The organism is Kitasatospora sp. NPDC093102 (genome assembly GCF_040683915.1).
Classification (GTDB): domain Bacteria; phylum Actinomycetota; class Actinomycetes; order Streptomycetales; family Streptomycetaceae; genus Kitasatospora.
The window spans coordinates 56,666-171,767 of sequence record NZ_JBFBFA010000013.1; the positions used below are offsets into that span (position 1 = coordinate 56,666).

Genomic DNA, 115,102 nt, shown 5'->3' on the forward strand with positions numbered 1-115,102 from the left:
CAGGCCTGGCCGTTGGTGGTCTGCCGCAGGCCGAAGCGGACGGCCAGCTCGGCGCGCTCGGAGCGCGGGCTGCCGAAGATCCGGACGAAGGTCGGCCAGAGCCGGTCCAGGGCCTGCTGGAGCTGCTCGCGGCCGTCCTCGGTGGCGGCGAGGTTGCGGCACACCCGGGCGCCGTGGGCGATGTGCACCTTCTCGTCGAGGATGATCGTGCGCACGGCGTCCGCCCAGGGCCGGTAGCTGCTCTGCGCGAACTCGGAGATCATCACCATCGCGGTCTCCTCCCCGATGTAGGAGAAGATCCCGCGCTCGGCCCAGGTGGTGCAGTTGTGGAACTCCTGGGCGCGGAAGAGGTTCCGCTCGGCCAGGGTCTGCGACTCCATGTAGGTGGTGTCCACACCGATCTCCGCGAGGACCCGCTTGCCGATCTTGTAGTGGTCGTACTCCTCGGCGGCGCGCTCGGCGCAGACCTGCCGCTCCTCGGCGTCGGGGGCCAGCGGCAGGAAGACCTGCACGTAGTCGTCGCCGCCGGAGAGCTCCCCTTCGGTGTTGACCACCATGCCGCGGATCGCGATCTCCCGGTACTCCTCCGGCATCGCCAGGAACTCGTCGGGAGTGCGGACCACCACCGCCTCGTCGTCCGGAATGGAAATCCCCATGGCACAACACCCCGTTCTGAAGGAGTCTGAAGCCGGACATGGCCGGGTGTGAGCGGCCGGGGGCCCGCTTCCACCGAGGCCCTCGATGACGACCACCAGGAAAAGACGCCGCCCCCCAGCGGCCGGCGGAGCTCCGCACCGGCTCCGCTGAACTTCCTCGGAGCGTAGGTCCTGCATTTTGGGCCGAACAAGGTCCCTTACGAATCGTGCCGGGCAGATTCGGCCACCCGGCACCGCCGGAGCGACCGGTTCCGGCCATGCCGACACCGGCACGACATGCGCAATTCCCTTTCCCGTCAAGGATCTTGATGGATGACCACGGCAGACGAAGCTGGCCGGAAGCAGGCCTGGACCACTCCGGGCGTACCACCGGGCCGACGGTTACGCTGAGCCCCATGACCACCGACTCGAACACGGCGGTCGCCACCGTCGACGTCCTCCTGGGCCCCGATCAGCTCGATGACCTGATCGCCGCCCAGTTCCCCGACTACGCCGCCTGCCGGGTGACCGAGGTGGACGGCCGCACCCTGACCATGGCGGTGGACGGCGACCGGCTGCGCACCCGCCCGGGCGGCACCGTCTCGGGGCCGGAGCAGGCCGGCCTGTGCGACCTGGCCGCGTTCCTCCTGATCAACGCCCGGCTCGGGCCCACCCTGATGGCACTGACCAGCTCGTTGCAGATCAGCTTCCTCAACCGGCCCCGACCCGGGGCGCTGCGCGTGCACGCCCGGACGGCCAAGTTCGGGCGTCGGCTGTGCGTGGTGCTGGCCGAGCTGCTGGACGCCGACGACGTCCTGGTCGCCAGCGCCACGCTGACCTACGCGATCCCGCCGGCCCGACCCGAGACGGCCTGACGGCCCCTCCCCGCCGGACTCGCCCCATCGGGCCCACCCCGGGAACTCGCCCTGCCGCCGCTCCGACCCCGGCGGCCGGACGAATCCGACATTACGAATACGGGGTGGGGTATATTGGCGGGACGGCCCCGCGCCTGGGGGCCCGGAGAACGGAGAACGACATGTGCCGACGAGTCGCCTGCCGCACCTGCGGGAAGCCGACCTTCGCCGGGTGCGGGATGCACGTGGAACAGGTCCTGGCCGGGGTGCCGAAGTCCGCCCGGTGCGACTGCGCCGCGCAGGGCCGCACGGGCAAGGGCTGGTTCGGCAGGCTGTTCGGTCGCGGCTGACCCGCCCCCACTCCCGTCCGTACGCCAACAACCGGCCAGGGTGGCGCGAAAGATGACAGTAAGTCGGCCGACCTCACGATCTTTTGGACATGGAATGATCTAAGTATTGATCCAGAGCCCGTTCCCCTCTAAGTTGCGGTGCAATATCACACTGAACGGCCATGTGGCGCGCCCTGGGGGGATACGGTGCCGGACACCGCACTCAAAGCACCGCACCAGTCCGCGAACAAGCTGCCCCGGGTCTTCTACCGGCTGGCCGCGGGCGATGCCCTGAACATGTACGGGAGCCAGCTCGACCTGGTCGCCCTGAGCCTGTTCGCCTACGAGGCGGCCGGCAACGCCCTCGGCACGGCCGGGTACCTGGTCCTGCGGCTCGGCGGCGGCATCGCCGGCGGGCTGGTCGCCGGGCGGCTGGTGGCCCGGCTGGAACGGCGGCGGCTGATGGCGGGCTGCGCCGTGGCCCAGGCGCTCGCGCTGGTCGTCGTCGCCCTCGTCCCGGCCTCGATGCGCATCCCCGTCCTCTACCCGCTCGCCGTGGTCCTCGGCGGAGCCGCCGCGGTGGCCGCCGTCGCCCTGCGGACCAGCATCCCCGAGATGGTCGGTCCCGAGCGCCGGGCCCGGGCCAACAGCCTGATGGCGAGCTGCCGTTCCACCGAGATGGTGCTCGGCTTCGCCTCCGCGGGCGTGGTGGTGGCCTGGGCGGGATTCCGGGCCGCCCTGCTCATCGACGCGGCCAGCTTCGTCCTGTTCGGGGCGCTGGTGATCCGGCTGCCCCTGCCCACCCGCGCCGCACAGCCCGACGAGCCCTCGGCCGAAGCGGACGCGGCCGCACCCGACGCGGCCACCGCGGAGTCCAAGCGGCGCGGCCCCCGGTGGCGGGCACTGATCGTCCTGCGGGCCGCCCCGGTGGTGGGCGCCATGGCGGGCATCCGGCTGCTGGACGCCTTCGGCTCAGCCGCCCACAACATCAGCCTGCCGGTCTTCGCCAACCAGTCCTCCCCCGACAACCCGGCCGCACTGCTCGGCACCTTCTGGGCCACCTGGGCGATCGGCAACCTCGGCGCCCAGCAGCTGGTCTCGCGGTTCATGCTGCGGCGCGGCATCGAACCCGGCGAGCGCGGCTTCGCCCTGGGCACCTGCCTGATGTCCGTCTGCTTCATCCTGGTCTTCACCGACCTCCCGACCCCGCTCTTCCTGCTGGTCGCGATCGGCGCCGGCCTCGGCGACGGCTTCACCGAGATCTCCTACACCACCCGGATCCAGGCCCTCGCCGACGAGCGGCGCGGCGAGGCCTTCGGCATCCTCGCCTCCGCCGAGAACGTCGGCATGGGCACCGGGATGCTGCTGAGCGGCTCCCTGCTGGCGCTGCTCAGCCCGCTGACCGTGGTCGGCGTCTCCCACTCCGTCCCGATCGTGCTGGCGCTCGGCTTCCTGGTGATGGTCGCCCGCACCCGCCGCCGCTGACCCGAACGCACCCCCGCGCCCGCGCACCCCCGCGTCTCCACGCCTCCGTACGTCCGAGCCTCCGTACCTCCGCACCGTTCCGACTCCGCACCCCCGCACGTCCGCACTCCGGCGCCCCCGCGCCGTACGCGACACCCTCTCCGCTCCCCCCTCCCTGCCCCGGGGCGGCCCACACCCGCGCCCCGGCACCGATCCGAAAGGTGCCGAACGTCATGAGTCCCACCGGTCCCGACCACGGCCGGCTGCGCACCCTGGAAGCCCGGCTGCTGCTGCGCCCCGAGATCGCCGACTGCGCGCTGCTGCCCGTCGAGCACGAGAACGGCCGCCCCGGTCTGCTCGCCTACCTGGTGCCCGCCGTCGACGACGACCCCGAGGCCCTGCGCCGCCGGGCCGCCGCAGCGCTGCTGGACGCCGACCCGAGCGCCGAAGTGCACCTCCTGGACGGCATCGTCCGCACCCCCGAGGGCGAGCCCGACGCCGCCGCCCTGGCCGCGGCGCTCACCCGGCCACCCGCCGGGCCCGGCCCCGCTCTGCGCCACCTGCGCGAACTCACCGACCGCTGGCGGCCGTTCGGCGAGGCCTCGGCGACGGCCGGCACCGCCACGGCGGAGCCGACGGCCGCACCCGAGGAACCCGGGACGGAGGCCGTCGGCGCTCCGCTGCCCGATGCCGCGCCGGACGCGCCCCGGACGCTGCCCGAGGCGCTGCTGCGCGCCGCCGAACTGCACCCCGACCGCGGACTGCACCTGGTCCGGGCCGGCGGCGAGACGACCAGGATGACGTACCGTCAACTTCTCACCAGGTCCCGCGAGATCCTTGCCACGCTGGCCTCCGCCGGGCTGCGGGCCGGGGACCGGGTGATCCTCCAGGTCCCGGACCCGGAGCTCTACTTCCCGACCCTGTGGGCCTGCCTGCTGGGCGGGATGCAGCCGGTGACGGTCGCCCGCCCGCCGGACTACCACGAGCGCAACCCCGTCCTGGAGAAGCTCTGGCACGCCTGGCAGACCCTGGAGGAGCCGCCGGTGCTCGCCTGCGGGCCGGCCGTGGCGGGCCTGGAGCGGCTCGGCGAGCTGTACCCGGCGCCGGACCTGCGGGTGATCGCCGTCGACCGGCCCGCCGGGGGCGACCGGCCCGCCGCCCCCGCGCACGCCCCCGCCCCGGGCGACATCGCGATGCTCCAGCTGTCCTCCGGCAGCACCGGGCGGTCCAAGGCGGTGCAGATCACCCACCGCGGCATCCTGGAGTACGTGGCGGGCGCCGTCTCCCACGGCTGCGACCCGGCCGACACCACGGTCAACTGGCTGCCCCTGGACCACGTCGCCGGACTGCTGATGTTCCACCTGCGCGACGTGGTGCTGGCCGCCGACCAGGTGCAGGTGCCCACCGAACTCGTGCTCGCCGACCCGCTGGTCTGGCTGGACGCACTGGAGCGCTACCGGGCGGCGCACTCCTGGTCGCCCAACTTCGGCTTCCGGCTGGTCGCCGAGGCCGTCCGGGCGGCAGGCCCCGGCCGCCACTGGGACCTGTCCACGGTCAAGTCGCTGATCAACGCCGGAGAGCAGTGCACCGAGGCGGTGATGGACGAGTTCCTGGCCGCCACCGCCCCGTTCGGCGTCCGGCCCGAGCACCTGCTGCTGGGCTGGGGCATGGCCGAGACCTGCACGGCGATCACCTACAAGCGCTACCACGAGGACGGCGCCCGCCGGCTGGTGCGCACCGACTCGCTGTCCGGCCGGCTGGAGCCCGTCGACCCGGCCTCCGCGGAGCGCGGCACCGGCTTCCTCAGCATGGGACGGCCCGCGCCCGGCACCCGGATACGGGTGACCGGCGACGACGGGCGGGTGCTGCCCGAGCACTGGGTCGGCCGGCTCCAGGTCCACTCCGGCCGGGTGACGCCCGGGTACCTGAACAACCCGCCGGCCAACCAGGAGGCCTTCGTCGGCGACGGCTGGTTCGACACCGGGGACCTGGCCTTCCTGGCCGACGGCGAGGTGGTGCTCACCGGCCGCCGCAAGGAGATCATCATCGTCAACGGCGTGCACTACTTCTGCCACGAGCTGGAGGACGTGGTGGCCTCCGTGGCGGGGGTGCGCTCCGGGCACGTCGCGGCCTTCGGGGTGCCGGACGAACGCACCGGCACCGAGCAGCTGGTGATCGCCTACGTCCCGAACGACCCGGACGCCCCCGCGTCGCCCGTCGCCGCGGAGGTGCGGCAGCTGCTGGCGGCCCGCCGGCAGCCGGCCCCCGTCCTGGTGCTGCCGGTACCGGCAGCCGAGTTCCCGCGCACCACCAGCGGCAAGATCCAGCGCACCGCGCTGCGCCACCGTCTGCTGGACGGCGAACTCGACGACCACATCGTGGCGTTGGACCTGGCCGAGGCCAACTCCCGGACGCTGCCGGACTGCGTGCGGCAGCTCGGCTGGGAGCCCCGCCCGGTTCCGGGGGTCCCGGCGGCCCCATCGGATGACGAAACGATCCTGCTGCTCGGCCCGTCCGGCCCCGGAACCCTGACCGAAGCACTGGCATCCGCCCTGCCGAACACCCTGGTGGTGGACCGGCCGCCGACCACCGACCCCGAGGACTGGCTGCGGGCCCTCGGGGACCAGGCCGCCGACCGGCTGGTCTACCTGTGGAGTGCGACGGCCGACGAAACGGCGCAGCCGCCGGACGAGGCGCTGCTCGCCCTGCTGCGGGCGCTCCCGGCGCGGACGCCGGTCCGCGAACTGGTCTCGGTCAGCGCCGGGCTGCACGCCGTACTCCCCGGTGAACTCCCCCGGCCGCGGGCCGCGTTGACCGCGGCGCTGACCGCCGGGGCGCGGGCCGAGCAGCTGGTTCCGGCCGCCCGGCACCTCGACCTGCCGGGCGACGCACCAGTCGCGGAACAGGCGGCCGCGCTGCTCGCCCTGCTGGCCGATCCCCGGCCGGAGCCCGAATCCGCCTGGCGCGCCGGCCACTCCTGGGTCCCCCGGCTGGGACCGGCGGAGACCGCATCCGGTCCGGCCGCGGCGGGCTGCTCGCTGCTCACCCCCGGCGCCCGCTACCTGGTCACCGGTGGCCTCGGCGGGATCGCCGCCGAGCTGCTGCCCGGGCTGCTGCGCGAGTACGGCTCCCGGCTGCTGATCGTCGGCCGGAGCGACCTGGACGCCCCGACCGCCGAGGCGGCCGAGCGCCGCTCCGCGCTGCGCCGACTGGCCACCCAGGGCGGTCAGGTCACCTACCGTCAAGCTGACGTGACGAACCGTCGGCAACTCGCGAAGGTGCTCGCCGAGGCCGAGCGGGAGTGGCAGGCACCGCTGGACGGCGTGCTCCACCTGGCCGGCGGCTACCGGCTCGCGCTGCTGTCCGACACCGGCACCGAGGGCTGGCGCGAGGCCGTCCGGACCAAGACCGAGGGCACCGACCACCTCATCGAGCTGGTCCGGCAGCGGCCCGGCGCGCAGTTCGTCGCCTTCTCCTCGATGATCGGCCTCCAGGAGGCCGTCGGCTCCACCGGGTACGCCGCCGCCAACCGCTACCTGGAGAGCACCGTCGAACGGCTGCGCCGGGAGGCCGGCACCCCGGCCTGGACGATCTCCTGGGGCCTGTGGAGCGGTATCGGCATGAACCGCGACACCGAGAACGAGCAGGCCGCCGCCGGCCGGGGCATCGCCGTGCTGAGCGCCGCACACGGCCGCCGGCTGGCCTCCCTGCTGCTGGCCGGCGCCCCGGGCCACCGGTACGCCGGTCCGGACCCGAGCTCCCCCGCCGCCCGGCGCCGTCTGCTCGCCACCGCGCCCCGCCCGGTGGCCGCCGCCGCGCCGGCGCCGCCCACCGTGGCACCCGGAACCCGGCCCGCCGACCGGTCCGCCCCCGTCCCCGTCCCCGAGCGCACCGCACCGTCCGGCCTGCGCCGGCTGGTCCTGGACGCCTTCGAGTCGGTCCTCGACACCCCGCTGGACCCGGGCCGTCCACTGGCCGAACTCGGCATCGGATCCCTCCAGTTGATGCGGGTGCACGGCGCGCTCAGCACCGCGCTGCCCACGCCCCCGGCGCCCACCGAGCTGTTCCGCCACCCCACCGTGGACGCCCTGATCGCGCACCTGGCCACCGAGCCGGCCACGGGCCCGCTCGCGCCCACCACCGCCACCACCGCCTCGACGACCGGGCCCGGCGACGACCGCCGGGTGGCGATCGTCGGCCTGGCGCTGCGTCTCCCGGGCGCCGACACCCCCGAGCAGTACTGGCGGAACATCGTCGAGGGCGTCCGCAGCACCACCCGGTTCACCGAGGAGGAACTGGCGGCGGCCGGGCTGCGCCCGGAGGAGTACCGCCACCCCGACTTCGTCCCGGTCACCGGCGCGCTCACCGACATCGACCACTTCGACGCCGAGGCCTTCGGCATCAGCGGCGCCGAGGCCGCCCTGATGGACCCGCAGCAGCGCCTGCTGCTGGAGATCTGCCGCCAGGCCCTGGAGGACGGCGGCTACGACGCGCCGGACCCGGAGCGCCGGGTCGGGGTCTTCGCCGGCACCGGGATGACCCTCTACGCGCTGCGCACCTACTACCAGCACACCCTCGCCACCACCGCCGACCCGGCCGAGCCGGTGGCCGCCCTGCAGACCGCGATCGGCAACCAGGCGGACTTCGCCGCCACCCGGGTCGCCTACCGGCTGGGCCTCACCGGCCCGGCGATCGGCGTGCAGACGGCCTGCTCCACCTCGCTGGTCGCGGTGCACCTCGCGGTGCAGTCGCTGCTGGCGGGCGACTGCGAGCTGGCCCTGGCCGGGGCCGCCGCCCTGCACATCCCGCAGGCCGCCGGCTACCGCTACGAGGAGGGGTCGATCCTCTCCCCCGACGGCGCCTGCCGGGCCTTCGACGCCGAGGCGGGCGGCACCGTCGGCGGCAACGGCGTCGCCGCCGTCCTGCTCAAGCGCCTCGACCGGGCCCTCGCCGACGGCGACACCATCCACGGGGTGATCCTCGGCTCGGCCGTCAACAACGACGGCGGCCGCAAGGTCGGCTACACCGCGCCCAGCGTGGACGGGCAGGCGGCCGTGATCGGCCGGGCCCTGGACCTGGCGGGCGTGCCGGCCGAGAGCATCGGCTACATCGAGGCCCACGGCACCGGCACCCCGCTCGGCGACCCGATCGAGTTCCGGGCGCTGGACCAGGCGTTCCGGGCCCGGACCGGGGCCGCCGAGTTCTGCTCGCTCGGCTCGGTGAAGCCCAACATCGGCCACCTGGACACCTGCGCGGGCCTGGCGGGCCTGATCAAGGCCCTCCTGGTGCTGCGGCACGGCACCATCCCGCCGCTGGTGAACTTCACCAGCCCCAACCCCGCGCTGGAGCTGGCCGGCAGCCCGTTCCGGCTGGCCGCCGGGCGCCGGGAGTGGCCGGAGGGCCCCACCCCGCGCCGGGCCGGGGTCAGCGCGCTGGGCGTCGGCGGCACCAACGCCCACCTGGTGCTGGAGCAGGCCCCGGAGACCGCGGCGGTGCCCGCGCCCAGGCCGGCCCCGACCGTACTGCCGCTGTCGGCCCGCACCGCCCAGGGCCTGACCGAGCTGGCCGGCCTGCTCCGCGACCGGCTGGACGCCGAACCCGCCCTCGCGCCCGGCGACCTCCCGCTCACCCTCGGCGCCGGCCGGCGCGCCCTGCGCCACCGGCTGGCCGTCACCGGCCCCGATCCGGCCGCCCTGCGCAAGGGCCTGGACGCCTTCCTGGCGGGCCGGGCCACCGCCGGGGCCGTCCACCGGGAGACCGGGCGCGGCGCGGCGGCGCCGGTGCTGCTCTTCACCGGCCAGGGCGCCCAGTACCGGGGCATGGCCGCCGAGCTGTACCGGGCCTTCCCGGCCTTCCGCGCCGTCCTGGACGAGTGCGACCGGCTGCACCGCGAGAACTGGGACGAGCCGCTGCTGCCGCTGCTGCTCGACCCCGCCCCGCAGGGCACCGAGGACACCTGGAGAACCGAGGCGGCCCAGCCCGCTCTGTTCGCCCTCCAGGCGGCCTACCTGCGGCTCTGGCAGGAGCTCGGGGTCCGTCCCACGGCCGTCGCCGGGCACAGCGCCGGGGAGTACGCGGCCTTCCACGCGGCCGGCGCACTCGACCTGGCCGACGGGATGTTCCTGACCGCGCTGCGCGGCCGACTGATGCACCGGCTGACCGAACCGGGCGCCATGACGGTCGTCTCGGCCGGCCCGGACCGGCTCGCCGGGCTCGACGACTGGCTGCCCGGCGTGGAGCTGGCCGTGGTCAACGGCAAGGGCCAGTGCGTGCTGGCCGGTCCGCCGCGCGAGATCGCCGCCGCCGAGGCCGTCCTGGCCGCCGACGGGGTGAGCACCGAACGGCTGGCCACCGACCGGGCGTTCCACTCCCGCCTGCTCGACCCGATGCTCGACCCCTTCCGCGACCAGCTGGCCCGGCTGCGCCTGCAGCCGCTGACGGTCCCACTGGTCAGCAACCTCGGCGGCGAGGTGCTGGCGGCCGGAACCGTCCCGACACCCGAGTACTTCCTCCGGCAGACCCGGCACACCGTCCGGTTCGACCAGGTCCTCGCCGCCCTCGACGAGCAGGGCCACGAGCTCTTCCTGGAGCTCGGCCCGCACCCGACACTGACCGGCATGGGCCGCCGGGAGCTGCCGCAGCGCCACTTCGTCGCCGGCGGCCGGCGCGGCGCCTCGCCGGAGCAGCAGTTCGACGCCGCCGCGGCCGCGCTGTGGTCGCACGGCGTCCCGCTCGACTGGGCCCGTTTCGCCGCCGCCCGGGACTGGCCGGACGGACCGGCCCGCCGCGTCCCGCTGCCCACCACCGTCTTCCAACGCCGCCGCCACTGGTTCACCGCCCCTGCCCGGCCCACCACCGAGGACCCCGCCATGCGCCAGGACCCACCCCAGCAGGCCGCGCCGGCCGCCGTGCCGGAAGCCGCACCGACGCCGAGCCCCGAGGAGCTCGCCGAGCAGGCCGTCCTGCGGCAGGTCGTCGAGCGGACGGCCCGCCAGCTCGGCTACGACGAGGCCTCGGTCGGCGTCGACGAGCCCTTCTTCGACCTGGGAGCCGACTCGCTCTCGATGATCAACATGATCCGGGACCTGGAGCGCGCGTTCCGGGTGCGGGTGTCGATGCGCGAGCTGTTCGAGGCGGCGGACACCCCGGCCCGGCTGGCCGGGCTGATCGCCTCCCGGCTGGAGCCGGCGGTGCTGGCCACGCTGCTGCCGGCCGCCGAGCCGGAGCCGGTGGCGGTACCGGAGCCCGTCGCGGTGGAGGCTCCGGCTCCCGTGCCGACCGCACCTGTTGTCCAGGCCCCGGCGCCCCAGGCCGTACCCGCCGTACCCGCCGTACCCGCCGTACCGACCGCGCCCACCGCTCCGCAGGCCCCCGCCGCGCTCGCCCCGGTGAGCGACGGCACCGGCCTGATCGAGCGCCAGCTCGCGCTGCTCGGCCAGTTCTCCGACCTGATGCGCGACCAGCTCGGCCTGCTGGCCGGCGGCGCGCCCGCGCCCGCTCTCCCCGCGGCGCCCACCCCCGCGGCCCTGCCCCCGGCCGCCGCACAGCCCGCCGCCGCGCCCGCCGCCGAGACCCCCGCCGCTGCGCAGGCCCCGGCCGCCCCCCAGGTGCACGGCCCCCGGGTGACGGTCTCCCGCGAGTCCGGCATGGCCTCCGGCGGCCTGACCGAGCAGCAGCGCGCCCACGTGGACGAGCTGGTCGCCCGCTTCACCGCCCGCACCACCGCGTCCAAAGCGATCACCCGCCGCCACCGCCGCACCCTCGCGGACAGCCGCGCGGTGGTCGGCTTCCGCTCCGGCACCAAGGAGATGCTCTACCCCCTCGCCGCCCGCCGGGCCCGGGGGTCCCGGCTGGAGGACGTCGACGGCAACCCGTACGTCGACATCACCATGGGCTTCGGCGTCCTGCTCTTCGGCCACGACCCGGAGTTCGTCTCCGAGGCCGTCCGCGAGCACCTGTCCTCGGGGCTGCGGCTGGGCCCGCGTGGTCCGGAGACCGGTGAGGCCGCCGAGCTGCTGGCCGAGCTGACCGGCACCGAGCGGGTCGCCTTCGCCAACTCCGGTACCGAGGCGAACGCCGGGGCGATCCGGCTGGCCCGCGCGTACACCGGCCGGGACAAGATCGTCATGTTCGAGGGTTCGTACCACGGCCACTTCGACCACACCCTGGGCCGGACGCTGGGCCACGGCGCCGGCCGGGAGACCGTCCCGGTGTCCATCGGCATCCCGGGCAGCGCGGTCGCGGACCTGCTGGTGCTGCGCTACGGCGACCCGGAGAGCCTCAAGGTCATCGAGGAGCACGGCGACCGGATCGCCGCCGTCCTGGTCGAGCCGGTGCAGAGCCGCCACCCGGGCCGCCAGCCCGTCGACTTCGTCCGCTCGCTGCGCGAACTGACCGCCCGGCTCGGCATCGTGCTGGTCTTCGACCAGATGCTCACCGGCTTCCGGCCCCACCTGCGCGGCGCCGAGGGCTTCTGGGGCGTCACCCCGGACGTGTCCACCTACGGCAAGGTGCTGGGCGGCGGCTACCCGATCGGCGCGATCGCCGGGCGGGCGGACATCCTGGACGGCATCGACGGCGGGCACTGGGACTACGGGGACGACAGCTACCCGCCCAAGGACACCACCTTCTTCGGCGGCACCTACATCCAGCACCCGCTGGCGATGACCGCCGCGGGCGCGGTGCTGCGCCACCTGAAGGCGGCCGGCCCCGGCCTCCAGGAGCGGCTGAACGCGCGCACCGACGAGCTGGCCGCGACCCTGAACGGCTTCTTCGAGGAGGAGGAGTTCCCGCTGCGCCTGGCCCACTTCGGCTCGCTCTTCCGGTTCGAGCCGCGGGCCGACATGGAGCTGCTCTTCCCGCACCTGCTGACCCGCGGGGTCTACGTGTGGGAGTGGCGCAACTTCTTCCTCTCCACCGCCCACACCGACGGCGACCTGGAGTTCGTGATCGACGCGGTCCGCGAGTCGCTGCGCGACCTGCGGCGCGGCGGCTTCTTCCCGGCCTCGCCCGGCGTCCGGCTGCCCGCCCCGCGGTCGGCCGCCGAACTCCCGGTGCCCGCCGAGACCGTGGGCGGCGCGTCCGCCCAGGCCGTCGCGTACCAGCCGGTCAGCGACCCGCAGCGGCCGGTGGACTTCAGCCTCTACTTCTTCGGCGACTACCCGCTGGACTCCCCGGAGGACGAGAAGTACCGCATCGTCCTGGAGAGCGCCCGCTTCGCCGACCGGCACGACTTCCACTCCGTCTGGCTGCCGGAGCGCCACTTCCACTCCTTCGGCGGCATCTTCCCCAACCCCTCGGTGCTGGCCGCCGCCCTGGCCCGGGAGACCACCCGGATCCGGCTGAACGCGGGCTGCGCCGTCCTGCCGCTGCACCACCCGGTGCGGGTCGCCGAGGAGTGGTCGGTGGTCGACAACCTCTCCGGCGGCCGGGTCGGCCTGGGCTGCGCCAGCGGCTGGCACCCCAACGACTTCCTGTTCTTCCCCGAGCGCTACGGCAGCCACAAGGAGCTGATGCACCGGCAGATCGACACCGTCCGGGCGCTGTGGCGCGGCGAGCCGTACCAGGGCCGCAACGGCAACGGTGAGCCGATCGAGGTGACCCTGCACCCGCGCCCCCTGCAGGACCTGCCGCCCATGTTCACCGCGATCGTCGGCAACCCGGACAGCTTCCGCGAGGCGGCCCGGCACGACCTCGGCGTCATCACCAACCTGATGACCCAGGACGTCGCGCAGCTGGCCGAGAACATCGCGGTCTACCGGCGCACCCGGGCCGAGCACGGGCTCGACCCGGAGGCCGGCCGGGTGGTCGTGCTGGTCCACACCTACCTGGGCACCGACCTGGCCACCGCGCGCGAGCAGGCCTACCGGCCGTTCTGCCACTACCTGCGGTCCTCGCTCTCGCTGTTCGGGCAGATGGCCAACAGCCTGGGTCTGACCCTGGACTACGAGAACGCCCGCGAGGAGGACCTGGAGTACGTGCTGGAGCGCGCGTACGAGCGGTACTGCGCCTCCCGCGCGCTGATCGGCACACCGGAGAGCGTCCAGGGGGTGCTGTCCGAGCTGCGGGCGGCCGGCGCGGACGAGATCGCCGCCTTCGTCGACTTCGGGCTCTCCCCCGACCTGGTCGCGGCCGGCCTGCCGCAGCTCGACGCCCTGCGCCGGGACACCCTGCGCGGCGCCCCGCTGTCGTACGCCCAGCAGCGGATGTGGTTCCTGCACCGGATGCTGCCCGACGGCGGGCAGTACAACGAGGTCAAGGCGATCGCCCTGGACGGCCCGCTCGACCCGCAGGCGCTGGACACCGCGCTGCGCCTGCTGGTCGAACGCCACGTCGCGCTGCGCTCCGTCTTCCGGGAGCAGGACGGCGAACCGTTCCAGCAGGTGCTGGCACCGCCCGCCGGGCCGGTGCTGGAGCGGGTGGCGTCCGACGGGACCGGGCAGGACGAGGTGGCCCGGCTGGTCGCCGCCGAGGGTGCGCACCGCTTCGACCTGGCCGAGGGCCCGCTGTTCCGTGCCCTGCTGCTGGAGCAGGCGGCCGACCGGCACGTCCTGGTCCTGTCGATGCACCACATCGTGATCGACACCCTGTCGACCGTGGTGATCACCCGGGAGCTGGGCGAACTGTACCTGGCCGCACAGGAGGACCGCGCCGCCCGGCTGCCGGTGCTCACCACCGGCCCGGCCGCCGAGGCCGCCCGGGAGCGGGCCCGGGTGGCCGCCGGCGAGTACGACGAGAGCCTCGCCCACTGGCGCAAGGTGTTCGGCGGCGGCGACCTGCCGGTGCTGGCCCTGCCCACCGACCGGCCGCGCCCGGCCGTACCGGACGGCCGCGGCCGCTCCTTCGTCCACCACCTTCCCGCCGAACTCTCCGACAACCTACGGGAGTTGGCCAGGTCTCGGCGCTCGACCCTGTTCATGGTGCTGCTGACCGGCTTCGCCGGCGTCCTGCAGCGGTACGCCGGCCAGGACGAGATCGTGCTGGGCACCCCGGTGGCCAACCGGGCCGAGGGCACCGAGGACCTGATCGGGTTCTTCGTCAACACCCTGGCGCTGCGCCTGGACCTCTCCGGCGAGCCGGCCTTCGCCGAGGCGCTGGGCCGGGTCCGCTCCACCGCGCTGGACGCCTACGAGCACCAGCAACTGCCCTTCGAGGTGCTGGTGCAGGAGCTGAACCCGCAGCGCGACACCAGCCGCAACCCGCTGTTCCAGGTCATGGTCGAGTTCGAGAACCACATGGTCTTCGAACTGGACCTGCCCGGCGTGACGGCCCGTCCGCTGGACCACGTGGCGGACCGCTCCGCCTTCGACCTCACCCTCTTCCTGACCAGCCTGCCCGACGGCATCCGCTGCCACGTGGAGTACGCCGAGACCCTGTTCGACCGCGCCACCATCGACCGGCTGCTCGGCGCCTTCGAGCGGCTGCTCGCTGCCGCGGTCGCCGACCCGGAGCGCCCGCTCGCCGAGCTCACCGCCGTACCCGCCGCCGAGGCCGACGCGGCCCTGGAGTGCGGCCCCGCGGCCGCCCAGGACCCCGAGCACCCGCTGGCCACCATCGCCGCCACCGCGGCCGAGCGGGCCGGGCAGACCGCGGTCGTCGCCTCCGACGGCACCGAGACGGACTACCGGACGCTCATGGCCCGAGCGGAGGACCTCGCCGGCCGGCTGCTGGCGGCCGGCGTCCGCGAGGGCAGCCGGGTGGGCGTGCTGCTGCCCCGCTCGGTGGACCTGGTGGCCGCGCTGCTGGCCATCCTGCGCCTCGGCGCCGTCCACGTGCCGGTCGACGTGCTGCAGGGCCCCGAGCGCTGCCGGCTGATCGTCGAGGACAGCGCGCCGGCCGTCCTGCTCACCACCACGGACGACGCCCCGGCGCAGCTCGGCCTGAACGTGCCGACGGTGCTCACCGGCACCGCCCCGGCCGACACCGTCCCCGCCGAACTGCCCCCGCTGCCCGCCCCCTCGCCGCAGGCACCCGCCTACCTGCTGTACACCTCCGGGTCCACCGGCCGCCCCAAGGGCGTGCTGATGCACTCCCTGGCCCTGGCCCACTTCGTGGCCTGGAACGTCGCCGACCACCCCGCGGCCCGCACACTCCAGTACGCCTCCTGCGGGTTCGACGTCAGCGTCCAGGAGATCCTGACCACGCTGGCCGGCGGCGGCACCCTGCTGCTGATCGAGGAGGAGACCCGCTACGACGTGACGGCGCTGGCCGCCGTGGTCCGGGCCACCCGGGCCGAGCGGGTCCACCTGCCGTACACCCCGCTGGCGGCCCTGACCGACGCGCTCGGCGAGGAGCCGGTGCCGCACCTGCGGGAGCTGATCTCGGGCGGCGAGCAGGTGCTGCTCACCCCCACGCTGCGGGCCTTCCTGCGCCGCAACCCCGGCTGCCGGCTGATCAACCACTACGGCCCGACCGAGACCCACGGCATGACGGCCTGCGTGATCGACCCGGACGGTCCGGAGCACGCCCCGATCGGCCGTCCGACCCCGGGCAGCCGGGTCGTGCTGCTGGACGCCTCCGGACGCCGGGTGCCGCCCGGTGCGGTCGGCGAGATCCACGCCCTCGGCGTCCAGGTCGGCATCGGCTACATCGGCCTTGAGCAGGAGACCGCCGCCCGCTTCACCGACACCCCCGACGGCCGCAGCTACCGTACCGGCGACCTCGGCCGGTGGCGGCCGGACGGCCTGCTGGAGTACCTCGGCCGGGCCGACCGCCAGGTCAAGGTGCGCGGCTACCGGGTCGAGCCGGGCGAGATCGAGACCGTGCTGCGGGGCGTGCCCGGCGTGCACTCCGCCGCCGTGACGGCGCGTCGCACCGCGGCGGGCACCGTACTCGCCGGGTACGTCGGGTGCGCGGCCGCCGAGCTGCCCCGGGTCGCCGACCGGCTGGCCGACCTGCTGCCCGACTACATGGTGCCCGGGCTCTGGGCCATCGTCGACGCCCTGCCGTTCACCGCGCACGGCAAGCTGGACACCGCCGCGCTGCCGGAGCCGCGCCCGCTCGGCGCGGACGAGCCCCAGGCCGCACCGGCCACCGAGCTGGAGCGGACCGTGCAACGCCTCTGGGAGGAGGAACTCGGCCGCCCCGCCGGGGTGGAGACCTCCTTCTTCGACCTGGGCGGACACTCGCTGGCCGCCACCCGGCTGCTGAACCGGGTCCGCGAGGCGGCCGGCCTGCGGATCGGCGTGCTGGACTTCTTCCGCCGCCCGACCATCCGCGCGATGGCCGCCCACCGGCCGGCCGTCGAGCAGGCCCCGGCCCCGACCTACGAGGAGGGCACCCTGTGAGCACGGCAGAGGACGACTGGGCACGGCTGCTGCGCCTGCTCGACGAACGCGAGATCGTGCTGCGCACCACCGGCGAGCGGCTCGGGTACCTGGCCCCCGCGGGGGCGATGGACGAGGAGCTCACCGGCCTGGTCCGGGCCCACCGCGACCGGCTGCTGGCCACCCTGACCGGCTCCGGGGCCGCCCTGGCCGCCGCACCCGCCGGGGTGGCGCAGCGGCGGCTGCACAAGGTCCACGGCATGTCGGCGGATCCGGCGGTGTGGAACATCACCCAGCGGATCACCCTGCGCGGGCCGCTGGTGCCCGAGCGGCTGGCCGCCGCGCTGACGGCGGTGACCGAGCGGCACGAGAGCCTGCGGACCCGGTTCCTGGACACCGAGCTCGGGGTGCTCCAGCAGGTACTGCCGCACACCCCGCTGGACGTCCCGGTGGAGGACCTGCGCGGGCTCGCGCCCGCCGAACGGGACGCGGCCCTCGCCGAGGCCCTGGACGCCGAGGTCGGCCGCCCGTTCGACCTGGCCGCACCCCCGCTGCTGCGCGCCCGGCTGCTGCGCCCGGCGGCGGAGGAGTGGGTGCTGCTGCTGACCATCCACCACATCGCGGTCGACGGCTGGTCGCTGGCCACCGTCCTGGCCGACCTGGGCGCGCTCTACCGTACGGGCGGGCCGCTGCCGGAGGAGCCCGGCCGGATGACCGACCACGCCTGCTGGGAGCGGACGGTGGTCACCCGGGCCTCCATCGCGGCGGCCGTCGACCACTGGGCCGAGGCCCTCGGCGGCGCCTCGCTCTCGGTGGACGTGCCCACCGACCGGCCGCGTCCCGAGCAGCGCTCCGGGCGCGGCGAGACGGCAGGGTTCCGGATTCCGGCGGCCGTGGCCGAGGCGGTCGGGCGCTTCGCCGCCGCGCACTCCACCACCGCCTCGGCCGTCCTGGTGGCCGCGTTGGCCCGGCTGCTCGGCTCGCTCAGCGGCGCGTCGGAGGTGCTGATCCTGCTCTCCAACGCCAACCGCACGCGTCCGGCCGACGAGAACGTGGTCGGTCTGCTCACCGGCAGCATGCCGGTCCTGGTGCCCACCCGGGGCGACAGCGGGTTCGGGGAGCTGGTGGACCACGCCGCCGAGGCGATCGCCTCCGCCCTCGACCACTCCGTGATGGCCTTCGGCCTGCTGGTCGAACCGCTGCGGGAGCGCGGTGTCCCCATGCCCGCCGGGTACCCGCAGATCGTGCTCGCCGTCCAGAGCACCCCGGCCATCGCCCTCGATCTGCCCGGCCTGACCGTCGAGATCGAGGACATCCCCGGCCACTCCGCCCGCGCGGACTGCGCGTTCTCCCTCGCTCCGGACGGCGAAGGCTACGCGGGGCAGGTCGAGTACGACGCCGACCTGTTCGACCCGGGCACGATCCGGGGCTGGCTGGACGCCCTGGTGGCGGACCTGGAGCGGCAGTTGGCGGTGCCGCTCGTGTGACACCGGGTGGGTCCCCGGTGGGCGGCACGCCGCCCACCGGGGACCGTTGCCCGGCGCCGCGGCCCCGGAAAACCCGTTGGTCACAGCAGCCCGGCCAGTGGTAAACATGTGACATGTTACAAGGCACTCACATCACCCTCCGGGCCCGCCACGACGCCGACCTCCCGGTGCTCCTGGCCGAGCTGTACGACGACGTGGCGACCCGCTCGCGGGCCGACTCCCGCCCCTGGCGGCCCATCCCGCCGGGCTCGGCGCACTCCCCGTACGTGGTCTCCGGGCCGTCCGACGAGGCCGCGTGCTTCTCCGTGGTCGAGACGGCCACCGGGGAGCTGGCCGGCGAGGCGCTGCTGTGGGGCATCGACGCCCACAACCGCAGCGCCCACGTGGGCCTCGCCCTGCTGCCGGGCCACCGGGGGCGCGGCCTCGCACCGGACGTCCTGCGGGCGCTCTGCCACTACGCCTTCCCGGTGCTCGGCCTGCGCCGGCTGCAACTGGAGACGCTCGCGGACAACGCCCCGATGCTCCGGGCCGCCACCGGTGTCGGCTTCACCGTCGAGGGGCGGCTGCGCCAAGCCGCCTGGGCGTACGGGGAGTTCGTGGACCAGGTCGTGCTCGGGCTGCTGGCCGAGGAGTGGCAGGGATAGGCGACGGCCGGCGCGACCCGGACGGGCCGGGTTGCGGCAGTGGCAGGAGCGCGGGCGGCTGACGGCGGGCCGGCCGGAGCGCTCGGGCCCGCTCTCCTGACCCCGAATGAGCCGGCCCCCGGGCGGGCGGTCTCCCGACGGCCCCGGAGCGGGGCGACGCCTCCGGGCGTGCGTGCCAAGGGTCATGACGATCTGTGGACGGATCTGGCGCCCGCCTTCACCGTTCCGATACGGTCTGGACCGATCAGCGGCCGATCTTCGTCCGGCATCGGTCCGCCGCGCTCCGAAAGCCTCCCGGGAGTCGTCATCAGCGCCCAGCCCGTCTCCGTTCCGCTCACGCTTCCGGCGCTCCTGGACCACCGGGCCGCGCTCCATCCCGAACGCACCGCGCTGCTGGTGCCCGGCGGTGGGAGCCTCACCTACGGCCGGTGGCGCGAGCGGGCGGTGCGGGCCGCGCACGGGCTGGCCCGGGCGGGTGTGCGACCCGGGGACACGGTGGCGCTGCTGTTCACCAACCGGGAGTGGGACGAGTACGCCGTGGCGTTCCTGGCCGCCCACTACGCGGGCGCGGCCGGACTGGTGATCCGCGAGGACCTGGCCCCGGCCGACGTGGAGCAGCTGGTGGAGGCCGCCGGGGCACGCTGGGCGGTCGCCGGGAACGGCCCGCGCACCATGCTGCCCACCTTCGGGCTCGACGGTCTCGACGCTCCGGACGGGAACGACCCCCCGCACCGGGTCGGCCCCGGGGACCTGGCCCAGATCATCGGGACCTCCGGCACCACCGGCACGCCGAAGGGCGTCCGGGCCGCGCACGCGAGCCTGACCGCCGGCCTGGTCCTCAACCCCCGGCCCCGCCCGTACGCGCACTCGCGGCACGCGGTGCACGCCTTCCCGATCGGCACCAACGCCGCCCAGGCGGTGCTGGTGAACGCGCTGACCGCGCAGCCCACGACGATCTGTCTGCCGCGCTTCGACGCGGAGGAATTCGGGCGGGTGGTCGAGGAGTTCGGCGCGGGCACGGTCTTCCTGGTGCCGTCGATGGCGGTGGAACTGCTGAACTCCGGGACAGCCGACCGCCGGGACCTCGGCAGCGTCCTGCTGGTCGGTTCCACCGCCGCCGCGCTCCCGCCGGCCGTCGCCGCCGGGCTGAGCGCCGCGCTGCCGAAGGCGATGGTCGTCAACACCTACACCTCGGCCGAGGCCTCGCCCGCCCAGATCTCGGCGATCGTGGACCCCGGCCGCCCGGGCTCGCTGGGCCGCCCGACCGACCCCGCCGACCTGCGGATCCTGGACGAGGACGGGGAACCGGTACCGCCCGGCGGGACCGGCGAGATCTGGCTGCGCCAGCCCGGCCCGCCGCGCGGATACGCCGGGGCGGACTCCGACACCGTCTTCCGCGACGGCTGGGTGCGCATGGGCGACCTCGGCAGGCTGGACGAGGACGGCTTCCTCCACCTGGTCGACCGGGAGAGCGACATCGTCAAGTCCGGTGCGCTGAAGGTCTCGACGCTGCGGATCGAGGCCGTGCTGCACGAGCACCCGCAGGTCGCCGACGCCGCCGCGCTCGGCCTGCCGCATCCGGTGATGGGCCAGGTGCCGGTCGCCGCGGTGGTCCCGATGCCGGGCGGAATCGACCCCGACGGGCTGCGGCTCTTCCTGAGCGAGCGCCTCGCCAGGCCCGAACTGCCCGTGCGCATCCTGGTGTTGGACTCCCTGCCGCGCAACCCGAGCGGCAAGGTGGTCAAGCACGAACTGCGGACCGCGTTCGAGGAACCCGCCCCGGTGACCGGAAGGGCCCCCGAGACGGAGCGGGAACTCGCCCTGGCGGGCCTGTGGCGGACGGTGCTGGGGCGGCCGGTCCGGGCGGTGGAGGACGAGTTCTTCGCCCTCGGCGGGGACTCGTTCCGTGCCGTCCAGCTGGCCGCCGCGATCTCCGCCGAGTTCGGCGTGGCGGCGCGCACGGCACTCGTCTTCGAGCGCCCCTCGCTCCGCGCCCAGGCGGCCTGGCTGGAGCGGGCCGAAGCCTCTCCGGCCGGCACGGTGGAGCGGCCCGGGGCCGAGGTGTCCGACTTCCTCCGCTCGCTGCGCGCGCAGCCGCACGACCTGCCGCTCACTTCCCAGCAGGAGAACTTCCTGCGCTGGATGGCCGAGGCCCCGGGCCGCAACGTCGGCTCGGTGGCGGTGATGTTCCGGGTGACGGAGGGCCTGCGGACGGACGTCCTGGCAGAGGCCCTGCACGAGACGATCCGCCGCCACCCCGCGCTGCGGACCAGGTTCGTCCCGGTGCCCGGTGCCGAACCGGGGGTGCTGCGGGCCGTCCTGGACAACGAACCGCACGCGGACGTGGTGCTGGTGGAGGCGCCCGGCGCGGGCGACGACGAGGTGTCGGCGCGGCTGGTCGCCGTGCGCGACCGGCTGACGGACGTCGCGTCGGGGCCGATGACCAGGCTGGCCGTGGTGAGCCGCGGACCGGAGGACCACGTTGTCCTGCTGGCCGTCCACCACCTCGTCAGCGATGGCTGGTCGCTGGGCCTGCTCCTGCGCGACCTGGGAGTCGCCTACTCGGCGCTGAGCCACGGCCGCCGGCCGCCGGCGGCCCGCCCCGGCCCGGAGTACCGCGAGCTGGTGGAGTGGTCGAACGCCCACTGGCCGGCGTCCCGCACGCACTTCGCGGCGGCCCTCGCGGACGCGCCCGCCGCGGTCGACCCCTTCCCGGGGCGCCGGCACACCGAGGTGGTGCTGAGCGCCGCCCACGCGTTCACGGTGCCCCCGGAGACGGCGGACGCGCTGCGGGCCAGGGCGGCGGAGCTGGGGGCCACGCCGTTCCTCGCGGTGGCGGCAGTCTGGAGCGGCCTGCTGGCCGCCCGCAGCGGACGGCCGGACCTCGTCCTCATGACGCCGGTGCCCGGCCGGACCCGGCCGGAGGCGGAGCGGGCATTCGGCTGCTTCGTGCAGTCGCTGCTGGTGCGGGTGGACGTGTCGGGCACGCCGGGGTTCGCCGAACTGCTCGACCGGGTCCGCTCCGCCGCCACCGCCGCGCTCGACCACCAGCTGTACCCGTTCGCGGAGTTCAGCCCGCTGGTGCCGTTCGCGGCCTGGCTGAGGTACGAGAGCTGGAGCGCGCCGGCCCAGCTGCCGGGGGTGGCCTGCGCCGCGTGGGAGCTGCCCCGCAACGCCACCGTGCCGTACCCGCTGCCGGGCGGCGACCGGCACGTCCCGGAGCTCGCGGTCACCGAGCAGCCGGACGGCGCGCTGCGGTGCTGGCTGCGGTACAACGAGCACGCCTTCGAGGCGGGGACGGTGACCGCGCTGGCCGGCGACCTCGCCGCCGCGCTGACCGGGGCGGCCGGGCTCTGACGCGCAGACGGCGGGGGTGCGGACCGTCGCCGGCCGCACCCCCGGATCGCGTCCTGCCCGGCCCACCCGCTCGACCGAACCGACCAACCGAGCCGATCGGCCCACCCGCCGGCACGCCCTCGGGGCCCGGCTCCGCCGCACACGGCGGAGCCGGGCCCCGACCGCTCAGCCGGAGAGGCGCCCGGCCGCCTCCTCCTCGGTGAGCGCGTCGATCTCGGCGATCAGCAGCGCCTCGATCCGGGCCGCGAGGGCGGCCGGTGTGCTGCTCTCGAACACGTCGCGGATGGGGATGTCGAGCCCGAGGCCGGACCGGATCCGCGCGGCGACCCGGGTGACCAGGAGGGAGTCCCCGCCGAGCGCGAGGAAGTCGTCGAACACCCCGACCCGGGGCACTCCGAGGACCTCCTGCCACAGCTCGGTGACCAGCTGCTCGGCGTCGGTGCGCGGCGCGACGTAGCCCGCCCCGTCGGCCGGCCCGGGGTCGGGCAGGGCCGCGAGGTCGGGTTTGCCGTTCGGGGTCAGCGGCAGCCGGGCCAGCGTGAGCACGGTGTCCGGGACCATGTAGGCGGGCAGTCGCAGGGCGAGGTGCTCGCGCAGCTCGGCCGGTCCGGGCTCGCTGCCCGGGCTCGGGACGGCGTACGCCAGCAGCCTCCGGCCGTCCCGGACCAGCACGGCGGCCTGCGCGACGGCCGGGTGCGAGGTCAGCGCGGACTCGATCTCCGCGGGCTCGATCCGGTAGCCGCGCAGCTTCAGCTGCGCGTCGCCGCGCCCCAGGAACTCCAGCCGGCCGTCCGCCCGCCACCGGGCACGGTCCCCGGTGCGGTACATCACGCCGCCGAGGAACGGATCGGGCAGGAAGGCGGCCGCGGTCAGATCCGGCCGGCCCAGGTAGCCCCGGGCCAGGCCGCTGCCGCCGATGTACAGCTCGCCCTCGGCGCCCCGGGGCAGCAGCCCGCCGCGCTCGTCCAGCACGTGGACCCCGACCCCGGGCAGCGGACGGCCCAGCGAGGGCCGGCGCTCGGTGTCGGCGGCCGTCAGCTCGGCCGCGGTGACGATCACGGTGGCCTCGGTGGGGCCGTAGGTGTTGACCAGCCGGACCGCGTCCCCGTGCCGCCGACGCCACCGGGCGACCGTGTCGGCGCGCGCCTCGGAGCCGCCGATGACCACCAGGCGCAGCGCCTCCGGCCAGCGGGTCTGCTCGCCGAGGCCGACGAGCTCCTCCCAGTAGGCGGTCGGCAGGTCGAGCACGGTGACGGACCGGCCGTACGGGCCGTCCAGCAGGTCGGGCAGGGTCCGGCCGCCGCCGGGCAGCAGCACGACGCACGCCCCGGCCGCCAGTGCCGGCCAGAGCTCCTCCACGTGGGTGTCGAAGCCGAGGGAGGCGAACTGGACGATCCGGTCGGCCGGGCCCAGCGCGTAGCCGTCCGGGCCCGCCATCCAGTCGACCCGGGCGGCCACCGCCGCGTGGTCGACCGCGACGGCCTTCGGCGTGCCCGTGGACCCGGAGGTGTAGAGGACGTAGGCCAGGCCCTGCGGGTCGGGCGGGGCGAGGTCGGTGGTCCCGGCGCCCGGCAGGTCGGCGCCGGTGAGGGTGAGGACGGCGTCGGCCTGGCGGACCATCAGCGCGCGGCGGTCCTCGGGGTGGGCCGGGTCGAGCGGGAGGTAGGCGGCGCCGGCCTTCCAGATCGCCGTCAGGGCGACGACCAGGTCGAAGGAGGGCGCCATCGACACCGCGACCACCCGGCCGGCCACCGGGCCGAGCCGGCGCGCCAGTTCGGTGGACCGCCGGTCGAGTTCGGCGTAGGACAGCGTCCGGCCGTCGCAGTCCAGGGCGGGCGCGTCCGGTCGCGCGGCGGCCTGGTCGGCGAACCGCTCCAGCACCGTCCGCACGGTGGCGGGGGCCGCCGGCCCCGCCCCCAGGGCGAGCAGCGCCGTCCGCTCCCGCGCTCCGACGAACCAGTCGCCGTGCAGGGGGAGTTCCGGGTCCTCGACGATCCGCGCGTACAGCTCCCGGCACCGGTCGCCGAGCGCCTCGACCGTCTCCCGGTCGAAGAGTTCCCGGTCGTAGCAGAAGGAGAGCGTGATGCCGCCGTCGGCGGTGCGCCAGCTGTCGAGCAGCAGGTCGGTCTTGGCCTGCTCGAAGCCGGAGTCCATGCTCGTGGTGCGGACGCCTGCGGGGAGCGTGGGCCCGCCGGAGCCGACCGCGAGCTCGTTCTGGCTCTGGTGGACGAAGACGGCCTGGTAGAGCGGTCCGGCTCCGGTGTCCGCGGGCAGGCCCAGGTGGGCGGCGAGCCGCTCCGCCGGGGCGTCGGGGCGGCTCAGGGCGGCGAGCGCGGCGGACCTGGTCCGCTTCAGCACGCTACGGAAGTCGGGATCCCCCGTCAGGTCCGACCTGATCACCGCGGTGCGGTTGAAGTAGCCGAGCAGCGCCTCGTGCGCCGCCTCGGTGCGGCCCGCCAGCGGGGTGCCGACCACGAAGTCCCGGCAGCCGGTCCAGCGCGCGAGCACGCACTGGTAGCCGGTCAGCAGCACCATGAACGGGGTGCACCGCTCCTGCCGGGCCAGCCGGTCGAGGGCGGCGGTCGGTTCGGGGCCGAGGTCGACGGTGACGAAGCCGGCGGGTCTGGTGGGCTCCGTCGGTCTCGGCCGGTCGAACGGGAGGCGCAGCGCTCCGGTGCCGGCGAGCCGGTCCGCCCAGAACCGGAACGCCTCCTCGCCCGCCTCCCCGCCGGTCCTGGCCTGTTCGGCGCGGGCGAAGTCGCCGTACTGCAGGGCGAGTTCCGGCAGGTCGGCGGGTGTCTCGCCGATCGCCTCGCGGTAGAGGGCCAGCAGTTCGCGCCACATCGTGCGGAAGGACCAGCCGTCGGCGACGATGTGGTGGACCACGACGCTGACGGCGTGTTCCCGCTCCCCCGCACTGATCAGGGTAGCGCGCAGGGGCGGCGCGGCGGCGAGGTCGAACGGCGCGTTGACGTACGGGCGGCAGGCGTCGGTGAAGTCCGCCTCGGTGGCGCCCTCGGGCAGGCTCAGGGTGACCAGGTCGATCCCGGCGGGGGGCTGGACCAGTTGGACGGGCTCCGCGGCCCCGGGGCCGTCGTACACGAAGCGGGTGCGCAGGATCTCGTGCCGTTCGGCCAGCCGGCCGAGGGCGGTGCGCAGGGCCTGCGGGTCCATCGGGCCGGTCCAGCGCCGGTTGAGGTACATGTTGAAACCGGCGTCGTCCGGGTGGAGCTGCTGGAGGAACCAGAGCCGGCGCTGTTCGGCGGTCAGTGGATGGGTGGTGCTGGTCACCGGACGGTCACCTCGGTCTCGGAGCGGTGGGGGAGGGTGGGTGCGGCGGCGCCGGCGGCCCGGTCCTGGATGGTCTTCAGGCCGACCAGGTCGTCGGGGTCTGCGTCGGGGACGTCCCGGTCGAAGTGGCGCAGCACCGGGACGGCCAGGCAGACCAGCGCGAGGGCGGCCATGGCGAGGCCGAACAGCAGGTAGAGCAGTCCGATGCCGCGGCCGTCACCGGTGCCGATGAGCCGGCCGACGGTGGAGGCGAGGGCGCCGCCGCGGTCCATCAGCGGCTGGAGGAGTCCGGGCCCGAAGGGGGCGACCACCGCGAACCCGACCGGCAGGGTCGACCAGGCGACCATGGTGTTGACCGCGATCACCCGGCCGTGGAAGCGCAGCGGCACCTTGGTCTGCACGATGGTCGCGTAGGCGCCGTTGAGCAGGGCGAGCGCGAAGGTCATGCCGAACGCACCGAGGGCGACCGTCCAGATCGACGGGCGCAGCCCGGTGAGCAGACAGGCCCCGGCGACCGCCAGGGTGGCGAGCAGCACTCCGCGCAGCTTCTGCCGGCGCGGTCCGCCCCAGGCGACCAGGGTGATCCCGCCGAGCACGGCGCCGAGGCCGGCCGCCGTGGACACCCAGCCGGCGGCCGAGAGCGGGGCGAAGGAGAGCACGAGCGGGGTGGTGAGCAGGAACAGCGGGGAGAGGAAGACGTTCAGGACCGCGAAGTACAGCAGCATCGCGCGGAAGTGGCTGCTGCCGAGGGCCCGTCGGAAGCCTTCGCGGATCTCGGCGGGAATGCTCTCCCGCCGGATGGAGCCCATCACGTCCGGGAACCGCACGGCCAGGGTGACGGCGATGGCGACCCCGTAACCGGCCACGTCGAGGGCGAGGATGCCGCCGAGCCCGATCGCGGCGAGCAGGCCCACGGCGAACAGCGGGACGAGGAACTGGGCGAGGCCGAAGGCCATCTGGACCACGCCGTTGGCGCGGCCGAGGTAGCGCTTGGGGACGAGCTGCGGCACGGCCGCGTTCCAGGCGAGTCGTTGGAAGGAGAGGGCGGCGGACAGCACGGCGACGAGCGCGTAGGCGTGCCAGACCTCCAGGCCGCCGGTGGCGTAGAGCAGGAGCAGGACGGCCTGGGTGAGGCCGGCCGCGAGGTCGCCGAGGAGCATGGTCCGGCGCCGGTCGCCCCGGTCGACGATCGCGCCGGCGAGCGGGGCGGCGAGGATGCCGGGCACCAGGCCGCAGGCGGCCAGCAGCCCGAACTGGGCGAGGGAGCCGGTGCGCAGGTAGATCCAGACCGGGAGGGCGAACTCGGTGAGCGCCGATCCGATCATCGACACCTGCTGCCCGGAGGCGACGGTGAGGAAGCGGCGCATGGTCGGGCGGACGGGCGCCTGCGCGTCGTCCGTGACCGGCCGTTCGGCGTCCCGGGAGAGCCCGGCCAGCCACCAGGTGGCGCCGTCCGTCCGGCGGTGGCGGTCCTCCTCCCCCGCGGCGATCGACCGGTGGACGCCGGTGACGATGGCCGCGAGTTCGGCGGCCCGGTACTTGAGGTAGAAGTGGCCGGCCTCGTCGAGGACCACCACGGCGGTGGTGTCGGCGATCCGGTGCCACTCGCGGAAGCGCTCCTGGTAGAACTCGGTGGCCGGGTCGCGGTCGCCGCAGACCGCGATCACGGGGGCGTTGATCCGTCCGCCCTCGGTCCCGAACATCCGGGTGAAGTAGCGTTCGACGTCCTTGGTGCCGGTGCGGCGGTTGCGGACGATCAGCCGCAGCTGCTCCGGGTCCAGGTCGTCGGTGTCCATCCCGGCGGCGGCCAGGCCGTTGATCATGTCCTGGTCGCTGCGCATCCGGTCGAGGAGTTCGGCCCAGCGTTCCCCGACCGCGGCGCCGCGCCCCTTGGGGCGGGCGAAGGGGAAGATGCCGCCGAGGTGGACGGCGTCGATCTCCCGGCCGGCGGCCTCGACCCGGCGGGCGATCTCGACGGCGAGGCGCACGCCGACCCCGCAGTGCCCGTAAAGCACGATCCGGCCCTCGACGCCCTCGACGATCTCGCGCGCGCACCGGTCGGCGACCTCGTCGACGTCCATCGGCTCCTCGCCGAGTTCGTGTCCGGGGACGGCGATGGAGTGCAGCGCCCAGTCCTCGGGCAGGGCGTCGGCGAGCGGCTTGTAGATCAGCGCGCTGCCGCCGCCGTAGGGCGCGCAGACCACGCTCGCGGTGGTGCGGCGGCGTTCGGGGGTGAGCCGGTGCAACAGCCCCCGCGGCCCCCGGTCGGCGCCCGGGTCGGCGACGAGCCCGGCGAGCTGCCGGACGGTCGGGAAGCGGAAGAGGTCCATCACGCCGACCGGCGTCGGCAGGTCGGGGAAGGCGCGGCGCAGCCGGGCGACGACCTGGGTGGCGAGCAGCGAGTGCCCGCCGATCTCGAAGAAGTCGTCCAGGGCGCCGACCTTCGCGACGTCGAGGACCTCGGCCCAGATCGCGGCGATCAGCGTCTCGGTCCCGCCCTCGGGTTCGACGTGTCCGCCGGCCGGGGCGGCGTCCTCGGGTTCGGGCAGCGCCTTGCGGTCGACCTTGCCGTGGGCCAGCAGCGGCAGGCGGTCCAGGACGACGAACCGGGCGGGGACCATGTAGTCCGGCAGGACCTCGCCGAGCGTCACCCGCAGTTCGGCCGCGGCGGGGACGGCTGCGTCGGCCGCGCGTTCGAGGTAGGCGACGAGGTTCTGCCGGATGCCCTCGCCCCGGACGGTCACGAAGGCCTGGGTGACGCCGGGCAGCGCGGTGAGCGCGGCCTCGATCTCGCCGGGCTCGACCCGGTAGCCGCGGACCTTGATCTGGTCGTCGGCGCGGCCCAGGTACTCCAGTACGCCGTCCGGCCGCCAGCGGGCCAGGTCGCCGGTGCGGTACATCCGGCCGTCGGCGAACGGGTCCTCGACGAACCGTTCCGCGGTCAGCTCGGGGCGGCCCAGGTAGCCGCGGGCCAGCCGGTACCCGCCGAGGTACAGCTCACCGGTGACGCCGGGCGGCACCGGCCGCCGGGCGCCGTCCAGGACGTAGCAGCGCGCGCCGGCGAGCGGGGTGCCGATCGGGGTGCTCCCCGGGCCGTGCTCCCCCGGCAGGACCTCGTGGACGGTGACGCCGACCGTCGCCTCGGTCGGGCCGTAGTGGTTGAACACCGCGCAGCCGCCCCGGCCGGCCAGGTCGGCGGCCCAGGCCCAGGGCGAGGCCTCCCCGCCGAGCACCAGGGCGCGGCGCGGCAGCAGGCGTTCGAGCGGGGCGTCGGCGGACAGCGCGGCCAGGTGGGAGGGCGTCATCTTGAGGTAGTCGAGGGCCGAGGCCTCGATGTGGTCGGCGAGTTCGGCGCCGGCGATGCGCCGCGGCAGCAGGTGCACCTGGCCGCCGGTGGTGAGCGCCAGGTAGAGCATCGTGATGCTGAAGTCGAAGGACAGGGACTGCAGCAGCCCGTAGCGGGCGCCGGGCTCGATCCGCAGCCGGTCCCGCACGCCGGCCAGGTAGTTGAGGATCTCGCGGTGCTGTACCGCGACGCCCTTGGGCTGCCCGGTGGAGCCGGAGGTGTAGATGACGTACGCGAGGTCGTCCGGTCCGGACGCCTCCGCGAGCGGCACGTCCCGCGACGTCCCGTCCTGCGCTTCGTCCGAGGAGGGGTCGGCGCGGTCCACCAGCAGCTCCGCGCCCCCGTACGCGGGGAACCGCTCCCGCAGCTCCGAGTCCGTCACCAGCACGCGCACGTCCGCGTCGGCCACCAGGTGGGAGAGCCGCGCGGGCGGCTGCTCCGGGTCCAGCGGCAGGTAGCAGCCGCCGGCCTTCAGCACGGCGACCAGGGCGACCGCCAGGTCCGGGGACTGTTCCAGGCACACCGCCACCCGGTCGTCCCGGCCGACGCCCAGCGCCCGCAGCCGCCGGGCCAGGGCCGTCGCCCGGACGTCGAGTTCGCGGTGGGTGACGGTGGCGTCCTCGAAGACCAGCGCGGGGCGGTCGCCCGCCCGCCGGGCCGCCGCCGCGAGCAGCGCGGTCAGCGTTCCGGGTCCGTCCTCGGGGAGCGCCGGGCCGGCGGCCCATCCTTCGACCAGGTCGCGCTGCTCGGCGCCGGTCGTCACCGGCAGTTCCTCGACGGCCCGGTCCGGATCGGCCGTGGCCGCCGTCATCAGGACCTCGAAGCGCTCGGTGAGGCGGCGCACGGTGTCGGCGTCGAAGAGGTCGGTCCGGTAGGTGATCAGGCCGAACAGCCCGCCGTCCTTCTTCTCCCGCAGGTAGAACGCGAGGTCGGAGTGGCTCGTGGTGGCGGCGTGCCCGAATCCCTCCGCGGTGGCGGCGGGTGCGGTGGGGGCCGTGCGGTCGCCGTAGTTCTGGAACGCGAAGGTCGCCTGGAACACCGCCGAGCGGCTGACGTCCCGCTCGATGTCCAGGTCCGCGACCATCTGCTCGAAGGGCACCTCCTGGTGGGTGTAGGCGTTCAGCGTGGTCTCCCGTACCCGGCCGACCAGCTGTCCGAAGGTCAGTCCCTCCTCCAGCCTGGCGCGGATCGGCAGCATGTTGACGAAGGCCCCGACCACCGTCTCCAGTTCCCGGTGGAGCCGGCCGGCCACGGCCGAGCCGATCACGAAGTCCCGCTGGCCGGTGTGCCGGCCGAGCAGCACCTGGAGGCCGGCCATCAGCACCATGTACGTCGACGCCCCGCGGGCGCGGGCGCACTCGGCGACGGCGCGGGCGAGTTCCGGGCTCCAGTGCAGTTCCACGGCGGCGCCGTCAAAGGTGAGCAGCGGCGGCCGGGGGCGGTCGACGGGCAGTTCCAGCGCGGGGACGTCGGCGAGTTCGGTGCGCCAGTAGTCGCGGGAGGCGGTCAGGGCGCCGCTGTCCAGCCGGTCCCGCTGCCAGCGCGCGTAGTCGCCGAACTGCACCGGGACGGCGGGGAGTTCGCTCTGCTCGCCGTGGGCGTGCCGGGCGTAGAGCAGGTCCAGTTCCCGGTTGAGGATGTCGATCGACCAGCCGTCGCTGACGATGTGGTGCATGACCAGGGCGAGGACGTGGTCCTCGTCGGAGAGCCGGACCAGCAGGGCCCGCAGCAGCGGCCCGGTCGCGAGGTCGAAGGGTCTGGAGACCAGCGCCCCGATCTCCTCCGCGGCTCTTCGGCCGGGGTCGGGATCGCCGGAGGCGTCCACGAACCCGGCGGCGAAGGAGCCCGGTTCGGCGACCAGGACCTCGGCCCTGCCGTCCTCCGTGACCGGGAAGGTCATCCGCAGGCCCTCGTGCCGTGCCACCAGGGCGGCCAGGGCGGCGTCCAGCGCCGAGCGGTCCAGCGGCCCGCGCAGCCTCCGGGCCGGGGCGAGCGTGTACGCGGTGCCGCCGGGCGTGAACTGGTCCATGAACCAGAGCCGTTCCTGTCCGCTGGACAGGGGCGGGGCGCTGCCCTCCGGGCGGGGCTCGACCACCCGCACCGGGGCGGCTGCGCCGCGCAGGCGCTGGGCGAGGAGGGAGCGTTTGGTGGCGGACCAGTCTGCGGGCAGGTCCCGGGTGTCGGTCATCGGCAGTCCGTTCGGGCGTGGAGCGGGGAGGACGCGGAGGGGCAGTCGGCGGCGGTCAACGCCGCTCGCGCACGACGGCGGCCAGGGCGGCCGGGGTGGAGGCGTCGAAGAACAGGTCGAAGGCGAGCTCGACCCCGAAGGAGGCGCGGATCCGGGCGGTGATCTGGATGATCGTCAGGGAGTGTCCGCCGTGGTCGAAGAGGTCGTCCTCGGGGCCGAGGCCGGACACGCCCAGGACCTCCTCCCAGATCGCCAGGATGCCCGTCGTGACGTCGTCGGCCTCCGCAGGTCCCGCGGCCTCCGCGCGTGGCGGGGCGGGCAGCGCGCGCCGGTCGAGCTTGCCGCTCGGGGTGAGCGGCAGCCGGTCGAGGGTGACGAACTGCCGGGGCACCATGATTCCGGGCAGGGTGCGCAGCAGGTGGTCCCGCAGGTCCGCGTCGGACAGCGGTGCGCTGCCGGGCGCGGGCACCCGGTAGCCGACGAGGGCGGGCTCGCCCTCGGCCTGCTCGCACACGGCGACGGCCGCCGCGGTGACGGCCGGGTGGTCGAGCAGCGCGGCCTCGATCTCGCCGAGTTCGATCCGGTGGCCGCGGATCTTCACCTGGTCGTCGATCCGGCCGTGGAACTCCAGTTCGCCGTCCTGCGTCCATGCCACGAGGTCGCCGGTGCGGTACATCCGGCCGCCGGCGAACGGGTCCTCGACGAACCGTTCCGCCGTCAGTTCCGGGCGCCCCCGGTAGCCGTCCGCGAGGCCGTCGCCGCCCAGGTGGAGCTCTCCGGGGATCCCGACCGGCACCGGGAGGCCGTTCGCGTCCAGGACGTACGCCCTGGTGTTGGCGACCGGCCGGCCGATCACCACGGCGTCCGGTCCTGCGGGGACGTCGGCGCAGGTGGCGTAAATGGTCGCCTCGGTCGGACCGTAGCCGTTGACCAGCCGGCCGAGGGAGGCCCGGAGCTCGCGGGCCAGCGGGAGCGGCAGCGCCTCCCCGCCCACGATCCCGGTCAGCCCGGCCGGCAGGGGCCCGGCGCTGAGCAGCACCCGCCAGCCCGAGGGAGTCGCCTGCAGATGGGTCACGCCCTCCCGTCGGATCAGCCCGACGGTGCCGGGCGCGTCCAGGGCGGCGCCGTCCGGCGCGAGGACCAGCCGGCCACCGGTGACCAGCGGCAGCAGGATCTCCAGCCCGGATATGTCGAAGGAGAGCGAGGTCAGGCCGAGCCAGACGTCCTGCGGTCCCGAGCCGAGCCGTTCCGCGAACGAGGTCAGGAGGTTCACCAGGGCCCGGTGCCCGATCTCCACGCCCTTGGGCCGTCCGGTCGAGCCGGAGGTGTACAGCACGTAGGCGAGGTCGCCGCGCGGGGCCGGAGCGGCCTCCGTGGGCCCCGGTTCCGTACGGCCGCGCCCGAGGCGCAGGACGGCCGGTGCCGCCGCCACCGCCTCGGGCGCGGGCTCCCGGTCGGCGACCAGCAGGGCGGCGCCCGAGTCGGCGAGCAGGAAGGCGAGCCGCTCGGCGGGGTAGCCCGGGTCGAGCGGCAGGTAGCCGGCCCCGGCGGCGTGCACCGCGAGCAGGACGGCGGGCAGGTCGGCGGAGCGCTCCAGGTGCAGGGCGACGACGTCACCGCGGCCCACCCCGGCCCCGCCCAGGACGGCGGCCAGTTCGTCGATCCGCTCCACCAGCGCGCGGTAGGTCAGCCGCTCGGCGCCCGCGCTGACGGCCACGGCGTCCGGCGTTTCGGCGGCCCGCTCCCGCACCAGGTCCAGGGCGGTGCGCTCGTGCGGGTAGGCGCGGGTGGTGGTGTTCCACTCCTCGGTCACCAGGTGCCGCTCGGCCTCGCCCAGCAGCGGCAGGGCGCCCAGCGGGGTCTCGGGCGCGGCCGTCGCGGCTTCCAGCAGGGCCGTGTAGTGCCCGGCGATGCGCTCCGCGGCGTCCGGCGACAGGACCGCCGGAGCGTACTGGAGCGAGAACGCGAGCCCGTCGGCGGTGTCGACCGCCTGGAGGTGCAGGGTGTTGCGGGCGGCGCCGTTGAACAGCGCACGGTCCACCCGGACGGCGCTTCCCGGGAACACCGGGTCCGCGGCCCGGCCGCGCCGGTAGCCGAACGACACGGGGGCCAGCCCGGCGCGCGGCGTGAGACCGGCGACCGCCTCGCCGAAGGGCACCGAGCGGAACGGGTACCCGTCACGGGCCTCGGCCCGGACGGCCCGGGCGTACGCGGCGAAGGGCGTTCGGGCGGTCGCCCCGGCCGGCGCGTGCACCGGCAGCTCGTTGACGAACAGCCCGATCTCCCCGGCCTGTTCGGCCGTCCGGACGGACAGCGGCACGGAGACCGGGACGGCCTCGCCGCCGTAGCGCAGCAGCAGTGCGTGCAGTGCGGCGAGGAGGAACTCGAAAACGGTGACGCCGCAGCGCTCGGCGGCCTCGGCCAGTTCCGCCCGGCCCCGCGCGTCCATCCGCCACCCGTCGCACGCTCCGGACGCCGGGGCCGTGACGGCACGCGGCAGTCCCGGGAGGACGGGCTCGGTCGCCGCGGCCCACCGCGGGCCGTACCGGTCCGCCGCCCGGCGGACGAGGTCGGGGCCGGGCGGGGCGAGGGGCGCGGACGGGCTCCGGTCGGCGGCCGGAGCGGCCTCGCCCAGAGCGTGCGCGTAGGCCGCGGCGAGTTCCGCCACCAGGACGTCCTTCGACTCCCCGTCGAAGACCGCATGGTGCACGACGGCCAGCAGCTCCGCCGCCTCACCTCGGCCGCGGTAGAGGGTGAACCGCGCCAACGGGCCCGCCTGGAGGTCGAACGGGCGTGCCGCGTCCTCGGCCAGCCGCTTCTCCCGGCTCTGCGCGCAGTCCTCGGAGGCGTCGACCACGTCGAGGACCGGAGCGGTGCCGGGCTCCAGTACGAGGCTCCCCTCGCGTTCCACGAACACCTGGGACAGGACGGGGTGACGTGTCGTCACCGTCGAGACGGCCCGGGCGAGGGCCTCGGCGTCGACCCGGTCGAAGGAGAGCAGGACGGGCATGTGGAACACCCCGTGCACCTGGCCGAGGCGCTCGGTGAACCAGATGCCCCGCTGGTAGGGCGACGCGTGCAGGGGGAGGGAGTGTGGCATGTGCGGCTCGATTCGGCAGTCGGTGAATGGCGCGTTCCCCGTGGCCGGGCGCCGACGTGGCCGACACCGCGGACTTCTCTGGCGACCCGGCCGCCGGGTGGCGTCCGACCGGCCCCCGCCGGCCGACGGGCCGCTCCGGCCTCGACCCTCCCGGCCCGCAGATCCCCCCTGCGCACAACCGGGTCGGAGCCGGTCCTCTCCCCCGGTGAAAGGCCGATCTTGGCCCAGACCTGCCGAGAGGTTGGCAGAGAAGCCCAGTGCCGTCAAGGGTCGTCCACCCTGCCGGCAAAGGCGTCATGAACGCGTCCAACCTGCGGGAATGCGCCTCCCGGGCAGGCCTTCTGATCGTTCGTCATCGACGCAACGGCCGCCGACCGGAGCCCCGCCGGGGGCACGCCGCCCCCGGCGCCACCCCGGCGCGTTCGGCGCGGCCGACACCGACGTGCGCCCCGCCGCGAGCCGCTGAATCCGACGGGCGCCCGACGCCCGTCCCACGAGCCCGGCCGGCCGTCCGGCCGGCCGGTTGAGGAACCACCACCGAAAGGCAGGACCGCCATGACCGACAACAGCATCGCCCGTGCCTGGAAGGACCCGGAGGACGCCGCCCGCGCCACCGCCCCCACCCACCCGTCCGGCGAGGTCGACCTCGGCCTGGTGACCGGCGGCCTGGCGGACGAGGAGGGCGGCAGCGAGGCGCTCGGCACCGCCGGCTGCTGCCCCACCTGGGCCACCGGCACCCACTGCTGACGGCCGGGACCTCCCTCCTCCCGAGACGGAAGAAACGCCATGAGCAACGAGGAGCTCGTCCGGTCCTGGAAGGACCCCGAGACGGCGCACACGGCGCCCGGCCACCCGCTGGGCGAGCCGGACCTGACCGCCCTCAGCGGCGGCGAGGAGGCCTTCACCAACAACGACATCTGCAGCAGCACCGACCAGAGCTGGTGCGGCACCTGCGGCAGCTTCAGCTTCGGCTGCTGCTGACGGTCAAGGCGCGGCACCCCTGCACAGGACGTCGGGCCCGGCCCTCCCCCCGGAGGGCCGGGCCCGCGTTCGCTCCCCGGGAACAGCACTGCCGGACGTCGGCGCGACGCCCGAAGCTACGATGGTTACCCGGTGGCCGGCCCCGTGCTCCAGCGCCGCCGGAACCGACAGCGGTGGCGCAGGAGGCGGAGATGGCGGAAGCCGGGGCGAGTACGCTCGCCGAGAGGATCGAGGCGCTGTTCCGCACGGTCCGGCGCCCCAACCGGGAGCAGTACAGCAACGAGGACGTGGCGCGCGCCTGTCGCGAGGCCACCGGTGAGACCTTCTCGGCCACCTACCTGTGGCAGCTGCGCACCGGCAAACGCGACAACCCGACCAGCGGCACCTGGAGGCGCTGGCCGGGTTCTTCCACGTCTCACCCGCCTACTTCTTCGACGACCGCCCCGAGGAGATCGTCGCCGAACTCGCCCTCCTGGAGGCGCTGCGGGACGCCGGTGTCCGGAACATGGCGCTGCGGGCGGTGGAACTCTCGCCCGAGGCACTGGACACGGTCTCCGATGTGATCGAGACTATCGCTCGCCGGGAGGCTGCCAGGGGCAAGCCCTCCCCGTGAGCACGGCGCGGTGCAGCCGAGGGGGCACCACGCAACGGTTGACCGGCCACGTCGGCCCCGGCGGATAGGCAAGGCGCGCATTGCGGTGGATCCGACGACACGGCGCAATGATGCGGCGCTGCCGCAAGAACCGGTCTGGCGGGCCTGTCCGGCATGCTCGCCGACCACCTCAAGACGGGCTCCGCCGGGTTCCTCGCCCTGGCCGCCTCTCGCTGCGCCGTCCCGCGGCCGACGCCCGGTCCCTGCGGCTCCGCTGCGCCGGCACCGCCCTCGCGGTCCTCTCGGCGACCGTCCTGTTCCTGTGCGCCCGGATCGGGGAGGCCGACGGCCACACGGTGGCCACCGGCCCCTACGGCCCCGCGGCGCTGGCCGGATACGACCTGGTCATCACCGGCTACGTGGCCTGCTGCCTGGTCGCCCTGCTGCGCCAGACGCCGTACTGGACCCGCCAGGCCGACACCACGGTCCTGCGCACGGCCCTCGTCCTGATCACTCTCACCACCGCCGTCGGCCTGTTCTGGGCCGCGTGGGGATTCGACGACGTTCTCGGCGCCCTGCGAACGGGCCGTCAACAGACCACCGAGGACCCGGTCTCGCTGGCGCTCGGACGGCTGTGCGCGGTCCTGCTGCTGGCGGGCGCCACCACGCTGCTGTGGGCGCGCGCCGGGCGCGCCGCCCGACGCTGGCGGGCGGCGTACCGCAACTACCGGTCGCTCGGGCCGCTCTGGCGGGCCCTGCACGCGGCCTTCCCGCAGATCGCCCTCTCCGCCGGCCGGATGCCCCTCACCGACGCCGAACTCGCGCTCTACCGCCGGGTGATCGAGATCCGGGACGGGCTGCTGATCCTGCGCCGCTACCGCACGGGCGAAACGCCCCCGGCAGGACCGTCACAGGCCTGGCGCGGCGACGACCACACCACGGACGCCGCGGCGCGGGCCGAGGCTGCCCGGATCGCCGCCGCCCTGGTCCGCGCCCGTACGCGGACGGACCCTCCCGCCGGCCCCCGTCCCACCACCCCGCCACCGGCCGAGCCGGCCCTTCCCCAGACCGGCAGCATGGAGGCCGAGACCCGCTGGCTGGCCCAGATCGCCCGAGCCCTCCGGAGTCTGCCGCCCCCGGCCGCCGGCCGCGCGGCCGACTGAGCCCGGGGGCCGGGGGCCGGGGGCCGGGGGCCGCAGGCTCCGGGGATCACCGGGCGAAGGCGGTCACCACCTCGGAGAACTCGACCTGCGGTTCGCCCGCCAGGAGTTCCGGGAAGCGCGCCAGCAGGTCGGTCACGTGGGAGGAGGCGAAGTGGGCCTCACGCGCCCGGCGGACGGCCGTCACCCGGGTGCCGGGCCGTGGTGGCGGCACCGCCCGGCGGCCAGCACCGTGGTCGGGGAGCGACGATCCACAGGACGGTGCAGATGAACGCGAACGACTCCCTGCCCCGCGTCGTGGTCGGCGTCGACGGCTCGCCGTCGTCGTACGCCGCACTGCGCTGGGCGGCCCGGCACGCCACGCTGATCGGCGGGGTGGTGGACGCGGTCGGCGCATGGGAACCGCCGAGCCACTTCGGCTGGTCGGCGCCGGTGGTCGACACCACCTTCGACCGGGAGCTGGCCGAGCGGCGCTTCGCCGACGAACTGCACACGGTGCTCGGCGAGGGCTGCCAGGTGGAGGTCCGCCAGACGATGGTCATGGGCGACCCCTCCGACGTCCTCCTGGAGGCGGCCAGGAGCGCCGAGCTGCTGGTGGTCGGCAGCCACGGCCACGGCGGCTTCACCCGCTCCCTGCTCGGCTCCGTGAGCACGCGCTGTGCGCAGCACGCGGCCTGCCCGGTCGTCATCGTCCGGGCCCACTGACGGCAGGAAGCGGGACACCCGGATCACGGCCGGGTCCCGTGCCCCCGGAACGCGTCCACCGCCTGGCGGACCTCCGCGACGACGCCGGGCAGGGCGCCGGTGACGGCCGGGCTCAGACCCTCGCCGATCGAGAAGTCGGCACCCTCCACCGCGATGATCCGCAGTTCGCGCGGCAGCCGGCCCAGGGCGGCGGCCAGCGCGATGCCGTGGCCGAGGCCGAGGCCGTGGGTGCCCACCGCCGCCTCCTCGTCCACGAGGGGGTCGGCGAGCAGGTGGTCGGCGTCGACGGTCACCGAGTGGATCCTGCCCGGCTCGCCGGGGTGGCCGTGCACCGCGTCGACGACGACGGCGAGGTCGGCGCCCTCCCACAGCTCCATCAGCCGGGTGGGCTCGCCGTCGCACAGGGTGAGCCGGTCGGCGGCCAGGCCCGCGGTCGTGAGTTCGGCGAGGACGGCCACGGCGGCACCGTCGTCGTGGCGGTACTCGTTGCCGACGCCGATGACGACGATCCGCCCGCTGTCCATGTCCGTCAACTCCGCTCCACGGTGAGGGTGAGGAAGTGCGCCGCGCAGGAGATGCACGGGTCGTAGCTGCGGATCGCCTGCTCGCACTGCCGGGTCAGCTCGGTGTCGTCCAGGTGCAGCCGGGGCTGGATGAACGCCCGGAGGTCGGCTTCGATCGCGGTCTGGTTCTGCGCGGTGGGCGGGACGATGACGGCCAGCCGGACGAGCCCCTCCTCGTCGATGTCGTACCGGTGGTAGAGCAGCCCGCGGGGCGCCTCCGTCGCGCCGTACCCGGTGCCCGCCCGGGGTGGGACCGGAACGGCCGCGGCGGGCGGCGGTACGTACTGCTCGATGATCCGCTGCGCCTCGGTGACGGCCCACAGCACCTCGACCGCGCGGATCACGATGCTGCGGAAGGGGTTGTCGCAGTGCGGGCCGAGCCCGGCCTCGGCTGCCAGGTCGCGGATTCCGGCGGGCAGGCGTCCGCTGCCGAGGTTCCAGCGGGCGAGCGGCCCGGTGAGGTGGGGCCGGCCGTCGAGCGTGGCGTGCAGGGCGGTGGAGTGCCGCACCTGGTGCTCGCGGACGTGCTGTTCGAACTCCGCCACGCCGAACGGGCCGGCGAGGGCGCCGGTGGGCGTCCCGGAGTCGATGGCGTAGCCGTCCGGGTCGCTGAGCGCGAGCAGCTCGTGCCGGACCGTCAGCGGCGGGAAGTCGAACCCGGCCACCCAGCCGAGGGCGTCCTCGGCGTCGACCCGCGCCTGGCGCAGGACCGCTGACAGGCGGTCGAGTTCGGCCCGCGTCGGGAGCCGGTGGAAGCCGCCGATCCGGATGTTGACCGGGTGGATCGCCCGCCCGCCGAGGACCTCGACGATCTCGTTGCCGGCCTTCTTCAGCCGCAGGCCGCGTTGCAGCAGCGCAGGATCGCTGCGGGCCAGTGCGAGCGCGTCGGGCAGGCCCAGGAAGTCGGGGGCGTGCAGCAGATGGATGTGCAGGGCGTGGCTCTCGATCCACTCCCCGCAGTACAACAGCCTCCGCAGCCGGGCGAGTTGGCCGCCCACCTCGACCCCGCAGGCGTCCTCGACGGCGCGGCAGGCGGTCATCTGGTACGCCACCGGGCAGATTCCGCAGATGCGCGAGGTGAGGTCGGGCGGCTCGGTGTAGCGGCGGCCGCGGAGCAGCGCCTCGAAGTAGCGCGGGGGCTCGTAGATCGCCAGCCGGACGCTCTCCACCTCGTCACCGCGGACCGAGACGTGCAACGCGCCCTCGCCCTCGACGCGGGCCAACGCACCGACAGTCAGCAGCCGCCCAGTGCGGTGGGTCATCCGGTGTCCTCCGTCGCCTGTCGGGCCGCTTCCGCGAAGCCGGGGGCCTCGGCGTTGAAGGTACGGTAGAGCCGGGCGGCGTCCGCTTCCGCCACGCCGTCGCGTCGCAGCAGCGGCAGCAGGGCGTGGGTGTTCGGTGTCTCCATGGGCCCGAAGCAGCCGTAGCAGCCGCGCCCGTACGCCGGGCACAGCGCCCCGCAGCCGGCCTGGGTGACCGGGCCCAGGCAGGGGGTGCCGTGGGCGACGGTGACGCAGGTGGTGCCGCGCAGCTTGCACTCGAAGCAGACGCTGTGGGTGGGGACGTCGGGCTTGCGGTCGGCCAGGTAGGCGGTGACGACCTCCAGCAGTTGACGCTTGTCGATCGGGCAGCCGCGCAGTTCCAGGTCGACCGGCACGTGGGCGGAGACCGGGGTGGAGTCTTCGAGGCTGTCGACGTACTCGGGGCGGGCGTAGACGACGGCCTGGTACTCGGGCAGGCTCACCAGGTTGCGCAGCGCCTGGACGCCGCCGGCGGTGGCGCAGGCACCGATGGTCACCAGGTACCGGGACTGCTCGCGCACCCGCCGGATGCGTTCCAGGTCGGCGGCGGTGGCGATGGAGCCCTCGACCAGGGAGAGGTCGTAGGGCGGTGGCAGCTCACGGCTGGAGGCCTCCAGGAAGTACCCGATCTCGATCCTCCCGGCGAGGGCGAGGAGTTCGTCCTCGCAGTCGAGGAGGGTGAGCTGGCAGCCGTCGCAGGAGGAGAACTTCCACACCGCCAGTCGCGGGGTACCCATGGCGGTCACCTCTCCGGCGTGGCCAGCAGGCCGTCGGCGTGGTCCCAGCCGAAGACCGGGCCGTCCCGGCAGACCAGGACCGGGCCGAGCTGGCAGTGGCCGCACCAGACGGTGGCGCAGCGCATGTTGCGTTCCAGCGACACCCGGATCCGGTCGGCGGGAACGCCTCGGCGCAGCAGCTCCCGGGCGGTGGCGCGCATCATCGCCTCCGGGCCGCAGAGGTAGGCCGCGCAGCACTCGGGCCGGAGAGCGGCGCGGTCGAGCAGGCCCGTGACCAGGCCGGTTCCACCGCGCCAGCCGGGTTCGGGGCGGTCCACGGTGACCAGGACGTCCGCGGCCGTGCGCCAGCGCGGCAGGTCGTCGAGGAACAGCTGCTCGCCCGGGTCGCGGAATCCGGTGAGCACCGAGACCCTGCCGAGTTCCCCGGCCCGGGCGACGGTCTCCTCGATCAGCGGGCGCAGCGGGGCGAGCCCGATGCCGCCTGACACGACCAGCACGTCGCTGTCCGTCGGCGGACTCCCCCAGACCGTGCCGTACGGACCGCGGGCACCGATCCAGTCACCTGTTTCCGCCCGGCAGAGTGCCTGGCTGACCTTGCCGACCGCACGGACGGTGTGACTCAGCACGGCGCCGTCGATCCGGCTGGTGGACAGCGGGATCTCACCGGTGCCGAAGGCGTACAGCATCGCGTACTGCCCGGGGCGGAACGGGCGCAGGGGTTCGGCGGCCGGTACCAGGTCGAGCGTGACGGTGTCGGCGGTCTCGCGGTGGCGGGCCCGTACCCGGTACGGAACGGGGGTGGTCGCGTGCGTCATGGTGCTCCCTCGGCGGCCGCTCCCCCGGTTGTCGCTCCCCCGGTTGTCGCCGCCTCGGCCCGTAGGGCGGTGACCTCCTCGGTCAGGTCGATCCCGACCGGGCACCAGGCGATGCAGCGCCCGCAGCCGACGCACCCGGAGGAGCCGAACTGGTCGTGCCAGGTGCCGAGTTTGTGGGTGAGCCACTGGCGGTAGCGGCTGCGGGCGGAGGCGCGGACCGGGCCGGTGCCGTGCACGTAGGAGAAGTCGAGGTCGAAGCAGGAGTCCCAGCGCCGCCACCGCTCGGCGTGGTCACCGGTGAGGTCGGTGACCTCCTCGGTGGTGGTGCAGAAGCAGGTGGGGCAGACCATGGTGCAGTTGCCGCAGGTCAGGCAGCGGTTCGCGACCTGGTCCCAGCGCTCGGCCGTCATCGTCCCGGCCATCAGCGCGCGCAGGTCGGTGGGATCCATGTTCCGGCCCATCCGTCCGGCGGCCCCGACGACGGCGGCCCGGGCGTGCTCACCGTCGGTGGGGCTGGTGGGGAGCGCGGCCAGGACCTCCTCACCGTCCGCACTGCCGGCCCGGACCAGGTAATGCAGGCCGTCGGCCTCGACGGTCTCGGTGAGCGCCAGGTCGTACGACGATCCCTCCGGCAGCCCCGGGCCGGTGCCCATCGAGGCGCAGAAGCAGACCCCGCTGGGCTCGGTGCACTCGGCCACGACGATGAAGGCGGAGGCACGCCGCGGCGCGTACACCGGGTCGGCGTAAGCGCCGCCCGTCAGCACCCGGTCCTGGACGGCGATCGCGCGCAGGTCGCAGGGGCGCACTCCGAGGAAGGCGTAGCGGGGCGGCGGGTCGTCCTCCTCCCGGACCGTGACCGTCCCGTCCTCGGTCCGGTCGGCCTGCCAGAGCCGGGCCCGGGGCGGGTGCAGGAAGGTCTTCCAGGACTGCGGCCCGGCAGAGTGGGCGAACGCCGCCCGGTCGTCGCGCCGGCGCAACCGGTAGGTGCCGGCTTCGGCCTCGACACCCCAGCCGTACGGCAGCTCGCCGGCCGAGGCCAGTTCGGCGAGCACGATCGCGCCGTCCCGTACGGTGGGCCCGATCACGGTGAAGCCCCGCTGCCGCAGGGCCGCGACCAGCTCGGCGAGACCGCGTTCGTCCAGTTCCACGAGCGGTGCCGTCGTGGTGTCCATCGGCCCTACCTCCGGTTGACCGCCGGTGCCGGCCCGGCGCGCGGTTTCCGTAATCCCACTGTCCGTCGATCCCCGCGTTCGTGCACGGGGTCGGGCCGGCCCCACCGGCGGCCGGCAGCGCTCACCCCCCGTCGATGCGGCGTCCGGTGATGCCGGCCGGGCGGATGCGCACCCACAGGGGGCGGGGTCCACCGGGCCACGGGGTGGCGCCCGGGAGGGTGGACAGGTGCTGCTCCTCGTCCGGGGTGCCGACGTGCTGGGCCTCGCCGAGGACGAGGACGCTCCAGCCCCGGTGGCGGTGTTCGTCGATGTGGTCGACCTCGAAGGAGACGGGTGAGTTCTCGTCGGGGGCGGCGGCGCCCCCGGGGGCCGTGCGGTAGGCGATCGTCCGGTCGTCCACCACGTAGTTGACCGGGAGCACGACGGGCGCCGACGAACCGGGCAGGCCCACCCGGCCGATGCCGTGGGTGCCGAGCAGTTCCCAGCACTGCGGCTCGGTGAGACGGAGGAGCCGGCCGTGCGGGTCGGCCTCGGCCTCGGTCTGCCCCGGTGGGGCGTCCCGTCGGCCGGACAGCAGCTCCGGCCAGGTCATCCCGAGCACGGCGGTGATCCGGACGAACCCCGGCGGGTCGAACTCCGGCCCGGAGCACAGGACCTGCCGCAGATAGGCGGGCGACATGGCGGCCCGGTGGGCCAGCATCCCTTCGGTCAGGCCGAGTTGCTCGCGCCGTCGGACGATCCGGTGGGTGATGTCGGCCGGGTCGGGATGGATGGTCATGGTGGCTGCTCCTCCGTGCACGGCGGTCACGTCCGGAACAGCGCGACCGTGAGGGTGCCGGTGCCGGCCGCGCCGACGGGGTACTCGGCCCGGCAGCCGTCGATGGGGTGGCCGAGGATCCGGCCGCCACCGCCGGTGCACTGCCCGTGGCCCGCGGCGCGGCAGTGGGCGGAGGGCGGAGCCGGGGCGGTTCCGCCCGCACCTCCAGCGTTCTCCCCGGACGCGCCCGTCGCCAGGGGGCCGCTGGGGTGCTCCCGGTGGGCCGATGGACCCCCTTGCGGCCGCCGGGTGGTGGCCTGCGCGCCTACGCTGGTCAGTGGGCATCGGGGGCGAGCCAGGGAGGACCCTTGGGCAGCGCATCGGAGAGTTCCGCCCCCGTGCCCGGCCTGCGGCTGGACGAACTCCTGGCGGAGCTCCAGGCCCGGCTGGACGCCGCCCGCGGCACCCGGGACCGGGTGCACAGCCTGCTGGAGGCGGTGCTGGCGGTCGGCCGCGACCTGGAACTGACCCAGGCGCTCCAGCACATCGTGGAGGCCGCGGTCACCCTGGTGGACGCCGAGTACGGCGCGCTCGGCGTGATCGGAGAGGACCAGCGGCTGTCCCAGTTCATCCCGGTCGGTGTCACGGACGAGCAGGTCAAGCTGATCGGCGACCTGCCCTCCGGGCACGGCATCCTCGGCGAACTGATCCGCCACCCCGAACCGCTGCGGCTCGGCCGGATCTCCGACCACCCGGCCTCCTACGGCTTCCCGGCCGGCCATCCCCCGATGCGCAGCTTCCTGGGGGTGCCGATCCGGATCCGGGACAAGGTGTTCGGCAACCTCTACCTGACCGAGAAACGCGGCGGAGGCGACTTCGACGCCGAGGACGAGTCGGTGCTCGCCACCCTCGCCGTGGCCGCCGGGGTGGCGATCGACAACGCCCGCCTCTACGCGCGGGCCCGCCAGCGGCAGCGCTGGCTGGAGGCGAGCGCCGAGGTGACCAGCAGCCTGCTGTCCGGCAGCGGCGAGCAGGAGGTGCTGGACCTGCTGGTGGCCCGGGCGACCGGGATCGCCGGCGCGGACCTCGCCGTCGTCGCCGTGCCACTGCCGGGGACGGGCGAGCTGGAGGTGCGGATCGCGGTCGGCCTCGGCGAGGAGGAGCACCGCGGCCTGGTACTGCCGGTCGAGGGCTCGTTCATGGGCGCGGCCTTCCGCACCGGCGGGCTCGTGGTGAGCCCCGACGTCCGGAAGGACCCCCGGGTCACGGCGGGGCCGCCGCGCTGGAGGGGTCTCGGCCCGGCGGTCGCGGTGCCCGTCGGCACCGCCGAGCGCGGCATCCGGGGCGTGCTGCTGCTGGCCCGGGCGGCCGGTGCACCGCTGTTCGAGGAGGACGGGTCCGGTCCTCTGCTCGGCTTCGCGGGTCAGGCGGCGGTGGCGATGGAACTCGCCGAGCGCCGCCGCGACTCCGAGCAGGTCGCGCTGCTGCGGGAGCGCGACCGGATCGCCCGTGACCTGCACGACCTGGCCATCCAGCGGCTCTTCGCCACTGGCATGACCCTCCAGGGAGCCACCCGTTTCATCGAGCACCCCGAGGCGACGGACCGCGTCCTGCGGGCGATCGACGACCTGGACGAGACTGCCAGGACCATCCGCGCCACCATCTTCGGCCTGCGCCTGCGCGAGCGGGGCCCGGCGGCGGGCGGCCTGCGCGCCCGGATCGTCGGGGTGGTCGAACGGGCCGCCCGCGCACTCGGCTTCGCCCCGGCCCTGCGGATGACCGGGCTGCTGGACGTCACGGTGCCCGCCGAAGTCGCGGACGCGGCGGTCGCCGTCCTGGAGGAATCCCTGTCCAACGCCGCCCGCCACGCCAAGGCCCACGCGGTCACGGCCACCGTCACCGCCGGCACCGACCTGACCCTCACCGTCACCGACGACGGGGTCGGCCTCCCCGGGGGCGGCCGCCGCAGCGGACTCGCCAACCTCGCCGACCGGGCCGCTGCCCTGGGCGGCACCTTCACCGCGCGCAGGCGCCCCGAGGGCGGCACCGAGCTGGTCTGGCGGGTGCCCCTGGAGTAGGACGTCAGCCGTCGTCCAGTACCTCGCCGGGTGCCAGGCGGGGCGTCCGGGCGCCCTCGGGGCCGTAGCCGAGGCGGATCAGCATCTGGACGTGGCCGGGGCGCTGGTGCGGGTCGCGTGCCTCCCAGCGCAGGTAGGGCCACTCCATGGCCTGGTGCAGCAGGGAGGCGCGGACGCCGTGGACGGTGGCGGCGAGCAGGACGTGTTCCAGCGCGAGGCCGGCGCGCAGCCAGTCCTCGGGGGTGTCGTGGTCGGTGGTGAGGACGGCGATGCGGGGCTCGCGCTCGAAGAGGGCCGGCGCCCGGTGCTCGGCCGCTCGGATGGCGGAGAAGTCGCGCATCGGCAGGTGGCCTGCCAGGTCCTGGGGGCCGAGCGCGCGGGCCGGGATGCCGTACGGCAGTGCGTCGCCGGTGCGGATCCAGCTGCGGCTCTCGGTGCGCTGGGCCTCGTCGGTGGTGTTTCGGCGCTCGGCCTCGGCGGTGAGGTGGAGCAGCCGGGCGGTCTCCGTGCGGTCGGGCAGGTAGAGCGCGGCGTCCTCCGCGCGGGCGGCGTCGGTCAGTTCGTCGAGGACGGCCGGCGGGACCGGCACGGCGGTGAACGGCGTGCGGATGGAGTGCCGACGCCAGATCGCCTCGTAGAGCTTCTCCGCGCCGGGGGCCGGCGCGGAGGCCGGGGTGTCGAGCCGGACCGCGGCGAACAGGTCGGGCTCGGCCGGGTCGGGCAGCAGGCGGACGTCGGGCGCCCAGCCGAGGTGGCGGGCCGCGACCCTCAGGTTGAGGACGGCCGCGCCGACGGAGATGTGCAGGGCCTGCCCCTGGGGGTCGGCGGCCGGCACGGCCCGGCTGCGGTCGGCCCGGACCTCCAGGGTCGAGGTGTCCGTCCGGAGCCGGAAGCGCCAGGGCTGGCTGTTGTGGATCGAGGGTGCCGCGACCGCCGCGGAGACGAGCTTCTCCAGCGTGGGGGCGTCGAGGGCGAGGGTGGACATGGCCGCCTCCCGGGGTTCGTCGTCAGCCGGAGTCGGCCGGGCCACCGGCGCCGCGCAGGGTGGCCAGTCGGGCGCGGTACTCGTCGGGCTCGATCTCGCCACGGGCGAGGCGCTCGGCGAGCAGCTGCTCCGGGGTGGGCAGCATCGGCGGCGCGGTGACCGGCGGGACCGGCGGCGCGGCCGGGCCGTGCGGGGCCGTCCGACTGAGGTAGCGGACCAGAGCGATCACACCGAGGACCACCAGTGCCCAGAGCAGCAGTGTGCTCACGGTCATCGGACCGATGCCCCAGCCGTTCATGCCCCCGTCGTTCCAGTACAGCATCGCCGCCTCCTCGGGCCGTGACGGGAGGGTGGATCACCTCCACCGTGCGGCCTGGGCGCGGTGTGCCGCTTGGGCCGTTCGGCTCCTTCTGCGGGCCCGCCCGGCCCCCGTCGGGGCTCAGCGCGGGCGCTGGTGGTGCTGCTCGGGGTCGGCGTGGGCGGCGATGACGGCGGCCTGGAGGCGGCGTTCGACGCCCAGTTTGGCGAGCAGGCGCGACACGTGGTTCTTCACGGTCTTCTCGGCGAGGTAGAGCTCCTGGCCGATCTGGCGGTTCGTCCTGCCCTCCCCCACCAGGGCGAGGATCTCCCGCTCGCGCGGGGTGAGCCCGGCGAGCGCATCGCCGGGCTCGCTCTCCTCGTGGTGGCGCAGGCTCTCCATCAGCTTGCGGGTGGTGGCCGGATCGAGCATCGACTGGCCGGACGCCACCGTGCGGACCGCGCCGACCAGTTCGGCGCCCTTGACCTGTTTGAGGACGTAACCGGCCGCACCGGCCATGATCGCGTCGAGCAGGGCGTCGTCGTCGTCGAAGGAGGTCAGCATCAGGCAGGCCAACCCGGGCATCCGGTCGCGCAGTTCCCGGCAGACGGTCACCCCGTCACCGTCCGGGAGCCGTACGTCGAGCACCGCGACGTCCGGACGCAGCGCGGGCACCCGGGCGAGCGCCTGCGCGCAGCTGCCCGCCTCGCCGACGACCTCGATGCCGGGTTCGGCCTCCAGGAGGTCGCGGACGCCCCGGCGGACCACCTCGTGGTCGTCCAGCAGGAACACCCGTACGGGCTGGGGCGTGTCCATGGCCTGCTCCCTGGGGCGCGCGGGGCGTTGACACCACCGATTCTCCGCGACCGCCCCTCCCCGTGCAGCACGTCAGCCGCGCGGCATCGCGGCGACCGGGCACCAGGCACCAGGCACCAGGCACCGCGGAGCACGAGCATGTGCGCCCCTCCGGTCAGGCCGGTGCGGCGAGCCGGAGCTCGACGCCGACCACGCCGGGCACGGAGCGCACCAGCCGTTCCAGGATCGCCGCGGAGACGGTGTCCGGCAGGCCGCCGGTCAGGGTGATCCGGCCGTTCTCGGCGCGGACGTCGGTGTCCACCGCGGCGCCCGGGCCGAGGGTGGCGACCAGCTCGAAGCGGACCCGGTCGGCCAGTTCGCGGTCGTCGTCGAGGTAGACCTTCAGCAGGTCGCCCCGGCTGACGATGCCGACCAGGTAGTCCTCCCCGTCGACCACCGGGAGCCGTTTGAGGTGGCCGCGTGCCATCGCCCTGGCGGCCTCGTTGAGCGGGCTGCCGGGGTGCACGGTGACCGCCGGGACGGACATCATCCGCCCGGCGGTCAGGGCCTCGGCGCGCACCCCGTCGCGGTCCCGGGCGGTGAGCAGATCGGCCTCGGAGACCACCCCGATCACCCGGCCGTCGCCGGTCAGCACGGGGACGGCGCTCACCTGCCAGCGCTGGAGGGTCTCGGCGACCTCGCGGAAGTCAGCGTCGCGGCCGACGGCCACCACCGCATGGGTCATGACGTCGGCGACGACACTCGGTGTACGGGGCATGGCAGCCTCCTACGATGCGGCGCGGCAGGCGCGGGGGTGTTCCAGCGGCTGGTCGGTGTCGTCCTCGGTCCAGTCGAGGGTGGCGTGGACGGCGACCACGCCGTCCACGGCCCGGCAGAGCTGCTCGGCGATCGGGATGAGGCTGCGGCGCGGCAGGCGTCCGTTCAGCGTGACCACGCCGTTGTCCACCGCGATCCGGACGGCTCCGGGGGCCAGCCAGAGGGTCTGGCCCAGCACGTCGTGGCTGATCTCGTCCCGGATCGCCGCGTCGTGCCGCAGGAAGACCTGCAACAGGTCCCGACGGCTGACGATGCCGACCAGGCGGCCGACCTCGTCGACCACCGGCAGGCGCTTGACCTTGTGCTTGTCCATGGCGCGGGCGGCCTCGGGGACCGACCAGCCGGGACGGGCGGTGACGGCCGGGCTGGTCATCAGCCCGCCGGCGGTCTCCGCCTCGGCGCGGGCGCGGTCCTTCGCGTCCAGCCGGCGGCCCGGGTAGCGCCCCTCCGGGTCCGGCAGGACGGCCTCCTTGCGGATCAGGTCGGCCTCGGACACCATGCCGAGCGGCCGGCCCTGGTCGTCGATCACCGGGATCGCGGTGATGTCGTTGCGGTGGAACAGCGCCGCGACCTCCTTGAACGGCGTGTCCGGCCGGGCGGTGACGACCTCGTGGGTCATCACGTCGTTGACGCTGCGGTGCTGCATGGTCCTCACTCCTCCTGCGGTGGTCCCGCCTTCACTGTCCGCCCGCCGCCGCCCACCGGACAGGGCCGGTCGGTCCCCGTCGGCGGGCCGGTCCGGCCCAGGACGGCGCGGCCTTCCGGCAGGACGATCGGAGGAAGCCCGCACTGCGCCCGGCCCCGCCGCCGAGCGCGGTCCACCTCGTCCACGGCGGGCCCGAGGGCTCGCAGGCCCTGCGCGACCGGATCGACCGTGAACTCGGCTGGACGGCCGTGGTCCCCCGCTCGGGCGAGCCGGTCCTGGTCCGGTGACCTCAGGCAGCCGGCACCGGCCCGGTGTCGTCGAGGTCCCAGGTGAGGTGGTCGGTCAGGCCGGTGAGGCCGTCGAGGTGGGCGAGTCGGAGGCAGAGGGCGGCGGCGTCACCACGGGTGCGGGTGCGGCCGGTGACCGAGACCAGGCCGCGTTCGCAGCGGACGTGGAGCGAGCCGGGGACGACGCCGCTGCCGGGGGTCAGGGCGAGGGCGAGGGCCTCGGAACGAATGGCCTCGTCCTCGCGGCGCAGGGCGTCGAGCAGGTCGTGCGAGGTGAGCAGGCCGACGAGGCGGCCTTCGGCGTCCACCACGGGCAGGTGCTGCAGTCCCTCGCGGGTCAGCAGGGCGAGGGCCTCGGAGAGGGGCGTCTCCTCGGTGACGGTGACCGCCGGGGCGGCCATCAGGTCCCGGGCGAGCAGTTCCTGCTGCGGGTCCTCCTCCGCGTAGGCGGTGAGGAGGTCGGAGGCGGTGACGACCCCGATGACGGTGGCGTCCGGGGAGACCACGGGCACGATGCCGCGTCGGGAGGCGCTCAGCACGGCCGTGACGGTGGCGAAGTCGGTGCCGGAGGTGACGGCGATGCCGGGGTGGCTCATGCAGTCGCCGGCCCGGGTCGGGCCGGCGGCCGGCGGCACGGGGCCGGACGACGGGAAGGTGTCGGCCGCCGTGCCGTCGAGGATGCTGTGGTTCACGGGGCTCACTCCCCTTCGGCGGCCGCTGGGCGGCGCAGCCGCCGCAGGTACGGGTCGAAGGACGGCCGGCGTTCGAGCCGTACCCGGGCGTCCACGCACAGCGCGCCGTCGGGGCGGAGGATGACGGGGTTGAGTTCGGCTTCGGCGAGCTCCGCGAAGTCGTCCGCCAGACAGGAGAGCCGGGCCAGTACGGACCGGAGCGCCGCGAGGTCCACGGCAGGCGCGCCACCATTACCCAACAGCAGTGGTGCGCTGCGGAGTTCGGCGATCATGGTGGTCAGATCGCGCTCGCTCAGCGGGGCGAGCCGGGCCGACCGGTCGGCCAGCACGTCGGCGGCGGTGCCGCCCGCCCCGACCACCACGAGCGGCCCGAAGACCCGGTCCTGGACGACGCCCGCGAGCAGCTCGACGCCCGGCGCCGCCATCGGCTGGACCACCGCGCCGGCCAGCTCGGCACCGAACCTCTCCGTGAACTCACGGTAGGCGGAGCGCACTTCGGCCTCGGTGCCGAGGCCCGTGCGGACGGCGCCCAGCACGCTCTTGTGCACCTGCCCGGGCCAGTAGGCCTTCAGCGCCACCTTCTGCTCGTGCCCGAGGAGGCGCAGCCCGCCGGCGGCGACGGACGCCATGTGCTCGTCGCGGGCCCACACCGAGGTGGTCAGCGGCAGCCCGTAGGCCTCCAGCAGGTCGGCGGTGGACAGCGGGTCGAGCCAGCCGCCGTCGGGGTGGGCGGTGAGGTGGCCGTCGATCAGGCTGCGCGCGGTGCGGCGGTCGCAGTCCGGCGCGCCGGCGGGGGCGGAGGGGGCCTCGGCGAGTCGGCGGGCGCGGTCCCGGGCGTGGCCGAGGGCGCGGGCGGCGGCGAGGGTGTCGGAGTAGGCGGGCAGCACGCCGCCATCCGCGCAGGTGCGGTAGCGCACGGGCACCTGCTGGTCGAGCAGCACGGCGGCGATCGGCACGCGGCGCCGGGCCGGCCCCTCCAGGAGGGCCCGCACCGGGTCCTGGGCGGAAGTGGCTCCCAGCGCCGTCGGCACCAGGCACACCAGGATCGCATCCACGGCCTCCTCGCGTTCCAACGCCCGGAGGAAGAAGGTGAGTTCGGTGGCCCCCGCCGCTGCCGTGGTGTCCACCGGGTTGCGGACGGACGCGCCGGGCGGCAGCAGCTTGCCGAGCTCCGCCGGGAGTTCCGGCAGTTCCAGTCCGGCCTCGGCGCAGGCGTCCGCGGCGAGGATGCCGATGCCGCCGGCGTTGGACATCACGGCGACCGCGCCTCGCGGGCCGGGCAGCGGCTGGGCGTGCAACAGGGCGGCGGCCTCGACGAGTTCGTCGATGCTGCGGGTAGCCGTGATGCCCGCCTGCCGGAACAGCGCCTCCCGGGTGACGGTGGGGGTGGCGGCGGCCGCGGTGTGCGAGGCGGCGCCCCGGCGGCCGGCCGTCGAGCGGCCGGCGTCGACGGTGAGCACCGGGATGTTCCTGGTCACCCGGCGTGCGGTGCGGGCGAAGGCCCGCGGGTTGCCGAAGGACTCCAGATGGAGCAGCGCGAGGTCGGTCCGGCCGTCCGCCTCCCACCACTGGAGCAGGTCGTTGCCGCTGACGTCGTACTTGTCGCCGAGCGAGACGAAGCTCGACACCCCGATGCCCAGCCAGGCCAGCCGCGACAGCAGCGCGATCCCCACGCCGCCGCTCTGTACCGCCACCCCGGCGGTGCCGGGCCGGGGGAAGGCGCCGCCGAACTCGGCGTCCAGCCGGACGGCCGGATCGGTCTGGGCCATGCCGAGGCTGTTCGGCCCGACCACGCGCATGCTGTGCCGGCGGCAGGCCCGCATCAGCCCACCGGCCTCCTGTGCGCCGAGCCCGGAGGTGAGCACCACCAGCGCCCGCACGCCGGCGGCGCCGCACTCCTCGGCCACTGCGGGGACGGCGCCGGCGGGCACGGCCAGCACGGCGAGGTCCGGCACGCCGGGCAGCGCGCGGACGGACGGGTAGGCGGGCCGGCCGTCGATCTCCCGGGCATGGGGATTGACCGCCCAGACCGCGCCCGCGAAGCCTCCCCGCCGGATCTTCCCGAGGACGGTCCGCCCGACCGAGCCCGACCGCCGGGACGCCCCGACCACCGCGACCGAGGCCGGGCGCAGCAGTGCGGCGAGGCTGGCCACGTCGGCGCGCCGCCCGCGTTCGTCCACCGCCGAGCGGTAGCGCTCGTCACCCTCGTCCAGTGGCACCCGGACCCTGACCTCGCCCTGGGCGTAGCGGCGCTCGACGGGCAGGCCGAGGTCGGCGAACACCTGGTGGACGGCGTGGTTACCGCCCAGGGTGTCGGCTTCGAAGAACCGGAGGCCGGCGGCCCGGCCGGCGTGCACGAGGTGTTCCAGCAGCAGGGTGGCGACGCCCCGGCGGTGCCAGTGGTCGGCCACCGAGAGGGCCAGCTCGGCCGTTTCCGGCGGCTCGTCCAGCAGCTCGCAGTCCGCCTCGCCGATCAGTTCCTCCCCCGCCCACGCGCCGAGCGCCAGCAATCCGGTGCGCGGCGGACCGCACAGCCGGTCGGCGGCCTGCTGCGGCGCGTTGCGGCTGAGCCCGAAGAACCGCATCCGACGGCTCTCCTCGGACATCCCGGCGGCGTGCAGGTCGAGCACCGCGCGGTGGTCGTCCGGCCCGAGGGGCCGGAGCTGCATGGTCGTGCCGTCGGCGAGCAGGGCCTCGGCGGTGGCGAGCGGCGGGCGGGCGGTCGGCATGGCGCACCTCCTGTCTCCGTCTCCAGCCTCCGTGCCCGCCCTGGCCGATGGAAGGGCCGACCGGCCCCGCCCGGTCCGGCGGACGGCGCCGTGGCGGCCGGGCGGACGACCCGCAGCGGCCCTGCGGACCTCGGTGAGGCGGCCCGGCGCCGCCGTGCGCAGACTGGAGGCAGACCGCTCGGCACGGAGGTCACGTCGTGGCAGCAGACCCACCCGCGGGGTATCCCGACATGCCCGACCCGTGGACCCTCCGCTACCAGGGCTTCGACCCGGCCGAGGAAGGACTGCGGGAGGTGCTGTGCGCGGTGGGCAACGGGTACCTGGTCAGCCGGGGAGCCGCGCCGGAGTCGGTCGCCGACGGGGTGCACTACCCGGGGACGTACCTGGCCGGCTGCTACGACCGGGCGGAGTCGACGGTCGCGGGGCGCGCGGTCACCAACGAGGACCTGGTCAACTGCCCGAACTGGCTGCCACTGACCTTCCGCCCGGCCGGCGGCACGTGGTTCTCCGGACCGCCCGCCGAGCAGACGCTGGAACTGGACCTGCGCCGGGGGCTGCTGACCCGCACCGCCCTCGTGGTCGACGGGCAGGGACGGCGGACCCGGCTGGTGCAGCGCCGGCTCGCCAGCCAGGCCCGGCCGCACCTGCTGGCGCTGGAGAGCACCTTCACCCCGGAGAACTGGTCCGGCCCGCTGGAGGTCCGCTCCGGGCTGGACGGCCGCGTCGCCAACACCGGGGTCGCCCGCTACCGCGGACTGGCCGAGCGCCACCTCGTCCCGGCCGGTCAGGGGGCGGACGAGACCGGACTGCTCCGGCTCGAAGCCGACGCGGCCAACTCGCCCCTGCGGATCGCGCTCTGCGCCCGCACCGGCACCGACCGGGAGCACACGGCGAGGACCGAGTGCCGCGAGGGCTGGGTGGCCCGCCTCCTCACCCTGGAGGCCGCGGCGGGCCGGCCCGTCACGGTGACGAAGACCGTCGCCGTGCACACGTCCCGCGACCGGGCGGTCGAGACCCCGCTGCTCGCCTCCCGGCTGCTCGCCGCCGAGGCCGGGGACTTCGACCGGCTGCTCGCCGAACACGCCCTGCGCTGGGCGGAGTTGTGGCGCCGTTGCCGGATCGAGGCCGAGTTCGACGGGGTCGGCCCGCTGCACCTGAACCTGTTCCACCTGCTCCAGAGCCACTCCGAGCACTCCGTCGACCTGGATGTCGGCATCCCGGCCCGGGGGCTGCACGGGGAGGCCTACCGGGGGCACGTCTTCTGGGACGAGCTGTTCGTCCTGCGGCTGCTCAACCTCCGTTTCCCGGAACTGGCCCGCGCCGTGCTCCGCTACCGCCACCGTCGCCTGGACGCCGCCCGCCGCCAGGCCCGGGCGCTCGGACTGCACGGTGCGGCCTACCCGTGGCAGAGCGCCCAGGACGGCCGCGAGGAGTCCCAGCAGCTGCACCTGAACCCGCTGTCCGGCCGCTGGCTGCCCGACCACAGCCACCTCCAGCGGCACGTCGGCTCGGCCGTCGCGTACAACATCTGGCAGTACTACCAATCCACCGGGGACCGGGACTTCCTCGCCACCGCCGGCGCCGAGATGCTCCTGGAGATCGCCCGGTTCTGGTCCTCCACGGCCGTCCACGACCCGGCCCGCGGACGGTGGTCCATCCGCGGGGTGCTGGGCCCCGACGAGTACCACGACGGCTACCCCTGGGAGACCCGGCCGGGGCTGGACGACAACGCGTACACCAACGTGCTGGCGTCCTGGGTGCTGGCCCGCGCCCAGGACGCCCTGGACGTCCTGCCCGGCTACCGCCGCGACGAGCTGCGCGAGCGCCTGGCGCTCGACACCGTGGAGCTGGACCGCTGGCAGGAGGTCGGCCGGCACCTGCACGTCCCGTTCCACGACGGCGTCCTGAGCCAGTTCGACGGCTACGAACGCCTCGCCGAACTCGACTGGCCGGGCTACCGGCGCCGCTACCCGGACCTGCGCCGGCTCGACCGGATCCTGGAGGCCGAGGGCGACACCGTCAACCGCTTCAAGGCGTCCAAACAGGCCGACGCGCTGATGCTCTGGTTCCTGTTCTCCGCCCGGGAGGTCCGCGACCTGCTGCGCCGCCTCGGCCACCCGGCCGGCCACGAGCTGCTGCGCCGGACCACCGACTACTACCTGCGGCGCACCGTCCACGGCTCGACGCTCAGCTCGGTGGTGCACGCCTGGGTGCTCACCCGCTGCGACCGCCGCGCCTCCTGGCACCACTTCCGCGACGCCCTGGTGGCCGACCTCCGGGACAGCCAGCACGGCACCACGGCCGAGGGCGTCCACCTGGGCGCCATGGCCGGCGCGGTGGACCTGCTGCAACGCTGCTACACCGGCCTGGAGGTCCGCGAGGACGCCCTCTGGCTGGACCCGCACCTGCCCTCCGCCCTCGGCCGGCTGGAGCTGGACCTGCGCTACCGGGGCCACTGGGGCCTCACCGTCACCGTCGACCGCCGCACCGTCACGGTCGGCCTGCACCGGGACCGCCAGGAGCCGGTCCGCATCCGCCTGCGCGGCACCGCGGCCACGATCCGGCCCGGCGAGAGCCGGTGCTTCCACCTCTGAGCGCCGGGGCCCCCACCGGCGTCCGAGACCTCAGCGGCGCCCGGACCAGCGCGGCTCCACCTGCTCCCAGGCGCACTCCCAGCTCCGCTCGGCCCAACGGTCCAGCCGGCGGCGGCGCAGCGCGAACCAGCCCTCCGTACCGAACCCGCTCACGAGGAGCACGCCGAGGCCGACCAGGACGGCGTCGGCGACGACCAGTTCGTTCGACTTGGGCGCACTGGCCGGGTGTCCGGCGTCGTCCAGCCCGACCGGGACGGCCGTCCCGGCGACCGTGCCGTCCGGTACCGGGACGTAGCCGGCCCCCGGCCCCACCGGGTACGTCCACCGCGCCGGGGCGTGCTCGCCCACGCTGCCCGCCCGGGGGTCGTCCGACTGCGCCGGGCCCGTGGTGACGGCGGTGACGAGGTGCCGGTGGCGGGCGACCTCCTGCGCGTCCTGTGCCTCCGTGCGGTACGTCAGCACGGCCGCGACCGCCGCCAGGACGAAGCCGGCGAGCACCATCAGGACCGTCCCGGCCACCAGGCGGCTGTACGCGCGGTCGAGCGGACGGCAGAGGGGGTTGTGGTCCCGGCCGGTGGCCCGGCGGACGTGCCCGCGCAGCGACGTGTGCGAGGCGATGTGCCTGTGCGTGGTGACTGCGGCGGACACGGTGCGCCTCCTCGGTGCCGGGACGGGCTTCTGCTCGCACGGACCAGTCTTCCGAAGCGACGGCCGTCCTCCGAGGGCCGGACGGCCCCGGTCCCGGGCCCTCCGGGCCTCGATCCCCGGGTCGCTCGTCCCGGGCCGGGCCGGCCGGGCCCGGTGCCGGGGGCCGTCCGGCCCCTGCCGGAGCCCGCGTTCGGTGGTGCCATGGAAGTACGGACGGCCGGGGCCTTGCCTCCCGGCCCCGCACCGAGCCAGGGAGGACGGCATGAGAGCCGCCGTCGGAGACCGCATCATCGTCCAGGGCACCCGGCCGGGTGCGGCCCGCAGGGACGGCGAGATCGTCGGGCTGCACCACCCTGACGGCAGCCCGCCGTACGACGTGCGCTGGTCGGACGACGACCGGGTCACCGAGTACTTCCCCGGGCCGGACGCCCGGATCCACCACTTCGGCCACGATCCCTCGGCCCCGCGACCCGTCCCGCCCAACCCGCACCTCTTCGCCGACTGACGGGCCGCCCCCGTGACCGTCTCCACCGGCCCCCACCCCGTGGACCGACCGGCACCGAGGCCGCGCGGCTGCTCGCCGGACACGGCCGCAACGAGGCCGCCGCCGACCGACGGGTGCCGCGGTGGGCGCGGGTCGCCGCCCAGCTGCGCGACCCCCTGATCACGGTGCTGCTCGCGGCCGTCCCGGCGGGACACCCGTGGGCCGGTCGGGTCACCGACCCGTCGGGTCACCGAACCAAGGAGGACCGCCATGACATCCGCGAGTTCCGACGGCCCCGGCCGTCCCGTCGTGCTCGGCGTCGACGCCCACGACACCGGCTCGATGCCCACCGTCTGGGCCGCCGACGAGGCCGCCCGCAGGGGTCTGCCGCTGCGGCTGGTGCACGCCGTCCCGTCGCTGTACCGCGAGTTCCGGCCCTCCGACGAGGGCCACTACCACAAGATGCTGCGCGAGCGGGCCGACCAGGCGCTCGACCGGGCCGCGGCCACGGCCCGGGAGCGCCACCCCGGGCTGAGCGTGGCCACCGTCGTGGCGGAGGACGTCCCGGCGCCCGCCCTGTGCCGGGAGTCCCGCCACGCCGAGCTCGTCGTCCTCGGCTCCCGACGGCTGAGCCGGACCGCGGAGGCGCTGAGCGCCTACTCGGTGATCGTTCCGGTCAGCGCCCAGGCACACTGTCCGGTCGTCGTGGTCCGCGATCCCGAGCACACCACCCAGGACCCGCCGTACGTCGTGCTCGGCGTGGACGGCAGCCCCTCCTCCGAGCCCGCCATCGACTTCGCCTTCGCGTTCGCGGACGAGCGCCGGGCCGCACTGCGCGTCCTGTGGGCCTGGCAGCGCCCACTGGTCGGCAAGCTGGACGAGCCCGCCACCGAGCAGCTGCTGCGCCGGATGCTCTTCGAATCCACCGCGGGCCGCCACGAACGCCACCCCGACGTGACCGTGACCCACGAACTCGTGCACGGCCACCCGGTCGAGGAGCTGGCCCGGGCCGCCGAGCACGCCCTCGCCGTGGTCGTCGGCCGCCGCGGCAACGGCGGCTTCACCGGCATGCGCCTCGGTTCCGTACCCCACGGCCTGCTGCGGCGCGCCCACTGCCCGATCGTGACGGTGCCCGCTCACCCGCAGTGAACCGGCCCGGTTCCGGCCGGGTCGCCCGTGACGCCCCGGCGCGGGACCGGACGCCCCCGGCCGCGGCGCACCGGTGGACGTGCCCGTCCGGCGCCCCGGGCCGGACCGAACGGCCCACCTCCGCAGGGGAGTTCCGGGGCGATCCTGGAGGAGACGAAAGGTGGAGACCATGCACACCGTGATCGTGTACGAGAGCATGTACGGCAACACCCGGGAGATCGCCGAGGCGATCGCCGAAGGCGTCCACGACGCCGACCCCGGGGCGTCCGTCGACTGCCTCCCGGTGGCCGAGGCCGATGCGGACGTCACCCGGTCCGCGGACCTGCTGGTGGTCGGCGGACCGACCCACATGCACGGCATGTCCTCCGGGCTCAGCCGCCGGATGGCCGCCGCGGCCGGGGGACACAAGGAGGGCCGCGAGGAGGCCGCCGCCGAAGCGCGGGAGACCGTCCAGGGCCCGGGCCTGCGGGCCTGGTTCCACGGCCTTCCGACGACCGGCTCCGCCACCTACGCCGCCGCGTTCGACACCCGGGTCGACATGCCCCGGGCCGGCGGCGCGGCCGACGGCATCGCCCAACGCCTCTCCCGCCACCACTACGACGTGGTCGCCGAACCCGAGGGCTTCATCGTGGAGGACAGCGACGGACCGCTGCGCGCCGGCGAACTCGACCGCGCCCGTGCCTGGGGCGCGCGCCTGGTCTGACCCCGTTCGAAGCCACGGCCCTTCGCCGCCGCCGGAAGCCGGAGCGGTCCGTCACCCGTCGTGCACGGCCGGGGCCCACCGTGGCGAGGCGACTGCGCCGGATCGGGGCGAGACTGGTCCAGGGGCCGGAGGACGGGAGTGACCGCGATGTCTGACGGCGCAGGCCACGGGTACCGCGCCCTGATCGGCGAGCTGGCCGCCCTGGTACGGCTGGCGGACACGGCCCTGGCCGGCGCGACGGCCGTGCTGACGGACCCGGCCGACAGCGGGGACGGGATCCCGGCCGCGGAGAAGGCTCTGGAGGAACTGCTGACCCGGATCGAGGAGGACGCGGCCGCGCCGCCCGCCGGACGGGCCGGGGTCGTCGTCGGTGTCCACGTCGGGTGCGAGGTGGAGGCCCTCGGACGGCTGGTGCAGCGGCTCCTGGAGGCCGCCTGGGCCCGCCAGGAGCGGGAGCCACTCGACGAACGGCTGCGGGCCCCGCTGCGCGGGCTCGCCGACGCGGCGCTGGACCTGGTCGCCCGCTCCGCCGACGTCCTGGAGTCCGGGGCGCCCGAGGGTGTCGCGGACGTGCTGACGGGTCTCCACGAGGTCGGACAGCGCCAGCGGCTGCTGTACGAACTGCTGCTCCGGGAGCAGCGGACGGATCCGGTGGACGCCACCGACCTCGTGCTGCTGTCCTGCTGCTACCAGCAGTGCGCCGACCGGGCCGGGGCGATCGCCCGGCACGCCGTGCTGTTCTCGCACGCCGACGTCCGAATCCCTCGCTAGGGAAGGCCTGCGGCGGCGGTCGCCTCCATCAGCAGCCGGCTGGTGGGTTCGTGCCGTACGGCGCCCCGGTCGGTCACCAGCATCGGGCCGAGGACCGGGTCCCCCGCGAACGGCCCGCCCCGCAGCAGACGGTCGAGCAGCGCCAGCACGTTGTGGGCGTACGCCCGCGAGGCGGTCCCCGGAACCCGCGCCGCGAGCTCCCCCGCGGCGATCACCGTGGCCCCGCCGCCGTCGCCGCCGTCGCCTCCGTCGCCGTCCGGCGTCGCGGTACCCGGCAGGGCGCCCTCGACGTTGCCGCCCTCCGGACCGGCCGCCAGGTCCACCAGCACCGCGCCGGGGCGCAGCCGCGCCGTCGTCGCCGCGTGCAGCAGGACCGGCGGCAGCCGGCCCGGCGGGGCGAGGGCCGTCACCACGAGGTCGTACCGCACGGCGGCCTCGGCCAGCCCCGCCACCCAGGCCGGGCGCTCCCGGTCCAGGGCCTCCCACAGCTCCCGGTCGTCCGCCACCGGGCGCAGCCCGGGCAGGTCCAGCAGTTCCGCTCCCAGGGCGGCGACCGCGGCGCGTTCGCGGTGGCGCGGTTCGACCGCACGGACCGGAGCGCCCAACCGACGGGCGGTGTCGATCGCCTGGAGGCCCGCTGGCCCGGCACCGACCACGAGCACCCGGACCGGGTCGAACGGTCCGTCCGTGGTGCCCCACGGGGGCAGGCAGCGGTCCAGGCGCTCGGCGGCGAGCAGCACCGCCCGGTACCCCGCCACCCTGGCCTGGGAGGCCTCGGCGTCGAGCGGGTACGCGGCGGGCAGGTCGGGCGCCAGGTCGAGGCCGATCGCCGTCACGCCCCGGTCCGCCCACTGCCGTACCAGGTACGGGATCCGCTGGGGGCGCAGCAGCGCGGCCAGCACCTGGCCCGGGCGCAGCTCGTGCACCGGATCGACGTTCGGCGGGTGGATGCCGATCAGCACGTCGGCACGGCGCAGCAGCTCCGCCCGCCCGCTCACGGCGGCGCCCGCGGCGCGGTAGTCCGCGTCGTGGTGGCCGGCGGGCGCGCCGGCGCCGGGCTCGACCAGGACCGTCGCGCCCAGCCGGCCCGCGGCCGGGACCAGGTCCGGCACCAGGGCCACCCGGCGCTCGGCGGGTACGGTCTCCCGCAGCACCCCCACCGTCGCGGCCGTCATCGCTGCCTCCACGGGGTCGGCCTTCAGGCCCAGTATGTCCCGTTTGCCCAGCCGCTTCGCCCGGTCGGATACTCGTGCGCAGGGCTGCTCGCGCACGGAACGCCACGCGGCACGGCGGAGGGAGCCGGTCATGGCAGCCAGGGGCTGGCAGTTCTGGGTGGACCGGGGCGGGACCTTCACCGACGTGGTCGCACTGGCCCCGGACGGCCGGCTGCTCACCCACAAGCTGCTCTCGCACGACCCGGCCCGCTACCGCGACCCGGCCGTGGCCGGGATCCGGGCCCTGCTGCCGCCCGACGCGGACCTCGAAGCGGACGTCGACTCGGTCCGGATGGGCACCACGGTGGCCACCAACGCCCTGCTGGAGCGCACCGGTGAGCCGACCGTCCTGGTCGTCACGCGCGGCTTCGCGGACGCGCTGCGGATCGGCTACCAGAACCGGCCGCAGATCTTCGCCCGCGAGATCGTGCTGCCCGAGCCGCTGTACACCCGGGTGGTCGAGGCGGACGAGCGGATCACCGCCGACGGCGAGGTGCTGCGCCCACCCGGCCTCGGCCGGCTCGCCGAGGACCTGCGCGGCTGCCTGCGCGACGGCATCCGCTCGGTCGCGGTGGTCTGCCTGCACAGCTACCTGCATCCTGCCCACGAGCGGGAGATCGGGCGGCTCGCCGAGCGGCTCGGCTTCGACCAGGTGTCGCTGTCCAGCGAGGCGAGCCCGCTGATGAAGCTGGTGCCGCGCGGGGACACCGCCGTGGTGGACGCCTACCTCGACCCCGGGCTGCGCCGCTACGTCCGGCAGGTGGCGTCCCGGCTCGCCGGTGTCCGGCTGATGTTCATGCAGTCCAACGGCGGGCTCGCCGAGGCCGGGCACTTCCGGGGCAAGGACGCCATCCTCTCCGGCCCGGCCGGCGGCATCGTCGGCATGGTGCGGATGTCCGCGCTGGCCGGCCACGAGCGGGTGATCGGCTTCGACATGGGCGGCACCTCCACGGACGTCTCGCACTTCGCGGGCGAGTACGAGCGGGTGGTCACCACCCAGGTCGCCGGGGTACGGCTGCGGGCACCGATGCTGGCCATCCACACCGTCGCGGCGGGCGGCGGCTCGGTGCTGCGCTTCGACGGCGAACGTCTGCGCGTCGGACCGGACTCGGCCGGCGCCGACCCGGGACCGGCCTGCTACCGGAACGGCGGGCCGCTGACCGTCACGGACGCCAACCTGATGCTCGGCCGCATCCAGGCCCGGCACTTCCCGCAGGTCTTCGGGCCGGACGGCGACCAGCCGCTCGACACCGAACCGACCCGGCGCCGGTTCACCGAGCTCTCCGCGGAGATCGGCGGCCTCTCGGTCGAGGAGGCAGCCGAGGGCTTCCTGCGGATCGCGGTGGGCAACATCGCCAACGCCATCAAGCGGATCTCCGTCCAGCAGGGCCACGACGTCACCCGCTACGCCCTGACCACCTTCGGCGGCGCGGGCGGCCAGGTCGCCTGCCCGGTGGCCGAGGCGCTGGGCATCCGCACCGTCCTCGTCCCGCCGATGGCCGGGGTGCTGTCCGCGCTCGGCATCGGCCTGGCCGACACCACCGTCCTGCGCGAGCAGGCCGTCGAACGGCCCGTGGCGGAAGAGGAGATGGGCGCCGTACGGGCTCTCGCCGACGAACTGGCGCAGGCGGCCACGGGCGAGCTGCTCGACCAGGGAATCCCGCCGGAACGGATCGAGGTGGCCCATCGGGCCCGGCTGCGCTACCAGGGCACCGACACCACGATCGGCGTCCCGTTGGGCGAACCGGCCGACATGCGGGCCGAGTTCGAGGAGCGGCACCGGTCCACCTACTCCTTCCTGATGGACCGACCGCTGGTGATCGAGGCCCTCGCGGTCGAGGGCACCGGCCTCACCGAGCAGCCGGAGCTCGACACCCTCTCGCCCGCGGCCACCGCGGCCGGGCCCGTCACCGTCCGGCTGTACACCGGCGGCACGTGGCACCGGGTCCCGCTGCTGGAACGCGAGTCGATGCGCGCGGACGACACCGTCACCGGCCCCGCGGTGATCGCCGAGGCCAACGCCACCACGGTGGTGGACACCGGCTGGAAGGCCACCGTCACAGCCGCCGGACACCTGCTGGTCGAGAAGGCCGGAGCCACCGCCGAGGAGACCGTCCCGACCACCGCCGACCCGGTCCTGCTGGAGATCTTCAACAATCTCTTCATGGCGATCGCCCAGCAGATGGGCGCCCGGCTGGAGTCCACCGCCCAGTCGGTCAACATCAAGGAGCGGCTCGACTTCTCCTGCGCGCTCTTCGACCCGGACGGCAACCTCGTCGCCAACGCCCCCCACATCCCCGTCCACCTCGGCTCGATGGGCACCACCGTCAAGGAGGTGCTGCGCCGGCGTGGCCGGCAGCTGCGCCCGGGCGACGCCTACGCCGTCAACGACCCCTACCACGGCGGCACCCACCTGCCCGACATCACCGTGGTGACCCCGGTCTTCGACCCGGACGGCGACGAGCTCCTGTTCTTCGTCGCCTCGCGCGGCCACCACGCCGAGATCGGAGGCACCTCCCCCGGCTCGATGCCCGCCGACAGCCGCGAGATCCACGAGGAGGGCGTGCTCTTCGACAACTGGCCGCTGGTGGTGGACGGACGGCTGCGCGAGGAGGAGACCGTCCGGCTGCTCACCGAAGCGCCGTACCCGTCCCGCGCCCCAGACACCAACCTCGCCGACCTGCGCGCCCAGATCGCCGCCAACCGCAAGGGCGTCGACGAGGTCAACGCGATGATCGAGCACTTCGGCCTCGACGTCGTCCAGGCCTACATGCGGCACGTCCAGGACAACGCCGAGCAGGCGGTGCGCCGCGCCGTCGTCGGCCTGAGCGACGGCTCCTACCGCTACGAGACCGACTCCGGCGCCGTGATCGCCGTCTCCGTGCGGGTGGACCGCCGGGACCGCAGCGCCACCATCGACTTCACCGGCACCTCGGCGCAGCTCGACAGCAACCTCAACGCCCCCTCCGCCGTCGTCACCGCCGCCGTCCTGTACGTCTTCCGCACGCTCGTCTCCGACGACATCCCGCTCAACGACGGCTGCCTGCGCCCGCTGCGGATCGTCGTGCCGCCCGGTTCGATGCTCGCCCCGCAGTACCCCGCCGCCGTCGCCGCGGGCAACGTCGAGACCTCGCAGGCCATCGTCGGCGCGCTCTACGCCGCGCTCGGCGTACAGGCGGAGGGATCCGGAACGATGAACAACCTGAGCTTCGGCAACGCGGAGCACCAGTACTACGAGACCATCGCCTCCGGCTCCGGCGCCGGCCCGGGCTACGACGGCGCGGACGCCGTCCAGACCCACATGACCAACTCCCGCCTCACCGACCCCGAGGTCCTGGAGTGGCGTCTCCCGGTCCTCGTCGAGGAGTTCGCCGTCCGTCCGGACAGCGGCGGCACCGGGCGCCACCACGGCGGCAACGGCGTCCTGCGGCGGCTGCGCTTCCGCGAGCCGATGACCGTCAGCCTGCTCACCGGTCACCGCCGCGTCCCCCCGTACGGCCTGGCCGGCGGCTCCCCGGGCGCCCGCGGCGCCAACCGCGTCCTGCGCGCCGACGGCACCGCCGAGGACCTGCCCGGGTGCGGAAGCGCCGAGGTCGCGGCCGGCGACGCCCTGGAGATCCGCACGCCGGGCGGGGGCGGCTACGGAGAGAGCCGGTGACCTGACTCTGATGGTCGACCGGGACGTGCCCGGTCACCGCCCGGGCAACGGGGCCTCAACCACGTTCGGTGAGGCCGTCGTTGAAGAACGGCACGGCCTCCTGGAGGCACGCTCGACGCACCCGGGAGGCCCGGTCAGTACGGCAGCGGGCGCCCCGAGGGAGTGCGCAGGTCCAACGGCGGCTGCGGGCGCCGCGGCGCCGAAGGACGTTTGACCACCCTGATCGCGGCCATCTCCCCCACCTCCTCGATCACGGGACTCGACAGGACGTCTTCCCGCACAGCGCCGTTCTACTCCCCTGTCCGGCCGCCGCTTCCCGGCAGCGCCCAGAGGTCGCGCCGCCAGGTCAGGGCCCGAGGGCCCACGACTGCGGTGCGTCGTGGGCCACTTGAGGCGCCGGAGGAGAGTGCCGGGTCCTCGCTCCGTCAGGAACGGTCGGCCTTGAGCACGAAGTTCGGCTCGCTTCCGGTGACGCCCCGTCAGCTTCCCGTTCCTGGTCCACGGCTCGGACGAACCGCGCCATGCGGTCGCGTCGCCCTGCGGCCGCGCCTTCACCCCCGGATCCGCCCGCACCGGCACCTGCTGCCGCCCGGCCGGGTCCGCGCCATCCGCTCCCCGTCCTGCTCGCCCGGCACGGCTGGAGCGCCCACCGGCCGGCACGCGCCCTCGGCATCGAACACAGGGCCACCGAGACCGTCGCGCACGCGCGGAGGCAGCCGTGCGCCGTGTCACCCGCTTCGCCACCCCCGGCCGGGAGGACCCCGGCCTGACCGGTGGCCCGGAGCCGCTGAAGCGGGCGGTGGCGGCCACGGAGCAGGAGACTTGATCCCGGGCGATCCCGGCCCCGACGGCCGGGAGCACGGCGGACAGGCAGGAGGCGGCGATGACCACCACGGAATTCCTACCGACGGAGACCGGGGCCTGGGCGGTGGACCGCCCCGGGCCGGTCGACGGGCCGCGACCGGGCCCGCTGGTGTGGGGGCGGCGGCCCCTGGAGGCTCCCGGGCCCCGGGAGATCCTGGTCGAGGTGGAGGCCTGCGGGGTGTGCCGCACCGACCTGCACCTCGCGGAGGGCGACCTCTCCCCCAGGGTGGCGAGGTGCACGCCCGGACACGAAGTGGTCGGGCACGTCCTGGCCGTCGGTGCCGAGGTCGAGGAGTTCACCGACGGGGACCGGGCCGGGGTTGCCTGGCTGGCCCGGACCTGCGGCAGCTGCGGGTACTGCCGCAGCGGGCGGGAGAACCTCTGCCCCGAGTCGCGCTACACCGGCTGGGACCGGCACGGCGGCTACGCCGGTCACCTGACCGCGGACGCCCGCTTCGCCTACCGGCTGCCCGCAGGCCCGCCCGCCGAGGAACTGGCCCCGCTGCTGTGCGCCGGGATCATCGGCTACCGCGCCCTCGAACGCGCCGAACTGCCGACGGGCGGGCTGCTGGGCATCTACGGCTTCGGCGCGTCCGCGCACCTGACCGCCCAGCTCGCCCTCGCCCGAGGCGCGAGAGTGTCCGTGTTCACCCGGGCCGCGGCGGCCCGGCAGCTGGCGCTGGAGCTGGGTGCCGCCTTCGCCGGCGATTCGTACGACCCGCCACCGGAACGGCTGGACGCCGCCGTCCTCTTCGCCCCGGTCGGCGAACTGGTGCCGGTCGCCCTCGCGGCCCTCGACCGCGGCGGCACGCTCGCCGTGGCCGGCATCCACCTCACCGACATCCCGGCGCTGAACTACCAGCGGCACCTCTTCCAGGAACGCACACTGCGCAGCGTCACCGCCAACACGCGGGCCGACGGGCGCGCCTACCTCGCGGAGGCCGCCCGCACCCGCCCGTCGGTCCACGTCAGCCGCTACCCCCTGCACCGGGCGGACGCGGCGCTCGCGGACCTCGCCGCGGACCGGGTGACGGGAGTCGCGGTGCTCGTCCCGGAGTAGTGCGCCGCCGCACGCGTCCGGGCCCACCGGCCTGCGCCCCGGGGCCGGCCGGCCCTGCTCCGCGCGCCCGGCCGCCACCGGCGATGCGGTCGGAGCGGGGGGCAGCCCTCGGGCGGCCCCGCCGATGGGGCCCAGTGGTGGGCCGAATGGCCCTGCCGCCCCGCCCGTGGCAGCGGTCTGCTGGGAGCACAGACCCGCTCCACCGCTCCGGGCCCTGACGAGTGGAGGCACTGTCCGTGCTGACCGACGCATCCCGCACCTGCACCCAGCCGCTCGACCGACCGCCGGACGCCACGGCCTCGCCGGGCGACGCCGGAAAGGCCACCGCGCCATGAGGGCCTCGGACCTGATGACGACACCCCCGGTGACGGTCGGCCCTGCCACGACGGCCTTCGAGGCGGCCGTACGGATGGCGGAGGAGGCGGTCGGCTGCGTCCTCGTCACGGAGGACGGCCGGCTGCTCGGCATCCTCACCGACCGCGATCTGACCGTCCGCGGCCTCGCCCACGGCGGGAACCCCGGACGGCCGGTCGTCGACCTCATGACCGTCCCGGTCGTCACCGTGGACGCCGACGACGACGTGGACGCCGCCTACCGCACGTTCCGCAGCACCGGCGTCCGCCGCCTGCCCGTCGTCGTCGACGGCGACCGCCCGGTCGGCATGCTCACCGTCGACGACCTGCTGCGCGACGTCGTCCAGCGGCTTCTCGACCTGTTGGTGCCGGTCTCCCGCAGTGCCCTGCGGGAACCCGCCGCCTGACCGCAGGACCCGGACACCGGGCGCAGCCGATCCCCACGTGCTCCTCGACTCGGCCGGCAGGCCCGGTCACGGCCCGCCTCGCCCCGGCGTCGGACCGCGCGCCCCGGGCCCGGCATCCCGGGGTCGACCCGACCGAGGACGCCGACGGCGGGAGAACAGCACCAGCAGGAATCCGCCGACGTACAGCGCGAGGACGGCCCCGGCAGGCTGCCCGGCCGGGGCGAAGCCGTTGACGGCCAGTCGGGCCAGAGCGGGCAGAACCACGGCCAGGCCACAGACGAGCAGAACCGCCGACATGCGCCCGCTCCCTCCCGGACCGGCGGCAAGGCGGCGCAGCGGCCGCTGCGCCCGTTGCACGGCCAGGACCAGTGGGACGAGCACCAGGGCCAGGACGGCGAGCCAGAGCGGGCGCAGCACCCACCACTGCCAGGAACCGGCAGCGTACTGGGGCGCGATCCCGGGCGGGTAGAACGTGATCGCGACGATCACCACCGGGATGGGATGCCACAGGTAGACCGTCATCACCGCCCGGTTGAGGCGGGCGAGCCGGTCCTGCCGCTCCGCTGTGGCGAGCAGACGCCGCCCGGCCGGTTCCGCCGCCAGGAGGAGGCCGCACTGGGTCGCGGCGAAGGCGAGCAGGGCGATGGACGGCGGCGTGGTGTTGCCGGCGCGGCTGCCGGTACCGACCATGTCCACCGGGAACGGCCCCAGGGCCAGCAGGCCCGCGAGGAGGACCGCACCGGCCGCGGCCAACACGACCGGACGTCGGCCGCCGGTGAGTCGACCGTCGTGCCAGGCGAATCCCCACTGGTGCATGGAGCCCCACACCAACAGGTAGTTGGCGAAGCCGACCACCGGAAGTCCCGGGCCCAGGACCGCCAGATCCACGGCTGCGGCGACGATCGCCATCACGAGGGGCACCCACAGGCCCCACCGGTGATGCGCGGCGAGGAGCACGGGAGTGAGGACGATCAGCAGCAGGTAGACCGGCAGGAACCACAGGTGCAGGGCGATGTACCAGCCGGTCTGCGCGAGTTCGCCCGTGCCCGCGCCGCTCGCCCGGGCCACGGTGACGCCGAGGAAGGCCGCGGCCACGTACACCGTGGTGGGCCAGAGCAGCCGCAGGCCACGTCGGCGCACCCAGCTCGCCCAGTCCCCTTGACGTCGGCGGTGCTCGGTCCAGGAGGCCGCGTTGGCGAAGCCGCCGACCAGGAAGACGGCCGGCATCACCTGGAAGACCAGTGTGAGCCAGCGCCCCCATGCCACGTACTGCAGCGCGTCCTGGCCCGCGAGCTGCCCGTTCCGGTAGGTGGGGTTCGTCACCAGCCAGTGGCCCAGGACGACCGTGCCGATCGCCCCCACGCGCAGGAAGTCCGCGTAGCGGTTGCGTTCCACGGTTCGACTCCCCGGCGGTTGTTCGGGCTCCTCCGCGTGGGACCGGGTCCTGGGCGCGGACGGAGCCGTCACCCCGTGTGTCGGCGGCCCTGCCGGGCCGCGTCGGCAGCCGTCGCCGCGGTCCCCGGGTCGGTGGTGTCAGCAGGCGAGCCGCTCCCGGCGCGGCTGGTGACGGCGGTGTCACAGACCGGGCAGGCATGTCGGTGCCAGCGCGGCGGGCACCAGGGGTCACCCGGTGCGGCGGGATGCGGCGAGTCGGGTTGCATGTCGCGGGCCGACAGCCCGCAGAGGGTGAACTGTGCCGGGTCGGGCGTGCGGGCGGCGGCGTGGACCCGGACGACGGGTGCCTTCAGCGTGGCGGGCTGCCTGTCGGCTGTGAGGATCCGTATGTTCATCGGTCCGTCCAGCTCCAGCAGTGCGATGAGATCCATACCCCCACCGTGGCCTGCCCGGACACCCTGTGCATCCGGTCGTCGGCGCGCGGGTGTACTCGACAGGTGTCGGGGGCGAGCCCTGCGAACCTCCGGGCGCGGCCCCCGCGGAGGGTGCGGCTCGCTACCGGCGGACATGGGAAGGCGCCACGCACACGGGTCGTGCGGGGCGCCCTCTCATGTGCGGAAGGTCAGGCCGGGCGGATGTGCTCCGCCTGCGGGCCCTTCTGGCCCTGCACGACGTCGAAGGTCACCCTCTGGCCCTCCTGGAGTTCACGGAAACCCTGGGCGTCGATGTTCGAGTAGTGAGCGAACACGTCGGGGCCGCCGCCGTCCTGCTCGATGAAACCGAAGCCCTTCTCGGCGTTGAACCACTTCACGGTGCCGGTAGCCATGCGTTTCTCCTTCGTCGGGACTGATCGGGTCCCACGGGTGCGGGCCCGGAGGTGATCGCCTTGGTCCGGAGACGCATTGACCAGCAAAAACGCCCACGGCATGTAACCGCGGGCGAGAACTTCGGAACCACGACTGCTTGATCAGAACGTTACACCGTAGGGAATCCGGCGGCCAGGGAGCCGAGCCGGACACGAAGCGCCGTGGCTGTCATGCCCACAGGCGCTTCGGTCGACGCCGAGCCGTCGGCGGCGGCGGCGGACGGGGAGGGATTCCCGCACCGAACAGATGCGGGAGTCCCGGCACTGGCAGACCCTTGGAGGAGAACCGACTCCGGAGGAGAGCGATGACCGGTGCCAGTGCCTCACGGGAACCGAGCGCCATGGTGCACATGTCGATCTCCGGTGCGCCATCCGTGGCGAACGTGGTCGCCGATACGGTGGGTCAGTCGTTCAGGCTGATCACTGTCCCTGGTCCCGGAACCGCGAGGGACTATGTCTCACTCGCCGACCAGGTGGTCCACCTGCGCTGGCAGGTGGACACGTCGGCGCCGATCACGGAGGCCCCCGCACAACCGGTCTCCCCCGCAGACGTCGGGGCCGACTCGGTGAAAGTGGAGCTCGACGGTAGGGCCGATGCCGTGGCCAAGGTCTCGGCGCTGATCCGCGCCCGCTTCCGCGCCGGCCCCCCGACGGGATTCTCCCAGGCGTTCGAAGTGTGGCCGGCGAGTCCGCCGGACGCCACGGACCGGGCATGACCGAAGCGGCACACGTGGCCGCGTTCGTCCGGCTCTCCGGCGAGAGCCAGGTTCGGCGCCCGGTCAGCGGCGGTCCCGCGGTCGACCGGGAGGCCGGCGTGACCGGGGTCTCGCCCGGGGAGGAGAACAGCGCGGCGAGCCATGGTCCGCTCACCGCCTCCGCAGACGGGACGGTCCCGCCGACGGGGCCCAGCGGTGGGCCGAACGGCCCTGCCGTCCCGTTCCCGGCAGCGGTCTGCTGGATACGGAGGCCCGTTCCCCACCCCCGGGCCCTGACTGCACCCGGAAACGACCCCATCTCCGCTCTGGAGGCCATCATGGCCAGTGACCTGCGCAGAAGATTCCCGTTCGGCGGCCGGTGGCCCTCGCTGCCGGACCTCTTCGAGGACTTCCCCACCGACCTGCGCCTGCCGCGCGGCTCGCACGTGATCCGCATCGAGGAGTCCGTGGCCGAGGGCATCTACCAGCTGAAGGCCGAACTCCCCGGCGTCGACCCCGACAAGGACATCTCGATCAGCGTCGACGACGGCATGCTGACGGTCCAGGCCGAACGCACCGAGGAGAAGCAGGACGAGCAGCACTCGGAGTTCCGCTACGGCTCATTCAGCCGCAGCGTCCGGCTCCCCGCCGGCGTGCGCGACGAGGACGTCACCGCGTCGTACGACCGAGGCGTCCTGACCATCCGGGCACCGATCGGCGAGGCCGCGAAACCCGCCCGCACGATCGAGATAACCCGGGGCAGCTGATCCCCACGTCCGGGCCCCGGGCAACGCTCCGGGCCCGGCAGACCCTGGAGCCGGAGATGACCACGAAGACCCCGACACCGATGCGCACCAAGCGCTGGACCCTGCGCCTCGACCTCTTCGAGGAGGGCGACGCCACCAAGGTCCACGCCGTCCTCGACACCGGTGACAACACCCTGGAGAGCCGTACCACCGCCCACCGCAATCCCCACGACCCGCCCGTGCCCGAGATCGGCGACGAGTACGCCGCCGCCCGGGCTCTGATCGACCTCGGCCACCAGCTCCTGCGGGCCGGCCGCGTCGACGCGGAGGCGAATGAGCCTGTCAGGAACGGCTGACGGAGCCCGCCCCGGACGACGGGTGCGGTCTCCGCAACGCCGGGGCCCGCACGCAGCGACCGCACCGGGGCACCGCCGGTGCCGCCCGACGGGAAGGGGCGTGAGGCGATGGCGAAGCTGACCGTCGACGGTGCTGACCTGGTGCTCCGGCTCTCCTGGTGGGAGCGGCTGGTGACCGGGACCGCACCGGTTCGTGTGCCGCTGACGGCGGTCGAGGACGTGGCGGTCCTACGGGAGCCGTGGCGGGTGTTCCGCGGATTCAGGGAGCGGGGGCTGCTGATTCCCGACACCCTGTGCCTGGGGGTCTGGCGGCATCCCGGTGGGAGGGACTTCCTCGCCCTGCGCCCGCGCGCCGGTGGGGCCGTCGTCCAGGTCGACCTGCGCCGGACCTCGCCGTTCGCCCGGATCGCCGTCCAGTCCCCGCAAGCCCCCCAGACGGTGGCCTCGGTACGTACGGCGGCACGCCGGACAGCGCCGACGGAGCGCGGGCCCGAGCAGAAGCCGGATGCGTCGGAGGCCTCGCCAGAGCCCGCCGGGCTGCCGGGCGGCCGGCCCGAGACCGGACCGCTGAGGGTGTCGTTCCCTCCTGACGTGCCGCACCTGAGGGGGTCGGACTGTGCCTTCGGGCCCGGAGCTCACGTTTTGCTCCTCCTCCTGAGGTAAGGCGCCTAGGGCAGGAAAGGAGGCCTGGCGATGGTGCGTGCGGTTGGTATCGATCTGGGGACGACGAACTCGGTGGTCTGCGTACTGGAGGGCGGCGAGCCGGCCGTCATCGCGAACACTGAGGGTGCGCGGACCACCCCGTCGGTCGTGGCGTTCGGCAAGGGGGGCGAAGTGCTGGTCGGCGAGGTCGCCAAGCGGCAGGCGGTGACCAACGTGGATCGCACGGCCCGCTCGGTGAAGCGGCACATGGGCGAGGGCGACTGGCGCTTCCCGGAGAAGAGCGAGGTGGACGGCAAGCGCTACACCGCGCAGGAGATCTCGGCCCGGGTGCTGCAGAAACTCAAGCGGGACGCCGAGGCCTACCTCGGCGAGGGCGTGACCGACGCCGTGATCACGGTGCCCGCGTACTTCAACGACTCCCAGCGCACCGCGACCAAGGAGGCCGGCGAGATCGCGGGCCTGAACGTGCTGCGGATCATCAACGAGCCGACCTCCGCCGCCCTCGCCTACGGCCTGGACAAGGAGAACGAGCAAACGGTGCTGGTCTTCGACCTCGGTGGCGGCACCTTCGACGTCTCCCTGCTGGAGATCGGCGAGGGCGTGGTCGAGGTGAAGGCCACCAACGGCGACACCCACCTCGGCGGCGACGACTGGGACCAGCGCGTCGTCGACCACCTGGTCAAGCAGTTCAGGAACGGCTACGGCATCGACCTGTCCAAGGACAAGATGGCCGTCCAGCGCCTGCGCGAGGCCGCCGAGAAAGCGAAGATCGAACTGTCCGCCGCCAGCGAGACGACGATCAACCTGCCGTACATCACCGCCTCGGCCGAGGGCCCGCTGCACCTGGACGAGAAGCTCACCCGCGCCCAGTTCCAGCAGCTCACCGCCGACCTACTGGACCGCTGCGAGGGGCCGTTCCACCAAGCCGTGAAGGACGCGAAGATCAAGCTCGCCGACATCGACCACGTGATCATGGTCGGCGGCTCCACCCGGATGCCGGCCGTCACCGACCTGGTGAAGAAGCTCACCGGCAAGGACCCGCACAAGGGCGTCAACCCGGACGAGGTGGTGGCCATCGGCGCCGCGCTCCAGGCCGGTGTCCTCAAGGGCGAGGTCAAGGACGTCCTGCTGCTGGACGTCACCCCACTGTCCCTGGGCATCGAGACCAAGGGCGGCATCATGACCAGGCTGATCGAGCGCAACACCACGATCCCGACCAGGCGCTCGGAGGTCTTCACGACCGCCGACGACAACCAGCCCTCGGTGACCGTGCAGGTCTACCAGGGCGAGCGCGAGATCGCCGCGTACAACAAGAAGCTCGGCATGTTCGAGCTGACGGGCATCGCACCCGCGCCGCGCGGCCTGCCGCAGATCGAGGTCACCTTCGACATCGACGCCAACGGCATCATGCACGTCGGCGCGAAGGACCTCGGCACCGGCCGGGAGCAGAAGATGACCGTCACCGGCGGCTCCTCCCTGCCCAAGGAGGAGATCGACCGGATGATGCGCGAGGCCGAACAGCACGCCGAGGAGGACCGCCGCCGGCGCGAGACCGCTGAGACCCGCAACCAGGGCGAGCAACTCGTCTACACGACCGAGAAGTTCCTCCAGGACAACCAGGACAGGATCCCGGCCGATGTGAAGAGCGAGGTCGAAGCAGCCGTTATCGAGCTCAAGGGCAAGCTCAAGGGCCAGGACTCCGCCGCGATCCGCACGGCGAGCGAGAAGCTCGCCCAGGTCAGCCAGAAGCTCGGCCAGGCCATCTACGCCCAGGCCACCCCCGATGCGCCGAGCGGCGGCGCAGGCGGCCCACAGGCCGACGAGCAGGAAGTCGTGGACGCCGAGATCGTCGATGAGGACGAACGCAAGGGAGGCGCCCCATGACACGCCACTGCGGCCGCACGGGAAGCCCGAGGGGCGGCGCAGGCCTGCTCGGCGTCGCCGCCGGCACGGGCGGGAAGACCGCCGGACATGGCGAGGCCGGTGTCGTCCGGACGCGGTGGCTTCCGGACGGCACCGGCCTCGTGAGGGGGAGGAGGTCTACCAACGGCGGCGTGGCGGCGCCGGGTTGAGCTTGTCGGCGAGCGCCGAGAGGAAGGTGGGGAGCTTGTCCACCATGGCCTTGGGGACCGGGGTGGTCTGGACGCCGCCCCGCTGTACGTCCTCGACGAGGAGCGTGTAGGTGCCGTTCTCCTCGACGAGTTCGGCGGCGAAGATCAGTGTTCTGGTGGAGGTTTCCATCGAAGGTCCTAGGCTTGGGTGTCGTTGAGCCAGGCGGTCCACGCCGCGGTGGCCTGCTGCTCGTCGGCGCCCTCGGCGAACAGGTGGTGGCCGAGCCAGATCGGCACGTTCCAGGTGCTGCCGTTGAAGAACCGGTAGAGCGCGTCCGGGCCGCGCAGGCCGACGAAGTCGGCGCTGAGCCAGTCCACGACGACCTCCTCCGGCCTTCCGTCCGTACCGGGGAGGTCAAGCGGCAGCCGGTCGCCGACGGCCGCGTCGGGGGCGAGGCCGAGGCGTCGGCGCAGGGCGGCGAAGTCGGCCGGGTCCGCGGTGGGTTCGGGGCGCTGGGCCCTGACGTAGACGGCGGGGCGGCCGGCGAAGTGCCGCAGGTACTCGGCGAGGCCGTGCTGGTAGAAGTCGACGTGCTTCTCGGCCGCGTCCGACTTGGCGTCCCAGGCCCAGGCCTCGTCGACGACGCCCGTGTGCACCCAGTGGATCCCCATCCGCAGGTGGCTCGTTCCGCCGTCGGCCGGCTCGATGTGGTAGCTGAGCGTGTTGGAGAACCCGCCGTCCTGGGTCGCCCGGACGGCGAAGTGCTGCGGCGGCTCCCACACCATGACGGTGGAGTTGCCCCGGGTTGCCTTTCCTCCGACGCGCGGCTCCACCTCCATCGGGTACAGCCAGCCGAGGTTGCCGGCGCCGGTGGCGACCGCGTCCCAGACCTGTTCGGGCGTGGCGGGCAGGTCCTGTTCCCGGCGGACCTCGAACTCTCGGGCCATGGTCGGTACTCCTTCGTCGTCGTTCACGGTCAGTAGGTGAGCGGGAGGGCGCTCAGCCGCCGTTGCAGCGGGTTGGGCCGCCAGTCCAGCGCCGCCCCGTCGGCCGGCCGCAGCTCGGGCAGCCGGCGCACCAGCGTGCCGATCGCCACCTCGGCCTGGAGCTTGGCCAGCGGGCCGCCGAGACAGAAATGCGGGCCGTGGCCGAAGCTCAGGTGCCGGTTGCCGGGGCGGGACAGGTCGAGCCGGTCGGGGTCCTCGAAGCGCTCGGGATCGCGGTTGGTCGCACCGAGGAACAGGTACACCAGCTCGCCCTCCCGCAGCGTCCGCCCGCCGATCTCCAGGTCCTCCGCGACGACCCGGACGATCGCCTGGGTCACCGTGTCGTAGCGGGCGAGTTCCTCGACGGCGCCGCGGATCAGCCCCGGGTCCGCGCGCAGCCGGGCCAGTTGGTCCGGGTGGCGCAGCAGGGCCAGCACGCCGTTGCCGATCAGGTGGGTGGTGGTCTCGTCGCCGGCGGTGATCAGGACGAAGCAGGTGGACAGCAGTTCGGAGTCGGTGAGCCGGTCGTCCTGTGCCTGGGTGGCGACCAGGGCGCTGATCAGGTCGTCACCCGGTTCACGCCGGCGCTGCCGGATGAGCCCGGACAGGTACTCCTCGTACTGCTCGATCGCCGCCTCGGACTTGTCGATGTCCTCGCTGAGCCGGCCGAAGCGGTGGAACCAGCTCTTGACCTGCGGCCGGTCCTCGTCCGGAATGCCGAAGAGCTCGCAGACGACGGACATCGGCAGCGGGGAGGCGACCGCCTGGATGAGGTCCATGGCCGGCCCCGCGGCGACCGCCTCGTCGATGAGCCGGTCGACGATCCGCTGGACGCCGTCGCGCAGGGCTTCGACCCGCCGGGCGGTGAAGGCCCGGTTGGCCAGCTTTCGCAGCCGGGCGTGATCCGGCGGGTCGGTGTTGGTCATCACGCGGCCGAGCCGGTCGGTGAGCCGACTGAAGGCCTTCATGTCGCCGCCGAGCGCGCCGTAGGCGCGGGTCATCCGGTCCCGGTCGTTGGACAGTCGCAGGTCGCTCAGGGCCGCCTCGACGTCGGCGTACCGGGTGAGGTACCAGATGCCCTGGGCGCTGCGGTGGACGGGGCTCTCGCGCCGCATGCGGGCGTAGAACGGGTACGGATCCCGCCGGGCCTCGGCGGTGAGCAGGTCCGCGGCGAAGTCGTGGGGCGGGGCGAGGCCCGCCGCGGGGCGGGCCTCGTCCATGGTGTCGGTCGGGTTCACTACGAGCCGCGCTACCGCTGGGCGTCCATGACGTCGGCAAGGCTCCTGGGCCGCATGTCGGTCCAGGCCTGCTCGACGTACTCCAGGCAGGCGGCGTGGGTGTCGGGGCCGTGGGTGACGGTCCAGCCGGCCGGGACGTCCGCGAACTGCGGCCAGAGCGAGTGCTGGTTCTCGTCGTTGACGAGCACGAGGAAGGTGCCGTCCTGATCGTCGAAGGGGTTGGTCATGGGAATCAGTCCTCCTGGTGGGAATGGGTGGTGTCGCCGGTGGCCTCGGTGATCCTGGCGGCCAGGACCGGTCCGATCTGGGCCAGTGAGCCGGCTTGGGTCATCCGGTCGTGCCGGGTGGTGATCTCGTGGGATTCGATCCGGCCGACGACGTACGGGCTCCAGATCTCGGGCTTGGCGTTGTCCTCGGCCCGGTCGATCGTGGAGTTGAACAGCAGCAGGTCTCCTTCGAACCTGCCGGGGACGAAGTCGACCGCCAGCTTCGCGTTGTTGATCATGATCTGGACGATGACCTCGATCTGCCGCTCGGTCAGGCCCTGCAGCGCGCTGCCCCGCCGGTTCAGGACCTCGGCGACCTCGGCGTAGGTCACCACCTTGTCGCCCAGCTCCGCCGGGTCGACGTCGAGCACGCCGACGAGCACGTCCCGCACGGTGGGCACCGGGGCCACCTCGAACTGCACGTCCTTCACCGGGTACGCGTCGAGGATCGCCAGCAGTGCGGTCCGTTCACCGCGCGACTGCAGCTCGCAGGCGAGCGCGTGGGCGATCAGCCCGCCGGCGGACCAGCCGAGCAGCAGGTACGGGCCCTCCGGCTGGATCTTCTGGATCTGGTCGGCGTAGTCGGCCGCCATCTCCTCGTAGGAGGTCGGCAGGGGTTCGGGCCGGCCGAGGCCGCGTGCCTGGATGGCGTAGACCGGGTGCTGCGGGCCGAGGTGGTTCAGCAGTCCGCTGTACGACCAGCTGATGCCGCCGCCGGGGTGGATGCAGAACAGCGGAGTGCCGGTCCCGGTCGAACGCAGCGGCAGCACCACGTCCAACGCGTCGGCGGGATTGTCCATGACCAGGCGCTCGGTGAGACCTGCCACGGTCGGCGCCTCGAACAGCATGCGCAGTCCCAGCTCCAGACCGAGGGTCTCGCGAACCCGGGAGGCGAGGCGGGCAGCCAGCAGCGAGTGCCCGCCCAGGTCGAAGAAGTTGTCGTCGATGCTCACCTGCTCCCGGCCGAGGACCTCGGCGAAGAGGCCGCACAGCAGCTGCTCCTGCGGCGTCCGGGGTCCGCGCCCGGCGTCCGAAGCCCCGTACTCGGGGGCGGGCAGGGCGGCCCGGTCGAGCTTGCCGTTGGCGGTCAGCGGCAGCGCGTCCACGGTGACGAACGCCGCCGGCACCATGTAGTCGGGCAGGTCGCGGCGCAGCCGGCCGGACAGCTCGCCCGCCTCGGGCGCGCTCCCCGGAACGGGCACCAGGTAGGCGACCAGCCGCTTGTCGCCCGGCCGGTCCTCCCGGGCGACGACGGCCGCCTGGGCGACACCCGGGCAGCCCGCCAGGATCGCCTCGATCTCTCCGGGCTCGATCCGCAGGCCGCGCAGCTTGACCTGGTGGTCGGCGCGTCCGGCGAAGTCCAGCGTCCCGTCGGTCCGCCACGAGGCGAGGTCGCCGGTGCGGTACATCCGGCTCCCGGGCGGCCCGTACGGGTCGGCGGTGAAGCGCTCCGCCGTCAGGCCGGGCCGGCCGAGGTAGCCTCGGGCCACACCCGTCCCCGCGAGGTAGAGCTCGCCGACCATGCCGGTCGGCATCGGGCGCAGCCTGTCGTCGAGCACGTAGGCGCTCATGTTCGCCATCGGCCGACCGATCGGCACGGTCGCGGCGTGTTCGGGGAGGGTGCCCACCGGGTGGCAGGTGGCCAGGGTGGTGGCCTCGGTGGGCCCGTAGCCGTTGACCACCCCGATGCCGGGGCAAGCCTCCTGCACCCGGGCGACGGCGGCCGGGGAGACCACGTCGCCGCCGGTCCACACCTCGCGCACCCCGGCGAGCAGGCCCGGACGCTCCTCGGCAACCAGGCGGAACAGTCCGGCCGTGAGCCACAGTCCGGTCACCCCGTTCGCGGCGAGCGTGTGCTGGAGCAGGTCGAGGTCGAGCTGCTCGGGCGGTGCGACCACGACCCGGCCGCCGTTGAGCAGCGGCACCCACAGCTCGTAGGTGGAGAGGTCGAAGGCGGTCGGCGAGTGCATCAGCACCCGCTCGTGTCCACCGCCCCGCCATTCGGGCGTGAGCGCGAGGCCCACCACGTCACGGTGGGTGACGGCAACGCCCTTCGGCCGGCCGGTCGAGCCGGAGGTGTACATGATGTACGCCAACTGCTCAGGGCCGCAGACGACTTCGACGCTGGACGGATCGTCGGCCTCGGACTGCACCAGGGCCGTGAGCACCTCCCGAGTGAGCACCAGGGCGGCCCCGCTCTCCCGCAGGATCAGTTCGATCCGGGAGGAGGGGAAGCGCGAGTCCAGCGGCACGTAGGCGCCGCCGGCCTTGATGATCGCCAGGATCGCCACGACCAGCTCGGCCGAGCGGTCCAGCATGACCGCGACCGGCGTCTCCGGCCGTACGCCCTGGCGGATCAGCGCCCGCGCCAGGCGGTCGGCCCGCAGGTCGAGCTCCGCGTAGGTCAGCTCGGTGCCGCCCGCCACGACCGCGACCGCCTCCGGGGTGGCCCGCACCTGGCGGGCGAACAGCTCCGGCACCGCGGCCCCGGGCAGCTCGGCCGCGGCACCGCTGGACCCGGCGAGCAGTCGGCGGCGTTCCTCGACGGGCATGATGTCGATCCGGCTGATCGGCCGGTCGGGGTCGGCGACCGCCGCGCGCAGCAGGCGGGCCCAGCGCTCGAAGAGCAGCTCCACGGTGCGCGCGTCGAACAGGTCGGTGGCGTACTCCACCGCGCCGACCAGGCCGTCGGGGACGGGGGCACCTCCCGGGCCGCCGGGCCCGGGGGGACCGGCCGGGCGGAACTGCTCGGCCAGGCTGAAGGTCAGGTCGACCCGTGCGGTCCCGGTCGGCGCCTCCAGGTGGCCGGTCTCCAGCCCCGGCAGCGCGAACTCGCCGAGCGGTGCGTTCTGCAGGGCCAGCATGATCTGGAACAGCGGGTGGTGGGCCAGCGACCGTGCCGGGTTGACCACCTCGACCAGGTACTCGAACGGCACGTCCTGGTGGTCGTACGCGGTGAGCGCCTTCTGCCGGACCCGGCCGAGCAGTTCGGCGAAGCCGGGGTCGCCGCCGGTGTCGGTGCGCAGCACCAGGGTGTTGACGAAGAAGCCGACGAGCTCGTCCAGCGCCTGGTCGGTACGGCCGGCGATCGGACTGCCGACCGGGATGTCCGTACCGGCTCCGAGCCGGGTGAGCAGGGCCGCAAGTCCGGCCTGGAGCACCATGAACATGCTGGCGCCGCGCGCGGCGGCCAGGTCCCGCAGCGCCTGGTGCAGTTCGGCGTCCAGTCGGACCACGACCCGGTCGCCCCGCTGGGAGGCCACCGGCGGCCGGGGCCGGTCGGCGGGCAGCTGCACCTGCTGCGGGATGCCGGCCAGCTCCTCCTTCCAGTAGGCCAGTTGCCGGGCGAACAGGCTGTCCGGGTCGGCGGCGTCGCCGAGCAGGTCGCGTTGCCAAGCGCTGTAGTCGGCGTACTGCACCGGCAGCGGGGACCACTGCGGTTCCTCGCCCCGGCAGCGGGCCGCGTAGGCCGCGGCCAGGTCACCGGAGAGCGGGCCCATCGACCAGCCGTCGGCGGCGATGTGGTGCACCACGACCAACAGCACGTGCCGGTCCGGGGCGAGCACGTACAGCTCCGCCCGGACGGGCGGCTCCGCGGCCAGGTCGAAGCCGCGTCGGGCCGTCTCCGCCAGGCGATCGGCCAGCCGGCTCTCGTCGAGTTCGACCATCGGCAGCGCCGGGTGTGCCCGGTCGGCGCTCAGCACGACCTGGTAGGGCACGCCGTCCGTCTCGCGGAAGACCGTCCGCAGGCTTTCGTGCCGGGCGACCACGTCCGCGAGTGCGGCGTGCAGGGCCGAGCGGTCCAGTTCACCGGTGAGGCTCAGCGCGAGCGGCATGTTGTAGGTGGCGCTCGGCCCGTCCATCCGGTGCAGGAACCACAGGCGGCGCTGGGCGAAGGACAGCGGCACCCGGTCGGGGCGGGCCTGGGCGGTCAGCGCGGGCCGCGCCGTTCCGGAGCCGTCCAGGCGGGCCGCCAGTCCGGCCACGGTCGGGGTCTCGAACAGCGTCCGGACCTCCAGCTCCGCACCGAGGGTCGCCCGGACCCGGGAGGCCAGCCGGGTCGCCAGCAGGGAGTGTCCGCCCAGGTCGAAGAAGCTGTCCTCGACACCGACCTGCGCCAGGCCGAGCACCTCGGCGAACAACTCCGCGAGGAGCTGCTCCTGTGGGGTGCGCGGCGCCCGCCCGGCCGCGACCGGGCCGAGGTCGGGGGCGGGCAGCGCACGGCGGTCGAGCTTGCCGTTGGCCGTCAACGGCAGCGCCTCCAGCGCCACGAACGCCGACGGGACCAGGTAGTCGGGCAGCCGGCCCCGCAGCCAGTCGCGGAGTTCGCCGAGGAGGGCGCCGGTGCCCCGGCCGCCGGTCGGACGGTTGGTCAGCGAGGACAGCGGCCTGCCGTTGGTCCCGGCCGACTGGTACGCCTCGACCGGGGAGCCGTGGAGCGCCTGCGGCTCGGCGAAGACGACGTCCACGGCGTCGGCCTCGGTCGCCGACCAGGTGACGGCCACCGAGCGGCCGAACTCCGACCCGAGGGCGTGGAAGTCCTCCGGGTCGGGGAGGTCACCGTCCTCCGGGGCGTGCAGCCGTTCCAGCAGCTCGGCCGGCGAACCGTCCCCGTTCTGCACCGCCCGGGCCAGGGCGGCCTCCCGCACCACCCGGCGGTTCGGCACCCCGGTGAGACGCAGCACGTCGACGGGCGACCGGGTGAGCAGTTCGCACAGCTCGGCCGGCCCGGCGACCTGCCGTCCCCACTCCAGCTCGACGGACCGGTCCGGGGCAGCCGGGGTGACCGGCGGCTTGTGCAGCGTCACGTCGTAGCGGTAGCGGGTCAGCTCGTTGTGGTGGCGGCCGCTCTTGACCTCCACGGCCACCGCGCCGATCTCCGTGCCCTGCTCCCGCAGGACGGTGAAGAAGTCCGGGTCGACCAGGAGCTCCTTCTCCACCCGGAGGGCCTGCTCCACGGCACGGCGCACCGCTGCGAGGTCGGCGTCTTCGCCGGCCCGGTGGAGTTGGACGGCGGTGGCCAGCGGGCGCAGCAGCCGCAGATTGCGGACGTCGCCGACGAACAGGGCGCCGCCGGGGGCGAGCAGCCCCATCAGCTTCCCGATCACGTCGGCGAGGTACTCGGCGGACGGGAAGTACTGCACCACCGAGTTGATCACGATGGTGTCGAACTCCCCGGCGGGGAGCCCCTCGGTGTCGTGCGCCGGGCGGGTCTGCAGCACCACCCGCCCGGCCAGGTCCCGCTGCCCGGCCACCTGGGCGGCCAGCGCGTCGATCGCGGTGGCGGAGAAGTCGGTCGCCCAGTACGTCTCGCAGTGCGGAACGATCTGCGAGAGCAGCAGACCGGTCCCGACGCCGACCTCCAGCACCCGGCGGGGGCGCAGCGCCAGGATGCGCGCCACGGTGGCGTCCCGCCACTCCCGCATCTGCTCGACGGGGATCGGGCTCGCGTCGTAACTGCTGTTCCAGCCGACGAAGTTCTGACCGAAGGCGGCTTCCTCGGGAGCGATGGGCAGGGCGTCGTAGATGTCCTGCCACTCCCCCACGTGGTCCGCCTCCAGGCCGCTGTCCCGAGCCTCGTCCTGGCGCGGGACGACGTAGCCGACGAGCCGGTCGTCCTTGGCCAGGACGGCGGCCCGGGCGACGGCGGGATGCTCGGCCAGCGCCGCCTCGACCTCGCCGGGCTCCACCCGGAAGCCGCGGACCTTCACCTGGTCGTCGGCGCGGCCGACGTACTCCAGCTGCCAGTCGCCGCGCCAGCGGACCAGGTCACCGGTGCGGTACATCCTGGCGCCCGAAGGGTCGAACGGGCAGGCGACGAACCGTCCGGCCGTCAGACCCGGCCGGTTCAGATAGCCGCGGGCCAGGCCCGCGCCCGCGACGTACAGCTCGCCGGGCACGCCGGGCGGCACCGGCCGCAGCCGGTCGTCCAGCACGTACACCCGGGCGTTGGCGATCGGCCGGCCGATCGGTGGCACGCCCGCCCCCGGGGACAGCGGGTCGCTCATGGTCGCGCAGACCGTGGTCTCGGTCGGGCCGTACGCGTTGATCATCCGTCGGCCCGGTGCCCAGCGGTCCACCAGCTCCGGCGGGCAGGCCTCGCCGGCCACGACCAGCGTCGACACGGTCACCGAGCCTTCCGGCACGGCGGCGAGGACGGATGGAGGCACGGTCACGTGGGTGACGTCGAGGCCGGGGTCGGTCAGCGCGGCGACCGGGTCCGCCGCCGGGGGCAGCACCAGGGCCGCGCCGCGCAGCAGGGCGGTGTAGATCTCCGACACCGAGGCGTCGAAGCTGGGCGAGGCGAACTGGAGCACCCGGCTGCCGGGGTCGATCGCGAACCGCTCGATCTGGGCGGCGACCAGGCTGGCGACGCCACCGTGGGCGACCACGACGCCCTTGGGGCGGCCGGTCGAGCCCGAGGTGTAGATCACGTAGGCCGGGTGCCTGACGTCCAGCGCCACCACGGGATCCGTGTCCGGCCAGTCCCCGTCACCCACCGTCGCCGGGTCGTCGACCACCACCGAAGGACGGGCGTCGTCGAGCATGAACGCGATCCGCGCCTGGGGGTATGCCGGGTCCACCGGCAGGTACGCCGCCCCGGCCTTCAGCACACCGAGGACCGCCACCACCGACTCCACCGAGCGCGGCAAGGCCACCGCCACCAGCTGCTCCGGACCCACACCCCGCGCGATCAACGCATGCGCGAACCGGTTCGCCCGAGCGTTCAACTCGCGGTACGTCAACTCCGCATCGCCGCACACCAGCGCAACCGCGTCCGGCGTCGCCGCCACCTGTGCGGCGAAGGCCTGCGGCACCGGGACGGCGCCCACCTCGCGCACGGTCTCGTTGCCCCGCTCCAGCAGCCGGTGCCGCTCCTCGCCGTCGAGGAGGTCGATCCCGCCGATCGGCTGCTCCGGATCGGCGGTGACGGCCTCCAGCAGGAGCGTCCAGCGCCGGGCGAGGGCCGCGACCGTCGAGCGGTCGAACAGGTCCGTGGCGTACTCGACCGCTCCGACGATCCCGGCCGGTTTCCCGTCCGGCCCGAACTGCTCGACGAGGCTCACCCCGAGGTCGAACTTGGCGGTTCCGGTGGCCACCGCGTAGGTGGCAACGTCCAGGCCGGGCAGTGAGAACCGGCCCATCGGGGCGTTCTGCACGGCCAGGATGGTCTGGAACAGCGGGTGGTGCGACAGCGAGCGGGACGGGTTCAGCACCTCCACCAGGTGCTCGAACGGCACGTCCTGGTGCGCGTACGCCGACAGCGCCGTCTCCCGCACCCGCCCCAGCAGCTGCGCGAAGCCCGGATCGCCGCTCGTGTCCGTCCGCAGCACCAGCGTGTTCACGAAGAACCCGACCAGGTCGTCCAGCGCCTCGTCGGTACGCCCCGCGATCGGACTCCCGATCGCGATGTCCGTGCCCGCACCCAGCCGCGTGTACAGCGCCGCCAGAGCCGCTTGCAGCACCATGAACAGACTGGTGCCGGTACGCCGCGCCAGCTCGGTCAGAGCGGCATGCAGGCCGGGGCCGAGCTCCAGGCCGACGTGATCCCCGCGCCAGCCGGCGACGGCCGGCCGCGGCCGGTCGGCGGGCAGCTGGATCAGCTCGGGAAGGTCGGACAGCTGCTGCTTCCAGTAGTCGAGCTGCTCGGCGAACCGGCTCTGGGGGTCGGCGGCGTCGCCGAGCAGGTCGCGCTGCCAGAGCGCGTAGTCGGCGTACTGCACCGGCAGATCCGACCAACCCGGCGCACGGTGCTCGCTCCGGGCCGCGTACGCCCCGGCGAGGTCGCGGGCCAGCGGACCGGTGGACCACCCGTCACCGGCGATGTGGTGCATCACCAGCAGCAGCACGTGCTCGTCCGGCGCGACCGCGAACAGCTCCGCCCGCAGCGGTGGTTCCGCCGCCAGGTCGAAGGGCTGTCGGGCGGACTCGGCGAGCCGCTCGTGCAGTTCGGCCTGGGACACCGTGGTCAGCCGGGCCCTGGGCCGGGCCTCGGCCGGATCCAGGACACGCTGACACGGGACGCCGTCCATCTCCGGGAACACCGTCCGCAGGCTCTCGTGCCGGGCCACCACGTCGGCCAGCGCCGCGTCCAGCGCCGCCCGGTCGAGCGTCCCGGTCAGCTGGAGCGCCAGGGGGATGTGGTAGGTCGCGGCCGCACCGTCCATGCGGTGCAGGAACCAGAGCCGGCGCTGCGCGAAGGACAGCGGCACGGCCTCCGGCCGCTCCCGTGCGGTCAGCATCGGGCGGGAACTGCCGGCCTCCGCCAGCGCCCCGGCCAGACCCGCCACCGTGGGTGCCTGGAACAGCGCGCGCAGCCCCAGCTCCACGCCGAGCACCGAGCGCACCCGAGCGGCCAGCCGGGTGGCGAGCAGGGAGTGCCCGCCGAGGTCGAAGAAGTCGTCGTCGACCCCGACCCGGGCGAGGCCCAGCACCTCGGCGAACAGCTCGCACAGGATCTGCTCCTGCGGCGTGCGCGGCGCCCGGCCCGCCGCCGTGGCCGCGGACTCGGGCGCGGGCAGCGCAGCCCGGTCCAGCTTCCCGTTCGGCGTCAGCGGCAACGCCGCCAGCAGCACGAACGCCGACGGCACCAGGTAGTCCGGCAGTCGCTCGCGCAGGTGCGCCGCCAGCTCCGCCGGACTTGGGGGTCCCCCCGGCCGTAGGCTGGGGGAGGTCGCGCCGGGACGCGCCGTCACGTAGGCGACGAGCCGGTCGTCCCGGGCGAGGACGGCGGACTGGGCGACGGCGGGGTGCCCGGCCAGGGCCGCCTCGATCTCGCCGAGTTCGATGCGGAAACCGCGGACCTTCACCTGCTGGTCGGCGCGGCCGACGTACTCCAACTCGCCGTCGGTCCGGCGTCGCACCAGGTCGCCGGTGCGGTACATCCGGGCGCCCTCCGGCCCGAACGGGCAGGCGACGAAGCGTCCGGCGGTGAGTCCCGACTGGTCGAGGTACCCGCGGGCCAGGCCCGGGCCGGCGACGTAGAGCTCCCCCGCCACCCCCGGCGGTACGATGCGCAGCCGGTCGTCCAGCACGTACACCCGGAAGCCCGCGACCGCACGGCCGATCGGCGGCACGCCGGAGCCCGGGGACAGCGGGTCGCTCATGGTCGCGCAGACCGTGGTCTCGGTCGGACCGTACGCGTTGATCATCCGCCGCCCGGGCGCCCAGCGTTCCACCAGCTCCGGCGGGCAGGCCTCGCCCGCCACCACCAGGGTGGTGGCCGTGACGTCGGCACTGTCCAGTGCCGCCAGGGCCGAGGGCGGCAGGGTCACATGGGTGACGCCGAGCCGGTGGTCCGTCAGCGCCGCCAGCGGGGCGTCAGCCGGGGCCAGGACGAGGGCGGCGCCGCTGAGCAGGGCGCTGCACAGGTCCCAGAACGACGCGTCGAAGCTGGGCGAGGCGAACTGGAGCACCCGGCTGCCCGGCACCACGCCGAGCCGCTCGATCTGCGCTCCCACCAGGCCCGACACGCCGCCGTGGCTCACCACGACGCCCTTGGGGCGGCCGGTCGAGCCCGAGGTGTAGATCACGTAGGCCGGGTGCCGGACGTCCAGCGCCACCACGGGATCCGTGTCCGGCCAGTCCCCGTCGCCCACCGTCGCCGGGTCGTCGACCACCACCGAAGGACGGGCGTCGGCCAGCATGAACGCGATCCGCGCCTGGGGGTACGCCGGGTCCACCGGCAGGTACGCCGCCCCGGCCTTCAGCACACCGAGGACCGCCACCACCGACTCCACCGAGCGCGGCAACGCCACCGCCACCAGCTGCTCCGGACCCACACCCCGCGCGATCAACGCATGCGCGAACCGGTTCGCCCGAGCGTTCAACTGCCCGTACGTCAATGCGGCATCGCCGCACACCAACGCGACCGCGTCCGGCGTCGCCGCCACCTGCGCCGCGAACAGTTCTGGCAGGCTCACTCCGGCCGCCCCGCCCTCGACGGCGGGCAGCAACTCGCAGCGTTCCTCGGCGGACAGCAGGTCGATCCCGCCGATCGGCTGGTCGGGCGCGGCGGCGACCGCGGCCAGCAGCCTGGTCCACCGTGCTACCAGGGCCTCGACCGTCGAGCGGTCGAACAGGTCGGTGCTGTACTCGACCGCACCGCTCAGCCCGGCCGGCGCGCCGTCGGGCCCGTGCTCCTCCGCGAACCCGAAGGTCAGGTCGAGCCGCGCGGTCCCGGTGAGCACGGTCACCCCGGAGACCTGGAGACCCGGCAGCTCGAAGTCACCGCCGGGTGCGTTCTGCACGACCAGCCCGGTCTGGTACAGCGGGTGGTGCGACAGCGAGCGGGACGGGTTCAGCACCTCCACCAGGTGCTCGAACGGCACGTCCTGGTGCGCGTACGCCGACAGCGCCGTCTCCCGTACCCGGCCCAACAGCTCGGCGAAGCTCGGATCACCGCTCGTGTCGGTGCGCAGCACCAGCGTGTTGATGAAGAACCCGACCAGGTCGTCCAGCGCCTCGTCGGTACGCCCCGCGATCGGACTCCCGATCGCGATGTCCGTGCCCGCGCCCAGCCGCGTGTACAGCGCCGCCAGCGCCGCCTGCAGCACCATGAACAGACTCGCACCCGAGCGCCGCGCCAACTGCACCAGTGCCGTGTGCAGTTCGGCGTCGATCCGGAGTTCCAGCAGGTCGCCGCGGTACGACATGGTGGCCGGGCGTGGCCGGTCGGCAGGCAGCTGCAACTGCTCGGGCAGACCGGCCAGCGCCTCCGTCCAGTAGGCGACCTGGCGGGCGAACAGGCTGTCGGCGTCGTGCTCGTCGCCCAGGATCTCGTGCTGCCACAGGGTGTAGTCACCGTACGTCACCGGCAGCGGCGGCCAGGCCGGCGCCCCGCCACCCTGCCGGGTGGTGTAGGCGGTGGCCAGGTCACGGGCCAGCGGGCCCATGGACCAGCCGTCCCCGACGATGTGATGCATCACCAGCAGCAGCACGTGCTCGTCCGGCGCGACCGCGAACAGCTCCGCCCGCAGCGGCACTTCCGAGGTCAGGTCGAAGCCACGCACCGCCGCCTCGCGCAGCAGGGCGGGCACCTCCGCCTCGCCGGCCGCGCGTACGGTCAGCGGGACGGCGACCTCGGTGGTGTCCAGCACCCGCTGGTACGGCACTCCGTCGGTGTGCGGGAAGACCGTGCGCAGGGTCTCGTGCCGGGCCACCACGTCCGCGAGCGCGGCGCTCAGCGCGGCCCGGTCGAGTTCGCCGGTCAGCCGCAGGGCGAGCGGCATGTGGTAGGTGGCGCTCGGTGCCCCGAACTGCTGGAGGAACCAGAGCCTGCGCTGGGCGAACGACAGCGGCATCGGCTCGCGGCGGGGCCGGGGCACCAGGGCCTGCCGCGCGGTGCCGGCGTCGTGCAGGGCGGCCGCCAGTCCGGCGGCTGTCGGGGCCCGGAACAGGCTGCGCAGCTCCAGCTCGACCCCGAGGGTCGCCCTGACCCGCGAGACCAGCCGGGTGGCGAGCAGGGAGTGCCCGCCGAGGTCGAAGAAGTCGTCCTCGACCCCGACCTGCGGCCGGCCCAGCACCTCGGCGAACAGCTCGCACAGGATCTGCTCCTGCGGCGTGCGCGGCGCCCGACCCGTCTCCCTGGCCGTGGCCTCGGGCACGGGCAGCGCCGCCCGGTCCAGTTTCCCGTTCGGCGTCAGCGGCAGTGCGTCGAGCAGCACGAACGCCGACGGCACCAGATACTCCGGCACCCGGTCGCGCAGGTACGCCGCCAGCTCCGCCGCGGTCGCCCCGGCCCCGGCCGGGGGGACGACGTACGCGACGATCCGGTCCTCCCGGGCGAGCACCGCGACCTGGGCGACGCCCGGGTGCGCGGTCAGCTCGGCCTCGATCTCTCCCGGCTCGACCCGGAATCCGCGCACCTTCACCTGGTGGTCGACCCGGCCGGCGAACTCCAGCTCCCCTCCCCCAGCGCCCCCAGCCTGGCGGCTGGGAGGTGCCCCCACCGGCCGGGGGGACCCCCAAGCGCGCCAGCGGACCAGGTCGCCGGTGCGGTACATCCTCGCGCCCGCCGGACCGTACGGGTTCGCGACGAAGCGCCCGGCGGTCAGACCGGGCCGGTTCAGGTAGCCGCGGGCGAGCCCCGCCCCGGCCAGGTACAGCTCGCCCAGCACACCGGGGGCGACCGGTCGCAGTGCCGAATCCAGCACGTACACCTGGCAGTTGGCGATCGGACGGCCGATCGGCACCGGCAGCGGGCAGTCCGCCGGGTCGGCCGGCAGCGGGTAGGCGGTGATCACATGGGTTTCCGCGGGCCCGTAGTGGTTGTGCAGCACCCGGCCCGGCCGGCGGGCCTGGAAGCGGCGCACGGCACCGCCGAGGCGCATCGCCTCACCGGCCTGCGCGACCAGTCGGAGGGCCGGCAGCTCCAGCCCGGCCTCCTCGGCGGCCTCGGCGAGTGCCTCGACCACCAGGTTCGGTGCGAACAGCTCGGCCACCCGGTGTCGGTCCAGCCAGCGGGCGAACAGCTCGGCACTGCGGCGCTGCTCCTCGGTCGGCACCACCAGGGTCTTGCCGTACAGCAGCGCGGAGAGCACCTCCTGCACCGAGACGTCGAAGCTGATCGCGGTGAACTGCGCGGTGCGCGTGCCGGGTTCGCCGCCGACGGCCCGGTGGTGCCACTCCAGCAGGTTCAGCAGTCCGGCGGCGGGCATCACGACGGCCTTGGGGCGGCCGGTGGAGCCGGAGGTGTAGATGACGTAGGCCGGGTGGCGCGGGTCCGCGGCGACGGCCGGGTCGTGCTCCGGCTGCTCGTCGGACGGTGTGACGGCCGTGAGGTCGTCGAGCACCACGGCCGGACGCGCGTCCTCCAGCATGTACGCGATGCGGGCGGCCGGGTAGTCCGGGTCGATCGGCAGGTACGCCGCGCCCGTCTTGAGCACCGCGAGGACGGCGACCACCAGCTCGGCCGAGCGCGGCAGCCGCAGGGCGACGGTCTGCTCCGGCCCGACCCCGCGCGCGATCAGCGCGTGGGCCAGGCGGTTGGCCCGGCGGTTCAGCTCGCGGTAGGTCAGCTCGGTGTCCTCGCACACCACCGCCGGGGCGTCCGGGGTCGCCCGGACCCGTGCCTCGAACAGGGCGGGCAGGCCGGCCCCGGGAACCGGGCGCGCGGTGTCGTTGCGGGCGACCAGCAGCTCGTGCCGCTCCTCGGTGGTGAGGACGTCGATCCGGCTCAACGGCCGCTCCGGCTCGGCGACCACCGCCGCCAGCAGCCTCAGCCAGCGGGCGACCAGCGTCTCCACCGTGGCGTGGTCGAACAGGTCGGTGCTGTACTCGACCCGCCCGACGATGCCCTCGGCCGGCCCGCCGGTGCCGCCGCGTTCCAGCAGGTGGAAGCCCAGGTCGAACATCGCGGTGGGCGTGCGCACCAGGAGGATCTCGGAGCCCAGACCGTCCAGGGCGAACTCGGTGCGGGGCACGTTCTGCAGTGCCAGCAGCACCTGGAACAGCGGTTGCCGGGCCAGCGACCGGGACGGGTTGAGGGCCTCGACGACGTGCTCGAACGGCAGGTCCTGGTGCGCGTACGCGCCGAGCGCGCCCTCCCGGACCCGGACCAGCAGCTCGGCGAAGGACGGGTCGCCGCTGGTGTCCGTGCGGAGCACCAGCGTGTTGACGAAGAACCCGACCAGGTCGTCCAGCGCCTGGTCGGTCCGGCCGGCGATCAGGCTGCCGACCGGGATGTCCGTGCCCGCGCCGAGCTTGTCCAGCAGCGATGCCAGGGCGGCCTGAAGCACCATGTACACGCTGGCGCCGTGCTCCCGGCCCAGCCGGACCAGTCCGGCGTGCAGTTCGGCGTCCAGTTCGATCGCGAGGTGGCCGCCGGAGCAGGAAGGGGTCGCGGGGCGGTGACGGTCGGCGGGGAGCCGGATCTGCTCCGGCAGGTCCGCCAGCGTCCGGGTCCAGTAGGCCGTCTGACCGGCGAACAGGCTGTCCGGGTCGGCCGCGTCGCCGAGCAGTCGGTTCTGCCACAGGGTGTAGTCGGCGTACTGCACGGGCAGCGGTGCCCACTTCGGTTCCTCGCCCTGGCGGCGTGCCGCGTACGCGGTGGCCAGGTCGGCCGCCAACGGGCCCAGCGACCAGCCGTCACCGGCGATGTGGTGCATCACCAGGAGCAGCACGTGCTCCTCTGCCGAGAGCTCGAACACCTCGGCGCGCAGCGGCGGTTCGGCCGCCAGGTCGAATCCGCGTGCTGCGGCCCCCGCCAGCAGTTCCGCCAGGGCCGGCTCGTCGACCGGGGTGACCGACAGCCTCGGGCGCGCCTCTCCGGTGGCCAGCACCTGCTGGTGGGGCACACCGTTCGCGGCCGGGAAGACCGTGCGCAGGGTTTCGTGCCGGTCGACGAGGTCGCCCAGTGCGGCCTCCAGGGCCGCCAGGTCCAGTGGTCCCGAGAGCCGCCACGCGAGCGGCATGTTGTAGACGGAGTCGGCGGCCTCCAGCTGGCGCAGGAACCACAGCCTTCGCTGAGCGGACGACAGCGGCACCATCCCCCAGCCTTCGGCCGGGGGTGCCCCGATGGGCCGCTCCGCCCGCTCCAGGGCGAGCCGGGCCCGGTCCGCGCCGCCCAGCCCCGCGGCCAGTCCGGCCACCGTCGGGCTGCGGAACAGGGTGTGCAGCGGCAGCTCCACCCCCAGCGTCGTACGGACCCGGGCCACCAACCGGGTGGCCAGCAGGGAGTGCCCACCGAGGTCGAAGAAGTCGTCGTCGGCACCGACCTGGGGCAGGCCCAGCACCTCGGCGAACAGTCCGGCCAGCACCTGTTCGTGGGGAGTGTGCGGTGCCCGGCCGGCCCGCGTCGCGGTGGACTCGGGCTCGGGCAGGGCGCGCCGGTCCACCTTGCCGCTGGCGTTCAGCGGCAGGGCGTCGAGGCAGACGAAGGCGGTCGGCACCATGTAGTCCGGCAGCCGCTCGCGCAGGTACGCCCGCAGGTCCTCCGGCCGGAGCTCAGCCCCGGTGGTGGGCACCGGGTAGGCGACCAGCCGGGGGTCCTGCGCCCGGTCCTGCCGGACGATCACGGCGGCCCGCGCGACCAGCGGGTGTTCCGCCAGCGCCGCCTCGATCTCGCCGAGTTCGATCCGGAAACCGCGGACCTTGACCTGGTCGTCGGTACGGCCGAGGAACTCCAGGTCCCCCTCCGGGTTCCACCGCACCAGGTCACCGGTGCGGTACATCCTCCCTCCTTGCCCGCCATCGGGCTGGGGGCACCGCCCAGCCGCCGGGCTGGGGGCGAGGGGCCCGTCCCCGCTCGGCCCGGACGGGTCCGCGACGAACCGCCCGGCGGTCAGACCCGGCCGGTTCAGGTAGCCGCGTGCCAGGCCCGCACCGGCGATGTACAGCTCCCCCGGCACGCCGACCGGAACCGGCTGCAACGCGGCGTCCAGCACCTGCAGTCGGACGCCCCCGAGCGGCCGGCCGATCACCGGACGCGGGTTCGACTCCATCGGCGCGCAGACCGAGTCCACCGTGCACTCGGCCGGCCCGTAGTAGTTCAGGGAGAACACCTCGCCGGCCGCCCGCAACCGCTCCCAGAGCTGCTCCGGAACTGCCTCACCACCCAGCCCGACCATCGAAGGACGCCACCGCGGGTGGTCCAACAGGCCGTGGTCGACCAGGACTTGCAGGTAGGACGGGGTTCCGCCGACAGTGTCCAGCCCGGCCCGCGCCGCGTACTCGAGGTAGGCGTCCGGGTCGGTCCAGGTCGCCTCGTCCAGGACGTGCAGCTCGTGGCCGGCGTACAGGGCGAACAGCTGGTCGCAGGAGGCGTCGAACGACACGGACGTGGTCAGCCCGATCCGCATCCGCTTCCCGGTCCGGAAGATCAGCGGACACTGGTTGGCGAACAGGTTGACCAGGCCGCCGTGCGTCGCCACCACGCCCTTGGGCTTGCCGGTGGAACCGGAGGTGTAGATGACGTAGACCGGGTGGCCCGGATCGATGGCCACCGCAGGGTCGGTCGCCGGGCAGCCCGCGACCAGCCCGGCCGTCTCCGGGTCGTCGGCCACCAGCCAACCGGCCGGACCGTCCGGCAGCCGGCCCCGGGTGCGGGCGTCGGTCACCACCAGGACCGGCCGGGCGTCGTCGAGCATGTACCCGATCCGCGCGGCCGGGTACTCCGGATCGACCGGGAGGTACGCCGCGCCGGTCTTCAGCACCGCGAGGATCGCCACCACCAGCTCGGCCGACCTCGGCAGCGCCACCGCCACCAGCCGCTCCGGCCCCGCCCCTCGCGCGATCAGCGCATGCGCCAGCCGGTTCGCCCGCGCGTCCAGCTCCGCATACGTCAGCGACGCTTCCGGGCCCACCAGCGCGAGGGCGTCCGGATTCGCCCGCACCTGAGCCCGGAACAGCTCCGGCAGACTCGCGGTGAAGGCCTGGGCCGCCGGGCCGGTACCCAGCGCCGTCAGCCCGGCGCGCTCCTCGTCCGTGAGCAGGCCGAACCGGCTGAGCCGCCGCCCCGGGTCGGCGACCGCGGCGCGGAGCAGCCGCTCCCACCGCCCGGCCATCGTCTCGACGGCGGCCGGGTCGTACAGGTCGCCGGCGTACTCGACGGACCCGTCGATCCCCTCCGGGGAACCGTCCTGCGCGTACCGCTCGGCCATGGTGAAGATCAGGTCGAGCTTGGCGGTCGTCGACGTCGACGGCACGTCGTCGACGCGCAGCCCGGGCGGCGCGAAGTCGGCCCGGGACGCGTTCTGCAGCACCAGCATGACCTGGAACAGCGGGTGGTGCGACAGCGAGCGGGACGGGTTCAGGGTCTCGACCAGGTACTCGAACGGAAGGTCCTGGTTGGCGTACCCGGCCAGCGCGGTGTCCCGGACCCGGCCCAGCAGCTCGGCGAAGGTCGGGTCGCCCGAGGTGTCGGTACGGAACACCAGGGTGTTGACGAAGTAGCCGACCAGCTCGTCCTGCGCCTGGTCGGTCCGGCCCGCGACCGGGCTGCCGACCGGGATGTCGTCGCCCGCGCCGAGCTTGCTCAGCAGCGCCGCCAGCCCGGCCTGGAGCACCATGAACAGACTGGTCCCGTGCGCGCGGGCGAGCTCGCGCAGACCGCGGTGCAGCTCGGCGTCCAGCCCGGCGCGCACGGAGCCGCCCCGGTGCGAGGCGACCGCCGGGCGGGGCCGGTCGGTGGGCAGTTGGATCCGCTCCGGCAGACCGGCCAGCTGGCGGGTCCAGTAGGCCGCCTGTCCGGCGAACAGGCTGTCCCGGTCGGTGGCGTCGCCGAGCAGTTCGTGCTGCCACAGGGTGTAGTCGGCGTACTGGACCGGCAGTTCCTCCCACCGCGGCTCCTCACCGCGGCAGCGTGCCGCGTAGGCGACGGTCAGGCCCTGCGCGAGCGGTCCCAGCGACCAGCCGTCACCCGCGATGTGGTGGAGCACGAGCTGGAACACGTGCGCGTCCGGTGCCAGCTCGAACAGCTCGACCCGCAGCGGCACGTCGACCGCCAGGTCGAACGGACGGTCCTTCGCCTCCGCCATGGCGGCCGGCAGCCCTGCCTCGGTGGTCCGGCTCACGAGCAGCCGCGGGCGGGCTGCCGCGACGTCCAGCACCCGCTGGTACGGCACGCCGTCCACCGCCGGGAAGACGGTGCGCAGGCTCTCGTGCCGGGCCACCACGTCCGCCACGGCGGTCTCCAGGGCCCGTCGGTCCAGCTCTCCGGACAGCCGCCAGGCCAGGGAGATGTGGTAGTTCGCGCTGGCTCCCTCCAGTTGGTGCAGGAACCACAGCCGCCGCTGCGCGAACGACAGCGGGATCACCTCGGGGCGCTCGCGCCGTGCCAGGGCGGCCTGCGCCGGTCCGGCCGCCACCAGGGCGGCGGCCAGGCCGGCCGGGGTCGGCGCCTCGAACAGGGTGCGCAGCGGCATTTCCACGCCGAGCGTCGCGCGGATCCGGGCGGCCAGGCGGGTGGCCAGCAGGGAATGCCCGCCCAGGTCGAAGAAGCCGTCCTCGACGCCGGCCGACGCCACGCCCAGGACCTCGGCGAACAGCTCGCAGAGGACCTGCTCCTGCGGGGTGCGCGGCGCGCGGGCGGTGGCCACCGGGGCGAGGTCCGGGGCGGGCAGCGCACGGTGGTCCAGCTTGCCGTTGGCGGTCAGCGGCAGCGCGTCCAGCACGACGAACGCCGACGGCACCATGTACTCCGGCAGCCGCTCGCGCAGGTGCCCACGCAGGTCGGCCGGGCGCGGCGCGGCTCCGGCGGCCGGCACCAGGTAGGCGACCAGCCTGGTGTCGTCGGCTCGGTCCTGCCGGGCCAGGACGGCGACCTGGGCGATGCCGGGGTGCGCGGCCAGCACCGTCTCGATCTCGCCGAGCTCGATCCGGAAACCGCGCACCTTCACCTGCTGGTCGGCCCGGCCGACGTAGCGCAGACTCCCTCCCCCAGCGCCCCCAGCCTGGCGGCTGGGAGGTGCCCCCACCGGCCGGGGGGACCCCCATGCCGCGCGGCGCACCACGTCGCCGCTGCGGTACATCCGCGATCCCGGCGGTCCGAACGGGTCCGCCACGAACCGCCCGGCGGTCAGGCCCGGCCGGTTCAGGTAGCCCCGTGCCAGCCCGGGGCCCGCGACGTACAGCTCGCCGGGCACGCCCGGGGCCACCGGCCGCAGGCCGTCGTCGAGCACGTACGTCCGCAGGTCCGGGAGAGCCGTGCCGATCCGGCCGGCGGCGCCACCGGAGCGGTCGAGCGCCGCGTGCGTGACGTGCACGGTGGTCTCGGTGATGCCGTACATGTTGACCAGCCGCGGCGCGTCCTCCGGGTGCCGCTCGTACCAGCTCGCCAGCCGGGCGTGCTCCAGTGCCTCGCCGCCGAACACCACGGTGCGCAGGGCGAGCCGTCGGCCGGTCTCCGGGGCCTCCGCGTCCGCCTGCATCAGCTGGTAGAAGGCGGACGGTGTCTGGTTGAGCACCGTCACCTGCTCGCGGACGAGCAGTTCCAGGAAGCGGCCGGGCGAGCGGCTGGTCTCGTGGTCCACGACCACCAGGCGGCCGCCGTGGAGCAGCGCGCCCCACAGTTCCCACACCGAGAAGTCGAAGGCGTAGGAGTGGAAGAGGGTCCAGACGTCGTCAGCGGAGAAGCCGAACAGCTCCTCGGTGGTGCCGAACAGCCGCACCACGTTCCGGTGCGGGACCACCACGCCCTTGGGGTTGCCGGTGGAGCCGGAGGTGTGGATGACGTAGGCGGGATGGCCCGGGTCGACCGCGACCTCCGGGTCCGTGCCCGGCCGTCCCTCCAGGTCGAGCGCGTCCAGCAGCAGCCGGTCCACCTGCTCCGCACCCGGCAGCTCACCGATCCGGCTCGTCGTCAGCAGCAGCGACGGCCGGGTGTCCTGAAGCAGGTACGCGATCCGGGCGGCCGGGTAGGCCGGGTCCACCGGCACGTACGCGGCGCCGGCCTTGAGCACCGCGAGCACCGCCACGACCAGGTCCGCCGAGCGCGGCAGGGCCAGCGCCACCAGCTGCTCCGGGCCCACGCCACGGTCGACGAGCTCGTGCGCGAGCCGGTTGGCACGGGTGTTCAACTCGCCGTAGGTCAGGGTGGATTCGCCCTCCGTGAGGGCGACGGCGGCCGGGTTCGTCCGGGCCTGCCGTTCGAAGAGTGCGGTCAGACTGCTCTCCGGCGCCTCCTCCCCTCGGTCGCCACCAGCCGGGAACAGCGCGCGGAGCTCCTCGGCGGAGAGCACGTCCACCCGGCCGATCCGTCGGCCGGGGTCGGCGGCCACGGCGCGCAGCAGCCGCAGCCACCGGTCGACGATCCCCGCCACGGTGGCCTCGTCGAACAGATCGGTGCTGTACTCGACCACGCCCGACAGCCCTTCCCCTCCGGGCTGTTCGGCCAGGATGAAGGTCAGGTCGCACTTGGCCGTGCCGGTGTGGACCAGATCGGTCGCCACCCGCAGCCCCGGCAGGTCGAACGTGCCGAGCGGCGCGTTCTGCAGGGCGAGCATGGTCTGGAACAGGGGGTGGTGCGCCAGCGTCCGGGTCGGGTTCAACGCCTCCACGAGGTGCTCGAACGGCACGTCCTGGTGTGCGTACGCGGCGAGCGCGTCGGAGCGCACCCGGCCCAGCAGTTCGGTGAACGACGGGTCGCCGGACAGGTCGGTGCGCAGCACCAGGGTGTTGACGAAGAATCCGACCAGGTCGTCCAGGGCCTCGTCGGTGCGTCCCGCGATCGGCGTGCCGATCGGGACGTCGGTGCCGGCGCCGAGCTTGCCCAACAGGGCGGCCAGACCGGCCTGGAGCACCATGAAGAGGCTGGCGCCGCCGTCGCGGGCGAGTTCGCGCAGGCCCTGGTGCAGTTCGGGGTCGATCCGCATCGCCAGGTGGGCGCCCCGGTAGGACATCACCGCCGGGCGGGGCCGGTCGAAGGGCAGCTCCACCTGCTCGGGGAGGTCTGCCAGCTGCTCCCGCCAGTACGCGAGCTGGCCGCTCAGCAGGCTGTCCGGGTCAGCGCCGTCACCGAGCAGCTCCCGCTGCCAGAGGGCGTAGTCGGCGTACTGGACCGGCAGTGGCGACCACTCCGGCTTCGCGCCCTCGGCGCGGGCCTCGTAGGCGGTCGTCAGGTCCCGCAGGAGCGGCCCCGTCGACCAGCCGTCACCGGCGATGTGGTGCACCACGAGCAGCAGCACGTGCTCCTCGGCTGCGGACCGGAACAGTTCGGCGTGCAGTGGCGGCTCCGCGGCAAGGTCGAAGCCGTACCGGGCCGCCTCCGCCAGCCGGTCCGGCAGGTCGCGCTCGCCGACCTCGGTCACCCGTAGCCGCGGCCGGGCCTCGTCGGCCTCCAGCACCCGCTGGTACGGGACGCCGTCGGCCACGGGGAAGACGGTGCGCAGGCTCTCGTGCCGCTCGACCAGGTCCGCCAGGGCGGCCTCCAGGGCCCGCTGGTCGAGGGTTCCGCCGAGTCGCAGCGTCAGCGGGATGTTGTAGGTGGCGCTCGGGCCCTCCATGCGGTGCAGGAACCACAGCCGACGCTGCGCGAAGGACAGTGGGACGGCCTCGGGCCGCTCGTGCCGCCCCAGGGCCGGGCGCGCCCGGCCCGCGACGTCCACCGCCGCCGCCAGTTCCGCCACCGTCGGCGCGTCGAACAGGTCGCGCAGCCTCAGCTCCACGCCCAGCACCGAGCGCGCCCGGGCTACCAGCCGGGTGGCCAGCAGGGAGTGCCCGCCGAGGTCGAAGAAGCTGTCGTCCAGCCCGGGCTCGGACACCCCGAGCACCTCGGCGAACAGCCCGGCCAGCAGGTGCTCGACCGCGGTGCGCGGAGCGCGGCCCGGTGCGGCGGGCTGCCGCTCGGGCTCCGGGAGGGCGCGCCGGTCGAGCTTGCCGCTCGGGGTCAGCGGCAGCGCGTCCAGCACCACGAACGCCGACGGCACCATGTACTCCGGCAGCCGCTCCCGCAACCGGGCCCGCAGCGCGTCCGGTCGGACGGCCTGCCCTGCGGTGGGGACGGCGTACGCGACCAGCCGGGGTTCCTCCTCGGTGCGCACCACGACGGTGGCGCGGGCGACCTCCGGGTGCTCGGTGAGGACGGCCTCGATCTCGCCGAGTTCCACCCGGAAGCCGCGCACCTTGACCTGGTCGTCCGTACGCCCGAGGAACTCCAGGTTCCCGTCCGCGTCCCAGCGCACCAGGTCGCCGGTGCGGTACATCCTCGTGCCGCCCGGGCCGAACGGGTCCGCCACGAACCGCCCGGCGGTCAGACCCGGCCGGTTCAGGTAGCCGCGCGCCAGACCTCCACCGGCGATGTACAGCTCACCCGACGCACCGGCCGGCAGCGGCCGCAGGGCACCGTCGAGCACGTACACCCGCGCGTTGGTCACCGGCCGGCCGATGACCGGGCGGGGGCTCGACGCCATCGACGCGACCACCGAGTTGACGGTGCACTCGGACGGTCCGTAGAAGTTGCGGCAGGACACCCCTTCGGCCGCCCGCAGCCGCTCCCACAGCTGCTCGGGGACGGCCTCGCCGCCCGCCGCGACCAGCGCGGGGCGCCGGTGCGGATCGCTCAGCAGCCCGTGGGCGACCAGGACCTGGAGGTAGGACGGAGTGGCCTCGATGAAGTCCAGCCCGCTGCGTGCGGCGTAGTCGACGAACGCCTCCGGGTCGGTCCAGGTCCCGTGGTCCAGGACGTGCAGCTCGTGCCCCGCGAACAGGGCGAGCAGCTGGTTCCACGACGCGTCGAACGACACCGACGTGGTCAGGGCGATCCGCATCCGCTGCCGTTCGTCGGCCACCGGCGGGAGGTGCACCTGCCGGAGGTCGGTGAGCAGGTTGAGCAGGCCGCCGTGGGTCGGCAGCACGCCCTTGGGCCGGCCGGTGGAGCCGGAGGTGTAGATGACGTACGCCGGGTGACTCGGCTCGACGGCCACCGTCGGGTCGGTCGCCGGGCAGCCCGCCACCAGGGCGGCCGTCTCCGGGGCGTCGAGCACCAGCAGGTCGGCGGGACCGCCGTCGGGCAGACGGTCCGCGCTGCCGGAATCGGTCACCACCAAGGCCGGCCGGGCGTCGTCGAGCAGGTAGGCGATCCGGCCGGCCGGGTACTCGGGGTCGACCGGGAGGTACGCCGCGCCGGTCTTCAGCACCGCGAGGATCGCCACCACCAGCTCGGCCGACCTCGGCAGCGCCACCGCCACCAGCCGCTCCGGCCCCGCCCCTCGCGCGATCAGGGCGTGCGCCAGCCGGTTCGCCCGCGCGTCCAGCTCCGCGTACGTCAGCGAGACGTCGCCGCACACCAGCGCGACGAGGTCCGGAGTCGCCTGGACGTGCTCCCGGAACAGCTCCGGCAGGCTCGTGGCCGGAGCCGCCGCCACCTGCCCGGTGCCGAGGGCCGCCACCTCGTGGTGCTCCCCGGCCGTGAGCAGGTCGATCCGGCCCACCGCCTCGTCCGGGTCGCAGGCCGCGACGGCGTCGAGCAGGGCGAGCAGCCGCTGCTGGTGCGCGGCGAGGTCGTCGTCGCCGTACGCCTCCGGCGCGCCGTGCAGTCGCAGGAGCGGGGGGTTGCCGTCCCGGTAGTCGAACACCCAGACGGCCAGGTCGGTGGTCGACCCGGACACGAAGTGGTGCACCGAGGCGGGGTGCCCGGCGAAGGTCGGCCTGGCGTTGAAGGCCATGATGTTGACGATCAGCGGGAACGCCGTCCCGATGCTGCCGGGCGCGCCGAGGTCGCGCAGCAGGTCCTCGCTGCGGTAGCGCTCGTGCGCGACGGCCGACTCGACCTCCCGCGCCACCTGGGCGACGAGGTCACGCCATGGCATGTCCGGTCGCACGGTCAGCCGCAGCGGCACCACGTTGGACATCGTGCCGGGCACCGACATCAGGTCGCGGTCGGAGCCCCGACGGGCGGTGACGGGGAGGGCGAGCACCACGTCCTGCGTGCCGCTCAGCCGGTGCGCGTAGAGCGCCGCCGCCGCGATCACCAGGCGGGACCACCGGACACCGGTCCTGCCCGCCGCCGCCCGCAGCGCGTCCGGGTGCCGCAGTTCCCGCTCCTCGGCCAGGCGCAGGGCGCGGTGCGGGTCGGTCGCGGACCTGTCGGTGAGCCGGGTCGGGGCGGGCAGGTCGGCGAAGCGCTCGGTCCAGTAGGAGCGGTCGGCGGTGAAGTCGGCGGACGAACGGTAGGCGGCGTCGCTGTCGACCAGGTCCCGTAGCGAGCCGAACGGGCACGGCGGCACGGCACCGCCCTCGGCCAGCGCCGAGTACACCTCGCCGACCCGTTGCCGGACCATGGAACTGCTGATCGCGTCCAGCACCACGTGGTGGTAGTTCAGGTACCAGAGGAACTCGGTCGGCGACAGCCTGACCAGCGCGTGCCCGAACAGTGGGTCACGCGCGAGGTCCAGCGGGCGCATCAGGTCCCGCTCCATCCAGTCCATGGCCGCCTCACGGGGTGCGGACTCCCCGCTGAGGTCCAGGTGTGTCGGTGCCCAGTCCCAGGTCTCACGGAGGATCTGGCGCGGGCCGTCACCGTCGTCGACGAAGGTCACGTGCAGGGCGTCGACCTCGTCGACCACCCGGCGCAGCGCGGTCTCGAACAGCTCCGGATCGACCGGCCCGTGGATCTCCAGGAACTCACCGACGCGGTAGCCGGGGATCGGTGTCCGGGAGCGCTGCTCGGCGAGCCAGATCTCCCGCTGGGCCGCGGTCAGGGGAAGGGCGTCGCCGTCGCGACGGGACATGGGGGTACCTCCAGAAGTGTGGGCGGGCTGCGCGCAGGACGCGCCGGACCACGCCGACCGCGGTGGCGTCACGCGGTCGGCGGGCGGGGCGGCTTTCTGCGGTCAGGCGGCGAGTTCGCCGGCCTGGAGCTGCCAGAGGGATGCGTAGAGTCCGTGCCGGGCGAGGAGTTCGTCATGGGTGCCCTGTTCGACGACGACGCCGCCCTTGTCCATGACGTAGATCCGGTCCGCGTGGCGGACGGTGGAGAGCCGGTGGGCGATGATGACCATCGTCCGGTCGGCCGCGAACCCGCGCAGTGTGCGCTGGATGGCGGCCTCGGTCTCGTTGTCCACGGCGGAGGTGGCCTCGTCGAGGATGACGACCGGCGAGTCCTTGAGGATCGCTCGCGCCAGGGCGATCCGCTGCCGCTGGCCGCCCGAGAGCGCGGCGCCGCGTTCGCCGATCAGGGTGTCGTAGCCGTCCGGCAGCGTCGCGATGAAGGTGTGCGCCTCGGCCATCGTCGCGGCCTCGACAACGGCCTCCTCCGAGGCCCCGAAGCTGCCGTAGCGGATGTTGTCGGCGATGCTGCCGTCGAAGAGGAACGGGTCCTGGGCGACGAAGCCGATCGCGTGCCGGAGGTCCCGGCGCGGCAGGTCCCGCACGTCCCGCCCGTCGAGCAGCACGGCGCCGGACTCCGCGTCCTGGAAGCGCATCAGCAGCTTGGCGACCGTGGTCTTCCCGGAGCCGGTGGCGCCGACCAGGGCGGTGGTCCGCCCGGCGGGGATGGTCAGCGAGAGGTCGTCCAGCGCCGGCGGCCGGCCGGGGTAGGCGAAGGTCACCTCGTCGAGGACGATCTCGCCCTTCACCGTCTCGACGTCGAGCGGTTCGCCGGTGCCCTCGGTCTCGACGGGCAGGGCGTGCAGCCGGTGGACCCGGTCGTACGCGGTGAGCGTGCGCTGGTACTGGTCGACGATGCCGCCGAGCCGGTTCATCCGCAGCAACACCATCTGGGGCAGCCCGATCAGCGGGCTGAACACCTCGAACCGGAGGGTTCCGTTGAGCACCGCGCGACCGCCGATCAGCAGGGTGCCGGCCATCGAGGCGGTGGTCCAGGCCCGGACGGTCTCGGCGTGGCGGATGGTGCTCCGGTCGGTCTGCTGGTTGCTCTCCTGGACCGCCTCGCTCAACCCGTCGATGCGGCCGGCCTCGTAGTCCTCGGTGCAGAAGCTCTTGACGGTGGCGCCGGCTTCCAGCGTGTTGACCAGCTGGCTGTGCAGCCCGGCCCGGCGCTCGCCGGAGACGGCGTAGTCGGCCGCGACCTTGTCCTGGTAGTGCAGCGACAGCCAGGCGATCACCGGAATGGGCAGGAACGCGATCCAGGCGATCTGCGGCGCCAGCAGCAGGAACGTCGGCACCAGGAGGGCCAGGCTGGTGCCCAGTTGCAGCATGTCGTTGGCCGGGCCGGCGAAGAAGGCGCCCAGCTGGCCGACGTCGTCGGTGAGCGCACCGGCGATCCGGCTGGTCCGCTCGCCCTCCAGGTGCCGCAGTTCGAGGTGCTGCACGTGCGCGTACGTGCGGTTCCGCCAGTCGTGCTCGATGTCCTGGCCGAGCCGGCGCCACTGGAGGTTCGAGGCGTACGAGAGACCCGCCACGGCGGCACAGGCGACCGCCACCAGGCCTGCCAGCCCCCAGAGTTGAGCGGAAGCGGTGGTCAGGCCGAGACTGACGAGCGGCGCGGCCTCGCCCTTGATGAGCACCAGTCCCGTCCAGCCGAGGGAGGTGCCGAGCGCCATCTCCGAGATCTGACAGGCCACCGAGAGCGCGGCGGCCCGGTAGAGGCGTTTCCGGTGCGGCCCGACGATCTCCAGCAGGGGGTGCCGCTCGGCGCCGGAGCCGACCAGTTCCCGGGTCCGGTCGGCCGCTCGGCGCCAGGCCTTCCGCACGACGGCCGACGTCGCGACCATGACCCCGCCGAGCGCCACCAGTTGCCGGCTCAGTGCCGACCCGCGGATCAGCGCGATGCCGGCCGCCACCCCGCCGCCCACGGCGAGGACGGGGCGCAGGACGGGAGCGCGGTCCGGGCGCGGCCCGGGTTCGGCGGTGGGTCGGACCGGCGCCGGACGTCCTGTCGCGACCGGCCCCGCCGCGATCCGGGCGACCGCGCCGCGTACGATCCGGCCGACGTCCGCGGCACGGAGCTGCGGTTCGTGCCGGACGAGGACCCCGCCGGTGATCGGGCTCGCCTGCGCCTCGGTGATCCCGGGGACACGGCGCAGGGCCGCGGCGAGGGCTTCGGCCGTCCGGGGCCGTCCGAGGACCAGCTTGACGTCCCAGCGCTGGCGGCCCGGAACGACCGAGCGCGGGTTCGCGTCCAGATCCACGGAGCGGATTCCGGCTGCGGCACCCAGCAGAGATGGCATGTGTACGATCACCTGTTTGCGGAGGTCGCGGGTGATCCGCCGTCGGGCACGACGGCGGATCACTGCGACGAAACGGGAATTCCAACGGGGGCGGACAATGCGGCGGGGAGACCCGCGGCCGACCACCGCGTGGACACCTCCTGCGAGTCCGGTCGCAGCGAGTGCCCAGGCGGCGGGTCAGGTTGTGAGGCGGTGCGTCAGTGCGTCTTTCCGGCACCGGCGGTCGCACGGATCTTCGGGGCCCTCGCCTCGGCCTCGCCCGGGTCGACCACCTCGGACTTCTCCTCGGTCAGGGCCGCACTCCCGGCGGCCCGCTGGCCGTCACCGGAGGCGGCCTGCGCCGCCACCATGTCGGCGGCCACCTCGGCCGCGAGGTCGTGGATGTTCTCGCCGGCCTCATGGGCCGCCTTCTTCACCTCCATGACGATGCCGACGGACGTCTTGACGACGCCGCGCACCAGTGGCTTGAGAAGACGCTTGGCCAGCGGCGCGACGACGAGACCGATCAGGAACGGCGGAACTACGGGCGGCATGATGTTCCAACCTCTCTACGCAGACGGATGACAGGGGACCCCGGGCACGGCGAGCTGCCGGAGCACACACAACAGGACCGGCGGAAGAACTCCTTTTCGGGACTGTCGGCTCCCGTCGCGGATTTCCCGCCGAACCGAATTCCTCGCCGATGGGGTCCACCGCCCGATCCTCCGCCACCGTAGTCGAGTTGCTCCCGCCAAAACCAAACATCCTCAATGGGATTCACTCGTGCGAGTGCAATCCGAACTGCCAACCGCCACGAATTCCCGGACGCATATCAATCAATTAGACCTATGGTCATATTTGCCGATCAACGATTACCGAGTTCCCGCGCCACCCTCCGGCACAGGGCGGGAAACGGCAGCGCGCCACCTCCCAGCACCGCCTCGTGAAAGGCCCGCACGTCGAACCCCGCGCCCGAACCGGCCTCGGCCCGCGCCCGCAGCCGGACGAGCTCCAGGTACCCCGCCCGGTAGGAGAGCGCCTGCCCGGGCAGGTCCGTCGAGTACCGCAACAGGTCCGAGGCGATCTGGCCGTCCTCCTCGGTGGAGTTGGCGCGCATGAAGTCCCGCGCCTGCGTCAGGTCCATCGTCCCGAGGTTGAGCCCGGTGTCGACGACGAGCCGCTGGGCGGTGAACCGCTCCTGCGCGAGGCGCCCGTACGCGTCCCACGGGTCCTCGTAGAGGCCCATCTCCCAGCCGAGCCCCGCGGCGTACTCGGCCCAGCCCTCGTTGAACGCGCCGAACTCGGCCACCTCGCGGCGCAACTGCGGCAGCACGGCGTTCTCCGCCTGCCGGGCGAGGTGGAAGTGGTGCCCCGGCGCCAGCTCGTGGTAGATCAGGGAGGCCGAGCCGATCAGGGACCGCCGGTCCAGGTCGGATCCGTTGTAGCGGTAGCGCCCGACGGCACTGTCCACGGTCGGTGCCTCGTAGTACCCGAAGGTCATCCCCGGCTCCAGCGCCGGATCCAACCGGGCCAGCCCGTACGGCGCGGCCGGCAGGGCGGCGAACCACTGCGGCAGCCGCGGCTCCAGCCGGTCGAGGTGGCTGCGGAACCTGGCCTCGACCTCGTCCGGCGTGCGGGCGTACAGCCGGGGCTCGGTCCGCAGCCGCTCGTGGAACTCGGCCTCGGAGCCGCGGAAGCCCAGTGCCTCGCGCACCTCCCGCATCCGCTCCGCGAGTTCGCGGCACTGGTCGAGGCCCAGCTCGTGCAGCCGCTCGGGCTCGGTGTCGCTCCCGGTGTGGGTCCGGACGAAGTCCCGGTACGCCTCCTCGCCGCCCTCGTAGCGCACCCACCCGACCTCCGGCGGAGCCTCCCCCGGCCGGGCCGGGTCGTCGACGGACGCCAGCAGCCGGTCGAAGGCCGGTGCCAACTCGCCCTCCACCAGCCGTCGGACACCGTCCTCCAGGCGTCCACGCCCAGCCGGCCCCAGCCCGTCGAGCCGGTCGTCCGCCACCGCCACCCGGCGCGCCGCGGAGGAGCGAAGGCCCTCGACGGTGGCGCGCACCCCGGCCAGGGCCGGGGCGGGCACCCGGAAGCCGCGCGCGGCCTGCCCGGCCACCTTGTCCCCGATCGAGCCGACCGCCCGAGCCAGCTCGTGCACCAGCGCCAAGTACCGCGCGACATCCGTCGCTTCGGCGAAGCGGAAGGGGCGCAGCACCGCATCCGTGTACAGCGACAGCGGGAAGAGCCGGTACGGCGTGACGGCGGGCGTCAGCCAGTAGTGGCGGTGCGCCCGCCGCTCCTGCTCGGCCAGCCCGACGAGGAAAGCGGCGGTGTCCGCGTCGATGCCGGGCAGCTCCGTACCGTCCAGGGCCCGAACCCGGTCCAGGACGTTCCCGGCGAACCGCGCCCGCTCCTCGGCCTCGGCGAGGGACGCTCCCGGCAGCGTCTCCACCGGGAGCCCCTGGCGGACCCTCAGCATGGGGTCGCGCGCCAGCAGGAACTCCCAGTACCGGTCCGCCAGACGGCCGATCTCCCGACCCGCTCCGCCTCGATCCGTTTCGTCCGTCGTCATGCGACCATCCTGACGACGCTGAACCGTCGGGTGGTCCGGACCGATTCCGCACGGGGCACTACACCACTCGAAGGGGTGAATCGAGATCACCTTCCCGGGTGTCCGTCCACGGCTCCCGGCCAGGCCGACAAGCAGCTTCGACCGTTCGAACATGCTTACTGCACAGGCCAGTTGGATCGCCACTGCCCATACGCGGTGGCACCATGACGCCATGCCCCGTCGCCCACCACAGGTCGCCCCGGCGGCCGCCATGACCGCCGCAGCCGTCGCGCTGAGCGGCTGCGGCGGCGCCGCCGAGTCCTCGACGGCCACGCCCCTGGTGGACCGCGGGACCGTCCGGATCGCGGCGGCCAGTGAGATCCCGAGCTTCGATCCGTACTCCGCCTTCGGGGCCTCCCAGGCCCGCTACGCCTACGACTCGCTCGTCAACCTCGCCCCCGACGGCACCCTGGTCACCGGTCTGGCCTCGTCCTGGCAGGCCACGACCACCACGGCCACCTTCACCCTCCGCCCGGGCGTCACCTGCTCCGACGGCACCCCCCTCACCGCCACGGCGGTGGCCCGGGCACTCACCTACGCGGGCGACCCGGCCAACCAGCTCGCCGGCGCCCAGACCGTCCTCCCGAACGTCCCGTTCACCACGAGCGCCGACGACGGGACCGGCACGGTGTCGGCGACCACCGCCGCCCCGTTCCCGTTCCTCACCCGCACCATCGGCCTGCTGCCGATCGTCTGCCCCGCCGGACTCGACCGGCCCCGGTCACTGGACCGCGCCACCCAGGGCACCGGTCCCTACGTACTGACCCGCTACACCCCCGGCGGGCCGTACGAGTTCACCGTCCGCGACGGATACTCCTGGGGTCCTGCCGGGGCGACCACCGCCGAGCCCGGCCTCCCGGCACACCTCGTCGTCTCGGTCGTTCCCCAGGCCTCCACCTCGGCGAACCTGCTGCTCACCGGGGGCGTCGAGATCGCCAACGTGAACGGGCCGGACCGCGCCCGGCTCACCGGCCACGGCCTGACCACCACCGACGTGGCGACGGTGGTCGGGCTGACCTTCTTCAACCAGCGCCCCGGCCGGGCCCTCGCCGACCCGGCGCTGCGCCGTGCCCTGGTCTCCGCCCTCGACCGCCGGGGGCTCGCCAACGTCGCCGTCGGCGGCACCGGCAGCCCCGCCACCGACTTCGGCGCACAGGGCGCCGTCTGCCACGCCGACCTCGCCGAGGCCAACCTGCCCCCCGAGAATGCCGCCGAGGCCCTGCGGGCCGCCGGCTGGACCCGCTCCGCCGACGGCCCGCTGACCAAGGACGGCCGGGCGCTGCGGCTCCGCCTGATCACCAGCCCCGACCTCGGCCCGACCCTGGCGCCCGTCGCCGAGCTGATGGCCCGGGAGTGGACGGCGCTCGGCGCGCAGGTCGAGCTGGTCACCGAGAGCCTGCCCGCCCTCGTCAACGCCATGTACCGGAGCGCCGACTTCGACGTGGTGGTCGGCAGTACGCCCGGCTTCGCCCTGCCGGTCGGCTTCATCCCGTTCTTCTCCGGCCCCACCCCCGCCCAGGGCCTCAACTTCGCGGCGGTGACCAACCCCGAGTACGACGCCCTGGTCGCCCAGGCCCTCCGGGAGACCGACACGACGGGCTGCGGCACCTGGAACCGCGCCGCCGCCGCGCTCTTCCGCTCGGCCGACGCGCTGCCGATCGCCGACGGCCGGAGCAGCGTGTACGGCTACCGCACCACCTTCGCCACCACCTTCGGCGGCCAGCTCGTCCCCACCAGCATCCGCCTCCACCAGTGACCGGGGCCCCGCCATGTCCGTACCCCAGCTGCTGCGGCACCCCTGGACGGTGTTCCTCGGCCGCCGCACCGTCCGGCTGTTCCTCTCCCTCGGGGTCGTGCTCACGGCGTCGTTCGCGATGATCCGCCTCGTCCCCGGCGACCCGGTCCGCGCCGCGCTCGGCGTCGACGCCGCCCCCGCCCTGGTGGCCGCCCGCAGGCACGACCTCGGGCTCGACGCACCCTTCCTGTCCCAGTACCGGCATTACCTCGGCGGCCTCCTGCACGGCGACCTCGGCACCTCGCTGACCACCGGGACGCCGGTCGCGGAGCTGGTCCGCACCCGGCTGCCGGCCACCCTGGAGATCGCCGGCCTCGCCTTCCTGGTCACCCTCGCCGTCGCCCTGCCCGGCGGCCTGCTGGCCGCCGTCCGCACCCGTGACGGCCGCCGCCCGCGCACCGAGCTGGCGTTCACCGCGGTCACCGCCGGTCTGGCCGGGGTGCCGGACTTCGTGCTGGCCGCCGGGCTCACCGCGCTGCTGGCCGTCGGCCTCCAGCTGCTCCCGGTGGCCGGTGCGGCAGGCGTCGAGTCCTTCGTCCTGCCGGTCCTCGCGCTCTCCCTCGCCCCCACCGCCGTCCTGGTGCGCATCGTCCGGGTGGAGGCGCTGAAGGTGCTGGGCGAGGACTACCTGCGCACCGCCCGGAGCAAGCGGCTGTCACCCGCACGCCGCTACCTGCGGCACGCGGCACCGAACACGGCGACCGCCGCGCTCACCGTCGCCGGGAGCCTGCTGCCCGCCCTGATCGCCGGCACCGTGCTGGTCGAGAAGGTCTTCGCCTGGCCCGGCATCGGTTCGGCCATGGCCCAGTCCGTGGTCGCACAGGACTACCCGGTGGTCCAGGCGATGGTGCTGGTGCTGGGCACCACCGTGCTGCTCGCCGGCCTCCTGGTCGACGTGCTGCTGGCCGTCCTCGACCCCCGTTCGGCGATCCGGGAGATGTGACCATGAGTTTCTCACCCGGCCTCCGGCGCTCGCCCATGGCCTGGGCCACCGCCGTCATGCTGGCGTCGCTCGTCGTGCTCGCGCTGGTCGGACCGCTCGTCCGGGGCGCGGCGGCCGACCTCCCGGACCCCTCGGCGGTGCTCCAGGGCCCCTCGGCAGGGCACCCGTTCGGCACCGACAACCTCGGCCGGGACGTGCTCGCCCGGGTCCTGACGGCCACCCGGCCCTCCCTGCTGCTCGCGCTCGCGGCGGTCCTGCTCGGCGCGACCACGGGAGTCCTCCTCGGGGCCTCCACCGCCGTGCTCGGCCGGCGCGCCCGTCGGCTGACCGCCGGGCTGATCAACCTCCTGCTCGCCTTCCCGGCGCTCCTGGTCGCGATGTTCCTCGCGGTCGTGTTCGGCGCGGGCGCCGCCGGGGCGGTGCTGGCCCTCGCGGCCGCGGGCGTCCCCGGGTTCGCCCGGCTCACCCAGACCCTCGCCGCCGGGGTGGCGGGCACCGACCACCTGGCCGCGGCCCGGGTCCTCGGCCTGCGCCGCCACCGCCTGCTGTGGCGGCACGTCCTGCCCAACATCGCCGAGCCCCTGCTCCTGAGCACCACCACGGCTGCGGGCACCTCCCTGGTCGCGCTCTCCGGGCTGAGCTTCCTCGGCCTGGGCGTCCAACCGCCCGGATACGACTGGGGGCAGCTGCTCAACCAGGGGCTCGACCGCGTCTACGCCGAGCCCCTGCCCGCGCTCGCCCCCGGTCTGGCCATCCTCTACGCGGCCCTGACCTTCCAGCTGCTCGGCGAGGTCCTGGCCGGAAGCGTCGCCCGGCGCGGACCGGCGCCGCGCACGTCCGAACCGGCACCCGCCCCGAGCGGCCCCGCCGAGGACGGCCTGGTGCTCCAGGTCGAGGACCTCCATGTCGAACTCCCCACTCCTGACGGCGTGATCCGGCCGGTGCGCGGTGTGAGCCTCGCACTGCGGCCGGGCGAGATCGTCGGGCTCGTCGGCGAGTCGGGGTCCGGCAAGTCGCTCACCGCGCTCGCCATCGCCGACCTGCTCCCGCCCGCGGCCCGGGTGTCCCGGCGCACCCTGCGCCTGCTCGGTGCCGACCTCGCCGCCCTGACCCTGAAGGAGCGGGACCACCACCTCGCGACGGGCCTGGCGGTGATCTTCCAGAACCCGGCCTCCGCGCTCAACCCGTCCCTGCGGATCGCCACCCAGCTCACCGAGACCGTCCGCGCCCATCGCGGCGCGAGCCGCGCTCAGGCCGCCGCGGAGGCCGCCGACGTCCTGCGCCGGGTCGCCCTTCCCCCGGCCGTGCTGCGCTCCCGCCCCCACCAGCTCTCCGGCGGCCAGCGCCAGCGCGTGATGATCGCCTCCGGGCTGATGGTGCGACCGGGCCTGATCATCGCCGACGAGCCGACCACCGCGCTCGACGTCACCGTGCAGCGGCAGATCACCCGGCTGCTGTCCGAGATCCGGCGGGACACCTCCGCCGCGATCCTGTTCATCAGCCACGACGTGGCGCTCGTGGGCGAGTTCTGCGAACGGGTCCTGGTGATGTACGCGGGCACCGTCGTCGAGGCCCTGCCCGCCGACCGTCTCGCCGACGGCGCCCGGCACCCCTACACCCGGACCCTGGTCGCATCGGTGCCGGACCTCACGGCCGACCGCGACCGGCCGCTGCCGACGATCGAAGGTGCACCGCCCGACCCGCTCGCGCCCGCACCGGGGTGCCCGTTCGAGCCCCGCTGCCCGCGCCGCCGGGACCACTGCGCCGAGCAGGCCCCACCGCTGGAGGACCTCGCTGCCGACCATCGGGTCGCGTGCTGGTACCCGGTCCCGGTGGCCGCTGACCCGGAGACGGTGCCCGCGTCATGACCGCCCTCCACGTGGACGGCCTCACCGTCCGCCACCCCGGCCCGCGCGGCCCGGTCACCGCCGTGGACGGCGTCTCGCTGGAGGTCCCGTCCGGCACCACGCTCGGGCTCGTGGGCGAGTCCGGCTCCGGGAAGTCGAGCCTGGCCCGCGCGGTCGTCGGCCTCGTCCCCGTGCACGGCGGCCGGGTCCTGATCGACGGCCGGGAGGCCCGCGCCCGCACCGTCCGCGACCGTCGCCGGCTCGGCCGCCTGGTCCAGGTCGTCCTCCAGGACCCGGACACCGCGCTCGACCCCCGGATGACCGTCCGCCAGACTCTCGCCGAAGCCGCCACCGTCTTCCGACGACTCGACCGGCGAGCCCGCACCGAGCGCGTCACCGAACTGCTCGAACTCGTCGGCCTGGACCCCCGGCTCGCCGACCGCCTGCCGCGCCAACTGTCCGGCGGGCAGCGCCAGAGAGTCGCCATCGCCCGCGCCCTGGCCGTCGAACCCGGTCTGCTGATCGCCGACGAGATCACCTCGGCACTCGACGTCTCGGTGCAGGCCGCCGTCCTCAACACGATCCGCGAACTCCAGCGGCGGCTCGGCCTGTCCATGCTGTTCATCGGCCACAACCTGCCCGCGGTCTGCCACGTCTCCGACGTGGTGGCGGTCATGCGGTACGGCCGGATCGTCGAGACCGCCCCCACCGAGACCATCCTGCGCACCCCGCAGCACCCGTACACCCGGACGCTGCTCGCCGCCGTGCCGAGCCTGCGCACACCACCGCCCGAGGAGGAGCCGTCATGACCGTCGGGCAACCGGACGCCGTGGTGGTCGGAGCCGGGGTGATCGGTTCGGCCGTCGCCCTCGAACTCGCGCGCACTGGACGGCAGGTGGTCGTCGTGGACAAGGCGGGCGCCGTCGGCCACGGCTCCACCAGCGCCTCCAGTGCGATCATCCGGTTCAACTACTCCACCTTCGACGGCGTCGCCACCGCCTGGGAGGCGCAGCACCTCTGGACGTCCTGGTCCGACCACCTGCGGCTCTCCGGCCGCCGCCCGCTCGCCGCCTTCCACCGCACCGGCGCGGTGCTGCTCGACTCCCCCGCGGTCGCACCGTCCGAGACCGCCGCCCTGTTCGACCGCGCCGGCGTCCCGTACGAGCGGTGGGAGGCCCCGACGCTGCGCAGGCGCCTTCCCGGGATCGACCCCGGGCGGTACTGGCCACCGAAGCCGGTGGACGACGACGCCTTCTTCGCCGGCCCGTCCGGTGAGCTCGGCGCCCTGTTCACCCCGGACGCCGGGTACGTCGACGATCCGCAGCTCGCCGCCCAGAACCTCGCTGACGCGGCGGTCGAGCTGGGCGCCCGCTTCTTCCTCCATCACACCGTGGTGGCCGTCGACCGGCACACGGACCGGGTGACGGGCATCGGCCTGGCCGACGGGACGCGGATCGCCGCACCCGTCGTGGTCAACGCCGCCGGCCCCTGGTCGGGCGGACTCAACCGGCTGGCGGGCGTCGGCGGCGACTTCACGATCGGTGTGCGTCCACTGCGCGAGGAGGTCCACCAGGTCGCCGCGCCGGACGGCCGTGCCAGCGGCCCCGTGGTCGCCGACCTCGATCTGGGCACCTACCTCCGCGCGGCCCCCGGCGGCCACCTCCTGGTCGGCGGGACCGAGCCGGATTGCGACCCGCACGAGTGGATCGACGATCCGGACGAGGCCGATCCCCGCCCCACCGCCCACCGCTTCCGCACCCAGGTGACCCGGGCCGCGCGCCGCTTCCCGGCGATCCGGGTCCCCAGCCGGCCGCTCGGAGTCGCAGGGGTGTACGACGTCGCCGACGACTGGACTCCGATCTACGACCGGACCGCTCTCGACGGCTACTACGTCGCCATGGGCACCAGCGGCAACCAGTTCAAGAACGCCCCGTTGGTGGGCCACTTCCTGGCCACCCTGATCGATCTGGTCGAAGCCGGCCACGACCACGACGGCAACCCGGTCCGCCACCGCTGCGAACACACCGGCAACGTCGTGGACTTGGGCTCCTTCTCCCGTCGGCGCCCGGTCCGGCCGGGCTCGGCGCGGACGGTCATGGGCTGATCACCCGCAGCTCCCGCAGCAGGTCCCCGACCACGCCGACCACGAACTCGGGCGCCTCGCGAGGGAAGTCGTGCCCCGTCCCCTGCGGCGTGTGCACCAGCCGGGAAGCCGTCGACGCCGCCAGGTACCGGACCCTGCTCCGGAGGTAGAAGCGGCTGATCCGCTCGGCCTCGGCCGTGCTCCGGGCACCGGCCAGCACCATCTCGCCACCGGTGAGGTCCCGGGGTATCACCAGCACCAGCGGAAGGTCTCCGAGATCACCGTCGTACACCACGGTCTCCCAGCCCACCCTCGCCAGTCCGGGCGGCGACAGCTCGGCGAAGATCGACACGGCGGCGCAGCCCTGCCCGGTCCGGCCGCCACGACCCCGGTGCGCACCGAACAGCTGCCGCACCACCGTCAGCAGTAAGCCGCGGCGCATCGCCGCGAGCCGCCGGTTGGGCGGTGCGAAGGCGATCACCTCCAGGGGCGTCGGATCCAGCAGCACGAGACCCGCCACCAGATCCGGCCGGCGCCTGGCCACGTTCGCGACCAGCAACCCGCCGAAGGAATGACCGACGAACACGAAGGGGGCCCGCTCCCCCGCCCCCTCCAGTGCTGCCGGCAGCTCCTCCGCCTCGACCGCCGTCGTCCGGGGGAAGGGCCCGACATCGCTCCAGCCCGTCCCGAGGCGGTCGACCAGCACCGACCGGGCATGGGCCGACAACATCGTGTGCAGCTCCCGGAACTCCTCACCGGGGGCGTGCCCGCCGGGCATCCAGACCACCGTCGGCCCAGCCCCGGATTCCCCCGCGGCGAGAACGTGCATCCGGTGACCACCCACGTCGACCAGCCGCCCCGGCGCCGGATTCTCCCGGCCCTCGCGGACCACCAGCGCCAGATGGCGAACAGCTCCCGCCGCCAGCAGCACACCGACAGCGATCACCAGGCCACCGAGCGCCACCGCCCAGGCTGCCCCCACCCCGACCAGGCCGCCGCCGACCCCCGCCACCACCAGCGCGACCGGCACCCCCAGCCAGTCCCTGCTCAGCAGCGCGAGCAAAGAGTCCGCGACCCGTCCGTCCCGTCGCATCGGTCCTCCGCAGCGGCACTCGAAACCGATCCCTGCCAGTTTCATCCCCCCGTTCACCCGGCACAACGCCGACCGTCCCCCCGCGATCGTCCGAAAACGCACCGCACATGATCAGAGGCCGGGAGTCATCGCAACAGCCCTGTGTCACCTCGCAGCTCCGACCTTTCACGGACGAGTGAACTCCCGGCTGATCTCTCACCCACCGGCTGCTGCGAGCGCCAGCATGGGCGGCATGACCACCACGCATCCCCGAGCCGAGCGGGCCGCCCAGGCCCGGGAGGCCGAAGCCCAGCTCGCCGCCGCCGGAATCGACGGGGTGGTGTTCGGCTGGGTCGACAACGCCGGGCTCACCCGGGTGAAGTCCGTCCCGCTGGCCCAGCTCGAACACGCCGCCGAGTACGGTGTCGGCGCCGTACCCTGCTTCGACGTCTCCCTGGTGGACGACTCCTTCACCACTGCGCCTTCGAGCACCGGCCCGGTGGGCGACCTGCGGCTCGTCCCCGACCTCGACCGGCTCACCCCGCTCGCCGCCCAGCCGGGCTGGGCCTGGGCCCCGGCCGACCGCTACACCCAGGACGGCACCCCGCACCCCGGCTGCCAGCGCCACTTCGCCCGCCAGGTCACCGGGGCCGTGGAGCGGCGCGGGCTGTCGGTGCGCGCCGGGATCGAGGTCGAGTGGGTGGTGGCCGACGCCACCGGGGCCCCCGCGACGGTCGGGCCCGCGTACGGGATGACCCGTTTCATCGAGCACTCCGACTACCTGCGGGAGGTGCTGCGCGCCCTCACCAGCCAGGGGCTGGCCGTGCTCCAGGTCCACCCCGAGTACGCCGCCGGGCAGTTCGAGGTCTCGGTCGCCGCCGAGGGGCCGGTCGAGGCGGCCGACACCACGATGCTGGTGCGCCACACCATCCGGGCCGTCTCCGCCCGGCACGGCCTGCGGGTCTCGTACGCGCCCCTGTTCACCAAGGGCGCGGTCGGCAACGGCGGCCACCTGCACCTCAGCCTCTGGCGACAGGGCCGCAACCTCGGGCACGGCGGCCCCGGCCGCCACGGCCTGCACCCCGACGCCGAGCAGTTCCTCGCGGGCGTCCTGGCCGAGCTGCCCGCCCTGCTCGCCCTCGGTGCGCCCAGCGTCGCCTCCTACCTGCGGCTGGTCCCCTCCCACTTCGCCGGGGCCCACCGCTGCTGGGGCCTGGAGAACCGGGAGGCGGCGCTGCGCCTGATCACCGGCTCCACCGAAGGGCAGGCCAACGCCGAGCTCAAGTGCTTCGACGCCGCCGCCAACCCGTACCTGGCGATCGGCGGCGTGCTGGCCGCCGGACTCGCCGGCCTGGACGCCGGCCTGCCCCTCCCGCCCGAGACCCCGAGCGACCCCGCCGCCCTCGGCGACGCCGAGCGCCTCCCGGCGAGCCTGCCGGAGGCGATCGACGCGTACGAGAAGTCCGCCGTGCTGCGGCAGGCGCTCGGCCCCGAGCTGTTCGAGACCGTACTGGCCGTCCGGCGGGCGGAGGCGGAGCTGTTCGCGATGCACACGGACCCGGAGGTCATCGAGGCCGTCCGCTGGCGCTACTGACGAGCATCGGCTCCACCGGTCCTCCGGCTCCCGGGCGATGAGCTGGTCGGAGACCTGCCTCATCGCCCGGGAGCCGGAGACGCCAGGAGCGGCCCGCAGACGGCCTGTTGGGAGCGGCGGAACTCGTCGGCTACGGGGAGATCTGCATCAGCCCACTTCGGCTCTGGGTGACGACCCGACAGTCGGATCGGTGACAGCGGGTTCCACCGGCTTCGCCATGTAGACCGCGTCGACGCCGTAGCTCGCGGGCAGCTCGATCTCGGGCCGAGCGCGGTAGCCCAGCGGGGTCCACAGCACGTGTGAACCGCGGACGGCGACCAGCGAGACCGTCCGGTAGCCGGCCGCCAGCGCGGTGTCGTCCAGGTGGCGCATCATCCGCGGGGCGAGGCCCCGACCACGGGCCCGCTCGGCGATCACCAGGTCGTGGGCGTGCAGGTTGCTCTCCTCGCGCCTCCGTACGGCGCCTCCCTCGGCCAGGCTCAGGTCCGGGCAGCGGAACAGCGGGTACGGCAGGGCGAGCAGGTAGCCGCCGAGGCCGCCCGCATGCTCCAGCACGAAGCAGGTGTCCGGGGAGGCGCGGTGCCGGGACCGGAGCGCCTCGCGGCCCTCGGACAGGCCGCTGGCTGCGTAGGCGCGCTCCTCCAGCACGACCACCTCGTCCCAGTCCTCTTCCCGGAGCAGCCGGATGTGGTACTCGCTCATGCGTTTCCTCCGTTGTGGCGCCCGCCGATGCAGGTGTACGGCAGCGGCGCGAAACCGTTGAACCCGCGAGTGGCGTAGGCCGTGGCGTACGCGCCGCAGGAGTGGACCCAGACCGGGTCGCCGGAGGCCAGCGCGCGCGGGACCCGCACCAACCCGTCCTCCCGGGCGTACGCGTCGTCGCTGTCGCAGGTCGGGCCGGCCACCACGGCGTTGACGAACCGGCCGCCGGGGTGGGTGGGGAACTCCAGCCGGTACTGGAGCTGGTCCATCTCGTACAGGCCGTTGAACTTGCCGCAGCTGAGGTAGAGCCAGTCCTCCCGGGTGCCGTCGAGGCGGCGGCGGGAGGTGAGCCGGGAGACGTGGGCGCGGATCGCGCCGTGGTCGGCGACCAGGTGGCGCCCGGGCTCCAGCAGGAACTCCAGCGGCCCGGCATTGACGGCGCACAGCCGTTCCATGCCCTCGCGGATCACCGTGAACATCTTCTCCAGCGGCGGGTCGAGCGGGCGCCCCCGCCGGTCGAGGACGCCGAGGGCGGGCAGGCCGCCGCCGAGGTTGATCCGGGTCGGGGTGATGCCTCGCCGGTTGAGCGCCTCCAGCACGGCGGCCAGCGAGTCGACCGCGGCGCCCCAGGCTTCGGCGGTCATCTGCTGCG

64 protein-coding genes and 2 pseudogenes (1 of these 66 only partly in view) are annotated in these 115,102 nt (G+C 74.4%); 32 read left to right on the forward strand and 34 right to left on the reverse strand.

All coding sequences use genetic code 11. The features are described from left to right. A protein-coding gene (locus tag AB0O11_RS19520) for a Phenylacetic acid catabolic protein (protein WP_363388220.1) crosses the window boundary here: on the reverse strand, positions 1-656 show its 5' portion. The gene continues 64 nt to the left of window position 1, outside the view; the window shows 656 of its 720 coding nt (coding positions 1-656); it begins with the start codon at positions 654-656; its stop codon lies off the left edge, out of view. A gap of 395 nt (positions 657-1,051) precedes the next feature. On the opposite strand from AB0O11_RS19520, the gene AB0O11_RS19525 reads away from it, so the two are divergent. From AB0O11_RS19525 to AB0O11_RS19555, 7 genes are all read left to right on the forward strand, one after another. Further along, entirely contained in the window at positions 1,052-1,510 is a 459-nt protein-coding gene (locus AB0O11_RS19525; RefSeq protein ID WP_363388223.1) for a PaaI family thioesterase, read from the forward strand. Positions 1,511-1,671: 161 nt separating this feature from the next. Then, the gene (locus AB0O11_RS19530; RefSeq protein WP_363388226.1) at positions 1,672-1,839 is read left to right on the forward strand and encodes a hypothetical protein; all 168 of its coding nucleotides are present in this window, start codon (positions 1,672-1,674) and stop codon (positions 1,837-1,839) included. Positions 1,840-2,025: 186 nt separating this feature from the next. Next, on the forward strand, positions 2,026-3,303 hold the full coding sequence (locus AB0O11_RS19535; RefSeq protein ID WP_363388229.1) for an MFS transporter: 1,278 nt from the start codon (positions 2,026-2,028) through the stop codon (positions 3,301-3,303). Positions 3,304-3,515: 212 nt separating this feature from the next. Beyond that, the gene (locus AB0O11_RS19540; protein WP_363388232.1) at positions 3,516-16,568 is read left to right on the forward strand and encodes a MupA/Atu3671 family FMN-dependent luciferase-like monooxygenase; all 13,053 of its coding nucleotides are present in this window, start codon (positions 3,516-3,518) and stop codon (positions 16,566-16,568) included. After that, positions 16,565-18,034, forward strand: coding sequence for a condensation domain-containing protein (locus tag AB0O11_RS19545; protein ID WP_363388235.1), 1,470 nt, complete (start codon positions 16,565-16,567; stop codon positions 18,032-18,034). The genes AB0O11_RS19540 and AB0O11_RS19545 overlap by 4 nt, the downstream gene beginning before the upstream one ends. 113 nt (positions 18,035-18,147) lie before the next feature. After that, on the forward strand, positions 18,148-18,678 hold the full coding sequence (locus AB0O11_RS19550; RefSeq protein WP_363388238.1) for a GNAT family protein: 531 nt from the start codon (positions 18,148-18,150) through the stop codon (positions 18,676-18,678). 168 nt (positions 18,679-18,846) lie between these two features. Continuing rightward, complete coding sequence (locus tag AB0O11_RS19555; protein ID WP_363388241.1) at positions 18,847-22,035, forward strand: AMP-binding protein; 3,189 nt, start codon at positions 18,847-18,849, stop codon at positions 22,033-22,035. A gap of 165 nt (positions 22,036-22,200) precedes the next feature. On the opposite strand, the gene AB0O11_RS19560 is transcribed toward AB0O11_RS19555, so the two are convergent. Genes AB0O11_RS19560 through AB0O11_RS19570 form a run of 3 tightly spaced genes read right to left on the reverse strand, consistent with a single transcriptional unit; the run spans position 22,201 to position 33,960 of the window. After that, positions 22,201-25,326: an amino acid adenylation domain-containing protein gene (locus tag AB0O11_RS19560; protein ID WP_363388244.1), complete on the reverse strand. Its 3,126-nt coding sequence runs from the start codon at positions 25,324-25,326 to the stop codon at positions 22,201-22,203. Then, positions 25,323-30,860 carry an amino acid adenylation domain-containing protein gene (locus AB0O11_RS19565; protein WP_363388246.1) on the reverse strand — a complete coding sequence of 1,846 codons (5,538 nt, stop codon included), beginning with the start codon at positions 30,858-30,860 and terminating at the stop codon, positions 25,323-25,325. Before AB0O11_RS19565 ends, AB0O11_RS19560 begins: the two co-directional genes overlap by 4 nt. A gap of 55 nt (positions 30,861-30,915) precedes the next feature. Beyond that, entirely contained in the window at positions 30,916-33,960 is a 3,045-nt protein-coding gene (locus AB0O11_RS19570) for an amino acid adenylation domain-containing protein (RefSeq protein ID WP_363388248.1), read from the reverse strand. 555 nt (positions 33,961-34,515) lie between these two features. Here AB0O11_RS19570 and AB0O11_RS19575 point away from each other — a divergent pair. From AB0O11_RS19575 to AB0O11_RS19590, 4 genes are all read left to right on the forward strand, one after another. Next, positions 34,516-34,707 carry a hypothetical protein gene (locus AB0O11_RS19575; RefSeq protein ID WP_363388251.1) on the forward strand — a complete coding sequence of 64 codons (192 nt, stop codon included), beginning with the start codon at positions 34,516-34,518 and terminating at the stop codon, positions 34,705-34,707. A 39-nt stretch (positions 34,708-34,746) separates the two neighbouring features. After that, entirely contained in the window at positions 34,747-34,941 is a 195-nt protein-coding gene (locus AB0O11_RS19580; protein WP_363388254.1) for a hypothetical protein, read from the forward strand. 340 nt (positions 34,942-35,281) lie between these two features. Continuing rightward, the gene (locus tag AB0O11_RS19585) at positions 35,282-35,554 is read left to right on the forward strand and encodes a hypothetical protein (protein WP_363388256.1); all 273 of its coding nucleotides are present in this window, start codon (positions 35,282-35,284) and stop codon (positions 35,552-35,554) included. Between the two features lie 110 nt (positions 35,555-35,664). Beyond that, on the forward strand, positions 35,665-36,696 hold the full coding sequence (locus tag AB0O11_RS19590; protein ID WP_363388389.1) for an MAB_1171c family putative transporter: 1,032 nt from the start codon (positions 35,665-35,667) through the stop codon (positions 36,694-36,696). A gap of 46 nt (positions 36,697-36,742) precedes the next feature. On the opposite strand, the gene AB0O11_RS19595 is transcribed toward AB0O11_RS19590, so the two are convergent. After that, a complete protein-coding gene (locus AB0O11_RS19595) occupies positions 36,743-36,907 on the reverse strand; it encodes a hypothetical protein (protein WP_363388259.1) in 165 nt (54 codons plus the stop codon). 53 nt (positions 36,908-36,960) lie between these two features. Here AB0O11_RS19595 and AB0O11_RS19600 point away from each other — a divergent pair, with 53 nt between their 5' ends. After that, positions 36,961-37,398: a universal stress protein gene (locus AB0O11_RS19600; RefSeq protein WP_363388262.1), complete on the forward strand. Its 438-nt coding sequence runs from the start codon at positions 36,961-36,963 to the stop codon at positions 37,396-37,398. Positions 37,399-37,421: 23 nt separating this feature from the next. Here the strand turns inward: AB0O11_RS19600 and AB0O11_RS19605 are convergent, their stop codons facing one another. From AB0O11_RS19605 to AB0O11_RS19630, 6 genes are all read right to left on the reverse strand, one after another. Beyond that, positions 37,422-37,922: a hydrogenase maturation protease gene (locus AB0O11_RS19605; RefSeq protein WP_363388392.1), complete on the reverse strand. Its 501-nt coding sequence runs from the start codon at positions 37,920-37,922 to the stop codon at positions 37,422-37,424. Between the two features lie 5 nt (positions 37,923-37,927). After that, complete coding sequence (locus tag AB0O11_RS19610) at positions 37,928-39,223, reverse strand: nickel-dependent hydrogenase large subunit (RefSeq protein WP_363388264.1); 1,296 nt, start codon at positions 39,221-39,223, stop codon at positions 37,928-37,930. After that, the gene (locus AB0O11_RS19615; protein ID WP_363388267.1) at positions 39,220-39,999 is read right to left on the reverse strand and encodes an oxidoreductase; all 780 of its coding nucleotides are present in this window, start codon (positions 39,997-39,999) and stop codon (positions 39,220-39,222) included. The genes AB0O11_RS19610 and AB0O11_RS19615 overlap by 4 nt, the downstream gene beginning before the upstream one ends. Positions 40,000-40,004: 5 nt before the next feature. Then, positions 40,005-40,814, reverse strand: coding sequence for an FAD/NAD(P)-binding protein (locus tag AB0O11_RS19620; protein WP_363388270.1), 810 nt, complete (start codon positions 40,812-40,814; stop codon positions 40,005-40,007). Next, positions 40,811-41,986: a 4Fe-4S dicluster domain-containing protein gene (locus tag AB0O11_RS19625; protein WP_363388273.1), complete on the reverse strand. Its 1,176-nt coding sequence runs from the start codon at positions 41,984-41,986 to the stop codon at positions 40,811-40,813. The genes AB0O11_RS19620 and AB0O11_RS19625 overlap by 4 nt, the downstream gene beginning before the upstream one ends. Before the next feature lie 121 nt (positions 41,987-42,107). Then, entirely contained in the window at positions 42,108-42,764 is a 657-nt protein-coding gene (locus AB0O11_RS19630) for a pyridoxamine 5'-phosphate oxidase family protein (protein WP_363388276.1), read from the reverse strand. A 347-nt stretch (positions 42,765-43,111) separates the two neighbouring features. Here AB0O11_RS19630 and AB0O11_RS19635 point away from each other — a divergent pair, with 347 nt between their 5' ends. Continuing rightward, a complete protein-coding gene (locus tag AB0O11_RS19635; RefSeq protein ID WP_363388278.1) occupies positions 43,112-44,821 on the forward strand; it encodes a GAF domain-containing protein in 1,710 nt (569 codons plus the stop codon). Between the two features lie 4 nt (positions 44,822-44,825). On the opposite strand, the gene AB0O11_RS19640 is transcribed toward AB0O11_RS19635, so the two are convergent. The 7 genes from AB0O11_RS19640 to AB0O11_RS19670 all read right to left on the reverse strand — a co-directional run bounded on the left by AB0O11_RS19640 (position 44,826) and on the right by AB0O11_RS19670 (position 52,090). After that, entirely contained in the window at positions 44,826-45,806 is a 981-nt protein-coding gene (locus AB0O11_RS19640; RefSeq protein ID WP_363388279.1) for a nitroreductase family protein, read from the reverse strand. A 22-nt stretch (positions 45,807-45,828) separates the two neighbouring features. Beyond that, a complete protein-coding gene (locus AB0O11_RS19645) occupies positions 45,829-46,128 on the reverse strand; it encodes an SHOCT domain-containing protein (RefSeq protein WP_363388281.1) in 300 nt (99 codons plus the stop codon). Between the two features lie 117 nt (positions 46,129-46,245). After that, a complete protein-coding gene (locus tag AB0O11_RS19650; protein ID WP_363388283.1) occupies positions 46,246-46,920 on the reverse strand; it encodes a response regulator transcription factor in 675 nt (224 codons plus the stop codon). Positions 46,921-47,074: 154 nt separating this feature from the next. After that, positions 47,075-47,677, reverse strand: coding sequence for a CBS domain-containing protein (locus AB0O11_RS19655; protein WP_363388285.1), 603 nt, complete (start codon positions 47,675-47,677; stop codon positions 47,075-47,077). Between the two features lie 9 nt (positions 47,678-47,686). Further along, positions 47,687-48,382: a CBS domain-containing protein gene (locus AB0O11_RS19660; RefSeq protein WP_363388287.1), complete on the reverse strand. Its 696-nt coding sequence runs from the start codon at positions 48,380-48,382 to the stop codon at positions 47,687-47,689. Between the two features lie 289 nt (positions 48,383-48,671). Continuing rightward, complete coding sequence (locus tag AB0O11_RS19665; RefSeq protein ID WP_363388290.1) at positions 48,672-49,361, reverse strand: CBS domain-containing protein; 690 nt, start codon at positions 49,359-49,361, stop codon at positions 48,672-48,674. A gap of 5 nt (positions 49,362-49,366) precedes the next feature. Next, on the reverse strand, positions 49,367-52,090 hold the full coding sequence (locus AB0O11_RS19670) for a bifunctional GNAT family N-acetyltransferase/acetate--CoA ligase family protein (protein ID WP_363388293.1): 2,724 nt from the start codon (positions 52,088-52,090) through the stop codon (positions 49,367-49,369). Between the two features lie 230 nt (positions 52,091-52,320). Between AB0O11_RS19670 and AB0O11_RS19675 the strand changes: the two genes are divergently transcribed. Then, a complete protein-coding gene (locus AB0O11_RS19675; protein WP_363388296.1) occupies positions 52,321-54,684 on the forward strand; it encodes a glycosyl hydrolase family 65 protein in 2,364 nt (787 codons plus the stop codon). A gap of 30 nt (positions 54,685-54,714) precedes the next feature. Here the strand turns inward: AB0O11_RS19675 and AB0O11_RS19680 are convergent, their stop codons facing one another. Further along, on the reverse strand, positions 54,715-55,332 hold the full coding sequence (locus tag AB0O11_RS19680) for a hypothetical protein (protein ID WP_363388298.1): 618 nt from the start codon (positions 55,330-55,332) through the stop codon (positions 54,715-54,717). A 262-nt stretch (positions 55,333-55,594) separates the two neighbouring features. On the opposite strand from AB0O11_RS19680, the gene AB0O11_RS19685 reads away from it, so the two are divergent. The 5 genes and pseudogenes from AB0O11_RS19685 to AB0O11_RS19705 all read left to right on the forward strand — a co-directional run bounded on the left by AB0O11_RS19685 (position 55,595) and on the right by AB0O11_RS19705 (position 58,439). After that, complete coding sequence (locus AB0O11_RS19685) at positions 55,595-55,837, forward strand: DUF1918 domain-containing protein (RefSeq protein WP_363388301.1); 243 nt, start codon at positions 55,595-55,597, stop codon at positions 55,835-55,837. Then, positions 55,834-56,004: pseudogene (locus AB0O11_RS19690) on the forward strand (cation-transporting P-type ATPase); the annotation flags it as partial. The gene AB0O11_RS19685 and the pseudogene AB0O11_RS19690, both read left to right, overlap by 4 nt. 82 nt (positions 56,005-56,086) lie before the next feature. Beyond that, complete coding sequence (locus AB0O11_RS19695) at positions 56,087-56,965, forward strand: universal stress protein (RefSeq protein ID WP_363388304.1); 879 nt, start codon at positions 56,087-56,089, stop codon at positions 56,963-56,965. A 169-nt stretch (positions 56,966-57,134) separates the two neighbouring features. Next, positions 57,135-57,668 carry a flavodoxin domain-containing protein gene (locus AB0O11_RS19700; protein ID WP_363388307.1) on the forward strand — a complete coding sequence of 178 codons (534 nt, stop codon included), beginning with the start codon at positions 57,135-57,137 and terminating at the stop codon, positions 57,666-57,668. A 147-nt stretch (positions 57,669-57,815) separates the two neighbouring features. Continuing rightward, positions 57,816-58,439: a hypothetical protein gene (locus AB0O11_RS19705; protein WP_363388309.1), complete on the forward strand. Its 624-nt coding sequence runs from the start codon at positions 57,816-57,818 to the stop codon at positions 58,437-58,439. Here the strand turns inward: AB0O11_RS19705 and AB0O11_RS19710 are convergent. Next, the gene (locus tag AB0O11_RS19710) at positions 58,436-59,746 is read right to left on the reverse strand and encodes an NAD(P) transhydrogenase subunit alpha (protein ID WP_363388312.1); all 1,311 of its coding nucleotides are present in this window, start codon (positions 59,744-59,746) and stop codon (positions 58,436-58,438) included. The genes AB0O11_RS19705 and AB0O11_RS19710 overlap by 4 nt on opposite strands. Between AB0O11_RS19710 and AB0O11_RS19715 the strand changes: the two genes are divergently transcribed. The 3 genes from AB0O11_RS19715 to AB0O11_RS19725 all read left to right on the forward strand — a co-directional run bounded on the left by AB0O11_RS19715 (position 59,745) and on the right by AB0O11_RS19725 (position 65,995). Next, complete coding sequence (locus AB0O11_RS19715; RefSeq protein WP_363388315.1) at positions 59,745-63,311, forward strand: hydantoinase B/oxoprolinase family protein; 3,567 nt, start codon at positions 59,745-59,747, stop codon at positions 63,309-63,311. The genes AB0O11_RS19710 and AB0O11_RS19715 overlap by 2 nt on opposite strands. An 883-nt stretch (positions 63,312-64,194) precedes the next feature. Then, a complete protein-coding gene (locus AB0O11_RS19720) occupies positions 64,195-65,235 on the forward strand; it encodes a zinc-binding alcohol dehydrogenase family protein (protein WP_363388318.1) in 1,041 nt (346 codons plus the stop codon). Positions 65,236-65,566: 331 nt separating this feature from the next. Further along, the gene (locus AB0O11_RS19725; RefSeq protein ID WP_363388320.1) at positions 65,567-65,995 is read left to right on the forward strand and encodes a CBS domain-containing protein; all 429 of its coding nucleotides are present in this window, start codon (positions 65,567-65,569) and stop codon (positions 65,993-65,995) included. Between the two features lie 66 nt (positions 65,996-66,061). Here the strand turns inward: AB0O11_RS19725 and AB0O11_RS19730 are convergent, their stop codons facing one another. The 3 genes from AB0O11_RS19730 to AB0O11_RS19740 form a co-directional block, all read right to left on the reverse strand. Then, positions 66,062-67,390, reverse strand: a complete 1,329-nt coding sequence (locus AB0O11_RS19730; RefSeq protein WP_363388322.1) for an acyltransferase — start codon at positions 67,388-67,390, stop codon at positions 66,062-66,064. Positions 67,391-67,458: 68 nt separating this feature from the next. Next, positions 67,459-67,821, reverse strand: a complete 363-nt coding sequence (locus AB0O11_RS19735; protein ID WP_363388324.1) for a hypothetical protein — start codon at positions 67,819-67,821, stop codon at positions 67,459-67,461. Between the two features lie 191 nt (positions 67,822-68,012). Further along, complete coding sequence (locus AB0O11_RS19740; RefSeq protein WP_043910359.1) at positions 68,013-68,216, reverse strand: cold-shock protein; 204 nt, start codon at positions 68,214-68,216, stop codon at positions 68,013-68,015. A gap of 344 nt (positions 68,217-68,560) precedes the next feature. Here AB0O11_RS19740 and AB0O11_RS19745 point away from each other — a divergent pair, with 344 nt between their 5' ends. The 4 genes from AB0O11_RS19745 (at position 68,561) to dnaK (ending at position 72,599) form a co-directional block, all read left to right on the forward strand. Next, on the forward strand, positions 68,561-68,971 hold the full coding sequence (locus AB0O11_RS19745) for a hypothetical protein (RefSeq protein ID WP_363388327.1): 411 nt from the start codon (positions 68,561-68,563) through the stop codon (positions 68,969-68,971). 317 nt (positions 68,972-69,288) lie between these two features. Further along, the gene (locus AB0O11_RS19750; RefSeq protein ID WP_363388330.1) at positions 69,289-69,717 is read left to right on the forward strand and encodes an Hsp20/alpha crystallin family protein; all 429 of its coding nucleotides are present in this window, start codon (positions 69,289-69,291) and stop codon (positions 69,715-69,717) included. 56 nt (positions 69,718-69,773) lie between these two features. Continuing rightward, positions 69,774-70,052, forward strand: coding sequence for a dsRBD fold-containing protein (locus AB0O11_RS19755; protein ID WP_363388332.1), 279 nt, complete (start codon positions 69,774-69,776; stop codon positions 70,050-70,052). 693 nt (positions 70,053-70,745) lie between these two features. Next, complete coding sequence (dnaK, locus tag AB0O11_RS19760) at positions 70,746-72,599, forward strand: molecular chaperone DnaK (RefSeq protein ID WP_363388335.1); 1,854 nt, start codon at positions 70,746-70,748, stop codon at positions 72,597-72,599. A 156-nt stretch (positions 72,600-72,755) separates the two neighbouring features. Here the strand turns inward: dnaK and AB0O11_RS19765 are convergent, their stop codons facing one another. The 8 genes from AB0O11_RS19765 to AB0O11_RS19800 form a co-directional block, all read right to left on the reverse strand. Further along, a complete protein-coding gene (locus AB0O11_RS19765) occupies positions 72,756-72,956 on the reverse strand; it encodes a hypothetical protein (protein ID WP_363388338.1) in 201 nt (66 codons plus the stop codon). Positions 72,957-72,964: 8 nt separating this feature from the next. Next, a complete protein-coding gene (locus tag AB0O11_RS19770; RefSeq protein ID WP_363388341.1) occupies positions 72,965-73,714 on the reverse strand; it encodes an SRPBCC domain-containing protein in 750 nt (249 codons plus the stop codon). A gap of 29 nt (positions 73,715-73,743) precedes the next feature. Further along, complete coding sequence (locus tag AB0O11_RS19775; protein ID WP_363388343.1) at positions 73,744-74,991, reverse strand: cytochrome P450; 1,248 nt, start codon at positions 74,989-74,991, stop codon at positions 73,744-73,746. 11 nt (positions 74,992-75,002) lie between these two features. After that, on the reverse strand, positions 75,003-75,218 hold the full coding sequence (locus AB0O11_RS19780; protein WP_363388346.1) for an MbtH family protein: 216 nt from the start codon (positions 75,216-75,218) through the stop codon (positions 75,003-75,005). Positions 75,219-75,223: 5 nt separating this feature from the next. Then, positions 75,224-99,424, reverse strand: coding sequence for a non-ribosomal peptide synthase/polyketide synthase (locus AB0O11_RS19785; RefSeq protein WP_363388348.1), 24,201 nt, complete (start codon positions 99,422-99,424; stop codon positions 75,224-75,226). A 102-nt stretch (positions 99,425-99,526) separates the two neighbouring features. After that, a complete protein-coding gene (locus tag AB0O11_RS19790; RefSeq protein ID WP_363388351.1) occupies positions 99,527-101,824 on the reverse strand; it encodes an ABC transporter ATP-binding protein in 2,298 nt (765 codons plus the stop codon). Between the two features lie 197 nt (positions 101,825-102,021). Then, entirely contained in the window at positions 102,022-102,357 is a 336-nt protein-coding gene (locus AB0O11_RS19795) for a DUF5132 domain-containing protein (RefSeq protein WP_363388354.1), read from the reverse strand. 311 nt (positions 102,358-102,668) lie between these two features. Then, entirely contained in the window at positions 102,669-104,375 is a 1,707-nt protein-coding gene (locus tag AB0O11_RS19800) for a DUF885 domain-containing protein (RefSeq protein WP_363388357.1), read from the reverse strand. A gap of 211 nt (positions 104,376-104,586) precedes the next feature. Here AB0O11_RS19800 and AB0O11_RS19805 point away from each other — a divergent pair, with 211 nt between their 5' ends. Genes AB0O11_RS19805 through AB0O11_RS19825 form a run of 5 tightly spaced genes read left to right on the forward strand, consistent with a single transcriptional unit; the run spans position 104,587 to position 111,103 of the window. Then, positions 104,587-106,170, forward strand: coding sequence for an ABC transporter substrate-binding protein (locus AB0O11_RS19805; protein ID WP_363388360.1), 1,584 nt, complete (start codon positions 104,587-104,589; stop codon positions 106,168-106,170). A 13-nt stretch (positions 106,171-106,183) separates the two neighbouring features. Then, a complete protein-coding gene (locus AB0O11_RS19810) occupies positions 106,184-107,152 on the forward strand; it encodes an ABC transporter permease (protein WP_363388363.1) in 969 nt (322 codons plus the stop codon). Positions 107,153-107,154: 2 nt separating this feature from the next. Then, positions 107,155-109,020 (forward strand): dipeptide/oligopeptide/nickel ABC transporter permease/ATP-binding protein, encoded by a 1,866-nt coding sequence (locus tag AB0O11_RS19815; RefSeq protein WP_363388366.1) that lies wholly within the window; start codon positions 107,155-107,157, stop codon positions 109,018-109,020. Beyond that, entirely contained in the window at positions 109,017-109,808 is a 792-nt protein-coding gene (locus tag AB0O11_RS19820) for an ATP-binding cassette domain-containing protein (RefSeq protein ID WP_363388369.1), read from the forward strand. The genes AB0O11_RS19815 and AB0O11_RS19820 overlap by 4 nt, the downstream gene beginning before the upstream one ends. Further along, positions 109,805-111,103, forward strand: coding sequence for an FAD-dependent oxidoreductase (locus AB0O11_RS19825; RefSeq protein WP_363388372.1), 1,299 nt, complete (start codon positions 109,805-109,807; stop codon positions 111,101-111,103). The genes AB0O11_RS19820 and AB0O11_RS19825 overlap by 4 nt, the downstream gene beginning before the upstream one ends. On the opposite strand, the gene AB0O11_RS19830 is transcribed toward AB0O11_RS19825, so the two are convergent. Next, on the reverse strand, positions 111,093-112,175 hold the full coding sequence (locus tag AB0O11_RS19830; RefSeq protein ID WP_363388374.1) for an alpha/beta hydrolase: 1,083 nt from the start codon (positions 112,173-112,175) through the stop codon (positions 111,093-111,095). The genes AB0O11_RS19825 and AB0O11_RS19830 overlap by 11 nt on opposite strands. A 232-nt stretch (positions 112,176-112,407) precedes the next feature. Between AB0O11_RS19830 and AB0O11_RS19835 the strand changes: the two genes are divergently transcribed. Continuing rightward, positions 112,408-113,748 carry a glutamine synthetase family protein gene (locus tag AB0O11_RS19835; RefSeq protein WP_363388377.1) on the forward strand — a complete coding sequence of 447 codons (1,341 nt, stop codon included), beginning with the start codon at positions 112,408-112,410 and terminating at the stop codon, positions 113,746-113,748. A 147-nt stretch (positions 113,749-113,895) separates the two neighbouring features. Here AB0O11_RS19835 and AB0O11_RS19840 read toward each other — a convergent pair whose 3' ends face one another. After that, positions 113,896-114,450, reverse strand: coding sequence for a GNAT family N-acetyltransferase (locus AB0O11_RS19840; RefSeq protein WP_363388380.1), 555 nt, complete (start codon positions 114,448-114,450; stop codon positions 113,896-113,898). Beyond that, positions 114,447-115,102, reverse strand: a pseudogene (locus AB0O11_RS19845) (type III PLP-dependent enzyme); the annotation flags it as partial. The pseudogene AB0O11_RS19845 and the gene AB0O11_RS19840, both read right to left, overlap by 4 nt.

Excerpts from the sequence above, each read along its gene's own strand:
- AB0O11_RS19580 (WP_363388254.1), top strand. The coding sequence starts at position 34,747 with ATGAGCAACGAGGAGCTCGTCCGGTCCTGGAAGGACCCCGAGACGGCG.
- AB0O11_RS19840 (WP_363388380.1), bottom strand. The coding sequence starts at position 114,450 with ATGAGCGAGTACCACATCCGGCTGCTCCGGGAAGAGGACTGGGACGAG.
- AB0O11_RS19565 (WP_363388246.1), bottom strand. The coding sequence starts at position 30,860 with ATGACCGACACCCGGGACCTGCCCGCAGACTGGTCCGCCACCAAACGC.
- AB0O11_RS19645 (WP_363388281.1), bottom strand. The coding sequence starts at position 46,128 with ATGCTGTACTGGAACGACGGGGGCATGAACGGCTGGGGCATCGGTCCG.
- AB0O11_RS19685 (WP_363388301.1), top strand. The coding sequence starts at position 55,595 with ATGAGAGCCGCCGTCGGAGACCGCATCATCGTCCAGGGCACCCGGCCG.
- AB0O11_RS19725 (WP_363388320.1), top strand. The coding sequence starts at position 65,567 with ATGAGGGCCTCGGACCTGATGACGACACCCCCGGTGACGGTCGGCCCT.
- AB0O11_RS19620 (WP_363388270.1), bottom strand. The coding sequence starts at position 40,814 with ATGACGCACGCGACCACCCCCGTTCCGTACCGGGTACGGGCCCGCCAC.
- AB0O11_RS19640 (WP_363388279.1), bottom strand. The coding sequence starts at position 45,806 with ATGTCCACCCTCGCCCTCGACGCCCCCACGCTGGAGAAGCTCGTCTCC.
- dnaK (WP_363388335.1), top strand. The coding sequence starts at position 70,746 with ATGGTGCGTGCGGTTGGTATCGATCTGGGGACGACGAACTCGGTGGTC.
- AB0O11_RS19610 (WP_363388264.1), bottom strand. The coding sequence starts at position 39,223 with ATGACCCACCGCACTGGGCGGCTGCTGACTGTCGGTGCGTTGGCCCGC.
- AB0O11_RS19655 (WP_363388285.1), bottom strand. The coding sequence starts at position 47,677 with ATGCCCCGTACACCGAGTGTCGTCGCCGACGTCATGACCCATGCGGTG.
- AB0O11_RS19570 (WP_363388248.1), bottom strand. The coding sequence starts at position 33,960 with ATGCCACACTCCCTCCCCCTGCACGCGTCGCCCTACCAGCGGGGCATC.
- AB0O11_RS19735 (WP_363388324.1), bottom strand. The coding sequence starts at position 67,821 with ATGGATCTCATCGCACTGCTGGAGCTGGACGGACCGATGAACATACGG.
- AB0O11_RS19815 (WP_363388366.1), top strand. The coding sequence starts at position 107,155 with ATGAGTTTCTCACCCGGCCTCCGGCGCTCGCCCATGGCCTGGGCCACC.
- AB0O11_RS19750 (WP_363388330.1), top strand. The coding sequence starts at position 69,289 with ATGGCCAGTGACCTGCGCAGAAGATTCCCGTTCGGCGGCCGGTGGCCC.
- AB0O11_RS19785 (WP_363388348.1), bottom strand. The coding sequence starts at position 99,424 with ATGTCCCGTCGCGACGGCGACGCCCTTCCCCTGACCGCGGCCCAGCGG.
- AB0O11_RS19540 (WP_363388232.1), top strand. The coding sequence starts at position 3,516 with ATGAGTCCCACCGGTCCCGACCACGGCCGGCTGCGCACCCTGGAAGCC.
- AB0O11_RS19765 (WP_363388338.1), bottom strand. The coding sequence starts at position 72,956 with ATGGAAACCTCCACCAGAACACTGATCTTCGCCGCCGAACTCGTCGAG.
- AB0O11_RS19615 (WP_363388267.1), bottom strand. The coding sequence starts at position 39,999 with ATGGGTACCCCGCGACTGGCGGTGTGGAAGTTCTCCTCCTGCGACGGC.
- AB0O11_RS19720 (WP_363388318.1), top strand. The coding sequence starts at position 64,195 with ATGACCACCACGGAATTCCTACCGACGGAGACCGGGGCCTGGGCGGTG.
- AB0O11_RS19705 (WP_363388309.1), top strand. The coding sequence starts at position 57,816 with ATGTCTGACGGCGCAGGCCACGGGTACCGCGCCCTGATCGGCGAGCTG.
- AB0O11_RS19825 (WP_363388372.1), top strand. The coding sequence starts at position 109,805 with ATGACCGTCGGGCAACCGGACGCCGTGGTGGTCGGAGCCGGGGTGATC.
- AB0O11_RS19780 (WP_363388346.1), bottom strand. The coding sequence starts at position 75,218 with ATGACCAACCCCTTCGACGATCAGGACGGCACCTTCCTCGTGCTCGTC.
- AB0O11_RS19700 (WP_363388307.1), top strand. The coding sequence starts at position 57,135 with ATGCACACCGTGATCGTGTACGAGAGCATGTACGGCAACACCCGGGAG.
- AB0O11_RS19600 (WP_363388262.1), top strand. The coding sequence starts at position 36,961 with ATGAACGCGAACGACTCCCTGCCCCGCGTCGTGGTCGGCGTCGACGGC.
- AB0O11_RS19630 (WP_363388276.1), bottom strand. The coding sequence starts at position 42,764 with ATGACCATCCATCCCGACCCGGCCGACATCACCCACCGGATCGTCCGA.
- AB0O11_RS19605 (WP_363388392.1), bottom strand. The coding sequence starts at position 37,922 with ATGGACAGCGGGCGGATCGTCGTCATCGGCGTCGGCAACGAGTACCGC.
- AB0O11_RS19590 (WP_363388389.1), top strand. The coding sequence starts at position 35,665 with ATGCGGCGCTGCCGCAAGAACCGGTCTGGCGGGCCTGTCCGGCATGCT.
- AB0O11_RS19710 (WP_363388312.1), bottom strand. The coding sequence starts at position 59,746 with ATGACCGGCTCCCTCCGCCGTGCCGCGTGGCGTTCCGTGCGCGAGCAG.
- AB0O11_RS19805 (WP_363388360.1), top strand. The coding sequence starts at position 104,587 with ATGCCCCGTCGCCCACCACAGGTCGCCCCGGCGGCCGCCATGACCGCC.
- AB0O11_RS19675 (WP_363388296.1), top strand. The coding sequence starts at position 52,321 with ATGCCCGACCCGTGGACCCTCCGCTACCAGGGCTTCGACCCGGCCGAG.
- AB0O11_RS19715 (WP_363388315.1), top strand. The coding sequence starts at position 59,745 with ATGGCAGCCAGGGGCTGGCAGTTCTGGGTGGACCGGGGCGGGACCTTC.
- AB0O11_RS19795 (WP_363388354.1), bottom strand. The coding sequence starts at position 102,357 with ATGCCGCCCGTAGTTCCGCCGTTCCTGATCGGTCTCGTCGTCGCGCCG.
- AB0O11_RS19820 (WP_363388369.1), top strand. The coding sequence starts at position 109,017 with ATGACCGCCCTCCACGTGGACGGCCTCACCGTCCGCCACCCCGGCCCG.
- AB0O11_RS19790 (WP_363388351.1), bottom strand. The coding sequence starts at position 101,824 with ATGCCATCTCTGCTGGGTGCCGCAGCCGGAATCCGCTCCGTGGATCTG.
- AB0O11_RS19835 (WP_363388377.1), top strand. The coding sequence starts at position 112,408 with ATGACCACCACGCATCCCCGAGCCGAGCGGGCCGCCCAGGCCCGGGAG.
- AB0O11_RS19800 (WP_363388357.1), bottom strand. The coding sequence starts at position 104,375 with ATGACGACGGACGAAACGGATCGAGGCGGAGCGGGTCGGGAGATCGGC.
- AB0O11_RS19625 (WP_363388273.1), bottom strand. The coding sequence starts at position 41,986 with ATGGACACCACGACGGCACCGCTCGTGGAACTGGACGAACGCGGTCTC.
- AB0O11_RS19740 (WP_043910359.1), bottom strand. The coding sequence starts at position 68,216 with ATGGCTACCGGCACCGTGAAGTGGTTCAACGCCGAGAAGGGCTTCGGT.
- AB0O11_RS19695 (WP_363388304.1), top strand. The coding sequence starts at position 56,087 with ATGACATCCGCGAGTTCCGACGGCCCCGGCCGTCCCGTCGTGCTCGGC.
- AB0O11_RS19670 (WP_363388293.1), bottom strand. The coding sequence starts at position 52,090 with ATGCCGACCGCCCGCCCGCCGCTCGCCACCGCCGAGGCCCTGCTCGCC.
- AB0O11_RS19755 (WP_363388332.1), top strand. The coding sequence starts at position 69,774 with ATGACCACGAAGACCCCGACACCGATGCGCACCAAGCGCTGGACCCTG.
- AB0O11_RS19530 (WP_363388226.1), top strand. The coding sequence starts at position 1,672 with ATGTGCCGACGAGTCGCCTGCCGCACCTGCGGGAAGCCGACCTTCGCC.
- AB0O11_RS19650 (WP_363388283.1), bottom strand. The coding sequence starts at position 46,920 with ATGGACACGCCCCAGCCCGTACGGGTGTTCCTGCTGGACGACCACGAG.
- AB0O11_RS19550 (WP_363388238.1), top strand. The coding sequence starts at position 18,148 with ATGTTACAAGGCACTCACATCACCCTCCGGGCCCGCCACGACGCCGAC.
- AB0O11_RS19745 (WP_363388327.1), top strand. The coding sequence starts at position 68,561 with ATGACCGGTGCCAGTGCCTCACGGGAACCGAGCGCCATGGTGCACATG.
- AB0O11_RS19770 (WP_363388341.1), bottom strand. The coding sequence starts at position 73,714 with ATGGCCCGAGAGTTCGAGGTCCGCCGGGAACAGGACCTGCCCGCCACG.
- AB0O11_RS19660 (WP_363388287.1), bottom strand. The coding sequence starts at position 48,382 with ATGCAGCACCGCAGCGTCAACGACGTGATGACCCACGAGGTCGTCACC.
- AB0O11_RS19830 (WP_363388374.1), bottom strand. The coding sequence starts at position 112,175 with ATGCGACGGGACGGACGGGTCGCGGACTCTTTGCTCGCGCTGCTGAGC.
- AB0O11_RS19525 (WP_363388223.1), top strand. The coding sequence starts at position 1,052 with ATGACCACCGACTCGAACACGGCGGTCGCCACCGTCGACGTCCTCCTG.
- AB0O11_RS19575 (WP_363388251.1), top strand. The coding sequence starts at position 34,516 with ATGACCGACAACAGCATCGCCCGTGCCTGGAAGGACCCGGAGGACGCC.
- AB0O11_RS19810 (WP_363388363.1), top strand. The coding sequence starts at position 106,184 with ATGTCCGTACCCCAGCTGCTGCGGCACCCCTGGACGGTGTTCCTCGGC.